Source organism: Mesorhizobium sp. B2-8-9 (assembly GCF_006439475.1).
Taxonomy (GTDB): domain Bacteria; phylum Pseudomonadota; class Alphaproteobacteria; order Rhizobiales; family Rhizobiaceae; genus Mesorhizobium.
The window spans coordinates 1-107,610 of record NZ_VFTQ01000022.1; the positions used below are offsets into that span (position 1 = coordinate 1).

Genomic DNA, 107,610 nt, shown 5'->3' on the forward strand with positions numbered 1-107,610 from the left:
TCCTCTACCCCGTCGATCGGGGGAGAGGTGGCTCGGCGAAGCCGAGACGGAGTGGGGGTCGACCAGCGCTACATAAGGCAATGCATGCGCCAAGCTGCCATGCACGCTATCGCCAAAGGCCAGCCGCTTGGAACTATGCATGCCGCAGTGGGGAAATGTGGCTCGGCGCGCAGCGCCGAGACGGAGCGGGCCGGCATCTGCGATTACGGCCAAACGCGCCCATACTGAACAGTCTGTAGAGTGGCTCGCCGTTTCCATGAACCGAAGAACCGCCTAGAGTTCCGCACGACAGACTGGAACCACCGGGAGGGGACCATCGCGATGAACGAAGCCACGCCGCACGATCCGAGACCGCTTTCGGAAATCGCCAGCTATCACGCCCACATCTATTACGGCGATGAGGCGCAGCGGCGGCACGCCGAATGGCTGCGCCAGCGCATCGGCGAGCGTTTTCGCGTGCGCCTCGGCAACTGGCGCGACGAGCCGGTCGGCCCGCATGAGCAGGCCATGTACCAGGTCTCCTTCGCCACCGAGATCTTCGCCACGCTCGTTCCCTGGCTGATGCTGAACCACGGCGGCCTGAGCATCCTCATCCACCCCAACACCACCAACCCCAAGCGCGATCACCTGGTCGACCCGATCTGGATCGGCCGCGCGCTCGGCGTGCATGGGGAAGTGCTGGGGGAGGAGGATGAGGCGGAAGAGGCGCTAGAGGTGAATACTGAGCCGACGCTGGGGGTGTGAGGGGCACTCCGCAGGCTACGGCGTTCGGGCGTCAGATTAGCGGCGCACTTCTTTCCGCCCTTCGAACCAAGCTCTTTGGCGGCGGCGCTCTTGCCGTCGTCCGGCATGTCATCGCTTTCCTCGCCAGTCGCAATGCGCATGACGCGAACGGCGTTGCCGATCACGTCGGCGGGGCGCTTCTGGCCTTTAGGTCCGGTGGGCATCTCGCACTTCCATGATCTCGCGGTTCAACTCAGCTAACCAAGCTTCAATATTGGCCACGCGATCCTCGTAACCGGGAGGCTTTTCCCTCTGTATCTTCGCCAGAGTGCGCTTGAGCGCCACTCGCTGTTTCTCCAGATTGTCGAGGTCGACCACAAAGCCTCCTATGCTTTCCGGTAAGCATATAGAAGTTCGGCCCGTCAGACGACAGTCGCTCGACGGCGGTTGACGATTGGGTAACTTCAAACTGAGACACTACCCAAAGTTGGTCCATCCGACTTCTTTGCATTAATGAACGCGCTCTCAGACGAGAGCGAGGACCAGTAGCTCTCAGTGTATTTCTGAGATTCCGCCCTAGCTTCGCGCAGACGCCCTGCGCGGAATGTACAGAGCGTCCCCTGAAGGGACTTTCGCCGCGAATTGAAGCGTGAACAGAAGATGATTCTGGCCGTCTGTCACGTTCATGATCCAAGGCGTCATATGCTCCCAGAAGGACTGCTTGCTCTCGTTTATCATCTCGCCGGCTGCGCGCACGGCTTCTTGCCGCGCGGCATCCAAATCCGGGAGATCGACGCCTTCGTTGTCTGGGATGAATGTGCCGTTGTCGACGTGGAAGTAAAAGACGGGCATGCTGCTGTGGCCTGTTGAACAGGAGCAAAACTCACCGAGAACGACTTTGTTTCGTTATCTTGACAACCGGTGATAGCACAGGCCAATTTCACGCATTTGAGGTATCATCCACCCAGGGGGAGTTTTCCATGAAGAAAACCTACGAGAAGCCGGTCTTGAAGAGGCGGGAAAATCTGAGCGCCATCACGGCCGTTCCGCCATCATCGATTTTGGTCGACTGACCGAGATCGAAATGGTGAGACAACCCAATTTCGCCTTTCGATAGCCTGTCGGCTTCGGCCGGCGGGCTTTTTCATTGGCGCCTCTCTTCTGAAACAAAAGCCGCTGCCGCTCGTTTGCGAATCGCAGAGCCGGGCAGTGCGCCATGCCATCCACATCGATCAGGAAAACAGAATATGATCCGGCCAGCCGAGTTCTGTCGGTCTGGTTTGTAACCAGCGGTAAATGCTACGAGTTTGAAGATGTGCCGCCGGAGACTTATGCGGCGTTCCGATCTGCATTTGTCAAAGGCCGCTTTTTCAACGACCACATTCGCAATCACTTCCGTTATCGCCGCATTCGGGAGTAGCTGTCTAGTTCAAGAGGTTCATGCTCCGGCTGTACGTGCCAGATAACTTGCCGGAGGTCTCGTCGATCCACAATTTGCCCGCACGTCTCGCATCGGTAGGTATCGGGCGTGGCAGGCGCGCTTGGCTGGTCGTGCGCCGTGAAGGCGAACGGTCGGCCGAGATCGGAAAGTTTCGTCATCCGCGAAGCTTCCTTGCCTCGCGCTCCAACGTCTTTCTGTCGTTGCCGTGTTCTTTGATGAGATCCAGAACCTGCTCGGGGCTGATCCGGTGCTGCTTAGCGAAATAGCGCACCTCATAGTCCTCGTCAGCTGAAACTCGGTCGCGATCGCGAAAATCCCGTTTGGTTGTGTCGTCTGCCATCTTTGCATCTCCTGGCCTGTCATTGTGAACAATGGCGGCAAAGGAATGTTCCCATTAGCACTCGCTAATGGAACTGAAACGACCCTTCGCTATTGAATTGAACTTGAGTGATGCGTTGGGCTTTTCATGCGTAAACCGGTCCGGCTGTCTTTTATCCGTCCGATGGAGCCGGAACTGGTCGAGCAGGCGCCCAAGGGTGACGACTGGAGCCATGAAGTAAAATTCGACGGCTACAGAACGCAGCTCGTCAAGGACGACGAAGGCATCCGGCTTTTCACAAAGTCAGGCATCGACTGGACCGCCAAATACAAGCCGATCGCCAAGGAAGCCGAGGGCCTAAAAGCTGACAGCTTCATCATCGAGGGCGAGATGATCGTCACGAATGAAGCCGGCCTGGCGGACTTTCGTGCGCTCCGATCGGCCATCACCAGGCGCCCGCAAGACCTGTATCTCGTCGCCTTCGACCTCTTGCACCTCAACGGCCATGATCTGAGGGACATGGCGCTGAAGGACCGAAGGGAAATCCTAAAGGCACTCATCCCAGCCGGCGGCCATATCCAGTTCTCCGAAGCGCTGCCAGGCACTGGCGATGCCGTCTACCATTTGGCTTGCGATGCGAACCTGGAGGGCATTGTCTCGAAGCGCCTCGATAGCGTCTACCGCTCGGGTTCGACCATGCAGTGGCGCAAGATCAAATGCTTCGACGAGAAGGTGATGGAGATCATTGGCGTGCAGCGCGAGCGCGGCAAGCCGGCCATGGTGCTGATGGCCGACAAGGGCTGCTACGTGGGCGGCGCCTTCGTAACCTTCAAGGCGGACAAGCGGCAGCGCCTGTGGGACCAGGTGCAGGGCAGGGTCGGCGCCCCGCCGCCCAAGGGCCTGAAAAAGGAAAAGGCTGAATGGCTCAAGCCGGGTCTATCGGGCAGAGTGCGGTTTCTGAAGGGCGAAGAGCAGCTTCGCCACGCGATGCTTAAGGATTTCTGGGAGGACGAATGATGCCCAGCGCGGAACCATTGTGGCGAGGCCAAGTTTCCCCCGTCAGAATGTTCCAACGATCATGGTTGATTAAATGGCGGCACCGCGCGCGGTATGGAAGGGCTTCCTCAAGGTCGGATCGGTGACTTGTGGCGTGAAGCTGGTCGGCGCCACCACCGAAACCGGCAAGGTCCATTTCAAGATCCTGAACCGCAAAGACGGACTTCCCGTCAAGAGCGCCTATGTCGACGAAGGGACCGGCGAGGTGGTTCCCGCGGAAGACCAGATCAAAGGCTACGAGGCGGATAAGGGCGAGTTCCTCGAAATAGAGCCGGACGAGATCAAGAAGCTCAAGCTCACCTCGCACCATACGCTGGAGGTCGACGGCTTCGTTGCGATCGACGATATCGACACACGATATCTTGAAAAGCCTTATTACGTCATTCCGGCCGACGGTGCCGCTGCCGAGTCATTCAATGTGCTTCGCGAAGCCATGGCCAAGAAGCGGGTAGCCGCTCGATCCTGCGTTGTTCTTTACCAGCGGGGCCGAGAAGTCGTGATCCAACCCTTTGGCAAGGGAATGCTGCTGACCGAACTGCGCACGCATAACGAGATGATTTCGGAAGAGAGCGTCTTTGCGGATCTGAATAGCCCCAAATTCGACAATGACCTTCTGGAGATCGCCGGGCTGCTGATCGACAAGAAAGTCACGAAGTTCGACCCGTCGAAGTTCGAGGACACGTATGAGGATGCGCTGATCGCCATGATCGATGCCAAGCGCAAGGGCAAGAAGCCGCCCAAGCCGACCCCGCCGCCCAAGGAAAACGTGGTCGATCTGGCGACCGTCCTGAAAAAGAGCCTGGCCAAGGAAGGCATAAAGGACCGGCCAAAGGCAAAGCCGGCACGAAAATCAGCGTAGCGGCCGCATCTCTCACGGTGATAAACGGGCGGAGCCGCCCATTTTCTTGGTCAGGGGACAGCATGTGCAACGACTATGAGCAGCATGTCGCCTGGGCAGAATACTGCCGAATGATGGCTTCGCTGGCGTTGAAGATTCCAGCTCATCAGACTGAACTCGATCTTCCCCAAGCTGACGATATCCGCATCAACGATCCGGCGCCAATCATGCGCGCTATCGGCGACGAGGTTGAACTTGCGTCGATGACTTTCGGTTTCCCGCCCGCCGGCCCGAAAGGAGGGCCGGTGTTCAACTTCCGCTCCGAAGGCCGCCGTTTCGCTGACAGCAAACGCTGCCTCGTGCCGGCGTCGGCGTTTTTCGAGTTCACGGGCACGAAATATCCAAAAGCCAAACACCGCTTCATTCTGAACGGCGCTTCATTCCTGGCCATTGCCGGACTCTGGCGTGAGGCGGCTGGCAACAAGCCCCCCACCTTCACTATGCTCACTACCGATCCCGGACCTGATGTCACGCCGTATCACAACAGGCAGGTCGTTGTTCTTCAGCCAGAGAATTGGAGCGCTTGGCTCGATCTCTCGAAACCGGAGAGCGAGTTGTTACGACCGTTGCCGGCAGGATCGCTTTCGGTCGAGACCGTGCGACCGGAACGTTCGTGATCTATTCCATGTCGGGCACGTCGCCACTCGCGAACAGGGTGTTCGGTGGGCCATAGTCCCCGAGCGCCGGATCGGCATCCCGGCTCCATGCAATGACCCCAACGTGCTTGCTAGCCAATGCGCTTGCTATTCGGATCGCGCGCTCTTCGCTTTGCTGATCGGTCGGGCCGTACACAGGGAATAGCTCGCCGTCATCGCCGCGGTCGAATGCGACAACGACAATGAGCTTCGGTTTTTTCTGCTCTGGAAGGACGTGGGTCGACATTCGACGGCCTTTCTCAGTTCAGGGGTGCTGATCCCGCTTCGAGCGCATCTATCGCGTCGAACACCGCTTGGCGCTTTGGCTCAATAGGCTCCTCTGGGTGGAAGCGTGCGAGTGATAACGAGGAATGGGCAACCGTTACAGCGCTGACGAGTTCCTGCGCTTTCGAACTGTCCGGAACCTCTGCAGTGGCGGCGAGCGCCAGAAAAAATACCCGATCGTCAACGGTCTCCCCTTGGCCATCCTCCGCTTGGACGATCTCGCGCATTCGCGTCAGCGCGGTCGCGCGGTCAGTTAGCTCCGTCTCGGGATCGTGCAGTAGCTGTAGGCCGTGAACCTGCATGCGTTTCTCCTCCGACCAGCCTTCGCAACAAGCTTCGATGGCGGCATTGCTTGCCTCCCACCAAACCTCCGCCGCAGCATACTCGTCTTCAGAGGGCTCTTGGTCCGGCGGAAAGCCCATATCGTCCCATCGCTCGACAGCGAACGAGCCGCTGGCTGCGTCTTCTGCTGTCATGCCGGCGCGGTCGAGCACTGCTGTTGCAGCGGCGATACCGCGATGTTTTTCTTCAGGAGTGGCGCCCCTGGCGTTCATCATAATATCCATGACCGGCCTCCGTGTGGCTGTCAGGCTCATAGTGAACAAAATGAGAACATAGGAGTCAATAGGTTCTTGACCAGAGAGGAATATGTTCCTCATTTCAGAGGATGCCGGAACAACCCGAAAAGTGGCCGCGAGGTCAGGCTTGGACGCTGATGCATGCCCACGAGGCAGGGCAGATCGCCCGCATTTCCTGTGGCCACTGCCACATCACACGCCACTACAAGCCGATCGAGTTGCGCGAGGTCGTCGGCAACGTCACCATCGACCAGGTGCGAGGAAAAATACGTTGTCAGGCCTGCGGCAAGCGCGAGTGGATGTCGGCCGAACTCTTCCATGCCTACGGGCAGGAGCTTGTGACCATCCGTTTTCGGCGCCTGAAGGAAATACGATGGGAAAGGCGTGTCATTTGGCGCGACGAATAGCGGCTAAGGGCTGCATTGGCAGCAGCAACGTAACAGGGTCTTGGCCTCGATATCGTGCCTTGCCTTGCCCCGGCGAGGCGCCCAGCGCGTTCCAGCGGGTGATGTTGGCAAGCTAGGGCCGACCCTTCCGGCCCTCAACCCTCGTCCGGCACCACAAAGGAAAGCGCGATCAGGTCGTCGACGTCGATGCCGCCATGGCCATTGTCCAGCACGTCCGCGACCTTTTGAAAGGCCAGCATGTCATCCATGCTGAGCTTGGCTTCCCTCAGCCTGTCTTGTAAGCCCGCCACTTTGGTTTCCAGGATCCTGGACGTCTCGATCATGCTTGCCTCCGTTGCTGTCCAACGCCGCGTTCCACACGCTCAGCATCAGGCACGTGAACACGACCGGCCCGATGAAAAGGCCGATCGCCACGGCCGCCGCAATGCCCATCCGCTCCGCTTTCGCGGTGACCTTTGCAAAGCCGTCATCGGCCGGGACGAGGATGGGAAGACCGCGGTGATGGAGCGCGCTGTTGTCGTTCACGGCCGTCGGGGGCATCTCCCACCGCTCTCGGAAAGGAAGCTGCTGCTCGCCAAAGGGTTCGCGGGCACTCATCCGCATAGGTCACACCCCCGAAAACGCCGCCTTGCCGTGGCGTTCGAAAAGCGCCAGCTTGGCCGAATAGCCAAGCCTGAGCTTGGTCTTGCAGGCATCGCACCGGAAGGTGCTCACCGACTTGAACCATGAACCGTTCCTGATGATCGGCCGGCGGCAATTCGGGCATTCATAGCGGAGACTCACGTCCCGCAACTCCTCGGAAATCGACATTGTCCACCTCTGTCCCCAGCCCCTGTTCTTTCTTCGGATGCCCACCACCTGGGAGCAGGTGGCGGGCGATCCAGCCAACTGACGATGAAGGGACTGATTGCTCGTCAGCGCAGCCCTAATGAGATCGCAGGGATTATGTTTCGCGCGATGGACCAATGCGCTGGCGAATGGGACCTCAGTCGGAGAGAGGGCCCATCTGTGGAACCCAACGTTCTTCGGCGCCTGTCATGGGCAGGCGGGGTCTGGACTTCTCAGATCCATTCCGAGCCATAGGAACATTAGCGCGCCCTAAGGGTTCTCTCAGCAAGGATCGCACACCCAGGTGGAACCATGGCCGAGTTGGTATTTGCTTTTGTGTACTATTCGGGGCTGACCGGCCACGACATGCTGGCTGCGGTCGTGTCTTTGACCGCGGGGCTTCTTCTCTACAACGTCGTGCGCGAAGACCGGCCAAACCGATAACCAGCCCGATAGTCATGAGCGGGCCGGCTCGTGTCCGCGAGCCGGGGCCTGACCGGCGGGGGCACCGATTGAATACAGGGCGCCTGCCGAACGAAGGACGCTTGGAGCAGCCGCCTAAGGAACATTAGCGCATGCTAATTATTAATCCTCCATAGGAGGACCTGCCATGCACAGCATTATCTATCTCATCGGCCTTGTCGTCGTCATTCTCGCTATCTTGAGCTTTTTCGGGCTTAGACGGTAAGGGCCAGCTCAAGCGGCCGGCACGGTCGCCAGACAGTCTGCTATCTGTCGATGCATTCGTCGCCGCCCGTTGCCGAAGTCAAACGGCAGCGGGAACTGCGTGAGCCGCTCGACAGCCAATGGTAGGCGTTGTGACGGCCAGCCGCCGGTTCACTCACCCTCCAGCCAGCCGCGGCAGCAGGAAAATCTCCGCGTCCTCGGGCAACTCCTTGCTCCACGTATCCCGATAGATCGTCCCGTCGATCGCCACGGCGATTCCCCGATCGATCCACGGCTCGATCCCGGGATACTGTTCCGCCAGCTTGCGGAACAGCTCCCTTATGTCCTTGGCCTCGATCTCGTGCTTGGCCTTGCCGCCGGCGACGGCGCTGAGCGAGCCCCAGAGGGTGACCTCGACCATTAGCGCCTCAAGGTGCGTCGATATTCAGGTGAGGCCGGCCTGCGAATGAAGGCTTCCTGCGCTTCCGGTGCTCACGTACGTCAAGTACGCTCCGCTCCGGTTTCTCGGAAGCCATCATTCTCGGCTCGGCCTGACCTGAATCTCAACACACCTTGCCCTAGCTTGGATACCTCTCAGCCCTCCCGCTCCGCCTCCAGCGCCGCCAGGATGCGCGGCGGCGACATCGGTATGTGGGTCATTCGCACGCCGACCGCGTTCGACACCGCATTGGCGATCGCCGCCAGCGGCGGCACGATCGAGGTTTCGCCCACGCCGCGCACGCCATAAGGATGGTTGGGGTTGGGAATTTCCAGGATCTGCGTGTCGATCATCGGCAGGTCGGAGCAGACCGGGATGCGGTAGTCGAGGAAGCCGGCATTCTGCAGCCGTCCGTCCTTGCCGTAGATATACTCCTCGTTGAGCGCCCAGCCGATGCCTTGCGCGGCGCCGCCCTGGTACTGGCCCTCGACATAGGTCGGGTGCACCGCCTTGCCGGCGTCCTGCACCACCGTGTAGCGGATCACCCTGGTTGCGCCGGTCTCGGGGTCGACCTCGATGTCGCAGATATGGGTGGCGAAGGAAACGCCGGCGCCGTCGGCGACGAGCTCGCTATGGCCGGCGATCGGCCCGCCGGTCGTGCCCGACTTGGCCGCGATGTCCTTCAGTGACAGCGGCGAGAGGTTGCCGTATTTCTCGCCCTTGGCGATGGCGTGGCCCTTTTCCCAGGTAACGTCCTCCACCGGGATGTCCCACATCTGCGCGGCGCGATCCTTGAGGATCTTGATCGCGTTGCGGGCGGCCGAGATCGTCGCCATCGACGAGGAGAAGGTGCCGCGGCTGCCGTCGGTCATGTCATTGTAGCCGAGAGAAGAGGTGTCGGCGACGATCGCCTTGACCTGGCTGTAGTCGATGCCGAGCTCCTCCGCCGCCACCAGCGACAGCGAGGCGCGGGACCCGCCGACATCGACGGTGCCGACGGCCAGCGACACCGTGCCGTCCATGCCGATGTTCAGATCCGTGCAGGTCTGGCCGCCGAAGTTGAACCAGAAGCCGCAAGCCATGCCGCGCCCCTGGTTGGCCTTCAGCGGCGCCTTCATATGCGGATGGCTCTTCACCGCCTCCAGCGTCGGCCCGATGCCGATCGGTCCGTAGACCGGGCCGTAGGACGAGCGCGTGCCTTCCTGCGCGGCGTTCTTGATGCGGAAGTCCACCGCATCCATGCCGAGCTCCTTGGCGAGCTCGTCCACCGCGCTTTCCACGGCAAAGGCCGCCATCGGCGCGGAGGGCGCGCGATAGGCCGCGGTCTTGGGCCGGTTGACCAGCACTTCGTAGCCGACGGTCTTGACGTTCTCGAGCTTGTAGCAGGCGAAAGCGGTCATCGCGCCGATCTCGGCCCAGGAGCCAGCATAGGGACCGCAGCTATAGCGCAGCGTCGCTTCCGCCGCGGTGATCGTGCCGTCCTTCCTGGCGCCGATCTTGACGTCGATCGAGGTGGCGCTGGTTGGCCCTGAGGCGCGAAAAACCTCGTCGCGGGTCATCACCAGTTTTACGGGACGGCCGGCCTTGCGCGACAGCGCCAGCGCCACCGGCTCGGCCCAGACATGGGTCTTGCCGCCGAAACCGCCGCCGATCTCCGACGAGGTGACGCGCAGCTTCGAGGCTTCGAGCCCAAGCAGTTGGGCGCAATGCTGGCGGTAGACGAAATGGCCTTGCGTGCAGACCCACAGATCCGCCGTGCCGTCCGGGTTGACGCTCGCAACGCAGGCATGCGGCTCGATATAGCCCTGATGCGTCTGCTCGGTCTTGAACGAGCGCTCGACGATGAAATCGGCCTCGGCGAAACCCTTGTGGACATCGCCATGGCCGAACTGGGTGCGCTTGGTGACGTTGGAGGGCTTGGCCGGCTTTTCCTCCAGGCCCTCGGTATAGACCTGGTCGTTGATCAGCGGCGCGTGGTGCTGGGCTGCCTCGTCGACATCGGTGACATGCGGCAGCACCTCATAGTCGACCTCGATCAGCTTCAGCGCCTGGCGGGCGGTGCGGGCGTCGATCGCCGCCACCGCGGCCACCGCATGGCCGTCATAGAGCGCCTTCTTGCGCGCCATGCAGTTGTCGAGGATGTCGTACATGGCGGCATCGCCGTCGGTGAGGTCGGGCAGGTCCTTGGCCGTGATCACCGCCTTCACGCCGGCGAGCTTTTCCGCCTTCGACGTGTTGATGCTTTTGATCACCGCATGCGCGTGCGGGCTGCGCAGCACGCGGCCAACCAGCTGGCCGGCCATGTTGAAGTCGGCGCCGTAGCGGGCGCGGCCGGTCACCTTGTCGATGCCGTCGGGGCGGATAGGCCGCGTGCCGACCGAGGAAAAATTGCGTCCGGAGTAGCGCGGATCGAAATTCATGATCAGGCTCCCTTCATCACGTTGGCCGCATCCTGGACGGCGCGCACGATCTTGTCATAGCCGGTGCAGCGGCAGAGATTGCCGGCGAGCCCAAAGCGGATTTCCTCCTCGGTGGGCGAGGGGTTCTTCTCCAGCAGGTCCTTGGCCGCGATCAGGAAGCCCGGCGTGCAGATGCCGCATTGCAAGGCCGCATGCTCCAGGAATTTCTGCTGCAGCGGATGCAGCTGGTCGCCATGCGCCATGCCTTCGATGGTCTCAACCTTGCGGCCCTCGGCTTCTGCGCCCAGCACCAGGCAGGAGCAGACCAGCCTGCCGTCGACGATGACGCTGCAGGCGCCGCAGTCGCCGGTGCCGCAGCCTTCCTTGGCGCCGGTGAGCCCCAGCCGGTCGCGCAGCACGTCCAGCAGCGTCTCATCGGGCTGGCACAGATACTCGACGGCGTCGCCGTTGATCGTGGTTGATACAGCTATACCGGCCATTATTTGCCTCCCGCACGCTTGTAGGCGGTCGTTGCGGCTCTCTGTGCCAGCACGCCCGCGACTTTCCGTCTGAATTCGATGGTGCCGCGCTTGTCGTCGATCGGGCGGCAGGCGCCGGAGCAGATCTTCGCCAGCCGCTCCAGCGTTTCTTCGTCGAGCTTCGAGCCGACCAGCACTTGCCCGGCTTCTTCGACCAGAAGCACCGTGGGTGCGGCGGCGCCGAGCGCCACGCGGGCGGTCTTGATCGCGCCCTTCTCGTCCAGCGTCAGGTTGACGCCGGCGCTCACCACCGCGATGTCCATCTCGGTACGCGGAATGAAGCGCAGATAGGCGTCGCCCGCATGCTCAGGCCGCTTGTCGAGCAGGATCGCCTCGATCATCTCGCCCTTGGCCAAAGATGTGCGGCCGGGTCCGGTCGGCACGGCTTCCACGGCAATCGTGCGCTTGCCCGAAGGCCCGGCGACGACTGCTTGTGCCGCGGCCGCGACCAGCGCCGGCACGCTGTCGGCGGCGGGCGAGGCGTTGCAAAGATTGCCGGTGATGGTGCAGCGGCCCTGCACCTGCTTGGAGCCGATCAGGTTGGCCGCCTCGACCACGCCCGGCCATGCCTGCTTGAGCGCCTTGTTCTCGCCCAGCACCGCGCAGGGCACCGCGGCGCCGATCCGAAAACCGTCGGCCGTTTCGGCAATGTCGGCTAGGCCGCCGATCGCCTTGATGTCGACGATCAGCTCGGGCTCGATGAAGCCGCCCTTCATCCTCACCAAAAGATCGCTGCCCCCGGCCAGGATCGCGGCCGGGCCTACTGCCTTGGCGAGCTCGCCAACGGCATCTTCGATTGAAAGCGGACGTATGTAACGCATCGTCTCCCCTTGGTGGTCATAATCGGATCGCCCGTTATAAAGCGTCTGGTTATAATGGCCATCCCGTTCGTGCATGTCCGGGTTGGGCCAGAGCCCTATTCCAGATGCGCCCAGAGGGCGGGCCAGGGCCAGGCCGCGCGACAGAGCCGGATGCGGCAATCGCCCAGGCGGAGCCATTCATGCGATTAACGCCACGCGCGTCGCCTATTGCCTGCGTGGCGGCGTTGGCGAAGCAGCGCCGACCGTGCGGAATGGTCGAAGATGGCTTTGAGACAAGGCAGGGGCGTCGGCTCGCAAAAACATGGCCAAGAAATTCGCATTTCTTTTGGTGCGCGATTTCACCTTGTCGCCGCTGTCGCTGTTCATCGACACGCTGAGACTCGCCGGCGACGAGGGCGACCGCAGCCGCAGGATCGAGTTCGACTGGGAGATCGTCGGCGAGCGCGGCCTGCCGATCCGCGCCAGCTGCGGCGTCGAATTGCTGCCAACGAGAGCGATGGGCAATCCGGAGGATTTCGACAATGTCGTGGTGGTCGGCGGCCTGCTCGACACCAGCCGCAAGCTGAGTTCGGAAAAGGAGGCGTTCCTGTTGCGCGCCGCGCAGCGGGGCGTGCCGCTCACCGCGCTCTGCACCGGCAGCTTCGTGCTGGCGCGCTACGGCCTGCTCGACGGCTACAGCGCCGCAGTCAGCTGGTTCCACATCAAGGATTTTCGCGCCGAGTTCCCCGATGTGAACGCCCATGCCGACAGCCTCTATTCCGTCGACCGCGGCCGCGCCACCTGCGCCGGCGGCACGGGCGCGGCCGACCTTGCCGGCTATTTCGTCTCGCAATTCATCGGCCGGAAGGCGGCGGAGAAGGCGGCCAAGATCCTCGTGCTCGACCGCATCCGCTCCAGCCGCGACGTGCAGCCGGTCGGCGACCTTTTTCCAGCGGCCGCGAGCCGCGCGGTGAAGCGGGCGCTGCTTCTGATGGAAAGCAATCTGCAGGAGCCGATCCCGATCGCCGAGATCGCCGCCAGGCAGAACTGCTCGCGCCGCCAGCTCGAGCGCTTGTTCGGCGCCGAGCTCGGCATCGGCCCGATGGCCGCCTATCTGGCGCTGCGGGTGCATTACGCCAGGTCGCTGCTGGAAGGCAGCGACCTCGCGATCGGCGAGATCGCTTATCGCTGCGGCTTTGCCAATGCCGGCCATTTCAGCCGTGTCTTTCGCCAGCAGGCCGGCATCACGCCGACCAATCTCAGGCACCCGAACCGGGCAGCGGCGAGTGACATCGCCAGATAGCGGTCCCTGTGCACGACTTCGGCAAGCTGGTTTCTATGTCACGGCGATGACCTTCCCCGTCGCACCAAGGCGACACAGGACCTTCGCTTGTCGAACTTGGATGCCGCCTGGAAGCGCATAGTTTATTCGCACCTCGATCGGCGCCGCCAGACCGGCTTTGCGTTGGCGCATCGGACCGGCGCTAACCGCGGATACGCGCACAGCACCAAGCGGCGTCGTGGCCGACATGATCGCCGCGCGGCAAGCGTTCACGACTTTGGGCGGCGTGCCTGGCTTCGCTTTCAACGATACAAGGGGCGCAAAAGGATAGCCCGCTCCAAACCGCCCGAACTCCCCGCCACGTGCGCTGGAAGGTTTGAGGATGGATGGCAGGCTGATCGCGGTTGTTGCGCTTTTTGCTGAGAAAACGGTGGGGTTGTCGGGGGACACGGTGTCCCCGGTGCCTGACGTTGCGGTGCCAGCACCTCTCGACACGCCGGCGCTTGCGCTGCCTGCCGCGTCACCCGTCGAAACGCTGGCGCCGATGGACCCGGTACCAGCGTTTGCGGACGCGCTAAGGCTTGCTCCTCCTGCGCCTGCCGACGCGCCAACGCTTGCGCCGCCCAAGCCGCCGACACTTGCCCCCAAGCCAGCGGAGACACCTTGTGATCCGGCGCTCACGCCAGCGCCGACGCCAATGCCGCCGACCTTGCCGCCACCGCCGATATCAAGGGCGGCCGCCGGTCCGGTAGCGGCTGCGATCATCAAGGCGACCGCCACGTATTTGCCCATTTCAGGACCCCTCCTGGGCATGCGTTCGTGCCAATCCAAATGTACTGCTGACCATCATCATCGAGGCGGGGTCGGAAGCAACGCGTCGGGGAGAGTGATCGTCGTCGCCACCAGAACCCGTTTCGGTGATCTTGGGATCTTCGCTCTGTTCTTATCCTGCAAGCCTGTTCGGCGGACAGCTTGGCCATTCTGGCTGGCAAGTGGAACCGCGGCGGAACGCGACCCGGGCGCGCGCTCCATCTGCGCTGTGCGGCGCGCACTTTGCGCCTTGACGAGGTCGATCGCCTTTCGCGCGGCGGTGAGAGCGACGGACATGTCGGTCAGCTTTTGCCGCTCCTGCTCCAGCGCTGCACTCAAGTCGGCAGATGCCTGCTTCGCAGCGTCTCTTTCCCGACGGGCGTCATCGGCATCGCTTGCGGCCGAAACCGCGCGCGTGTGTTCCAGATCCAATGCCTGGTTGACATGCTTTGCGGCAGTAACCGCCAGCTGGAGGTCCTTTAGGGCGGTGGCCCGCTCGGCCGCAGCCAGATTTGCGCGTTTCTGATCGGCCTCGCCGGCCTGGCGGGCCATCGCGAGTTCGTCCTCGAATTGTTCGACCTTAAGCCGCTCTTCGGCAAGCGATTGATTTGCCTCGGCCAGGGACGCTTTCGCAGCGTTGCGCGCTTCGTTCGAGGAAATGGCTTCTGCTTTCAAGCCCTTGATGACGCGCTGCGCCGCTTCGAGGTCGAGTTTGAGGGCTTCGTTGCTTTGGGTCGCATCATTCAAGGCTTTTGCCTGCTCCGCGGAGGTGCTGGCTAGCACTCTTGCCTGCGCGCTTGCGCTGCGCTCGGCGTGCCGGCTTTGGCTCAGTTGCGCTTTTGTCGACGCCAGTTCGCCTCGCGCTGCCGCGATCTGTTGCTGCATTTCGGCGCTGTTGTCTGGGGGAGATACCGCCGCCAAGAGGAGGATGCATCCGGGAATGGCGCTCCACCTCCAGTGGCGCATGCTGAAGCGAACCCACGCCGGGCGCGGGTCGTCTTCGAACTCCTCGTAAGATCCATGTATGGACGTCACTGGCCACGGTCCTCTGTCTGCCGGTATTCTTCGCGATGCTCAAGAAACACGTCATAGCGGCTGTGCGTGCGCAAAATTAAGATTTTCGGTCTTGGCGGTTCGCTCCGTGTTGAACTCCATCTACAGCTTGGACAACTTGTATTTTGCGCAGTTGACGGGCTGCTTATACCAGGTACGCCTTTAGGGGCAGGATGCATCATCCAAATGGACTAGATGTCATGATTGATCGTCTCGGAGCAGAACTTCTCGATGGCGAGCTGATCAATGTCGGGCAGTCTAAGCGCGCGGTTGCTGCTGCGCAAAATGATGAGGGTCCGCGATGACCCTGGTCGGGTCGCATGACCGGTCTGGCCGATTGCGCCGGCGCGCAAACGAGCCGTAGCTTCGTGACGAGCAGCGCGCCGCTGTTTCAACAGTCGAATTCGCCTTCGCAACGCCATGCCGCATTATCCCGACGCCATGCCTGGATCGAAAACCCTGTTCGAGCGCGCCAGGAAGGTGATGCCGGGCGGCAATACGCGCACCACGGTCTTCATCGATCCGTTTCCGATCTACGCCGCGCGCGGCGAGGGGTGCAGGGTCTGGGACGTCGACGGCAATGCCTATTACGACTGCATCAACAATTTCACCGCGATGATCCATGGCTATGCGCATCTCGATGTCACCGCGGCCGTGGCCGAGCAACTGCCCCTCGGCACCGCTTTCGGCGCCCCGACACTGAGCGAGATCGAGCTTGCCGAGCTGCTGGTCGAGCGGCTGCCCTCCGTCGACCAGATCCGCTTCACCAACTCCGGCACCGAGGGTGTGATGATGGCGATCAAGGCTGCGCGCGCCTTCACCGCGCGGCCGAAGATCGTCAAGATCGAAGGCGCCTATCACGGATCCTACGATTTCGCCGAAGTCAGCCTGGACTCATCGCCCGCCAATTGGGGCGATCTGCCGAGATCCACGCCCTATGCCAGGGGCACGCCGCGCGGCGTGCTGGAGGACGTGATCGCCGTGCCCTTCAACGACACCGAGGCACTGCGCGCCGTCTTCGCCACCGAGGGTGACAACATCGCGGCGGTGCTGATCGACCCGATGCCCAACCGTGCCGGCCTCATACCGGCGCGCCGCGACTACCTCCACGCCATGGTCGAGATCGCCCATGCCGCAGGTGCGCTCGTCATCTTCGACGAGGTGATCTCGTTTCGGCTGGGATGGTCTGGCGCGCAAGGGCTGTGGGGCATCGAGCCCGACCTGACGGCGCTGGGCAAGATCATTGGCGGCGGCTTTCCAGTCGGCGCCGTCGGCGGGCGCGCCGATATCATGGCGGTGTTCGATCCGACCGCAGGCAAGCCCGCGCTGCCGCATGGCGGCACCTTCACGGCCAATCCGGTGACCATGCGCGCCGGCCTTGCCTCGATGCGGGCGCTAACGAAAGAAAGCTTTGCCCATCTTGATCGGCTTGGCGCATCGTTGCGCGAAGGGATTACCGCCTCATTCCAAAAGCATGGGCTTGCCGGCCAATGCGTCGGCCTCGGCTCGCTATTCAAGGTTCATTTCACGTCGCATCCCGTCACGGATTACCGCTCGATCTACCCAGGTCCGGCCGAGCACAGGAAGTTCGACACCTTCCACAAGGGTTTGCTTGGCCGCGGCGTCCTGTCCGCCAGCTACGGCCTGTTCGCGCTGTCGACGCCGATGACCGAGGAAGATGCCAGCGCCATTCTTCAAGCGATCGACGAGACCTTGGGCGACGTCGCCGCGTCGTCGTGAAAGCAGGCGGACCACAGATGACAGCTTCTCCTCATGTCGTGGTGATCGGAGCCGGCACGCTGGGCATGTGCACGGCGCTCAACCTCGTCGAGCAGGGCGCGCGCGTGACCGTGCTCGAAGCGCACTCGATTGCCTCGGGGTCGAGCGGCCGGTCCGTCGGCGTCGTCGGATCGCAATTCACCGACCCGTTCGAGATCATGCTGCGCGTCCATTCGCTGCGCCGGTTCCGCGAATGGGAAGGCGAGGGGCTTCGGTTCAACCATATCGGCTATCTGCGGCTGGCGCGTACGACCAGCCAGATGGAGCTCTTCGCGAGATCGGTCGAAATCCAGGCCGAGGCGGGGCTGAGGTCGCGTCTCGTCCGCGCGAACGAGCTCAGGGATCTTGTTCCGCACATCAATCCTGACGGGCTCGAAGGCGGATTGTTCGGGCCCGACAACGGTTTTCTCGATCCACATGAGATGTGCAATTTCCTTGCGGGCATCGTCCGCGCCAAGGGCGGCGAAATCCGTCAGTACCGCAAGCTGGTCGGGGTGCAACGGCGCCCGGGCGGCTACACGCTGGAAACCGATGGCGGCCCGGTCGATCGCGAGCGACGACTGATCGATTGCGATGTCGTGGTCAATGCGGGCGGTGCCTGGGCGCCGCAGGTCGCCGCGCTTTTCGGCCAGCGCCTCCACATCTGGCCCGAGCGCCACGAGGCGGTCGTCATCCATCTTGACGAGCCGCTCGGCTACACGATGCCGATGGTGATGGACCTCGTGAACGGCGAAGGCAGCGGGCTCAACTTCCGCCACGAAAAACCAGGCGAGCTGATCGCCGAAATCCACAAAGTGAATTCGATCGCGCCGGAGGACCCCGACAATTACAACGACCAGTGCGAGGAGCAGTCGAAGGTCGATCTGGCCGAGCTGCTTTTGGAACGCGTGCCCGACCTGCCGGGCGCGCGACTCGGCCGGGGGTGGGCGGGCCTTTATCCCGTCACCGCCGACCATCGCCCCGTCGTCGGACCATTCGATGCCTCGGAGCCGACGCTGATCACCGCTGCCGGCGCCGGCGGCTATGGCATCCAGCTCGCCCCTGTGATTGGCCAGATCGCGGCCGACTGGGTGCTTCAGGGTGCGCCGGTTTCGGTGCCCGGTTCGCAGAGCCTGGCGCCGTCGGCCGAGCGCAACGTCCTCGGTCACTGACCGATGCATCAAGCTGGCCCCTGACGCGTAAGATGCGAGCGTCCCCGTTAACCATCGATTAACTATCCGGTCGCCTTTAATAGGGTTCTGGAGGATACTGATTTCGGCCGCGAGCGAAGAATTCACGACGGCCGAAATGAGAAAAGAAGCGACTGACACCGTCGCCATTCTGCCGGGGAGGCGCCCAGCATCTTTTGATGAGGAGCGCCGGAATGAATATCGAGGAAGCAGTTACTGCAGCGACGGCGGGGTCGAGCGCGCTCCTGTCCTGTCTTGGCCAGCCGGTCGTGGCATATCACGTCACGGCCATCATGCGCGAAACCGACGCAAGACATGCGCGGCAGATGCAGCTCGCCTTGCTGCGGCGGAGCATCGAGGCCCTTGTCGAGGACGGCCTCGAGGACATCGAAGCCAAACGCTTCGCATCGCAGTTCCATGGGCGCGTCGGCTCGGCCTGGGATCTTCTGCATATGGCCGGCGACACGTCGCATTGATCCCTGCCGCGTACGCTTTTGCCGGGCCGACTATGTAACACTCCCGTCATGAGGTAGACTGTCGGCTGCGACTGAGATGACCTTCATGGAGTGGGGGACATGCGATGCAGGCGATACCGATAGCGCATCCGGCGGAAGCGCCGGTCGCTCGAGCGATATCGTCGCTGGCTGGTTATCCCGCCGCCGTGTTGTGCTGGCTGCTTTCGGCCGGCGTCTATATCGCGGCAAAGTGGGTGGCGCCGGAAATGCCGCCCTGGGGGCTATGCTTCTGGCGGCTGGCGCTCGCCTGCCTCATTCTTTTGCCGATCGTGCACCGCCATCACGGCGCGATGTTGGCGCTGCTCAAATCGCGGCCGCTGGAGATCGTTGCCGTCGGCGCCATCGGCCTGACGCTCTGCCAAGGGATGATCTACCATGGACTGAACGACACCGACGCCACCACGGCCGGCATCATCATGGCGATGTCGCCGATCATGACCATGGTGCTGGCGCGTCTCGTGCTGGGCGAGCCGCTCGGGCTCTGGAAGTCGCTCGGCGCGGTTGCAGCACTTGCCGGCATGCTGGTGATCGTCGCGCATGGCAAGCTGGACGCGCTGGTGCAACTGCGCTTCAACATCGGCGAATTGTGGATCGTCGGCAGCGCCTTCTGCTGGGCGCTCTATACGGTGCTGCTGCGCCGCTCAAAATTCGGCCTCGAGCTCCTGCCGCTGGTGGTCCTTCTGCTTGGCGCCGGCGCGCTGGTGGCGCTGACGTTCCACCTTTGGGAAATCTTCAACGACGAGCGCTCCGCCTTGAATGCCGACGGCCTTCTCGCGCTTGCCTATCTGGCGGGTCCCGGCTGCGCGCTGATGTACTATCTCTATAACCAAAGCGTGGAGACCCTCGGCGCTAGCCGGGCAAGCATGTTGCTCTATCTGCAGACCCTGTTCGTCGCCGTGCTCGCCTACCTGCTGCTCGGCGAGAGCCTGCACGATTACGATCTGCTCGGCGCGGCCTTCATCGTGGTCGGGGTCGTGCTGGCGACGGCGATCAAGTCGAGGCCGGTTCCGGCAAAGGCGTGAACGAGCGGCCACGTCCCTTGATAGACATATGCGGCTGCCCGAGCCGCCAGGTCGATCTGGTTCCTCGGGCGGTGAGCCGTCCGGACCAAGCTTTCCTAAATTAGCCAATTTTGCTATTGGCTGCCCCTTCGCAGCGTCGGCCAAGGCCGAAGGGGATCATGGCGATCGACAAGCGTGTGGACGCATGAACGGCGGTCAGCACATGCTGGAACTGCGCGTGCTTGGCGATTTTCAGGTCAGGCGCGACGGCGAGCCGCTTCACCTGCCGCCATCTCGCAAGACGCGGGCGCTGCTCGCCTACCTCGCCGTCACCGCCAGGCAGCACCAGCGCGAGCGGCTGTGCGAGATATTCTGGGACATCCCGGACGATCCGCGCGGCGCCTTGCGCTGGAGCCTGTCCAAGATCCGCCAGGTGCTGGGCACCGACGAATCCGTTCTTGCCACCGATCGCAATGCTGTCGCGCTTAATATCGGGACGGACTATGCGCGGCTGGCGCCGCTGGTGAAGACCGATCTTTCATCACGCTCGACCGAGGAGCTCGAAGCGGTCCTGGCCTCGATCCGAGGCGGCTTTCTCGCCGATCTCTCGCTCGAACGCTGCTTCGACTATGAAGCCTGGCGGCAGGCCATCGCCAGCGAGGTCGAGATCGTCGAGCTTGGCATCCTGCGCGAGCTGGTCGAGCGCCTGGGGAATGAGCCGCGACGTGCGCTGCCGTTCGCCCAGCGTCTGCGCCGCCTGACGCCCGACGACGCCAGCATCGCCGCCGAGATCGAGGCGCTGGAGGACAAGGTTCGGTCGGCCGCCGCTCAAGCCACGGGACGCGCGCCGCAGTCCGCTCCCCTCGCGCCGCCGTCGAAGCCTGCCGCGTCGCCGCAGGATTCCGGCCGCGCCGTGCAGTTCTGTCGGGCTCTCGACGGCACCAGGCTCGCCCATGCCAGCACCGGCAGCGGGCCGGCGATCTTGCGCGCCGCGCACTGGATGTCGCATCTCACCTTCGACTGGGACAGCCCGATCTGGCGGCATTGGATGCGGGAATTGTCACGTCACAACCGGCTGGTGCGCTATGACGAGCGCTGCAATGGCCTGTCGCAAAGGCACGTCGTCGACATCTCGTTCGAAACCATGGTGTCGGACCTCGAATGCGTGGTCGAGGCAACCGGGCTCGACCGCTTTACCTTGCTCGGCCTGTCGCAGAGCTGCGCGGTTTCGATCGCCTATGCCATCCGCCACCCCGAGAGAGTGTCGGGCATGATCCTCTACGGCGGCTACGTCAAAGGCTGGCGGGCGCGCGGCGATGCCGGCGAGATCGCGACGCGCGAGGCCGTGGCGACGCTGATGCGCGAGAGCTGGGGCAAGTCGAACCCGATGTTTCGCCAGGCCTTCTGTTCCATGTTCATCCCCGGCGCCACGCACGAGCATTTCGCCTGGATGGACGATTTGATGCTGCGCACCGTCTCGCCCGACGATGCCTGGCGTCTTCAGAATGCCTTTGCGGTGATCGATGTCAGCGACTTGCTGGACAAGGTGCGCGTGCCGACCCTGGTGTTGCATGCGCGCGACGACAACGTGGCGCCGGTGGAGTCGGGCCGCACCATGGCCGCCGGCATTCCCGGCGCGCGCTTCATCGAGCTCGATAGCCAGAACCACATCCTCCTCGAAGGCGAGCCCGCCTTCGAGGAGTTCATAGACCACGTCCGCGCCTTCATCGCCGAGACGGCGGGCGGGTAACCGGGCACTCGCGAAGCCCTCAGCCGCCGATGAGCGGCACGGTGAACACCGTCGCCGTGCCGGTGAGGCAAAGCTCGCCCGCTTCGTTGCGCACCGATGTCTCCAGCTTCGTGATCGGCTTGTCGGCGCGCACGTCCTTGACCTCGACGCGGCCGGTGATCATTTCGCCAACGCCGACCGCCTTGACGAATTTCCACGAGACTTCGAGGAACACCGAGCCGGGGCCGGGGAGGTCTTCCGCGACCACCGCGTTCAGGATGCCGGACGTGACGCCGCCCTGCACGATGAGCTTGCCGAAGACCGAAGCCTCGGCCAGCGCCTTGTCGTAATGCAGCGGATTACGATCGCCGGTCATCTCGGCAAAGGCGTCGATACCCTGCGGCTGCGTGCGCCGCGAGCGTTCGGCAAAGGCGCCCACCTTTGGCCGGCCCTTGATGACACCGATCCACCCGTCCTTCATCACATGCACAGTCATGGTCTTGCTCCAGTTCGGTTGCGGGAAAAATCGGCCGGCGGCCCGTCCTGGTTGGCCGGCGCTCGATAGGTCGAGGGCTTCGATGCGGTAGCGCGGCGGGCCGGCATGGGTTGCCCGGCCAGCGCCTGCACCTCGGCCTTCAGGACGGCGCTGAATCGGCGATGCCGCTCGCCGAGATCGTCAAGCGTCCAATCGAAGCCGGCGATGGCGTCCGTGGTGTCGAGGATCTGGTTGGCGATCATGTCGCGCTGCTGCTGCCAGACCGCGAACGCTGCCTCGGACCCACTGAGGATTGCCCGCGCGAGGCTCTCGGCGTCGCGCAGCGCGTCGGAAATGCCGTGCGAGGTGATCGGATCGCGGAAGAAGCCGGCGTCGCCCACCAGCGCCCAGCCCGGGCCGTGCGGCTGGCGGATATAGCCCGGCACGCTGCGGAACGCCTGCAGGCGCGCATCCTTGGGTGCCCGGGCCGCCTGTGCTGCCAGTGTCGGGGAAAGCGTCTCGAGCACATCCATCCGGGCGCGGGCGTGGCCGAGGCGGAAGCGCTGGTCGAACAGGCCTGTCGGCACCGAAGCGACGATGCAGGCGAGGCTGTCATTGGTCGGGATTAACGAGCCGGCGATCCCGTCGCGGAAGTACCAGTGATAGCCGGCGCCCGGCTCGACTGGCGCATAGCCATAGACATGGGCAGCCGACACCGCGCCGCGCCGCAAGGGCTGGGCGTCGACGCATTTTGCCACCAGCGAGCCGATGCCATCGGCGCCGACGACGATATCGGCGCTGACCCGCACGGCAGTACGGCCGGCGGCGCGGATCTCGATGCCGCGCACGCGGCCACGCGTGTCGGCAAAGAGACCGCCGACCGCCACCTCGTGCAGGATCTCCGCGCCGGCCTTGCGCGCCGCATCGACCAGGATGCGGTCGAGCACGGTGCGCCGCGGCGCGATGAGGCCGGGGAGGTCCAAGCTAGCGGCAAGGGGGATGGTGATCTCCTCGTCGCCATAATGGAAGGTCGTCGTCTCGATGAGCGGCGTGCCGGCCTTGAGCAGCGGCTCGAGCAGACCCCAGCGCCAAAGCTGCAACACGGCCGGTCGCATCAGCGCATGCGTCGACAGCGTGTCGGATCCATAAGGCTTGCGGTCGATCGCAAGCACCTTGAGGCCGGCGCGCGCAAGCAGCATCGCCGTCGCCGCGCCCGCGCAGCGCGCGCCGACGACGATAGCGTCGTAATGGCCGTGCTTCGGAGCGGCCATCAGGGAGATGAGGTTGTTTGCCATGTTCAACGTCCTCAGGCCGCCTGGCGGCCGTTGCAATCGAGATAACGGGAGATTTCAGCGGCGATCGCCTCGGCATCCGCGCCGACGCCGCCGATGAAGTTGGAATCGCGTTTGCGCAGGAAGCGGAAGCCGAGCGCGTAGAGACCCGGCACGCTGGTGACGCCGCCCTGATGCGCCAGCTCGCCATCGGCGCCGAGCGCCAGCGGCTCCAGCCAGCCGAATGAGCGCGCATAGCCGGTTGCCCAGACGATGCTGCGGATCGATCCGTCCGTCAGTGAAAGCCGCGCCGCGCACGTCGCCGGCGTCGCCACCGGCTCCGGCCGGTACGGTGTCGTCATACCAGCGAAGCGATCGATCTGGTCGAGTAGGCGCGCCTGCTTCGCTTCGGCTGCCGCGATGTGCTGGCCAAGATCGCCGGCGAAGCCGATCTCGCGGTCGCCGACGCCATGCACCCGCCCGGTGAGTTCCACGCCGAGCGCCTGCAGCGTGGCGAGATCGACATCTGCCCTGTCCGGCCGGCCGGCGAGCTGCAGCGATGGCTGGCGCCGGGCGCCTTCCGGATCGGCGAGGTCTTCCTGGCGCTGTGCCATCAAGCCCATTTCGCAAAGCCAGAAGAAGATATCCTGGCCGCGCCATGTTCTGGGCAGGCGCGTATGCTTGCCGACCGAAAGCACCACGCGCCGCCCGGCGCGGACGAGCTCGTCGGCGATCTGCACGCCGGAGGACGAGGCGCCGACAACCAGCACACCGCCGCCCGGCAGCTCGCCGGGCGAGCGATATTGCGAAGCGTGGACGCTGAGCGGCCCGCAAAGCATCTCAGCCGAAAAAGGGATGACCGGCCGGTCGCAATGTCCCGTCGCGACGACGACCGCTCGCGCCAACAGCTCGCCGGCGCTGGTGCGCAAGGCAAAGCCTTCGACGGTCCGCCTGGCAGCGATGACCTCGACATTGGTCTCGACGGGTGCATTCCATTGCCAGGCGTAGCGTTCCAGGCTTTCCACGAAAGCCTCCTTGGTCATGAAGCCGTCCGGATCTCCGCCCCCGTAGGGCGAGCCGGGCAGGGCGTTCAGCCAGTTCGGCGTGAGCAGCCTGAGCGAGCGCCAGCTCTGCGAACGCCAGCGCTCGCCGATGCGGCCGCGCTCCAGCACGGCATGGTCGATCCCGGCCTGGCCGAGGCAATGGCTGAGCGCGAGCCCGGCCTGGCCCGCGCCGATGATAACGACGTCCGAGCGTCTCATGGTTCATTTCCGTCTCGGGCGGCGGCGGCCCGGATCGGCTCCGGACCGCCGGCCGGCTTACTGGATGGTCTTGATGCCGACGGTGACCGGCACGCCCTTGGTCAGCACGTCGAACACGGCCGAACGGGCGCGCGACTGCTCGACCAGCTGCTGGAGCTTTTCGGCCGGCGCGTCGCCTTCGATCTCGAACGACACCTGGATGTTCTGGAAACCATTGCGGACCTCGTCGGAGATGCCGAGAATACCGCGCAGGTCGATGTCGCCGTCGACCGAGCATTTCACCTTGGTGAGCTTGATGCCGCGCGCGGCGGCGATGTTGGCGACGCCCGCCATCAGGCACCCCGCCAGCCCGTGCAGCAGCCACTCGACCGGGGTCGGCGCGTTGTCGGCGCCGCACAAGATCGCCGGATGATCGGCATCGGCATAATGCGGCTTCTCGTGCTTCTGCTCCTGGCCGGCGCCGAAGAAGCCGTTCATGACGGTCTTGCTGTGCGTGCCCTCGATCCACTCGTTGTGAGCGCGGAACTGGAACTTGGCGAGCTCCGGCTGCCCGGCGACGAAATTGATCGTCGCCAAAAGGTTCGGCGTGTCGACGCCATTGAGCGGAAGCCGTGCAGGTTTGGTGTTGGGTTGCATCTTCATCTCCAAAGGTTCGTTTGCGGCTTGGTTGCCGTGACGGCCTCTGTTTGCCGATGGAGCGTTTGAACGAGAGTGGATGCGACCGTGGAATTTTTCATACGCCTACCGTGGAAATTGCGTTGGACGTATCGTTTGTAACGAAGTGTCTTGACCCGAATGCGCCGGAACGCAAAAGCCCCGGGCGTGCGGAAGCCCGGGGCCTGTCGACGGCGTGGCGACGATCGCCATCGGCGATCAATGGGCGTTGCGGATGTCCATCCCGCCGGCGTCGGAGGCGTAGCGCATCGAGGTGTAATGATCGATTTCAGAACGGGCGATACCCATGTCCTTCAGCAGATAGTCGGGCATGGCCTGCATGGCGGCGCGGTCGCTGCGCATCCTCATTGCACGGTAGACAAGGCGCAGCGCACGGCCGGCAAAATTGATCGGGCCGAGACCCGATCGGCTGGTTTCATGGGGGGTGTGTTCCAAAGTCGTCATCGTCGTCTCCATCTTTTGCGGCGCGACCGTTCGCGTCGTCGATGGCCGGACTTGTGGCTTACGACCGGGGGAACGAGCGTTGGAGCGGGCGTCGAAATTGCCGTGGAAATAGAGATTTTGTAGGCTTGCAGGAACATCGAGCTAGGCGCGGCTGGGACGCGCGGGTCGTATAGAAGAGAGCGCGAGGAATGAGGCGGCATCGCCTGCTTGAGCCGTTTGTTGCCGCGTTGGAGCAACTTGATGGCCGATCTTATGACGATCTCAGAGTACTGTTCGCAGCCGTGGCCAACCGCCGCCCCGAGTTGCTCGAACGGTTTCTATTCGCCGAGCGCAGCCGCCGCACGTCCGAGATCCAGAAGACTTTGCGAAAATCCATGGCCGAACTCGGACGAATGGAACAAGCCGGCGCGCTTCCCGAGGGGATGTTGGTGCCTTACTTGTATCACTTGAGGCTGAACCACGCGACCGGTCGCCTGCATGTTGGTCATGGCGACCGATGTGTTGTTTCCTGAAAATTCAAACTGAGGCACTTTGCGGGGCAGCAGCAGTCGCGGCCCTCAGGAAATCCGCCGCCCGGCCTCGTCCAGCAAGACGCAATCGTGCGGGTCGAAGCCGAGTTCGATCGCTTCGCCTTCGCGCAGCACCCGGCCGTCGATCGGGGCGTTGGCGCGGATGTTCGCCTTGCCGCCGATGTCGACCTCGTAGATAGCGCTGCCGCCGAGATAGGAGGCCGACACGATCCGGCCGGGCAACCGATTGGCGCTCGCTCGACCGACCGACAGTTTCTGTGGCCGCACCACGACGGTGACTGCGCTTCCCTGCGGCAGCGCCTTGGGTGAAAGCACATTGACCGTCTGGCCGCCGGAGAGCGTGACGATGGTCGGCCCGTCGGACCTGCTCACCGTGCCTGACAGCATGTTGGCCTTGCCGAGGAAGTCGGCGACGAAGGCGGTGGCCGGCCGCTCATAGACCTCTTCCGGCGTGCCGACCTGCTCGGCTGAGCCGGCATTCATCACCACGATGCGGTCCGACATCGACAGCGCTTCTTCCTGGTCGTGCGTGACGAAGATGGCGGTGATGCCGGTTTCCTTCTGGATCTTCTTGATCTCGACGCGCATCTCCTCGCGCATGTTGGCGTCGAGCGCTGAGAGCGGTTCATCGAGCAGAAGCACCTGCGGCTCGAAGACGATGGCGCGCGCCAGCGCAATGCGCTGCTGCTGGCCGCCCGACAATTGCGAGGGCAGTTTCTTCTCGCTGCCCGGCAGCCGCACCATGTCGAGCGCCTGGCCGACCTTGCGCTTGATCTCGGGCTTGGCGACGTTGCGGTATTTCAGCCCGAAGGCGACATTGTCGAACACGCTCTTGTGCGGAAACAGCGCATAGCTCTGGAACACCAGCCCGATATTGCGCTTGTAGATCGGCACGTCGTCGACCCGCCGGCCGCCGATCATGATCTGGCCGGCAGAAATATCGACCAGGCCGGCGATGGAGCGCAGGATCGTCGTCTTGCCGCAGCCCGAAGGGCCGAGCAGCGTGACGAAGCTGCCCTTGCCGATCGACAGCGAGAAATCGCGTACCGCGACGAACTTGCCGTAGGCGATGTCGATGTTGCGAAACTCGACCGCGGGGCTGCTCGCCCCGGCGCCCGCGCTCGCGCCTTCCGCCCCGGCCGAGGCCGGCCGGGGATTGGGTGTCGTGCCCTGGCTGTCAGGCACCTTTCGAGATCCTGTTCCACTGCTTGGTCCAGGCGTCCTCGTTGGTCGCCCAATAGACCGGATCGGCGAAGGTCAACGCCTTCATCGTGCCGGTCGGATCGAAAGCCGGCAGCTTCGCGATCTTGTCGGTGAGCTTGACCTTGTTCGGGTCGAGCGACGGCGGATAGCTCTGGCCTTCGGCCACCGCGATCGAGGTCGCCGGATCGAGCATGAAGTTGATCAGCTCCTCGCACTCGGCCATCGGCGAGCCTTTCAGGATCAGCATGTCCTCCATCCAGGCATAGGAGCCGGCCGGATCGAGATAGCCGATCGGGTGGCCCTGGTCCTGCAGCGCCGCGACGCGGCCCGACCAGGCGTCGGTCACCACGATCTCTCCCTTGGAGAGCAGGTCCATCAACTCCGCGCCGGAGCTCCAGAACTTCTTGGCGAGGTCGCGCGTCTCGCGCACCTTGGCCCAGATCGCGTCCATGTCCTTGAGATTGTTGGGATCTTGTCCGGTGGCGAGAGCCGCGTACCAGACGCGGGTGGTCATGTCGGAATAGCCGCCGACCTTGCCGGCATATTTCTTGTCGAGCAGAAGTGCCGCGCCCTTTTCCTTGGCTTCCTCCGGCGAGATCACCTTGGTGTTGTAGGCGATGCCGGTGGTGCCATAATCGTAAGGCACGGCCGACAGCTTCGGCGTCAGCTTGCGGAACGGCTCGATCATCGGCTGCAGCACATTCGCCATGTTGGGAATGTTGGCCTCGTTGATCTCCGAGTTCATCCCGGCATTGATATATTTGATGTAATAGTTGACGCCGGACGAATGGACGATCTGGAAGTCGCCGGGCTTGGCCGTCTTGATCTTGGTGATGATCTCGTTCTCGTCGCCGAACGTGCCCTGCACCACCTTGATCTTGGTCTTGGCCGTGTAGGGCTGGAAAGCATATTTGTCGATCGCGTCCTGCACCGTTCCGCCCCAGCCGTCGAAGCGCACCTGCTCGACCGCGGCAAGCGCGCGGCTCATCCACGGCATGGAGAGGCCGGCGGAGGCCGCAGCAGCCGCGGTCAGACTCAGGAACGTCCGTCGGCTGAGATCGCCGTTGACATAGCGGTCGTGCAGCCGCTCCAGCCGCTTGGTGGTGGTCAGTTTCATCGTGCTTCCTCCTTGGGTTCGCCGCGTCTTCTCAGTTTTGTCAGGCCTTGCATTAGCACCCCGCCGATCAGCGGGATGCCGACGGTCACCACAATCATCACAGTGCCGAGCGCGTTGATCTCCGGGCTGATCGAGATTTTCAGCATCGAAAGGATTTGGGTGGGCATGGTCTCGACACCTGCCGGCCGCCAGAACAGGCTGGCCGACGTGTTGTCGAACGAAATGGTGAAGGCGAGCAGCGCGCCGCCGAAGACCGCCGGGATGAGCAGCGGCAGCGTGATCTCGCGGAAGGACGAGAAGCGCGAGGCGCCGAGCGAGAGCGCCGCCTCCTCATAGACGCGCCTTATGCCGACCATGCGCGCCTGCGCGATCAGCACCACATAGGGCACCGCAAGCAGGATATGGCCGAGCACCAGGAGCAGCATGGTGCGCGGCTGGTCGATCGCTTTGATCAGCACCAGAAGACCGACGCCGAGAATGGTTTCCGGCACCAGCGCCGGCAGGATCACCAGCGTGCTCAGCGCCTGCTTGCCGCGGAAGTCGAAGCGCGCCAGCGCGAATGCCGTGACGACGCCGATGGCCGTGGTGACGGCCGCCGTCACCAGCGCGATCCACAGCGAGGTGCGGAAAGCCGTCAGCACCGCGTCATTGTTCATCAGCTTGGCGTACCATTGCAGCGAAAAGCCGGTCATCGGGAAGCCGCCGAACATCGAGGCGTTGAACGACAAGATGACGGTCGCCGCGATCGGCGCGAACATAAAGACGTAGACGCAGAGCGTGACGAAGCCGGTCAGCCGCCATGCCCATTTGCCGTCCTTGTTCGGCCGCGCAGCCTTCATCCGCCCAACCCCTTCACGATCTGCGACATACCCATGTAGCGGGTGTAGATCGCGGCGAAGAAGCCGAGCACGAGGAACAGCACGATCGACAGCGTTGCGCCCAGCGGCCAGTTCAATTCGCTCATGATGGTGTCATAGATCAAATTGCCGAACAGCGCGTCGCGGCCCGAACCCAAGAGCTGCGGCGTCACATAGCTGCCGGCCGCCAGCACGAAGCAGAGCAGCAGGCCCGCCGCGAGACCCGGCAGGGAAAGGGGCAACGTCACCTCGCGGAACGCCTGCGCACTGGTGCAGCCCATCGAGCGGGCCGCCGAGATCAGCGTGCGGTCAATGCCCTCGAGGCTGACATAGACGTTGAGGATCATGTAGGGCAGGAGGAAATGCAGCAGCCCCAGGATCACCGCGCCTTCGTTGTAGAGCATCGGCAGCGGCGCGTTGATGATGCCCATTTTGAGCAGCGCGACGTTGACGACGCCCTGTTCGCCTAGGATGTTGATCCAGGAAAAGGTGCGGATGGTGAAGCTGATCCAGAACGGCACGATGAGCAGGAGCAAGAGCAGCCATTTGTGCCTGAAGCTCGTGGCCCAGATGAAATAGGCCGGGAAGTAGCCGAGCACGCCGCACAGCAGCGCGGTGATCGCGCCGACCCTCAACGTCTTCAGCAGGAAGCCGAAATAATAACTGTCGCTGAAGAATTCCTGCCAGTTGGCGGTGGTCAGCGCGCTGGTTTCGACGCCTGCGGTGACGAAGGTGAAGAACGTATAAGCCGCCATCACCGCGATCGGCAGCACCAGGAAGAAGATCAGCAGCAAGAGCACCGGTGCAACGAGCATCCAGGCCAGGCGTGGATCGTACAAGGTCCATCGATTTTTCATGCGCACCCGAAGGTCCGCGCTTTCTTCGAAGCGCTTTTGTTCCCGCAGTGAAGATTGTTTCATTGCCGCCGCGATGTCTACAGGCGGTGATTGAGCCAGAGAGATGGGAGTGAGGAGGGTAACCCCTTTTGGTATGTCGCCGGGCTACATTGTGGCGTTGTCTGAGCGGTTCTCCAGCAGCTTCGAAGAGCTTGATGCATCCGCATTGGTTGGAGCCTGCGCTTCGTCAAAAAAGGCAGAATAGCGGCATAGACGTGTCATTTCCTGGAACGAACGGTCACGTTTTCATTCAGGCTGATAACTATTCTGTGTTGCACCGCACCATTTTGTGCCGCAGTCCTTTAGCGTAGGCGAATATAGGGTTTAGGAGTCGGCACGCTTGCGTTTTCCGTTGACCGGCACGGATGTTGCGGCCGCCGGCCCGGGCCATGTCGTCAGCACCAGCGGCTGCGAATGATGCCCGGCGGTCGCGACCTCCAGCTTGACGCGCTCCGGGCTGCTGCCGTCACGCTTGTGCTTTATTCGCATTTCTTCGCGCCCGGCGGCACGTCCTTCCTTGGTCATCTCGGAGTGCGGCTGTTCTTCGTGCTTTCCGGCTTCCTGATCACCAGGCTTTTGCTGGAGGCACGCGACGCCGATCAATTCGCGGCTGGATCGGCGCTGCGCTCCTTCTATGCCAGGCGCGCGATCCGAATATTCCCGCCCTATTTCGCGGTACTGGCCTTCGTCTGGTTTACCGATCTTGAACAGGCTGGATCGTCGCTCGTCTGGCACGCGCTCTATCTGTCGAACTTCTGGTACGCGCATCGCAACGACTGGACGCCCTGGCTGCTTTGCCATTTCTGGAGCCTCAGCATCGAGGAGCAGTTCTACATCGCCTGGCCGCTGATCGTCCTCCTGGCGCCGCGCAGGCGCATCGAGGCGATCACCATTGGCCTCATCTGCTTTTCGCTCGCCTACCGCTTCTACTGGCCGATCGCCGCCAACCCGGCGCTGGCCCGAGACCTGTTGCCGCCGGCCTCGATGGATGCGCTTGCCTGCGGCGCGCTGCTTGCCGTACGTCGCGCCAGGGGCGCCGGCGTGCCGCGTTGGATGCGGTTCGGCTGGCCGGCCTTCGTGGCGCTCTTCCTACTCGTCGTCTTGTCCGATCCGGGGCCGGCGAACTCGACATGGGAATGGCCGCGCTGGCTCCTGGTGCAGGTGCTGCCGCTGGTGCCGTTGGTGGCGATCGTCTCGATGTGCTCGAACGGCCTTCCCGGCACGCTCGGCTGGCTGGCCGAACTGCCTCCGCTGCTTTTCCTCGGCCGCATCAGCTACGGCGTCTATCTCTATCACGCGATCCTCCTCGCTTACACCGTAAAGGCCCAGCCGTGGATCCCGCTCAACGTCTCGGAGGAGGGGCCGGGCCGCTTCCTGGTCGCGGGCGCCGCCACGCTGATTGTCGCCTCGCTGTCCTGGGTGCTGTTCGAAAAGCCGCTCAACAGCTTCAAGCGCTATTTCCCCTATATCGCGCGGCCACGCGCTCGTGCGCCGAGCGAGGCCCGGCGGTTCGGCGCCACATATCCCGGCGCAGAAGCGGCGCTCGATCTGCAGCCGACGGACCGGAGCTGACAATGATACGCCCGCTCATCTCCGTCGTGCTGCCGATCTACAATGCCGAGCTCTATGTCGGCGCTGCAATCCAATCGATCCTGCGGCAGGACTACGACCGGCTCGAAATCATCGCCATCAATGACGGATCGACCGACAGGTCGCTGGAAATCCTGGAGCGCTTCCGCAAGGCGGACGGCCGCGTAGCCATAATCTCGCGCGAGAATCGCGGCCTCGTCGCCAGCCTCAACGAGGGGCTGTCAATCGCCCGGGGCGAGTTGGTGGCGCGGATGGATGCCGACGATTTTGCCTATCCTTGGCGCCTGTCGCGCCAGGCGGCGCTGTTTGCCGCGCGGCCCGAACTCGGCTTCTGCGGCTCGCTTGTCGACACGCTGCTGCACGGCCGCGTCGCACGGGGCAGGGTGGATCCGGTGTTCCGCCTCGGTCTCCTCCCGGTGCTGTCGAAGTTCTTCACGATCTTCATGCATCCGACGGTGGTCTACAACCGCCGGGTCATCGGCGAGGCAGACCTGTATTACGATGGCCGCTACCGGCATGCCGAGGATTTCGATCTCTTCCGGCGGCTGGCCGACCGCTATCCGGCGGCGCTGATGCCGGAAAGCCTGCTCGTCTACCGCCTGCATCCCGGCAGCGTGACCAGCTTGCATACAAGCGAGATGCGGCGCACGCACCTCCGGATTGTCGGCGAAAATCTCGAGCGCGAGGGGCTGGCGGACGAAACGCAGGATCTGCGTGCCATTGGCGATAGTGTTTCGTTCGATACTGTGCGCCGCGCGGCCGCGTTCATCCGCAGCCTGGAGGAGCGGGTCGCCGAGTTGCCGGCCGCATCGCGGCCGAGCTTCGAGGCCGGCGCGCTGAACCTGTTCTATTTCCTCTACCAGCTCGTCAACGACCAGCAGCGGCCGGCGTTGGCGCATGAGTTGCTGACGCTGACGGCGAAGTGGGACGTCATCCGCCGCCGCGAGAAATACGCGCTGCGCGCCGGCGCCTGGGCGCCCTGGCTGAGCCAGGCTTCGATATGGGCTGGCAAACGCGCGGACTGGGTCGCCTATCGCCTCAAATCCGCGCCGGCGGCGTCCGTGCTTGCGCCTTATCGGATGGGGGCGGCATGAACGCCGATCGCCATCCGCTGCTGCAGCATCTACGCTCGCCCCCCGGCCCGAACCAGCGGCCTGAGGTCTCTTTCATCGTCTGCACGCGTGATCGCGCGGCGGTGCTGAAGTCCTGCATCGATTCGATCCGCGCCGCCTGCCGGACGCATCCTGCCTTCGCCGCCGAGCTGGTGGTGGTCGACAATGGCTCGCGCGACGGTACGGCCGACTATCTCTCGCGGATCGCCACAGCGTCCGATATAGCGCTGACGGCTATCTGTGAGCCACGGCCCGGACTGGCGGCGGCGCGCAATGCCGGGATGGCGCGGGCGCGCGGGCGCGTGCTGGTCTTCGTCGACGACGATTGCCGGCTCGACCGCGACTATCTCGTCGATCTCGAGCGGCATTATGCGAGTGGCGAGAAATGGCTGATCCGCGGCGGCCGCGTCGAGATCGGCGACGCCGGGGACCTGCCCTTCACCATCAATCGCTGCGAAAAGCGCAAGCGGCTGACGCGCGCCGTCCATCCGGGCGGCTTCGTGCTCGGCTGCAACATGACCATGCATCGCGATGTTGCCGCCTTGATCGGTCCCTTCGACGAACGCTTCGGCGCCGGCGGAGCGCTGCGCTCGGCCGAGGATACGGATTACCTGGTGCGCGCCATGCTGGCCGGCATGGCGGTGGAGTATGTGCCGGATATGACGATCTTCCACCATCATGGAAGGCGCGACCGCGGGGCGATCGAACGGCTGCACCGCGACTATCATTTCGGCAACGGTGCGCTCTGCCTGAAACATATGCGCCGCGCCCCGTGGCTGCTTCGTCACTTTTACTGGGCAACGCGGGCGGCCACGCGCGAGCTCTTCGGCGGTCCGCGTTTCGACCAGGAGCTCAGCCTGTCGCACTGGCCGATCGTGCTGATGAACCTGGCGGGCGCGGCGAAGTTCATGGCCCTGGTGCTGGCCGGGCGGCCTGACCGGCAGGAGAGGCCCGCCCAGGAAACCACCGAGGCCAGGGCCGAGGCCGGCGCGCGATGATCGAACCCAAAGCCCTTATCTTGTCGATATTGCAGCGCGCGCTCGGACGGCGTCAGCTCGGCCTGATGCCCGTCGTCGTCGTGCTCGGACTTGCAAGTGCCGCGCTCGAAGGGCTCGGCATCGGCCTGATCATCCCGCTGCTTGGCATCATCATGGGCCATGGCGAGACGACCGGCATGGCCGGCCTCTCCGCCCTCCTGCAGAAGGTCGGCGCCGGGCTAGGCGAGCGTGAGCGGCTGATTGCGATTTCGGCCGCGATCCTCGGCTCGATCCTGCTCAAGAACCTCCTCGCCTTCGCCAATTCGGTGCTGACCGCTCATATCTACGGCAAGGCGAGCCAAGCGATACGCGGCGCCCTGGCCGAGCGGCTGCTCAATGTCGGCTATCCCTTCTTTCTCAGGCAAAGCCCGGGCCGCTTGCTCAACATCATCTCCAGCGAATCCTGGCGGGCATCGGATGCCATCCAGGGTATGCTCAGCGCGATCGTCAGCGCCTCGGCGGCGCTCATCCTGCTCGCCTTTCTGTTGCTGCTCTCGTGGCCGATGACGCTCCTGGTGATGCTGGGGCTGGCGCTGGTGCAAGCGGCGCATATGGCGCTGTCGGCGCATCTCAGGGCACCCAGCCGCAATGTTTCGGCGCGCAACAGCGCCTTGGCCTCGCAAATGCTGCATCTCGTCCATGCTGGCCGGCTGATCCGCATCTTCGGCCAGGAGGCGCGTGAGAAGGCGGCGTTCGAAAAGGCATCCGACGGCGTGCGGCGCGCGGCCTTCCTGCTCTCAAACCGCCAGGGCGCGCTGGGGCCGCTGACCGAAGTTCTGCACGCCATGCTGTTCCTGGCGGTGGTGATCGGCGCCTGGCTTGCGGGTTTGAGTTTCCCGCTGGTCGCCGCCTTCCTCATCCTGCTCTACCGCCTGCAGCCGCATATCAGAGCCTTGCAGATGACCTGGAGCCAGTTGCAGGGTCTTTCCGGCTCGCTGGAAGAGGTGACCTGGCTGCTCGATCCCGATGGCAAGCCCGCGCCGCCCGAGGGCAGCCGGCAGTTCGCCGCCTTAACGAAAAAAATCGCCTTCGAGGGCGTGAGCTTCAGCTATGCCAATGAGGAGCAGCGCGCGGCGGTGCTGCACGCGGCGAGCTTCGACATTGTGAGCGGGCACTCGACGGCGTTGATCGGCCGCTCCGGCGCCGGCAAAACGACGATCGTCAACCTGCTCTGTCGCTTCGTCGAGCCGGATGCAGGCAAGATCCTCGTCGACGGCGCGCCGCTCGGCGAGATCGACCCGGCCGACTGGCGCCGCCACATCGCTCTGGCCAGCCAGGAGCTGGAGCTGGTCGACGGTACGATCCTTGACAACATCACCTATGGCAAGGACACGGCGACGTTCGAGGAGGCCCGCCGCGCCGCCGAGCTTGCCGAGGCGCACGGCTTCATCGAAACGCTACCGCAAGGCTACCAGACGGTGGTCGGCTATCGCGGGGTGAACCTTTCGGCCGGGCAAAGGCAGCGCATCGCGCTCGCCCGCGCTCTTGTACGCGACCCCGACATATTGATCCTCGACGAGGCCACCAACGCGGTGGATGGGCTTTCGGAAGCGGCGATCGTCGAGACGCTGAAGTCGCGCGCCGGCCGCCGCACCACGATCGTCATCAGCCACCACCGCAGCACCATCTCGTTCTGCGACGACCTGGTGATCCTGGAGCATGGTAGAGTGAAGAAACAGGCGCCGTTCACTGAGATGGCGAAGCTTAGTATGGATGAGTTGTATCGGCCGGAGTGAGGAGCCGAGCAGGGCTCGCCCGCATCTTCTTCGTCATCACTTCCTCCTCCTCCTATATGCCGAAGCGAGGACGGTTCTGGCGCAAAGGGCGTTCCGAGGCGGCCGGAAGGGCTGCCCTACCTTTCCCTGAACGCCCGTGCGAACGAGTCCATCATCGGGCGTACCAGATATTCGAAGAAGGTCCGGTTGCCGGTGCTGATGAAGGTGTCGACCGGGGTGCCGGGATAGAGCTGGTCCGCCTTCACGCCGGGGGGCAGGGCATCAGCGATTTTCAGCCTGGCACGGAAATAGGGTTCGTGGGTGGCCTCGTCGATCAACCGGTCGGCAGAGATCTCGCTCACCGTGGCCGGGACTTCCGGCGTCAGGCGCGCGTTGAGCGCCGACAGCCGGAGCTTTGCCTGCTGGCCGACATGCACCTGGTCGATGTCCTTCGGCCGCAGCCTGGCGTCGACCACCAGGCCCGAGGTCGTGGGCAGGATCTCCATGATCTTTTCGCCGGGTGCGACCACGCTACCTTGCGAATTGTAGGTCGAGGAGACGACGATGCCCGCCGCCGGCGCAGTGATCGTGGTGCGCTTCAGCACCGCTTGCGCGGCGCGCATCCGCTCCTCGATGTCGGCGAGGTTGATGCGCACATCGTCGAGCTTCGTCAGCGCTTCTTCGACGCGCTGCGTCGTGGCGCGCTCGGTCTGCGCCTCCGCTTCCACGATCTGCGTGCTGGCCGAGGCGAGGTCCGCCTCGAGCGCGCCGGCTTGGCCGACGAGGTCGGCCTCCGAGCGCAAAAGCTGCGAATATTCCCTGCGGTCCGTAAGGCCCCGGTTCAGAAGGTCGGTCTTGATGCCGAGCTCCTTCTTCACCACCTCGGCCTGCTGCTCGATTGCGGCCTTCTGCGCGTTCAGCCCTTTGACCGACTCGCGATGCATGGCGACGCGCTGCGCCAGGATCGACTGCTCCGACCGGAATCGCGCAAGCTTGGCGTCGAATTCCTTCTGCTGCTCGCGGATGAGGTTTTCGAAATCCTGCTGGAACGGCGCCGGCGCGGGGTCGGCGATCGGCGCCAGCGTGGCGAGGCCGTCGCGCTCGGCCTCCAGCCGCGCCGCGCTTGCCTTGAGCGCGATCCATTGTCTTGTCAGCCGGTTGAGATCGGCTTCCGCGGCGGTCCGGTCGAGCAGGATGAGGTCCTGGCCCCCCCGCACGCGGTCGCCTTCATGCACCAGCAACTGCCTGATGATACCGCCCTCGCGATGCTGGATGAGGATGTTGCCGCTGGTCGCCGCGATCGTGCCTTGCGTGATCACCGCGCCTGCCAGCGGCGCACTCGCCGCCCAATAACCGAAGCCGCCGACCATCAGCGCGATCGCCGCATAGCCGGCGAAGGCCGTGCGCCGAAAGTCGGTGCGCGGGCGGCTTTCGAGGATGAGGCTCTGCGTCATCGTCCAGGACCCGTGGCGATGCCGTGCGAGGCGCGGATGGTCGGCGCGAATGATCCTGTGACCACCGTGTTCCGCTGCTTGCCCGGCTGGCGCAGCACCTCGGCGCTCGGTCCGAACGCCTCGATCGCGCCGCCGCGCAAGACCATCACACGGTCGCAAGCCGTGGCAATCGAGGGGCGATGCGTGATCACGATCGTGGTGACGCCCGCGGCGCGGGCCGCCGCGAGCACCGTTTCCAGTGCCGTCTCTCCGGCGCCGTCGAGATGCGTGCTCGGCTCATCCAGCACCAGGATGCGCGGATTGCCGTAGAAAGCGCGCGCCAGTCCGATCCGCTGCCGTTCGCCGCCCGACAGCGTCCCGGCGATCATCGTTTGGTAGCCGTCGCGCAGCGAAAGGATCAGCTCATGCGCCTCGGCGCGCTTTGCCGCTTCCACGATCGCGGCGTCGTCCGCCTGCGCGTCGAAGCGGGCGATGTTGTCGGCGATCGAGCCGGGGAAAAGCTCGATCTCCTGCGCCAGATAGCCGATATGCCGGCCGAGCTGGTTTTCGTCCCACGTCCTGAGCTCCGCGCCGTCGATCCTGATCGTACCGCCGCTCGGCTGGGCGGCCCCGACGAGCAGGCGCGCCAGCGTCGACTTTCCAGCACCGCTCGGGCCGACGATCGCCACCGCTTCGCCGGCCTGAATCGCGAAACTCAATCGCTTGAGAATCGGTTCGACGCCAAAGGCGGCATTTGGTGCAATGAAGAAGAGATCCTGCGCCGAAATCGCGCCGGTCGGGTCGGGCAAGACGAGCTTGCGCGTCTCTGCCGGTTGCGCCGCGAGTGCGGTCCCCAGCCGCGTCCAGGCACGCCTCGCCTCACCGAGCTGCCGCCAGGAGCCGATCAATTGGTCGAGCGGCTGCAGCGCGCGCGACGACACGAGCGAGGAGGCGAAGATCATGCCGGCCGTCATCTCGCCCTTGAGCACCAGCCAGGCGCCGGTGCCGAGGATCGCCAGCTGGAGCATCATGCGCAGCGCTCTCGAAGCGCCGCTGAAGACGGCGTTGGCGCCGGCCGAACGGTCATGCAGGACAAGCGCTTCCGCCACATGCCGGCCCCAGGCGCGCGCAGCGTTTTCCACCATGCCCATGGCGCGCAGCGTGTCGGCGTTGCGGGCAAAGACCTGCTCGGCCCGGCTGGCCAAGGCCGAACGCTCCGCCGAGAGCGCATCGTTCCTGCCGATGGCAAGCTGGTTGGCGAAGACCAGCACGACGAGCAGCGCCTCGCCGCCGAGCGTGACCCAGAACAACAGCGGATGGATCAGGTAGAGCAGGGCGAGGAAGACCGGCGCAAAGGGCAGGTCGAACAGCACCGAGACACCGCGCGAGCGGATGAAGGCACAGACCGAGGCAAGGTCGGTGAGGGGCGACGGCGCATTGCCGGAACCGAGCGAAGCGGCGAACGCTCTGGCGCCAAGCCTGTCATTGACCGTCGCCGCGACGCGCTGCGTGTAGACGGCTCGGACGGCGTCGAGAAAGCCGAGGAAACCGAGCGCCGCGACCGCGATGACCGACAGATACACGAGCGTCTCGACGCTGGAGGAGGGCAGCACCCGGTCATAGACCTGGAGCAGGTAGAGCGGGATGACCAGGAGCAGAAGGTTAATGAGCAGCGAGAACAGCCCGACATCGGTTACGGCGCGCAGGAACATCGGCCGCACGCCGGCCTGCCTGATCGCACCCGGAGTGCTCTCCTGTGACATTGGCTCGACCGCCTAGGCTGTGTGTTCGCCCGTGACGTTCAAATGGCTCTGCTGCAGCTCATCCAGCGTATAGGCGTGGATATAGTCGATCTTCATCTGGGCCGGCGTGGCGAGATGGTCGGGCGGCGCGCCGGCTTGTCCGCCGATCGCGAGATCGACCAGCATGTACATCGGCTTGTTCATGTCGGACGGCGTCGCCGCTTGCGCGACCTGCACGCCGTCATAGGTCCACACCAGCTTGTCCGGGGTCCAAAGGAGGCCATAGGTATGGAAGCCGGCGGTGTCCATGACGTTCACGGTGGATCCGACCGTGGTGTGCTGGCCCGTCTGGTTGGTGTGCGCGGTCATCAGCAGCGAATTCGGTTTCTGTCCGTACATCTCCATCACGTCCAGCTCCGGCGGCCAGGAGCCGTCTTCCGGCAGCAGCCAGAAGGCCGGCCAGGCGCCGGCGTGTTCCGGCAAGTCGGCCCTCATTTCGAAATAGCCATAGGTCTGCGAGAAGGAGTCATGCGTGGTCAGGATGCCGGAGGTGTATTCGTAATTGTTGATCAGCGGCTTGATGTCGGCCGGTGCCTGCGCCGCGGTGATGGTGAGGACCCCGTTCTGCACACTGAACGGATGCACCGAGCTGGTCGGCGCGTAATTGGCGTCGATATACCACTGCAGCTCGCCATTGCGCGTTAGCGTGCTGCCGTTCGGCGCCCCCCACCAGAAGTTAGTATCCCAGGTGCCGCCCTGGCTGTTGTGCAGGTTCAGCGTGTTGAACTCGTCGCTGAAGGACAGCGTCATGCCGGATTTGTCGATCGGCAGCTGGAACTGGTTGGGCTGGAATTTGTCGATCGTGGTGTTCTTGAATTCGAGGATTTCGCCCGATCCGAGGTTCAGCACCACATTAGGCCCCGCCTGGATCATGGCATTGTGGACGGCGGCGAACGAAGTGAATCCGTAACCATCGAGCCGCACAGCATCGTTCGAGGCGAAATTGACGATCGAGTCGCTGCCGTTGCCCTTCGCGATGATGAAAACATCCGCGCCGCCGCCGCCATCGATCAGCACATCGTTGCCCGCCCCGCCGTCGATCGTCTGGCCGCCCGCCTTGGCGGTGATGATGTTGTCCAGCGCATTGCCGAAGGCATAGTTGTGGGCGTTGGTGACGACGAGGTTCTCGACATTGTCCGGCAGCGTATAGCTCATCCATGTGTTGATCGTGTCGATGCCCTGTCCGGCGTACTCGACCACCTTGTTGCCCGCCGAATAGAGGTAATAGATGTCGTCGCCTTGGCCGCCATACATGGTGACGTTGACGCCGCTGGAGGCCCAGATTGAGTCGTTGCCGCTGCTGCCGTTGAATGTCGGTCCGGACGTTGCCGAAAACCAATGGTTGGAAGCGCCGCTATAATAAAGAGGAACGCCTACCGCGTTGACGACGAAACTCATCGGACACTCCTTTCTTGGTGGCGGCTGATTTTCAGGCCAACCTGCAAGCCGGCCTATGGTTCCAAGGATTCGCGTCACAGTACAGATAAAAAATTACCGCTGATCGATAATGATTAGAAATAGACATAACAAGGGGTTTCTAATACAATTTATGCGCGATAATTACACCTCGAATTACTCAATTTTACTCAATATTGCGAGGCTCATGCTGAAATATGGGCAAGATGCCGCGCGTGACCGCCGTCGACCAGCGCGGCTGCGCGCGGTGAGCAAGGGCTGAGTCGCCATATGTTCGACGTTGGATATTCGAGCCGGAATCCGATTTCGGTTTGCTCAACAAAAGTGATCGACCGAACGAACAGCGATGGCCAACGACGTCGCACATCGCGTCACATTGCGCCCAGCCAGCCCGCGCCACCGACGATGCCCAGCCTGATCGAAGCGCTCACGTCCGCAGCCTCCGCCGCAAGGGTGGCAGGGTAGCCGCGGGCCACAAAATTTGACAGCCTCTGTCGGATCGGCTGAGGGCTGCCCGTCCTTGGGGCTTCGATCAACGAAGAGAGGATATCGAGACATGCCGAGCACCATTCAACTGCACCGCGTCCTGGCGACCAAGCCGGAGAAGGTTTACCGCGCGTTCGTCGAGGCCGATGCACTGGCGAAATGGCTGCCGCCAAACGGTTTTACTTGCACGGTCCACGAGTTCGAGGGCAAGGTCGGCGGCGCCTACAAGATGTCCTTCCGCAACTTCACCACCGGCGACAGCCATTCCTTCGGCGGCGAATTTGTCGAGCTGGTTCCGAGCGAGCGCCTGCGCTACACGGACCGCTTCGACGATCCCAACCTGCCGGGCCAGATAGAGGTGACCGTGATCCTGAAGAACGTTTCGGTAGGCACCGAGATCAACATCACCCAGGCCGGCATCCCGGACGCCATCCCCGCCGAGGCCTGCTATCTCGGCTGGCAGGAATCGCTGCGCAACCTGGCCAAGCTCGTCGAGCCCGAGATCAACCAGTAAGTCGGAGCAATTCCAGGAAAAGTGCGCAGGTTAGGGCGCCTTCGCCGTAACCTTCTGGTGCGTCAAGATGAGAGCGGGCGGCGGTCGGTCTTCCGGCCGCCGCCTTACCCAAGGTAAGCAAAATTTCACCAAGTGCTGTTAAAAGCCGCTTCCATGGATCGCAACAAGAACAATGACCTGTTTGTCCTGATGGCGGCGCTCGCCGCCATCGCGATCTACAACATTGCCTGCGGCATCAAGACAGGCGAAGTCCGCGGCAAGTTGCATTGGGTCGCTCTGGCGGACGATCCGACACGTTTTTGGAACATCGTGGTCGGCAATTCGATCGTCCTGGTCGCCTCGATAGTCTTTCTGTGGGTTCTCAATTCCCGCAGGCCCGGATGATCTAGGGGCGGCGTCCTCTTTGCCTCACACCGCTCCTTTCACACTGCTCTTGTGATGCCGCCATCGACGCGGATGTTCTGTCCGGTGATGTAGGCGGCTCCGTCCGAGGCCAGGAACGAGATCGTCGCGGCGATTTCATCCGAAGTGCCGTAGCGCTTCATCGGCACGCTGTCGCGGCGCTCGTTCGTCGCCGGCAAGCTGTCGATCCAGCCCGGCAGCACATTGTTCATGCGGATGTTGTCGGGGGCATAAGTGTCGGCGAAGATCTTGGTGTAGGCGGCAAGCCCGGCGCGGGCCACGGCCGACGTCGGGAACATCGCGCTCGGCTCGAACGTCCACGCGGTCGAGATATTGATGATAACGCCACCCTTCTGCTTCTGCATCACCGGCGTCACCAGCCGGGTCGGGCGCACGGCGTTGAGGAAATAGGTGTCGATGCCCTTGTGCCAGTCCTCGTCGCTGATCTCGATGATCTGCGCACGCGGCCCGTGGCCGGCGCTGTTGACCAGCACGTCGATGCGGCCCCAGCGTTCCACCGCGCCATCGGTAAGGCGCTTCAGATCCTCATTCGACTGGTTGGAGCCGGTGACGCCGAAGCCGCCGAGCTCCTTGCCCAGCGCTTCGCCTTTGCCGGAGGAGGACAGCACGCCGACCTTGAATCCGTCCGCCGCCAGGCGCCTGGCCGCCGCTGCGCCCATGCCGCTGCCGCCCGCCGTCACCAAAGCTACTTTGTCTATCGCCATGTCGCTGTCCATCCCGGGTGTTTGGGTTGAAAGCGATCCTGTTAGCATGCGCTGGGCAGGGGATGAACCGGATTGGATTGCGCCAAGGCGATTGATAATTGGCGAGGGCGGCGGAACTGCCAATCTCCCCACAAGGGGGAAATTGGCAGTTCGAGCACCCTCAAACCTTGAACATGCTCATCAGCGTCTTCGACACCACAGCGCAGCGGCCGGGCTTCACGTCGCCCGCTTTCAGCGGCACGCCCTTGCCCGCAGCCACTGCCGGCTCGTACCAGCCGCGCAGCGCCTGGTCGGCGGCGCAATAGCCCCAGTTCACCAGATCGACCGTCTCTTCGCTGCCTAGGAAATGCAGCGAGGTGCCGATATCGGCAGGCGCGGTGGTGGCGGTCTGCACGAAGGTCGGCTCGGTCGTGTCGGGCTTGCTGGCGATCGACCAGAAGACGCCGCGCGTCGCGGCATAGCCGGGCCGGGTCGCGTTATTGGCCAGGCCACGATCGTCGGCGTCCTTGGCCGCCTGGAAACGCGCCACCAGATCCCGGCGCCTGAGCGAGCGCACCTGGTTGTCGGTGGTGTCGAGCACGCGTTTCAACTGCGAGAACCAGTTCCGGTAGCCGGCGCTCGAAGCCTGCCACGGCGCGCCGGCGTCGCTGACCAGCAGCCAGCGGCAGCGTTTCAGCGCCGGCTCGATGCCGTGATTGTCGTAGACGCCGCCATCGGTGAGCACGGCGCGCCGCGGCGGCACCGGCGGGCCGACAGAGGGGTCGAGCTTGTCGTTCTTCCACGCGGAGGGCGTGAGGTCGAGCCGCAGCGGCGACAGGAAAGGCGGGAAGGCCGAGGAGGCGGCAACCGCGAGAGCCACCGGCAGGTCGGCCTGGTAGGCGACGCCGATGCGATAGTCGGCGATATAGCGCCGCGACAGCCGGAACAGCGAGCCGGTGCCGAGATTGCTGGAGCAGAACACGAACCAGGGTTTTTCCGGCAGGCTCTTCAACATCGGCCTTGAGCCGTCAAACAAATGTCTCTCGTAGCAGGCGGCGACTTCGCGCGCCGCGCTCGAAAGCGGGTTGAGCAGGCCTTTGAAGATCGCCGGCGCGTCGAGGAAGACCTGCGAGAACTCCAGTATCCTGTCCAGATAGATATCGAAATTGGCGGCGACACCGTTGACGAAGGCGAAACGCGGCCAAAGTACCGCCAGCAGCCCGGCGGCGATCGAGCCGCCCGAGACCGAGCTTACCATGTCGAGTTTCTGGAGCAGCCCGGCCTCGTTGAGGCGGCATAGCGCGCCAGCATGAAACAGCATGGCGCGGTAGCCGCCGCCCGACAGGCAGAGGCCGAGATCGTAGCGCTCGGGCGCGCCGCCATCCGCGTCCGGTGGTGATCCAGCCGCAATCGGCTCCATCGCGGCCCCCTTTGCCTGTCCGCCCGGCGTCCTTAAGCCTGGCTTTGCTCAATCGAGCCCAGCACCGACATTCTTGCAAGTGGGGGAACGCGTAACTTCACAGATTGGAAATCGGCCCGCGCCGACGGACGGGGAGATTACCCGAAGCGGTTGGTACGCAGCGCACGGACGGCGCGTAGGCTTTCGTCAATCTCCAATGGCGCCAGAGGAGATGCCTCAGCCACTCACAGCTCCTTCTCGGCCAATTCCCTAAACCCGTCCGGCACCGAGCGCGGACCTTCCAGCGCTACCGTGCCGTAGCCGACCGCCTCCTTGCCGAAGCGCTGGCGGATCTTGTCCACCGCCCGGTCGGCGCCGAAGCGCGCCAGGCCTTTGCGGCTGCCGGGCCTCAGCTTCTCGTCCGCCAGCCCGAGCGGCAGTTCGAGCTGCAGCTCGGCATGCTCCTCCAGATGCGAGACAGAGATGGCGAGCAGCGAGATGTCCCTCTCGCCCGGATGGGCGGCAAGCACGCCGCGCACCAGTTCCTCGGCGATCTCCGCCAGCATCGCGGTCGCCTGGATCGGCTGGTCGAGCGTGATCGAGCGGCTCACAGCGCGCAGATCAGCGAAGCGAACCCGCACCGTCACTGTGCGCCCGGGCCGGTCCTTGGCGCGCAACCGGCTGGCCACGCGGTCGGCCAGATGCAGGAGCGTCGGCACGAAGACGCGCGGCACTGCCGGCTTCCTGCCGAGCGCCGATTGCGCGCCGGCAGAATGCGCGCGGCGGTGTGCCTCGAGTTTTCGCGGGTCGCGGTTCCAGGCGAGCGCGGCAAGCTTCTGGCCGGCGGCATGGCCGATCAGCCGCTCCAGCGCGCCGCTATGGGTGCGCGCCAATTGCCCGATCGTCTCGACGCCGATCTCGGCCAGCCTGGCCTTGGTCGCCGGACCGACACCCCACATCAGCGTGACAGGCAGGTCGTGCAGGAAGGCGAGCTCGCTGTCGGGCTCGACCACCACCAGCCCGTCGGGCTTGGCTACCTGCGAGGCGATCTTGGCCAGATGCTTCGTCCGCGCCACGCCGATCGAGATCGGCAGACCGAGCTCGGCCTTCACCCGCTCGCGGATTTTTCGCGCGATCTCTTGCGGCGATCCGAACAGATGCGTGCAGCCGGCGACGTCGGCAAAAGCCTCATCGATCGAGATGCGCTCGACCGCCGGCGTGAAGTCGTCGAGCACCTTGATCGCGGCGTCGCCGAGGCGCTGGTATTCGGAAAAATGACCGCCGACGAAGATGAGCTGAGGGCAGAGCTCGCGCGCTTTGCGGCCCGGCATGCCGCCGCGCACGCCAAAGATTTTCGCCTCATAGGAGGCCGCCAGCACCACGCCTCCGCCGACGGCGATCGGCTTGCCACGCAATGACGGATCGAGCAGCTGCTCGACCGAGGCGTAGAAGGCGTCGAGGTCGGCATGCAGGATGGTGGCGGCCGCGGCGGTGTTCGTGGCGGCCATCGCGCGCTCCCATGGCCATTTGTGTGGCATTGCAGCATTAGCTGCGTCTTTTGTAAGGGGAATTAACGGAACATAAAGAGAACAAAAGAAGCTCTCTGTCAAGCCACCACGCTTGGCCGTGCAGGTTTCCACAACTGGGGGCGCAGCCACAGATAGAACGCCGGTTGTGCGCATGACCTTTGCGCGGGACACGCCGCCGCAGCATGAGGAGGGATCGCCTCGCGAGGCGATCCCTCCTTCGCTTCTGAACGTAAATTGCGACTGTCTGCGCTATGCCGGCTTGGCGTATTCTTCGGCGCTCAGCACCTCGATGCATTGGAACGGCTGGTTGCCTTCCACCCAGGCGTCGTGGCCGGGCGGGATGGTGTAGGAAGTGCCCGCCTCGATGGTCTTTTGCGTGCCGTCGGTCATCCGTACGGTGATCGAGCCGGACACGGCATAGCCGACATGCGAGACCTGGCAGCTGTCGGTCTTGACCACCGGCTTCACGCATTCGGACCATTTCCAGCCCGGCTGCATGTTCATCCGCCCGAGCGTATAGCCCGGGAGCCGGACGATCTCGACACGCGTCTTGGCGGGCGCGCGGACCTCATCGGGATTGTTGTGCGATTTGGATTCGAGTTTCGTCACCTTCATTGCAACTTCGGCCATGGTATCCCTCCCATGTGTGAAGCGGCGCCTGACGTTGCGATCGTCGGCGACCGCGAGTGTATTCATAAGCCTTATTATGAGCGATTGCTAATTAATAGAGGTGACCGCGAGCTCAGCCGAACGCTTGGCGCATTGTCGTGGAAGGTGGATATTCCAGGCCCTCGGGCGACGGTCCCGGGCCATCTTCGGACCGAAGTCCCATCGCACGAACGCAGAGGCCCGACACGCCTATTTTCAGGAAACAACGACGGCACCAAAATCATTGGCTAGCAAGCCGCCGGACAAAGTCCCTTCATCGGCGGTTGACCACGGCGTGCCCGCTATTCCTGCGATATGGCGGGCACGCCTTTCCCCTGAAACCGCTCCTGGAGTTGCCAGCCGTGCAACCCGGTAAGATGATCGCCAATCTGTTTGCCGCACTGCTTCTGGCCGGCCTGGTCGGCGGCGTCTTCTTCGTCTTCGGCAGGCCGCTCTGGCCCGAGCGCCAGGCCCGTATGGTGATCCTTCTCCCGGTCGATACGATTGCGACCGGATCGCTGCGCCGAGCCTGCCTCGAGCCATGCCTGCCGGCCCGCTTCGATCTCAAGCTCGCGCCCGCCAGGCCGCGCGGATGAAGCCGGGCGCGGGAACCAGTCCGCGCCCCGGGCCGTTGACGGAGCGAAGGGATGGCGCTGGCGGAGGCCGCCATGGACAATTTCGAACTCATCGATCTTCTGTGCGTCATCGACGCCTGCGTGAGCGACCGTTCGGCCGGCCGTATCGTGCCGATGTCGAGGGCCGTCGAGGAGTTGCGCGTCCTGACCGGCGATTTCGTCTCGTCGGATGAGGATGCGGCCAACGCCTTGACGCAGGTCGCGCTCAAGCGCGGCTGCGCCGTGCTCTTCGACGAGCGAGCGGGTGCGGATATTGTCGGCTAGGCGCAATCTCGTCCTCCTCCTGGCGGAGGAGGTTGGTGCTCATTTCGCCAGGGTGATCATCCGGCCCGCATACGCCGCCCGGCCTCCGAGTTCGGCCGTGCAATCCGACTTCACGGCCGAGTTCCCCGTCATCGAGATGGTATCGCCGACCAGCCGCAGGCAACTGCCCTGGGCGTTCATGTCCGAATTTCCGGCATAGGTGATGACGGCGTCCGGGGCGTAGATAAAGCCGCTGACCACGGAGCCCGATCCGCCGTTCAGCGTCAGCGCCTGTGTGTTGCCGTGAGCCTGGTAGATGGTGATTCCGGCGTAGGGGCCACTGGTGGGCGGCGACAGGTTCACCTGCTCGTTGGCGTTGATATAGAGTTGTGAGTTCTCCATCAGGAAGATCGTCACGCCCTGGCCGCTCAGGCTGCCGTTGCCGCCCGGCTTTATGGTGACATTGCGCATGATGTAGGTGCCCGGATTGAGGGTGATCTTTCCCGACAAGGTCTTGTCGCAATAGGTACCCGGCGAGAGCGTCACCGTTTTGCCATTGGGCACCGGCAGGCACAGCGTATAGGCGGGAGGAACGACGTCGGCCAGCGGATCGAACGAAGCATACTGGTTCTCATGCGGCGCGCCGCAGGAAAGCGTGGCGTTCGGCGGCGTCAGCCCTTGCGTGCCGCCGACTGTCGAGACGCAGCCGGCGCTGACGATCGCCGAGCCGCCGCGATTGACGGCGTCGGGCGCGTCTGAATTGGCCGCGATCACGCAGCCGTTCATCGCCACATTGGTCGAGCCCTGCAGGTTGACCGCGCCGTCGGCGTGCTGATCGAGCGCGAGCACGCAGGCTTGCGCGCCGGGTTTGAGCTTGACCGAGGCGGTGCGCGTCGCCTGCCAGGCCGGCATGCCGGCGACGAAGGCCGGCCGGCTGATACTCGACGACAGCGAAATGAAATAGGCACCCGGACCGCCGCTCGCGCTGGCCTGGAAGGCGGCGAGGCTGCCCGATAGTTCCTGCGCGTCGGCTGCGCTCATATTGGCGGCGAAGAAGGTCTGGCCGAGTTGCTGCACGTCGCTTGCCGACATGCCTGGCAGGTATTTCGTGCCGATCGCCAAGCCGGCCGCGTCCAGCGAGTTCTGCAACTGCGCGGCGTCGTCGCTCGTGCCTATCAGGTCGATGGATGCCGCCACGCCAAGCATAAGCGGCACCATGGCGAACGCGGCTGCGATCGCAAAGTTGCCGCCCCTCGATGCCAAAAAACGTCCCAACATGGAGCTCGCCCTCGTCATATGTCCGAGAGTGATATGCGCGCCGTCTCTACGGTCGATTTCCAAAATAGATAAAATGCAGAGAGAGCTAAAATGCATGGTTTTACCGACGCTTAAACCTTAAGTCCGATCTTTTATAGGCCTTAAGTCTTAGTGCGTGCGGCGCAAGGCGGAGGCAGCGGAGCGCTAGGGTCCCACCGGCAAAAATCGAGCGAAATAATTAGGCATTCGTTCATACGGCAATGATGACGTAACGGCTGGGATAGCTTGGGTGCGCTCGGCCATGGCCTTTTCAGGTCGGTTCATCAGAAATCTTTTTTCTCGACGCGGCTCTCGACGCTTTTGCGAAGGCAAGAGCGGCAATGTCGCCACCATTTTCGCGCTCACCTTGCCGGTCGTCGTCGGCGGCGCCGGGCTCGGCGTCGAGACCTCCTACTGGTACTATTCGAGCCTGAAGCTGCAGGCGATCGCCGACGCGGCCGCCTATGCCGGCGCGTTGGAAAAGATCGCCGGATCCAACACGGATGCCATCACCGCCGCCGCCGCGTCATCGGCCGCCTCGAATGGCCTTGGTGCGGGCACCATTGTCGTCAACACCCCGCCGGCGTCGGGACCGAACACGGCCAAGAAGGCGGTCGAGGTCATCCTCAACCAGGATCTCGACCGGATCTTCACGTCCATCTTCACTCAGACAAAAGTACCGGAGCGGGCGAGGGCGGTGGCGCTGATCACCGACGCCTCCAAAGCTTGCATCGAAGCGCTCAATCCGTCGGCCTCCCAGGCAGCACTTTTCTCCGGCAGCACCAGCGTCAAACTGGCCGGCTGCGTCATCATGGCGAATTCGATCGCCAACGACGCCATCAAGGTGCAGGGATCGGCGGGTCTTCAGGCCGATTGCCTGATTTCGGCCGGCGGCGTCGTGCTGAACAATCCGGTGCCGATGGTCTGCAAGGCCCCGATCACCCAGGCGCTGCCGGCGGCCGATCCGTTCGCCAGCTTGCCGGCTCCCGCGACCACGACCCCATGCCAGAAGATCAACGGCAACAAGACGACGCAAACGATCCAGCCCGGGACCTACTGCAGCGGCATGAGCCTCAACGGCAACATCACGCTTTCCCCCGGTGTCTACGTCGTCCAGGGCGACTTGAAGATCAATGCGGGTGCCGTCATCCAAGGCAGCGACGTTACGATCTTCATGGCCGGCAGCAACACTGTCAGCATGAACGGCAACGCCACCGTGACGCTGGCCGCCCCGACTACGGGCACCTATTCCGGCGTGCTGTTCTATGGCGACCGGACGGGGACCGCCGCGCAGAGCACCTTCAACGGCACCGCGACTTCGCTTTTGACCGGCGCGATCTACTTCCCCAGGCAACAGGTCAACTATCTTGGCAATTTCTCGGGCGTGAATGGCTGCACCCAGGTCGTTGCCGATACCATCCAGTGGTCGGGCAACTCGACCATCAACCAGGACTGCTCGAGCCTAGGGATGAAGGACATCCCGGCCGCTCAGGCGGTTGCGGTGGTCGAGTGAAATCCGCTGCCCGTCGACTGATGCCGGCCATTCGCGATGAATCGGGCATCGCCGCGGTGGAACTCGCGTTTGTTTTGCCCGTCTTGTGCGCGGCCTTGCTCGGAATCATGGACGGCTGGTCCTATGTCGCGGGTTCGCTGTCGATGCGCGCCGGTGTGAAAACGGCGGCCAACCTCGTGATGGCTGGCTCCGCTGACGACAGCGCGACCCAGACTGTCGCGCTGGCGAGCTGGGAGAACAAGCCTTCCGACGCGCAGGTTACGATTAGTCGCATCTATAAGTGTGGGACCACCGTGGTCGATGCGTCGACCTTATGCAGTGGACCGAAAGCGCCGTCCGTCTACGTCCAGATTCAGGCATCCGGCACCTGGATCCCGCCCTTCACCTTTGGTCCATACCCAGACAATACCGCGATCGGCCATGTGCAGGTGGTCCGTGTGCGCTAAACAAAGGCTCCGGCTTTCGGCATTTGCGGCTAATGAGGCGGGCGGCGCTGGTCTAGAATTCTCCCTGGTCGCGCCTTTTCTCATCATGCTCCTGTTCGGCATCTTCGCCTTCGGCTGGTCGATGAACAGCGTATCCAGCGTGCGCTACGCGCTCGAAGCCTCGGCGCGCTCCCTGCAGCTCAACAACACGCTGACGCAGGCCGACATCCAGGCCATCGCCACACAGAAGCTTCAGGCGCTTGGCCTGCGGAATGTGAACGTCACCATCACCACCGATCCGGCGAGCGGCGGGTTCCGCATGGCACATGTCAACGCCAGCTATGCCTTTGTCATCAGCTTTCCCTATTTCAGCAATTACCCGATCAGCTACACTACCTCGGTGGCCGTGCCCCTGGTCAGCAGCTAGGGGGACGAACGGATGTACCTTAGGATTCTCTAAAAAGCTGCAAGGCTGGCGCCAGCCAGGAATGCTAGGGATTTGCTGCCATCCACTATCAGGAGCGCAGCCATGACCTCTCTTGTTGGAAGCCAGCAGGGCCCAGGCGCCATGCATCAAGCGAGCAGACCCCAGGCGTCGGAAACTTTCCCGGGCAAGCGCGCCGAAAGCGTCGGCCACCTCGCGAAAGCCTCGGTCTTCGAGACGGACATCGGCGAGCCGAATGCCCAAGGAAAATCCGCGTCCCGGATCGCCCGGATGGACCTGACCGTGCTTTCCCCCACCGGTTCGAGCGAAGGTCAGGAGCCGGAGACGGCAACCGGCACGCCGACCGAGACTGATGGCACGGAAGATCCAAATCCTTCCGCTTGATGGCCGGCAAAAAGCCAGGCCCGCTTGTGCCTGGTGGCTAGCAGCCTTCCGTTGTGGTTTTCATCTGGCCGGGAGCGTTGGATTTGGCGCTCGTATCCTGTTGGCCAGGCGCCGCCTGCTTGGCACTGCCGGTCTGCTGCCCAGGCGCGCAGTCCTTCGCTGAGTTCGAGTTGGTCGAGTTCGTCGTGGTCGTGTCTGTGCTCTGGCTGGGCATCGTCGTTGTGGTGGATGACGATGTCGATGAACTGCCCGATGTCGTGCCCGACTGCGCCGTCGCCAGACCACCGGACAAGGCAACAAAAGCGGCAACGAGAAGAATTCGTTTCATGGTGACTGTCCTTTTAGGCAACGTCCCTTCGCTTGTTTAACCCCGACCTTTCGGCAGGGTTCCAAAGGCGCAGGTGATCCGATTTCAGGGGATTGTCGCGGCGGCAATTGCCTCTTGGGACCATGGTCTGGCGAGACAAGGGCCTTCTTTGTTCCAAACGGCCCACAGATGCTAAGTCTTTTGTATTTACGTTAAATTTCAATGGGTTAACGTGGTATTTTGGAAAAATTGCGGAGAGACCGCAGCTATGCTCTCATTTCGCGACCGCAGTTGCTTAAAGTTTATCCGACGCCATTAGGAAATTCTCATAAGAGGCTGCCTAGCGGTTGGGCCATAGTGACGATTCATCTGCGGAGAAGCACAATGACATTGCGAAAGACACTTCTGGCATCCCTGGCCATTCTCGCGCTTGCGACCGCCCCCGCGCTTGCCGGCGCCGGCGGTAACGGCGGCGGCCACGGCAATGGCGGCAGCCATGGCGGCGGCAACGGAAACGGCGGCGGTAACGGTAACGGTGGCGGTCATGGAAATGGCGGGGGCAGCGGCAAGAGCGGCGCCTCGCACGGCAACTCGGCCTCGGCTCCGGGCCACAACAAGAGCGCCGATGCCAGCGCGTCGGATGACAACTCGACCGATGACGCGACGACTGACGATACGACCACGTCTGCCACGCCCAAGGACAAGAACATTCACGCCAAGCTCGGCCGGCTGAACTCGCTGCAGCGCAACATCAACGCTTATATGAATTCCAAGAGCAAGAAGTTCGCCGGCGTCCAGGCTTACGTGACGCAGGCCGCGGCAGCCAAGAACGCCCAGGCCAACCTCGACGCGGCAAACGCCCAACTGGCCGCCGACCAGAGCAAGCTGGCCGACCTCACTCAGCAACTCGCCGACCTCAACGCGACCGACACAACCGGCTTCACGCCCGAACAGCAGGCGGCTCTCGATGCGCAGATCGCCGACGTTCAGGGACAGATTGACGCCCAGAACGCCACGATCAGCACCACTGATGCCCAGGCGATCGCCGATGCGCAGGCCGCGGTTGACAACGCGCCGCCTCCCACCGATGCGTCGCTGGACGCTGCCCTTGCCGACATGGCCAACAAGCCAGTCGACGCCGACGTCACCGCCTGGGCCAAGGATACTTTGGCGGGCAAGATCGACGCGCAAGCCGCGGCCACGGCGACAACCACAACAACCCCATAAGGCCGGACGAACCGACCGGAGGGCGAGCGAAAGCCGCCGGGCCTCGCCCGGCGGTTTTTTGTTGACAGGGCGACGGGCGCGCCGTCTCCGGCAGAAAAATGGCTCGCCTCAGTCGAGACGAGCCAAAGCGGGAGCCCCATTGCCGGGTGCTGATCCCGCACCAGGTTGCCACCTGTTTTCCGGGTGGCCGGCGGTCGAAACCGAGACGCCGGCTTGCGGACGCTCTACTGCGCGCCGCGGGATAATATATCGTGCTGCGACATGTTTATCGCCGGCACGGCGGGCAGGCAATCCCTTTGATCTCGCACCGGCCAGGAACGGACTGCATCACACGAGAGCAAGCTCCAGCGGTGCCTGCATTCGCGACTGCATTTGCCGTCGCAAGCCGTGCCAATTGCGGCAGTGCGCCAGACCTCAGTCGCCTTGTATTCGAGGGCGCACAGTGCCTAAGTCACCGACGCTGTTCTGCCCTCCAAGGCGCATGGCATGCTCCGCGGCCCCGGTGGAACCGCCCAGATACGGGGAGGTGAGGAGAGGACGGTCGATTCCTGCGGGATGTAGCTGTTCTTTCGTCGTGCCCGCCGCTGATTCAGGCCAGCAGGCGGACCTTTGACGATCGGGGCGACTCAAATCGGCTCATTCGGCGTGATCGAGCAGGCGGGTGGCGTCAGGGCGATCCCGGCCGTGCTTGACCCCGGCATGATCGATGCCTTCCACGGTGATCGCGAACGTGCCGTTCTCCGTCCTGCCGATGAAGCCCTTCGACTTGAGGTACCACAGGTGGAACTCCAGGTGCTCGCGGGGGCAACCGGACAGGCGCTCGAGTTCGTCGTCGCCGATGCCCGGATTGTTGACGTCCCGCCGGCGCCTCACATAGAGAAGCGACAGCAGATTGGCCTGGATGACGGAATCCCGCTCCATGCCGCCGCCGTCGCGCGCTCCCTCGGTGAGTTCATGACGAAGACCCAGATGCTCGCGGTAAAGGATATCGTATTGAGCCCGCTTGACGGGGTCGCGGAGTGTATTGTTGGCTTCAACGATCTCGCTGAAGCGCGATTCATTGCCGGTTTCCCGATTGTCGGGGTGATAGCGCATGGCAAAGTAGCGGAAGATCCGCTCGATGGTCTCGGAATTGGCGTTCGGGCTTATTTCCAGAACTTCGTAGTAGTCGATGAACATGTAATCGCGCTTCCGAAATTACGGAAACCATTCCCCCAAGCCCAAGCATTGCCCAAATGCTGCGCGCTTGCAAGGTGCCGGTCCCAGTCTCGAACCGCCAAGGCCGGCGCGAATGCTCGCCATACGAAAATGTAAGATTGTGGCCACAATTGCGGGAGCTTTCGAGCCAAATTCGGCCATCGTCCTCGCGACTATTCAACAACGTTAAGGCGTGGGACGCCTTGTATTCAGGGAACGGTCGCGATGGAAACCAGACGTGGATATTCAATTTTTCAGATCGCGCTGCATTGGCTGATTGCAGCGCTGGTTTTATTTCAGCTCTTCTTCGGTGAGAGCATGACGGTCGTCGTAGACGCCGCCGAAGACGGCCAGCCGGCATCGGCCACCGACCAGGCGCTGGGCTCAGCTCATTACTGGGTCGGCCTGCCCGTTCTTGCGCTTGTGCTTGTTCGACTGGTCCTCAGGCTGGTATCCGGCGCGCCGGCCCCCGCCGGTCATGGATCGAGATGGATGCGGGTCGCCGCGCATGTATCGCACGGCCTGTTCTATGTGCTGTTGCTGGCGACGCCGGCAATCGGGCTTCTGGCGTTCTATCTGGGCGACCCTTGGGGTGACATTCATTCGCTTGCCAAGCCGGCATTCATCGTGCTGATCGCTGTCCACGTCGTGGCGGCGCTCTACCATCAGTTCTGGCTGAGGGACGGGACGCTGAAGCGCATGCTTTCGCCCGCCGGCTGATTGGGGAGATATGCTGGCCGGCGGCGTCTTCTGTGCGATGGCCGATCGGCAAAGGATAGCGGCCGCGTGTCGGAAAAACCTTTGCCCCGTTGCGGTGGAATAAATTCCGGGCTTTGTTACGCTAGCTCTGCTTGGAATTCAGGTGGCAACCTGGATGGAGCCGACCTCAAGCCCGGCTCCCTTTTCGGCTCGCTTCGAAAGAGGCGAGCCATTTTTTTGCAAAACCGCCGCCAAACCTCGCGGCTTTCGCCCGAAGGCCGCACCGACTTAGGTGCGTCATGGCTAATATCGCTCGCACGATGTAGACTGCGCAGAGTCGGGTTTACAAAGGCATTGGGAGGACAACAAATGCCACGGGTATCGGAACTCTTCTTCAAGACGGCCATCGTCTTTCTCGTCCTGGGCGTCGCCGCCGGACTACAGATGGCGATTTCGGGCGATCACGGTGCCTTTCCGGCGCATGCTCACATCAACCTTCTTGGCTGGGTCACCAGCGCCATCTTCGGCGGCTACTATGCGCTCAACCCGGCCAAGGCCGAGCGCCGCATCGCCATGATCCATTACGGCCTCTATACGGTCGGCATCGTGATCATGCTGCCGGCGCTCTACTGGATGCTGGCGGGAGGCCACCCGGAGATCGAGCCGGTCGTGGCAATCGGCTCGCTGATCGTGGCCGCCGCGGTGCTGGTCTTCGGCTTCGTCGTCTTCTCGTCGACGGAAACGGTGCGCTCGGCCTCACCGGCCACCGCGCGCTAGCTGGGCGAACCGAGCAGGGATTTCAGGCGCGCCGGCTACAGCCTCCGATCAAGGAGAGCTGCAGCCGGCGTTTGGTTGCGCCGCATCGATTTTGTTGATGGCGGCCCATCGCCGATGCAAAGCTAGTGGCGGTCTATCGGCTCCGATGCAACGGATGGCGCCTCGGGCCCTGGCGCCGAGGTGTAGCATGGCCTTTGCGGTCGAATTGAAGAGGCAACGTGCCGGCTATTGCGGCGTGGATGCCTGTCGAGAAGGAATAGAATGATCCGTCCGCGGCCGGAATCGACGCAAAGCGATCAGGGAAGCAGTTTCGGGAACAGCCGCAAGATGAGGGCGTGGATGATGCCATCGCGCTCGAACGGTCCGGGTATCTTGGCGGGTGCCGCGCTTACGTCCGCTTTGCCTTCGTCGGTTACGCGGATCTCACTGTGCACGAGCCAGAGCACGGCCACGAAATAGCCGGCCTGCAGAGCCACGGCCGCCAGGAATGTCCAACCGATCGCCATCCAGACAGATCCCGTGGACATGAAGGTCCAGCCGAGGATCACTAGAAGCGTGCCAACCATTCCCACAAGAAACTGCGGAAAATACATTTGCCCAACCGAGCGCCGCGACCATATTCGGCCATCAGCGATCTCGCCCATATCTCTACCCATTTTGACCCATGCACCTTTTCCGGGTGGACCGCAAGCTTGAACGGTTTGCCGGCGGCCCCATTGCCCTTTCGTCCGGCCCCGACAGGGACCACGGACGCAGGACTTCCGCTGTGACAACTGGCAATTGCGCCGGATCGTTCCCGAGCCGGCGACATTCAAGTCATGCCTAATGGAGCGCATGCGGGCGACTGCCTGCCGGGTTTAAGATGCTTCTCCATGCAGAAAGGCCCGCCATCTGGGCGGGCCCTTATCCGCTATGCTGACCGGATCAGCTCAGGATCACTACGATCTTGTAGGTGTCCGGGTCGACGATGACGATGCGTCCATCGGCCAAGACGAAATACTCATAGTTTTCATAAGCCGGAACGATCTTGACGATCCGGGCCGGCAGACGGTGCAGACGCACCTTGTGGCGCGGCACCTCGACGCCGACGGAGATGTCGAAGCTAACGTCGCGAACCGGTTCGACATGGCTCTCATGAATGACCTGCGTGATCTGCGTCCTCTGTTCCACCGTCACGTTATTGATCGACGCCGTCTTGTTCTGGTCGGTCTCGACGTTGGTGTTGCCCTGGGCGTTCTGCTGGGTGGTCGTACCGGTCTTGCCCTGGGCGTTCTGCTCAGTCTGCATCTTGGTGGTGCCCTGGGCGTTCTGTTCGGTGCTGGTGCCAGTCTTGCCCTGCGCCTGCTGCTTCTTCTTCAGCTGTGTGTTGTCCTGGGCGTTCTGGTCAGTGTTGGCGCCTGACTGACCCTGAGCCTGCTCTTCGGTCTTCATCTTGGTCTTGCCTTGAGCCTGCTCTTCGGTGTTTGCGCCAGCCTTGCCCTGGGCGTTCTGCTGGGTTTGCGACTTCATCTGACCCTGGGCCTGGCCGCCCGCCTTGCCGCCCTTTTGGCAATCGGCCGTCCCGGCCGTGCAATTATTGTCGCCGCCGCTCGGCTGCGCGGACTCGGTCTGCGCCATCGCGGCGCCGCAACCGACGCCGAGCGCGATCATGCTTGTGATCAGCAGATGTTTCATTGGATTTTCTCCTCGGAAAGTCGGTCCCTTCGCATGGGTAACCCAGCCCGAAACGCATTGTTCCGAAATTGGTGCCACGGTCGGAAGCGATGGTCGCGGAACACGGCGGCGGTTGTTTTTGCAGGCACCGGTCCAGTTTTGCAGGAACAAGGGTAGGCGAACGGCGTTACGGCAATGCCGACCCGCTGTGGAAAATCGCAGGCGCAGCATTCAGGCGATTCGATTCAGATCCACATAGGAGAGACGACCAATGAAAATGCACCTCACCTCCGCCGCCGCTGGCTTCCTGCTTCTTGCTGGCATTGGCGCTGCTGCCGCGCAGGATGTCGTGATCGCGCCGGAGCAGGAAACCGTGATCAAGGAATACGTGCATAAACAGCCGTTGGCCTCGGTTAAGATCCCGGGCGTCGAGCTGAATGTCGGCAGCACGCTTCCCGATACGGTCGAATTACACGAAGTGCCGAACGTGAAATACCGTTACGTCGTCGTCGATAACCGGACGGTGATCGTCGACCCCGGTACCCGCAAGATCGTCAAGGTCATCGACTGATCGATAGCGCACCAAATCGGATGGCCCGCCGCCTGGTTACGGCGACGGGCCATTAACCGATTATTATTTTGTTACCATGTGCTAACGGAACCTTCCCTCAGCGCTTGAGTTACCGGCTCTGGTTCACGTTGTCTCATAGACAACACAAACCAGTGGCAACGTGAAAATACGGGCGGTGGCGAACAGTACGGCGGGGCGAGGAGGAGTTTACCAACATGTCGAAACGAGAAATCGGAACATCTCGTTCGCTCGGGATGCGTGTTGCCCATCTCAAAGCCAGGATGCAAGACGCCCGGATCACCGAGCATGAAATGAAGGCTTTCCAGAAGGTCGCGGCGATCATGGGGGGCGGCGAGGGCTCCCTACGCATTGAGGCCGACGATCTGATCGCTGCGTCCTTCGTTGCCGAGGCGCTGGGCGAATCGGCGCCGAACTGACAGCGGCCACCAGTCGAGATCCCGGATCGTTTCAGCCGACCGTCAGCCGGGAAGGCGGCGGTCTGCAGGCAAAATGGACGCCAGGAGGCGCCGAGCTTGCTCCCAGGATCGGCCGGCCAAATCCCAAAGCTTGCATGATAACGCCGATCACACGGTGTGCCGAACGCGTCCAGGCTGGGCCTAGCCAGGCACGTGCCGGTTTGGTGCCCGGCTTTCGCGTGCCCGGATTCGCCTGATCTTTGCTTCGCGCAGCACCGCGACGGGATCGGCGCCCGTCCATTCGATCCCGGCCTTCCGCGCGAAGACCAGGAACGCCTGTCGCGCCTTGTCGAGATCGATCTCTCCGCTCCGCGCCGCCTCACAGGCGCGGAATGCGTTGGCGTAGCTGCCGCCCCGCATGGCCTGGGGCCATTCCTTGAGAAAGTTCTGCATCGCGGTAAGAGAGGCGATCTCGCGCTTGAAGCCGGCACCCACCGCGATGGCCACGGGGGGGCGAAGTTCGATGTCGCTTCTGATGGAGCCTTCCTGCATGACTGCGGCATCCTTAGGATTTCAAAGACTTGGGCAGTTTCAATGCCTTCCAATGCGGAGCCGATGCGAAGGTTCCGCCAAATCAATTAGTCGCCGCTGACGGAACAACACCCTGCCGGCGGCGTTTGCCCCGGGAGCTCCCATGTTCGACCTGCTCGTGTTTCCGCCCCTGCGGAGGCAGGGCGGAGCTCACCAACGCAACAGGAGAGAAACGATGAAAACCACCCTCATTCCAGCTGTCGCCGGCTTGGCTCTGATGGCCGGCATCGGCATCGCGGCCGCGGACGAGGTGATCGTCACCCCCGAGCAGCAGACCGTGGTCAAGGAATATGTCCACAAGCATCCGATCGCCTCGGTCAATGTGCTCGGCCTTGAGCTTGGCGTCGGCTCGACCGTGCCTGACACCGTCGAGTTGCAGCAGGTTCCGGACGTCCAGTACCGCTATGCGGTCGTCAACGACCATACGGTGCTGATCGATCCCGGCACGCGCCGCGTTGTTCAGGTGATCGAGTAGATCCAGCCCTGGAAGAGCCCGATCCTCCGAAGCACTGGGCAAGGATCGGGCTCTTTTCGCATCCGGGCATAAGGCCTAAGATAGGGCAGTGGTTTGGGAGGCAACGAAGCGCGGAAGGAGTCGTTGCCATGCATCATCCACACGTCGAATCACCTGACATCGCACGCCAAGTCGACAAGCTTTTGGCCGAGCATAGGACTGGCCTGCTGTCGATGCACGAGGCGATTACCCTGCTGCGCCAGCGCACGGGGACCGACCGCTCTGACGCGGATTTAGCCGGATTGATTACAAAAAAGGCAGCGCATCTGGGCATCGCGGTCGTTACCGACGGACACTGAGCGAAATTGCCGTCCAGGTCGGGTCGCTTGTTCGTGATACCGAAGACGACACGCGAAAATTCGGCTAATGTTCGCGCCGGGGAACCGTCCCAACATCAGGAGGCGACAGTGACGGACGACAGGCACGAACGCATTCGCCAGCGCGCGCACGAGATTTGGGAGCAGGCCGGCCGGCCCGAAGGCGCTCATAAGGAGCATTGGGACCAGGCGACGGCCGAAGTCGATGCGGCCGGCAAGCCGAAAGCCAAGAGCCCGAAAAAGGCCGCCGCCGCCAAGGCCGACAAGCCGAAAGCGGCCAAGGCGGAGAAGCCCGCCAAGGGCCCGGCAAAGGCAAAGTCCCCCGCCAGGAAGACCAAGGGCTGACCGCCAGCCAAGGCCTGCCCCCTTTTCACCGGATCATGTGACGGTGCGACGCTCCGTGTGAGAACTGTGCCGGAGGCTATACCGACCATGCGCAAAGTCGTCTTGATCATGACCATGTCGGTCGACGGATATGTCGTAGGGCCGGTGGGAATGTCGACGGGCGGTTTTCCTGAACGGCAGAGCTCAAGCGGTGGAAACTCGATCGCATCAGTCGCGCTGGCACACACATCATGGGCCGCGTGAGTTATGAGGAAATGGGCCCGTACTGGCAAAAATCCGAGGATGCCTATGCGCGCCGATGAACGTCATCCCCAAGGTCGTGTTTTCGAAAACGCTGAAAAAGGCAACTTGGCCAGAGTCCACTATTGCGAAAGGTGACCTGCACGAGGAATCGCTAAATTGAAAAGCAACCCGGCGGCGAAATTATTGCGGGGCGGCGCAGAGTTCGCTCAGGCGCTGTCGAAGGCAGGTCTGATTGATGAGTATGTCATCCTGACTCGGCCGATCCGCCTATGGCGGTGGCAAACCGCTATTCAGCGGTTTGACGGACGCGCTCAAGCTAAACGTCCTCGTGACGGCCGCTTACGATAACGGCACCATGCTTCGCATCTACGCTCCCCGCTGAACCGTCACGACCTCTGAGCGAAGGCTTCGACCATGGCGGCCGGCTGACCGGCACGCTCGGCATCGCCGCCGCCAGCAGCCACGCCGGCGGCATGCGGGTTGCAATTAAGCTATAAGAGGAGGCTATCGCGTCCCTTGCTTTCCGGCGTATCGCGCGACCGCGCAGAGGAAGGCAAGCGCTGCCATGTCGCAAGCTGCGCGTGACGGCGACGGACCTTTGGCGAAAAGGACCGCGTCGGCAACCGGGACCGTCAGGCCATGCTTGCGGGCGAATGAAGTGACTTCGTAGGGCTGATCGTCAGGCTGTATGCCGATGTCGATTTGTTGGTCCATCAAAATGAAATTCCTCCCTGGTATACGGCTTTACCCTCCTTCGCCTGCGCAGAATTAACGCCCGGCCGCTCGCCCGCGTCCACCAATTGGCGATTGTGTGAAACGATGCATTTTTCGAGGCCCAGAGCCGAGGGTTGCAGCGGCATGATTGTTCGCGTCGCTGGCGGCCTTGGAGTTCCTTCCCTTCTCTAACGGAAGAGGTCAAAACGCTCTCACCACGCATCGCTCGATCGGGCAAACCTGACCCCCGCGGCGATCATCGCGCTTTCGCATTCGCTGATCAGCCTGAGGTTGCGCAAATACCGCGCCGCCGTCTCCGGCAGCCAGGCCGCGCACGCCTCGACATAGACGCGGCCATGCACCAGCGCGCCGGTCGAAAGCCGCTCGTCCTTTTCGGCGATCACTTTCAGATATTGCCGGATGAATCGGATGTCGTCGGCGATGTCCTGGCTGGCCATGCGCCAGGCGCCGGCAAGGCGTTCGCGCTCGGCGAGCGGCAAAGGCGACAACAACGGGTGGGAGAGGTCGGCAAAAGCGGCATGGTTCGCGGTGTTCAAGCAAATCCCCTCAATGGAAGGGAAGTATCGTACTTTATGTACGAAAAGCAATCAAGCGGGATTCGTACAATTTGAACGACAAAATAGTTAGATAAAGCCGTTATAAGAAAACTACAAAAATCTTATAACCACCCGGCATCTCCCGTAGGGAGATGGGCGGTTGGCCCAACTGACACCGCAAAAAACCGCTTTCCCAGCACCGCAAACAGTGCTTTAACCCGGCCATCCACAGGGGTGCTCCGTACGGTCGGGGCTGAGATGGTGGCGGCAAGCCTCCGGACCCTAAAGCTGATCTGGATAATACCAGCGGAGCGAGGCGGGCCATGTTTTCCGGCGCACAGATTTCCCTTTATCCCATGGCCGACGATTTCGTCGGCGTGATCCTTGGCGCGCTTGGCGCGCTCGATCCTTACCGCGACAGGCTGAGGATCGAGACCGATGACATCTCGACGCTGCTGGTCGGGCCGCCCGAGGTGCTGTTCCCAGCCATGCGCGACCTGTTCGTGGCGGCCGCCAAAAGCGGCAGGCACTGTGTGCTGTCGGCCGCCGTGTCGCGCGGCTGCCCCGGCGAGCCGGATGACCCGATCTGCCGCTCCGAGGAGATCGGCGGCCCGGCAATCCCACTCGATGACCGCAAGCGCGCCGCGCTGCGCGCCGTCGGGGCCACGCTTTCGACCAACCAGCCGGTGGCGGCGCAATTCTCGCTCTATGTGATGGGCACCGGCGACCACATGGACGAGATCTATGGCTGCATCGATTTCCTGAAGCGGTCCGGCGTCTTCGAACGCTCCAAGCATTTTTGCACCAAGCTGCGCGGCGACGCCGGCGCGGTGTTCGCCACGCTGAACGAAGCCTTCTGCCGCTTCGGGCCGGGTGCCGGTCACGTGACGCTCGATATCACCATTTCGGCGAACAGCCCGACCGCGGCTTGAGCGCAAGCTCGATCTATCGAGGTAGATGTCGTGGCTGTTTGGCTTGATCCATCGCGTCGGGGAGATGCTCCCAGTCCCATCTCGCAGGAGAGAAGGGAACCTTCGGCGATGGGCGAAAGCCGAGGTGACGGCGAATCTCCCCCCTTGCGGGGGAGATGCCCGGCAGGGCAGAGGGGGGTGCTGTCCCGCCGACCGCTCAACTGGTTGCGCGCGCGGCGTTCGCCAATTGCTTTCGCACGGGTTTCGAAGGACGTCATTCCTTCGCGCCCCCCTCTGGCCTGCCGGCCATCTCCCCCTCTAGGGGGGAGATCAGCCTTCACCACGACCGTCGCGAAGATCTTCCCCGCTGCGCTGGCTTTCGCTCTCCTTCTCGTCGCTTGGGAACTCTGCGCACGCCTCGGCGGCATCGCCCCCACCGTGCTCCCTGCACCCTCGCGCGTGCTGGCGCAGGCCTGGGAGAACCGGGCGGCACTGGCCGACAACACGCTTCCCACCATCCGCGCCACGCTGGCGGGCTTTGCATGCTCGCTCGTTGCCGCCTTCATCCTCTCGGCGCTGGTTGACTTCTTTGCCCCCTTGCGCCGCGCGCTGTTCCCGCTCCTGATCGCCAGCCAGACCTTGCCGCTGGTGGCGATCGCGCCGCTGGTGGTGCTTTGGTTCGGCTTCGGGCTGTTGCCGAAGATCCTGCTCGTGGCGCTGGTCACCTTCTTTCCGATGATGGTGGCATTGGTCGAGGGCTATGCCGCCACGGCCAAGGAAATCAGCCAGATGCTCGCCGCCATGGGAGCAGGGCGCCGGCGCATCTTCTGGCTCGCTCGGTTACCGTCGGCGCTGACCTATTTCTTCGCTGGACTGCGCATCTCCATCACCTATGCGGTGGTCGGCGCCATCTTCGCCGAATATGCGGGTGCCGCCAAAGGGCTCGGCATCTATATGCTCAGCGCCAAGAACAATTTCCGCCCCGACCTCGTGCTCGCCGCCGTCGCGGTCAGCTCGGCGCTGACGCTCACGCTGTTCGGCCTCGCCGTGCTCGCCCAGCGTCTCGCCATGCCCTGGGAAAATGCAAAGAGCGAAAGGGCGGGGCGCTATGGCGACAAGCCTTCCCGAGAGGGCCGGCCATGACCCGGCTCGAGCTCCGCAACATGCGAAAAAACTTCGGCGCGCTAGAGGTTCTGGCAGGCATTTCGCTGCATGTCGAAGAGGGCGAGTTCGTCTCGATCCTCGGCCCCTCCGGCGCGGGCAAGTCGACACTGTTCCAGTTGCTCACCGGCGCGATCCGGGGCGAGGGCGAGATGCGCTTCGACGGCGCGCCGCTCGATGGCGCCCGCTTCGCCTTCATGCCGCAGCGCGATGCGCTGATGCCGTGGCGGCGCGTCATCGACAATGCGACGCTGGGGCTCGAGGTGCAGGGCATGAAGCGCCGCGCGGCGCGCGAGCGCGTGGCCCCGTTGTTCGCCGAGTTCGGCCTTGCCGGGTTCGAGCGCGCCTGGCCGGCCGAGCTGTCCGGCGGCATGCGCCAGCGCGCGGCATTGCTGCGCACCGTCGTGCAGCAGCGCGACATGCTGCTCCTCGACGAGCCGTTCGGCGCGCTCGACGCGCTCACCCGCGCGGCCATGCAGCGCTGGCTGGAGACGATGTGGCGAAACCATCGCTGGACGGCGCTGCTCATCACCCATGACGTGCGCGAGGCGGTGCTTCTGTCCGACCGTATCTATGTGCTGTCGGCGCGGCCCGCGCGCGTGGTGCGTGAGGTGGCTGTGCCGCTGCCGCGCCCGCGCACCGAGAGCACGGCGTTTGCCCGTGAGGTCGCCGGGATCGAGGCCGGCATCCTCGACATTTTGCTCGGCGCCGCCGAACCGATTTCCCGACCATCCGATGGAGAAAACCGATGACCGACTTCACCCGCCGCCAGGCGATGCTTCTGGCCGCCAGCCTGCCATTTGCCGGGACTGCTGCACGTGCCCGGGCCGCCGCGCAAAAAATCACCGTCGCGCTCGACTGGGCCGTCAACACCAATCACATCGGCCTGTTCGTCGCCCGCGACAAGGGCTTTTACCGCGATGCGGGCATCGAGGTCGAAATCCTGCCCTATGGCGACACCGGCTCGGGCACGCTGGTGGCCAGCCAGGTCGCCGATTTCGGCATTTCCGGCTCGCTCGGCCTGTTCACGCAAAAGAGCGCGGGCGCGGATTTGAAGGCCGTCTACGCCGTCGTCCAGTCGGAGACCGGTCGCGTCGTCTTCAACGCCGACCGCGCCGCCATCAAGACTCCGAAAAATCTCGACGGCCTGACCTATGGCGGCTTCGGCAGCGCCTGGGAGAACGCGCTGATCTCGACCATCATCCGCCATGACGGCGGCAAAAGTGAGTTTTCCACTGTGACGCTGGGTACCTCGGCTTATGAGGCATTGGCCAACGGCGCGGTCGATTTCACGCTGGAAGTCTCGACCTGGGAAGGCGTCGAGGCCGGACTGAAAGGCCTCAAGCAGCGCAGCTTCCGCTATGCCGATTATGGCGTGCCGGACGAGCACACCACGTTGATCGTCTCCAGCAACGCCTTCCTCGCCGCCAACCGACAGGCGGCCGCGGCCTTCGTCCAGGCGACGCGGCGCGGCTACGCATTCGCCGTCGATCATGCGCAGCAGGCGGGCGAGCTGCTGATCGCCGCGAACAAGGATACGCTGACCAACCCAGCGCTGGTGCAAGCCTCGCTGAAGGCGCTGAACGACGGGCACTTCCTGAAAAGCGCGGACGGCGCCATCGGCACGATGGACAGGGCCAAGATGGAGGCGATGGGCGGGTATCTGTTCGCCTCGGGGATATTGCTTGATGGCGACGGCAAGGTGCTAAAGGAGCGGCCGAATCTCGGGGCATTTTTCAGCAACGAGTTTCTGGGTGCCTGAGAGGACGCAGGAACGCAGTGTCGCGCCGGAACCTGCCGGAAATCCGGTGCGGTGCCTAATTCTCGACGATGGCAAGAAGCAGCGCGGTCTTAATGTGCCACCCGGGTTCGCCATGCATTACCAGGGCGGCCTCATAGAATTTCGCCATGGCCGGACACAGACCCGGGAAGTTCTGGTTGATGTTCGAGATAGCCTCCATCTCGGCCGGCGTGCCGCCGATCTTCGTGAAAACGTCGGCGACCAGCGACCAGTCCTGATCGCTAGGCACTGCCGCCGGTAGGCCGCTTCTTTTGGCGGCGCCGAAGGCGCGGAACAGGGTGGCGCCGATCCTGTCCAGGTCAGCCCGGAAATCGTGGCCGGGCGCACTGATCGCGTCCGGCCCGTTGCGCAGGTAATTGTTGCAGGTGGTCGGCGTTTCGCGCGCCATGACATGATTGAGCATGTCGAGTTGCGCCGAAAGCGCTTCCGAGACGTTGCTGTCCGGCGCCGAAGGTAGGAGCGGTGCGTATCTGTGCCTCAGATCGGCGACCGCCTGCCTGCTGGCATTGCGCACTTCTGTTTGGTTTCCGGTCTGGGCCGCGGCAGTGATCTTGCGCAACATCGCATCGTAGTCGTCCGGAAATTCGCGGGCGATAGCCTCGAAGATCTGGAGATCCTGCTTCCGGATTTCGGCATCGATGTCGGCGGTGGTTACCGGCTGGGGCGGCATCTCCACTGATTGATGGTGATGATGTCTGCCGCCGCCGAACATCGTTGGCATCACGTCAGCCCCAATGATGCTTACGGGGATGACCGCCACCACTTGCAGCCATTTCCAAGGTGACATCCGCCTGCGCTCCGACACCCTGCTCACTCTGCCCCGAGACTTAGCGCCTTCTTGCGGTCGGCTTCCGCACGCTTGCGATTGCCCTTGGCTTCCCACACCGCGCTTCGCGATTTGTACGCGGCAGCGAAATTTGGCCTTAACTTGATCGCTTGGTTGAGGTCGGCGATCGCGTCGTCATAGTCCGCTTTGCGGGCGCGGATCGTGCCGCGGCCCGAGTAACCGAAAACATTGTTGCCATCGAGTCTAAGCACCGTCTCGAAATCGCTGAGTGCTCCTGTGTCTTCATGGAGCTTCATGCGGAACGCGCCCCGACCGGCATAGATCCTTGCGTTCGTTGGATCGAGGCGGACGGCGTTTTCGTAGTCCGCCGATGCTCCGTCATAGTCCCCCCGGTAGCTGAGGACGCGGCCGCGATCGCTGTAGGTGTCGCCGATGTCTGGGTCGATGGCTATAGCCTGGCTGTAATCGGCGATGGCGTGGGCATAATCGCCCTTCGTCTCCCAAAGGATGGCGCGCGCTACATAGGCGTCCCGGAAGGCGGGAAACAGCACAATCGCTTTGCCGTACTGCGCGATGGCGCCGTCATAGTCGTTTTTGTTGTCCAGCACCTGAGCCTCGTTGAAAGCCGCCCTGGCTGCGGATGGGATGCTGCCTGCCGAGGTCGCCGCTCCGCTCTCGATCTTGCCTGACGTCTTTGCCTTCGCGGCCAGTGCCAGCTTGCGGCCCTTGCGGGCGTCGGCATTGCCTGGCTGCAGGCCGAGTGCTTTGTCGAAATCGGCGATGGCGCGACCGTAGTCCTTCTTGTCCGCCAAAAGCTTGCCGCGCGCCACATACATGGAGGCGTCCTGCGGCTTGAGATCGATCGCCCGGCCATAGTCGGCAATGGCTTTCTCGGGATCGCCCTTGGTCTCAAAGGTGAGGGCTCTACAAAAATACGCATCGCGCGACTTCGCGTCGATGCCCATCGCCCGTTCGCAATCGGCGATGGCCAGATCGAAATTGCCCTTCTTCATCCATGTCAGGCCGCGGCGGACATAGGCATTGGCCAAGCTCGGATCGAACTGCACGGCCTTGTTGTAGTCGGCCATAGCCCGATCGTATTTCTGCAGGCGGAACCACAAATTGCCGCGGCCGAAATAGCCGACCACGTTTTCGGGAGCGAGCTTGACGGCTAAATTGTAGTCGGCGGAGGCGCGGTTGTTGTCACCTTTCGCGAACCAGTCGCTTCCCGCAGTGAAGGCGGCCAGCGCAATTTCTGTGTCCGACATATTTCGATTGGCTTGCAGGATCGCCTGTTGCTCGGCTTTCGCGGCGACTGCTTCCGCGCGCCGGCCGCCGATATCGTCGCGGTCGGGGTCAAGCTTGATCACTTGTTCATAGTCCGCGGCGGCGCGATCATAGTCGCCGATATCTTTGAAGGCGTCGCCGCGTAATGAATAGAAGAACGCATCGCCCGGCTTCAGCGTTATGGCCTTCGTGTAGCCGTCAATAGCGCGCTCCGTTTCACCTTTGGCCGCCACCGTAGCGGCCAACGTGGCGACGATGTCGGCATTGTTGGGATCGAGCTGGGCGGCCCTTTCGTAATCCTGCCTGCACCCGTCGTTGTCGCCGGACTGCGCCTTAGCCATCCCCCGGTGATAATAAGCAAGGGCATCGTCCGGGGCGAACTCGATGGCCCTGCCGTATTCGACAAGCGCCCGAGCGAATTTGTGCTGCTTGGTTAGCTGGTCGGCATGTTCAATAACCACCGCGACATCGGAGCCATACGCTTTGGAGGCGTCGCCTGCAGGCTCGGGCGCCTCTCCGCCGGCCTCCAAAGCCGCCCTGCGGCTAGCGGCATAATCCGAATTGCCGGGGTCGAGCCGGAGCGCTTGGTCGAAGTCGGCGATGGCGCCGTCATAGTCTTGCCGTCCGGCGCGCGCCATGCCGCGCCCATAGTAACTGGCGTCATCCTTGGCATCGATCCCGATGGCGACCGAATAGGCGGCGATGGCGCGCCCGGCGTCGCCCTTTGCCTGCCAGGCCAAGCCTTTGCAGTAGTGAGCTTCGCGCGCCTTCGGGTCCAGTTTGGCGGCTCTGTTGCAGTCGGCGAGCCCGCCGTCCACGTCACCCAACATTATCTTCACAAGACCCCGGCGAAGATAGGCCGTGGTAAAAGAAGGGGCGAGTTCAATGGCCGTGTCGTAATCGGCAATCGCTTGGGCGTAGGCGCGTTTGTTCACAGCCGCGTTGCCCAGGCCGAAATAGGCGAACCGGTTGTCGGGATCGAGCGCGATAGCCCCATTATAGGCGCCGATCGCTTCGTCATATTGGCCCATGTCCAGCCAGGCGTCGCCGCCCAGGATCAGTTCCACTCCATGCGGGTCTCTCGCCTCGATAGACTTCTCGGCAAGGTCATCCGTGGCGGCGAAATTCAGCACGACCGGTGGCATGCCAAAAGCCGCGGTTGCAGACTTCGGATTGACGATCGCCCGTCTTGGCTGCTCCAGGTCTGGCGCCGGCGCAGCTTTGCCCTCATCACCGGCAGCCTGCTGGTCGCAGCTTCCCGACCGTGCGCGATCCAGTTCGACGGCGCGCCGGCAATCCGCCGCCGCGCCGGCCTGGTCGCCCTTGAGCGTCCTGGCGCGGCTGCGGCCGAGATAAGCGTCGGCATTTTTGGGATCGAAGCTGATCGCCTTGTCGAAATCGAGCAGTGCGCCGTCGACGCCATATTTTGCCAGACGCGCTCCTGCGCGTTCGACCAATATCCTGGCGGCGGCCTGATCCTGGGCAGCCTGGTCCTGTGTGGTGGCGACCGGAACGGTTTGGGCCATGAGCGCGGCGCACGCGTCGGCACGTTTCGGGTCCAGTTCGAACGGCGCGCCGGCAGTCGCTCGCCGCAAGGGCATCGTCTCCTTGCGAGGCCGCGGCGACCGCCCGGTCGTAATAGGCCTCGGCGTTGTCGGGATCGAGTGATATGGCATAGCCGAAGGAAGCGATCGCGCCCGGCACGTCGCCGGAGACCTGCTGCTTCAATGCATCCTGGATTTGCGCGGCAGCATCTTTGGAACGGATCTGCCTGCCAGTGGCCTCCAACTGCTTGGTCAAAGCGGAAAGATCCGGTTTGGACGCCGTTTCCACCGCAGGCACCTCGGCGTCGGCGGGTCCCGCATCACAATCACCGGCCTTCTCCGGCTTGAGCGCGATGGCCTTCCTGCAATCGGCCGCCGCGCCGGCAGCGTCGCCGCGCCGGGCTCGTATCAGCGAACGGGCGAACCAGGCTCCGGCATCGTTCGGATCAAGTGCGATCACCTGGCCGAAATCGGCAATGGCGCGTTCGTCGTTGCCTTTGCCCGCCCAGGCGACGGCTCGGTAGTAATAGCCGTCGACGTTTCCAGCATCGAGCTCGATCGCCTTGTTGGCGTCGGCGATCGCGCGAACCCACTCCTTCTTGTTGGCCCAAGCAGCGCCGCGTTTGGCATAGGCGTCGGCGCTCCTGGGGTCGATGCCCAGCGCAGTGTCGTAATCGGCAATAGCACGGTCGAATCCGCCCGTGGCGGCGTGGGCGATGCCGCGGTTGACCAAGGCGGTCACGTCCGTCGGATCGATCCGGATCGCCTCGTCATATGCGGCGATCGCCTTTTCCTGCTCGCCCGTCGCGGCCAAGGCGGAGCCGAGTTCGGCATGCGCCCTGCCGTTTCCCGGATCAGCCTCGATCGCCTGCTGGAAGTCGAGGATGGCCGCGTCAACCTTACCCTTGTGCAGGAAGGCCGAGCCCCGGCTGGAATAGGCTTGGCTGTCGGACGGCTCCAGGCTGATCGCCATGTTGAAGTCTGCGATCGCCCGGTCGTCGTCCCCCTTGTTAGACCAGTCGGTGCCGCGATTGAAATAGGCCGAAGTCTGCTTGGGATCGAGCGCGATCACCTCGCCATAATCGGCGATCGCGCCATCCCAGTCTTGCTCGTCGTCCAAGGCCATGGCCCTGAAGAAATAAGCCTTGGCGCGCAAAGGGGATGCCCCCGTGACGTCCTCGGCAATCACGCTGCAGGCTGCTATGCGGCGGTCGGCTGCGACTTTGGCATCGCCGGCGCTTTTTTTGTCGCCAAAACAAAGGGCAGGGTCCTTGACAACAGCGAGCGCTGGCTCGGTCAGCCCGACAAGCACCAGCATCCCCGCCAGGACTATCAGCGGCCCGCGCAAAACCTCACCAACAAGCACGCGCAAAAACGCGCCGATGCGGCATGACATTGTTGATCCTCCCCCCGGAGTTACCACGGTTGCTGCGACGGACGCTTATATAGTTCTCTTTTTGTTCCTTAATGCAAGCAAAAATTGCAAGGGCTGAATTTATGCGCTTGGCCTGGTTGGACAGAAGGACAAAAGGACAAAAGGACAAAAGGGGCGGAGGATCGTGACCTTTGCCGGACGACACCGGCCTATCCCCTCTCACATATCGATCATCGACCGCTTCACCCGTCCGATGATCGTGATCGCCCCCTCCAGCTCCGGCGGCGGGATGTCGAGGTAGGATGCCGGCTGGAACGGCGGGTTGTCGTTCGGGCGCCAGCGCTTGTAGGTGGCGCGTCCCGTCTCGTCTGAAATCACGTAGCAGCCATTGGTCACCAGCCGCTTGTCGCGCAGGTTCACGAAGATGATCGAATCCGGCGGCGAGATCTTGTTCATCGAAGGCCCGTCGACGCGCAGCGCGATCCACTCGCCTTCCTCGAGGTCGGCGGTCGGGATGGTCGGATAGTCGGAGAGATTGACGACGCTGTCCTGGCTGCCGAGCTCGCCGGCGCTGATCCACGACACGATCGGCACATCTATGGTGACGGGCGAGGGGGCGAAATTGACCGGCGCCGCCTCTGCGCCATCCCCGTTGAACAAGAGCCAGCCGGGATCGACGCCGAACAGCCGGCCGTACTTCTCCGCCGCCTTGCGCGACAGCGGCCGGTTGCCGTTCTCGTGGCTGATCAGCGTGTTCTTGTTGATGTCGCGCAAGGCCCGCGCCGCATCACTGGGCGAGGCATAGCCGGCCTGGGCGCGCGCCTGCTGCAATCTGTGCCGAGAATCCATCATCGTACAAAATGCCTGAAAATTATCGTCCAAAGTGTACGATTTCGCTTGCGCGTATTTCGTACATAACGTACGCTTAGCGCATGAATGAACATCCCGCAAGCATTTCCGCACAGCCGATGATTCCGGTGCCGCCGACGAGCATCTCAGGGCTTATCGATTCCTGGCGGAGCATCGACGCGTTCGCCGCCACGCAAAAGGAGGCGGCATGAACGCGTTGCCTTTCCAATTCGAACCGTCTTTCCCGTTCGAATCGCCTGTCGAATTCCAATCGTCCGGACCGTCCTCCTCCCCGGTCCGGGCGCATTCCGGGGCGCTTGCCCCGGATCCGGCTGAACCGCCCGCACCCCGGTTCACCGGAACGGCCGGAGCCGTTCCTCCCCCGGTTCCGGCCCCCAATTCGGGCATAAGCTGCATCCGCACAGAGGACGGCACCGTCATCCTGTTCGACCGGAAGACGGGCCGCGCGGTGTCGGGCCTGACGCGGGCTGCGGCCGAGGCCGCTCTTCTCCGACTCACCGGCGCGGCGCCAGAGCAATTCCAGGAAAAGTGCGAAGCGGTTTTCCGTCCGGAATTGCGCCAAGACAACGCTGCCGGCGCCGCCTGACCTTCAACGCCTTCGCTGACCTGACCACCAAACGGCCTCGCGGCCGAACCCTGGCGCCTGGCCTGAAGCCTGGCGCTTCGCCCCAAGCGCTTCGCAATCAACGGAATGAGCAGATGGCAGCCGCCTACACCGAGAAGGAAATCGACGAGATCGCCGCTTTGCTGAAGGAGGGGCTGTCGGCCTCGCGCATCGCCGGCCGCTTCAGCGCGCTGCGCGGCAGCCCGGTCTCGCGCAACGCCATCATCGGCATCGTCCACCGCAACGCCGGCTTGAGCGCCATCGGCTTCGCCAATCCCAAAGGCGGCCGCGCCGGCGGCAGGCCGAGGAAGCATGCCCGGCCGGATCGTCCGGGCAGGCGGGGCAGGGCGGCGGCCGGAGGCGTGACGCTCTCCGAACCTGCCGCGCTTTCAAGGCATGCCGAATTGGTGGAGGCCGCCGGCGTCGAAGCTGCCAATCTCCCCCCTTGCGGGGGAGATGCCCGGCAGGGCAGAGGGGGGTGCTGTCCCGCCGACATGTCGGTCTATGCGATTCCCTCGAAATCGGGCGCCATTAGCACTCGTGCCAACCGCGCCTCCAAAAAGTCCAACGCCCGCAAACCCGCGCGCACCCTGCCGCCCGCCTGGCTCGCCCCCGGCACCCGCGAAAAATCCGAAGCGCATCTTTACAAGCTCCCGGCGCCGCCGCCTCCGGTGAACCCCGGCCGCCAGCCGCATGTCGCGGCCATGCGCTTTCTCGATTGCCTGTTCGGCCGCTGCCGCGCACCGCTCGATCTCGCGCTGCGCGAGGATGCCGAAGCCGACCCGCAAGCCGTGCGCCCGGGAGCGGACATGCTCTGCTGCGGTCTGCCGACGTCGGCCACGCGCTCCTACTGCGCCCATCACCATGCAAGGTTTCACGGCCATCGCGGCAGGTGATGTGAGGGCGCCAGGCTCTCCCTTCTCCCCTTGTGGGAGCATCCGGCTCGGCGCTCTGCGCCGAGCCGGATGAGGGTGTCTCGCGCCAACATTTCTAGAATTCCAACCCAAGGACCGCACCATGCCCCGCAAAGCCGCCAAGAAACCCCAGCCGCCAAAGCTCCCCAAGGGCGAGGCCGAGCAGGTGCGCATCCGCCGCGAGATCGGTCACGACTTCGCGCTGAAGCCCGGCGGCTTCGGCCGCCAGCGCCTCACCACCGGCACGGCGGAAGCGCGCCGCATCTACGAGGTGTCGAACGGCGGCTACACCTCCACCGGCGGCGTCGTGCGCCTGCGCAATGTCGATCCGCTCACCGGCATCACCTCGCTTAGCCGCCAGCAGCGCGAGGCCGGCCAGCGCTTCCGCGACGATTTCGAGCGTAGCCAGCGCGAAGGCCTGCAGCCGCAATCCTGGAGCGAGCGCGTCGATAGCGGCCGGATCGGCGGCGGCGTCCCGGACCGGGTGCTCTCAGCCGGCCGGGCGTATGCCCACGCTGCCGCTGCGCTCGCCCATTGGGAAGTGGCTGAGGTGGTGCGCAAGACCTGCCTCGAAGGCCAGTCGGTGAAGGCCATCGCCGAACGCGCGGGCGAGGGGCGCGACGTGGTTGTGAAGCTGCTGAAGGTCGGGCTGGATCTGTTGGCGGTGCATTACGGGATGATGGGGAGGAAGGTTGGGTAGGGGGCGAGATGGACGCGGCCAAATCAAGAGCTTGGCAAAGCAAAGTGAATCACGATGTGAGATTGCTGACGTGAACTTGCAGAGGCGCTGATCTTCGACCTTATTTGCGGAGTCCGGTGTGCGTTTTGGAGGTTGGCTCCTCGCCACCCTCAGGCTTCCCCTCCCACCCGAACACGCTCCGTCCGCCCAGCAAATGCGACTGGTCCATCTCGCCGGCGACAATCTCCTTCAGACTCGGCCCCGTCACATACCGCTCCATCCTGCGCGACTCACCGTCCAGCCGCCTCAGCGCCTCCAACTCTTCGGTTCTTCCGAGCTTTGCCTTGCCCACCGCCGATTTCAGCACGGTGATCGTCTCGTCATAGACTTTCAGCGGCACGGGGAAGGGGTGGCGGTCCTTGCCGCCATGGGCGAGGGAGAAGCGGGCCGGGTCGGAGAAGCGATAGGGCGCGCCGTGCACCACTTCCGACACCATGGCCAGAGCCCGCACCGTGCGGGGGCCGACGCCGGGGACCAGCAGCAATTCAGGAAAATCCTTTGGGCCGCTTTCGATGGCCGAGGCGATGTTGCCATGCAGGCGGCGCATGACGATGTCGCTTTCGCGCACATCGTGATGCGCCGGCATGACGAGGTTGGGCAGCAGCGGCTGCGCGGCCGGTTCAGGCTCCGACCGCGGTTCCAGCGCGGCCAGCTCGGTCAGGATCTTTTCCGGGCTCATCGTCTTGAGCAGCGCGATCTGGCCCCCGCGGGCCTTCTCGGCGCGACGGTCGGTGAGGTTGACGATCTCGCCCTGGCGCTCGCCCTCAATCGCCGCATGCGGCTGGTCGACGAAGCTTTTGAGCCCCTCCGACAGCCAATGGTAGCGGCGAGCCTGACGGGCGTCGCCGTTCATGCCTTGCTGCACCACCACCCAGCGCCCGTCATCGGTGACGATGAAGCCGTGCAGATAGAGGTCGTAGCCGTCCTGCACCGCGGCGCTGTCCACCTTGGCGACGAGCCGGCTGGCGGTGGCCAGGGCATCGCCGTCCAGCCCGACGCGCTCGCCGATCGCCAGCAACTCGCCGGGCGTCTTGCGCGAATGCGCGCCGCGCCCGCCGCAGACATGGATGCCGAGCTCGTTGCTGAGCGGGTTGAGCCCGCGCTTCAGCGCGCCGATGACGGAGGTGGTGATGCCCGAGGAATGCCAGTCCATGCCCATCACGGCGCCGAAGGACTGGAACCAGAAGGGATGCGCCAGACGCCGCAAAAGCTCATCGCGGCCGTAATGATGGATGATCGCCTCACACAGCACCACGCCGAGCTTCGTCATCCGATCGCCCAGCCATTTCGGGACCCGCCCGCCATGCAGCGGCAGGTCGGCGCTGCCGCTTCGCTGCGTCAAGGATGTTCTCCGTGGATGCCGGAGAATTAGATGGCATTTTGCCGGGAATTTGCAAGGCGCCGACACGATCTCCCCCTACGAGGAGGGAGATCAGTCCGCCGGCCCGCTAATACCGGTAATAATACCCGTGGTGATGCCTGTGACGGTGCCGGTGATGATGCCTGTGGTGGTACCGATGGGGATAGATGTAGTAGTGCCTGTAATACCGATGGTACCGGTAGTGCGGATACCGGACCACGTAGCCGGGATAGTAGTCGTCATAGTAGCGCGGTCCATAATAGCGACCGCCGTAATCGTAGAACGGGCCGCCGCCGTAGAACGGGACACCGAAGAACGGGCTGAAGCCGCCGAACGGCCCGAAGAACTGTGCATCCGCAGGCGCGACCGTGGCTGCGGCGGAGGCGACGGCAATCGCCGAAGCAAGTAAGAGTTTTCTCATGGCAACCTCCTCCTGAAGGCCGATTACCAAATAAACGGTCGCTGCAAGCGTATGTTCCCAATCGCTAATATTCGCAGCGCGTGGTCACCTTCGAGGATAGGTCGCAAAAAGCGGCCAACAAGCCAGCCCCTCGTTGCCAGGGAGGTTCAATACCTGCAGACGCGGATCGCCTCGTAGACCCGGTGGTGATGACGCCAGTGTCTCACATATTCGACTTGGCAGCGCCTGTGATGCCGGAAATAGTAATTCCGGTAGTAATGCGGCCTGTAGCTGTAATACTGGCGGTAATACGGCCGATACAGGTAGCGGTCACTGTAATAGTCGTCACCATAGAATGGCCTGTAATCGTCGTAATCGTCGTCGTAATAACCGTCCCCGATGCCGATCCCGAATTCTAGGCGTCCGGCATTGGCCGGGCCGATCACGGCGAATGCCGACGCAATGGCTATAGCGGAGGCGAGCAGGAGCGTTTTCATAACTACCTCCTCCTGGAGTTGATCACCCCATAAACGCGCCGGAGGCAGGGTATGTTCCAAATTGCTAATATTCGCCCGCCCATCCCTGGGGATGGGCGGGCGGCCATCTCCCTCGCGAGTAGGAGATCAGCCAATCATGGGCACCGCTCGGTCAGCGCTCGCAGATGCGGATTTTTTCGATGACGCGGTGGTGATGGCGCCAGTGCTTCACGATCCTGACCCGGCAATTATCGCCATAATACCGGCTATGATAGCGGACCACATAACGTTCACGATCCGGGACATAGTAGTCGTCATCATCGTAGACATGCCGGTAATAGCGGTGAGGGTAGTATCCGCCATAATAGTCGTCGTCATAGCCTGGACCGACGCCGATACCGAGTTGCACGCTGCCGGCGCTGGCCGGCGCGATCGCGAACGCCGAGGCGATGGCGATCATCGAAGCAAGCAGAAGCTTTTTCATCGCTGCCTCCTTGAGTTGCAGGACGCCCCTTCGAGAGATAAACGGTTTCGACGGGGCCGGTGTTCCGAGGAAAATGCGCGGCCCCTGTCTCGGGGGCGAGCCCGTTCGCAAATGCGGGAAAACGCTCGCTCCCCCGCAAGGGCGCACGGACCAGCGGGAATAGCGCGTCGCGCGATGTCGCAGCATCACTCGCGCACCTTGGCGCCATCGGCTATGCCACACCTGACGTAAATCTCAACCGCAGGAGCTCCCATGACCAAGCAGACCATTCTCAAATTCGGCGCCGTCGAGCATGCCGAGGCCGGCGACCTGCCGGGCTGGATCGTCGTGGAGGGTAGGCCGACCATGCAGACGGCCGTGCAGCACACCACCGGGGACGGCAAGGTGATGTCCGGCACCTGGCGCGCTTCGCCCGGTACCTATCACGCCACCTACACCGATTATGAATTCGTCCACATGATCGCCGGCCGCATCATCATCACGCCCGACGGCGGCGAGCCGGTCGAGGTCGGCCCTGGCGATGCTTTCGTGGTCGAGGCCGATTTCAAAGGAACGTGGAAGATCCTCGAGCCGGTGACGAAGCATTTTGTCGTTGTGGTAAGGTGAGGGGGCATGAGCTGCTGATCTCTCCCCACAACGACTACGCTACGCACACAACCTCTGTGACTGGCGTGACTGATCAGGCCGAAGCTTGATTGCCAGGTGGTTCCCCCAATCCGTCGCTGCTTCGCAGCGCCACCTTTCCCCCTCCGGAGGGAAAGGAAGGGAGCGTTGCTGGACGGACGTTGACGGCAAAAGCTTGGCGCCTTTCCTCTACCCCGTCGATCGGGGGAGAGGTGGCTCGGCGAAGCCGAGACGGAGTGGGGGTCGACCAGCGCTACATAGGATAATGCATGCGCCAAGCTGCCATGCACGCTATCGCCAAAGGCCAGCCGCTTGGAAATGTGTCCATGCCGTAGCCCACAACGGGGAGATTGGCAGCATCACCTTCCCACCTTCGAAATCACCCTCTTTTCCACGTCCGGCTCCAACGATTTCGCGAAGGGTGTCGCCATATGGTGCCGGTCGCGGAAGGCGAGCTTGCCGTCGATGAAGACGTGGCAAATGGTGGCGCTGCAGAAGCGGCCGGTGAGGTCGACGTAAGCAGCGTTGGGGATGCTGTCGACAATATCGCGCTCCACCCCCGCCATCTTGTCGTTGGCGGCATAGGCCCGCGTCTGGTCGCAGCGCGAGGGCGTTTCGTTCCGCCAAAGCGCCCGCGCCACGCAGGTGTCGACATTCGCGTTGTTGAACGGCACGTCGCGGATGAAGGCGACTTTGAGGCCGGCCTGGCTCAGGCTGGTGAGCGTGGAGCGCAGGCCGGCCCGCCAGTCGGCGTCCTGACTGTCCGTGTCGCCGTCGCGCCCCGCCATCTTGCGCCCGCTGCTCAGCGCAAGCTCCGATATGACCACCAGCGCTGGCTTTGCGCGGATGATCTCCTTGATCGCCTGCTCGCGCCAGCGGTCGCATTCTGCGTAAGCGCGCTTCAGCTCGGCCGACCAGACGCTGATGCGCGAGGCGCGGCAGGAGTTTTTCAGCCAGGTCATCACCCGGTAGCCGTTTTTCCGGCCCGCCTCGATCAGCGGCGTCGACCAGTGGTCGGCGTGGGAGTCGCCGAACAGGGCTATGGTGCGCCGGCCGTCGCCGAACACACAAGGGATCGGCGTGACCGTCTCGTAGTCCAGCACGCAGCCTGCTTTGGCGCGGGCCGTGGAGGGTTCGGCGGCGCTCGCGGCTATGATGCGCTGCTGCGGGTCGAGATCATGCGCGGCGAGCCTGGCATTGCCATAGGCGGCTGCGACGCCGGTGCCGGTCAGGAGGAGGGCCGGCACCAGCGCCCGCGCCGCATTGGCCATCAGCCAGCCGCTGCGACGGATCGGGTTCTCGATGAGGTGGTAGCTGAGGATGGACAGCGCGAGTGTCAGCGCAAGGCAACAGAGCCGCTCGGCGGGCGTCAGCTCCGGCGCCAGCATGCCGGCATAGACGATGACCGGCCAATGCCAGAGATAGAGCGAATAGGAGAGCCTGCCGATCCATTGCAAAGGCGGCAGCGCCAGGGCGGCGTTCACGCAGTTCCGTTCGGAATTGCGCAAACGAGGAGTGCCGTCCCTGACGCCGGCCGCTCCCGCCTTGAGCAGAAGGACTGTGCCGGCCACCGGCAGAAGCGCCAGAAAGCCGGGGAAGGGAGCGTCCTCGCTGAAGGTGAGATAAGCGGCCCCGATCATCGCCAGTCCGGCCAGGCTCAACGCCCGCCCCAGCCGCGGACGCTCCTGCAACAGCCGCGCCGGCACCATCGATGCGAGGCCGCCGGCGGCAAATTCCCATGCGCGCAGCGGCGAAAAGTAGAACGCCCAGGGTGGCGATACGCTCGTCAGCCAGGCGCAGAGGACAAAGGAGACGAGGCCGGCCGCGGCGATTGCAATGACAACCGAGCGTTTGCCCGGCTTCAGCCAGGCGGCCAGCATCAGCAGCGCCGGCCAGGCGAGGTAGAATTGCTCCTCGACCGACAGCGACCAGTAATGGATGAACGGGTTGCTCGCGGCGTCATTGGCGAAATAGTCGAACGACCAGCGGATCAGCCACAGATTGATCATGTAGGCCGAGGCGAACATGGCGCCCTTGGAATAGAGCGCCTGTTCTTCCGGCGACAGGATGACCGCGCCGGCGGCAAGTGTGGCGACGATGACGAAAAGCGCCGCCGGCAGCAGGCGCCGCGCGCGCCGGGCGTAGAAACGCAGAAGGTCGAGCCGGCCGGTGCCGGAAATCTCGGCGACCAGATGGCGGGTGATCAGATAGCCCGAGATGACGAAGAAGATGTCGACCCCGGCAAAACCGCCGGGCAGCGCGGTCAGGCCGAAATGGTAGGCGATGACGCCCGCCACGGCCACCGCCCGCAACCCTTCTATGTCGGGCCTGAAATCCTGCGCTGATGCTGACACGAATACGAACCTCGCAAGCTCGTTCGTATCCCGCCTTGGGGAAGACTTGCGCCTGCGGGCTCATACCGCAATGCAACAAATCTAACGCGGTGCAACATAAAGGGAGGGCGACGACGTGCGGCAGCACCGGAATTGCCGAGCTCCTCCCTTCCTGAGGTGACTAGCCGGCGGCGCTCCCGCTGCAATAAAGCAGCCGGCCGCATGATCTCCCACAAGGGCCGTGCCGCATTCACGCCTTCTTCACGAACTCCGTCTTCAGAACCAGGCCCTTCACCTGCTTGGTGTTGCATTCGATCTCGCCGGGATTGCCGTTGAGGCGGATGTTCTTCACCAGCGTGCCGCGCTTGACCGTCTCGGACGTGCCCTTGACCTTGAGGTCCTAGATCAGGATGACGGAGTCGCCATCCTTCAGCGTCGTTCCGTTGCCGTCTTTAACGATAGCGTCTGTCATGGCGGATCTTCATCGGTTGCGTGGTCTGCGCCCCGCCTATCGCGCCGATCACGGCCGGGTCAAGCAGGTTGGGACTGGTCATCTTGCCTGCAAGGGCGAGATATGGCGCTACCTCGTAATCATCGCTTGCCAGACGTGACAGGCTTTCGGCGGTGACGGCCGCAGTGCCATCCTCGGACTTCACGTTCTGAGATCCGATCCGATCACGCGCCGATGCCGTCGGTAGGCCTGGTGGGCGATATTTGAGGCCGATGCCAGACAGGCGCCGGGAACTGGCGGCCGCGGTGCCGTTGTCGGTCAAGCGTTGAATCGGGGCGGTGACGCTCCGGCTTGGTCCCGCGACATCCGGCTTGAAAATTGAGGCTGGCCAGGAGCGGGCGGTACACCTCGAAGATGCCCGCCCGTCCGGCGCCGCCGCCAAGCTGCTGAAACCCCGTCCGTCCCCAACAGCAACGGTCATGGCGTGACCAGTGGTTGCCGAGTGCCATTGGCGCGGTGCCCTGTCAACGCCGCCGGACAGCGGCCCGGAAGCGTCTTTTTAGCCGCCTTTTCGTCCTCGAAGCACGCTTTGCAGCCGTGCCGGGGACACGGCGAAAAGCCACGAAATGGCGGAATTCCGGGCTTTTGAGATATCCACCAGGCAGCGCCGCGCATATGCCTATCCGCTTGAATAGGCTGATTTTTCGCCGGCCGGCATGTCGCTTCGACCCCGACTTTTTTTGGGTGCAATTCGGCAGTACAGCATTGATGCCCGGCGACGACGGGATTCCGCTTGAAAGCGGCATCGAATCTATCTGTGAGCCGTTTCATGACCCGCTCATGAAAGACGTGATAGAGTGTCGCCGAATGGGGGAAGTTGCGATGGCCAAACGGTTGTTCGAGGTTCTTGCCAGACGGCGGTCATGGCTGGACCGGGTCGCTTTGGGGCTGCTCGTGTTCCTGGCGACCCTGGTCGCCGCGCTGATGGGCGGCGCCAGCACTTAAAGCCAGGAAAAGTGCCTGGCGGTTTGCTCGGCGACTTCGCCGCGCTTCGTGCACACTGGCGCCAATGCAAAACGGAGCGCGCTATTTCCTTTGGCCTATAGCCTTGAATTCGAATGTCGTGGGCCTGAGCCTGACCGGTTTCGGCCGCTCGGTGAGATCGACGACGCGGACCCATCTGTCGGCGCCGGCGCGCAAAGTGACTTTCTGGCCAAGCGCCTTCTCAGCCGCCTCGAAAGGCGTCTTTGCTGCGGCCGAATGGACCGCGACGACGGCTTCGCCGTCCATTTCCTCGACACGATAGATTGTCATGCGGGGCGCCCGCCGCTCTGCTCTCGCCCTTATACATTTTATTAGAAGTTACGAATGAAAGGCAAGACTCCCGGGTGTAGCGAAAGCGAAGCCGGCCGGGTTTACTCCTCTATAGCAGAGGGCGCGCCGTAGCCGCGCAGGCCGGTTCCGTTACAGGCCTGGCAGGAAGCCCGTTGTCCAGGGCAATTGTGGCGCAACGCGCCAGAGGGACAGCATGCGCCGTTCGACGCCACCTGTTTCTCGCACTCGAACACCTTGCCGGCGCCCAGGCACCGGGGGCAGGCGAACTTCCTGAATTCGCTCAAGCGAGCCTCCGGCTATTTCACGCGCGCCCGGCAACGCGCTGACTATGCCGCGGGTTCCATGACAGACACGGTTAGTCCTGCGTACGATAGTGCATGTTAGTAATGGCTAATATGATAAAGGCATCGCCTGCAACGCGCGGTTGGTTCCGCGGTGCCGCGGCGTATCAGGGCATGGGTTCCTCGCCCTCGCGAAACGGCGGAGAGGAAAGGCGGCACACCTCTTTCACCAGCCCGCGCAGCCAGCGATGCGCCGGATCGGCGTCGAGCCTCGGGTGCCACAAGAGCGAGACCGTCAGCGCGGCGAGCTTCACCGGCAGCGTGAAGGTGAACAGGCCCTCGCGCAGCGTTCCGGTATAGCGTTCCGGCACCGTGGCGATGAGGTCGGAGCCACGCGCCAGCGCCAGCGCCTCGGCGAAGCCGCCTACGACGGTCGCGACTGTCCGCGTCAGCCCGGCGAGCTCCAGGGCGTCATCCACCGGGCCGCGGTCGAGGCCGCGGCGCGAGATCAATATGTGCCGACCGGCGGCGAAGCGCGCAGCGGTGATCCGGCCTTCGCACAAAGGATGGCCGGCCCGCGCGACGCCGACAAAGCGGTCGCGGAACAGCGCCTGCGCGCGCACCTCCGGCCCGGTCGAACCGCCCACTACGCCGGTCTCCAGATCGACCGCGCCCTCGCGCATCGGGCCGCTGTCCTTGTCGGGCTTGGGCACGAAACGCAGTTGCACGCCCGGCGCTTCCTCAGCCACGCGGGCGAGCAGCGCCGGGCCGAAATTCTCGACGAAACCATCGCTGTTTCGCAGCGTGAAGCTGCGGCCAAGCCGCGCGAGGTCGAGCCGCTCGGCAGGCCGCAGCACCGCTTCCGCCTCCTTCACCAGCCGCCCGACCTGCCCGCCGAGCTCGACAGCGCGCGGCGTCGGCACCAGGCCGCGCCCGGCACGCACCAGAAGCGGGTCACCGGTCGCCTCGCGCAGCCTCGCCAGGGCCCGGCTCATTGCCGAAGGGCTGAGCTTCATGCGCCGCGCGGCTTTGGCGACGCTGCCTTCGGCAAGCAGCACGTCAAGCGTGACGAGCAGGTTGAGATCGGGTCGCGACATGGCGCGACCCTAGCACGGATTCGTCAAAGCGGCATGGCGTCTGATGCACTATTCAAGTGCATACGCTGCGTGTTCCGCCATGTCATGCGCGCTCCTATCTTCCCCGCAAGTTCAACCGACGGAGAAGAAATCATGGCCGACATTGCCCAAACCCGCGCTGCGCCCCTGCGCCATTCGACGGCGGGCGCGTTGGCCAGCCTGTCGCTTGCCATGCTCGTCTCCTCGCTCGGCACCAGCATCGCCAATGTCGCGCTGCCGACGCTGAGCGTGGCCTTCGCCGCGTCGTTTGCGGCGGTGCAATGGGTGGTGCTTGCCTATCTGCTCGCCATCACGGCGCTGATCGTCAGCGTCGGGCGTCTCGGCGATGTCGTCGGCCGCCGGCTGCTGCTGATCGCCGGCCTGACGCTTTTCAGCGCCGCTTCGTTTGCCGCCGCGCTCGCGCCGTCGCTGGCGATGCTGATCGCAGCCCGCGCCGTGCAAGGCCTGGGCGCCGCGGTGATGATGGCGCTGACGATAGCCCTCGTCGGCGAGACGGTGCCGAAGCAACGCACCGGCAGCGCCATGGGCTTGCTCGGCACCATGTCGGCGATCGGCACCGCGCTTGGACCCTCGCTCGGCGGCGTGCTGATCGCAGCTCTCGGCTGGCGCTCGATCTTCCTCGTCAACGCCGCGCTCGGCGCCGTCGCGCTGCTGGCCGTCTGGCGCTTTTTACCGGGCAACAAAGGGGCGGGCATCGACCGCGCAGAGGCGAAGGGAGCCGCGCGTTTGGATATGCTGGGGACGCTGCTGCTTGCCGCCACGCTTGCCGCCTACGCGCTGGCCATGACCATGGGGCGCGGTCATTTCGGTGGTCTGAACATGGCGCTGCTCGGCGGGGCAATTGTTGGCGCGGCGCTGTTCGTCGTCGCCGAGGCCAAGGTGGCGTCGCCGCTGGTCAAGTTCGCGCTGTTGCGCGACCCGGTGCTGGCGCCGAGCCTCGCCATGAACGCGCTGGTCTCGACGGTGATGATGGCCACGCTGGTCGTCGGCCCGTTTTTCCTGTCGCGTGCGCTGGGCCTCGGCGACGCTGCGACCGGAGCCGTGATGTCGATCGGGCCCGTGGTCTCGGCGTTCTGCGGCATCATTGCCGGGCGTGTCGTCGACCGCCTCGGCGCTGCCGCGATGGTCATGGCCGGGCTGGTGCTGATGGTCGCCGGCTGCGTCGCGCTCGCTGTGCTGCCGGGCGTCTTCGGTGTCGTCGGCTACGTGGCGGCGATCATCCTGCTGACGCCCGGCTACCAACTCTTCCAGGCGGCCAACAACACCGCCGTCATGGCCGACGTCGACAGCTCCGAGCGCGGCGTGGTGTCGGGCATGCTGAGCCTGTCGCGCAATCTCGGCCTTGTTACCGGCACGGCGGTGATGGGCGCGGTGTTCGCCTTCGCCGTGGGCACCAAGGATGTCGCGACGGCATCGCCGGCAGCGGTCGCCGGCGGCATGGGGTTCACCTTCGCGGCGGCCACGGGGTTGGTGGCGTTGGCGGTCGCGATAGCGGTGGCTGGGCGGAGAGGGCGGATCGCGTAATCTGGGGAGAGCGGCAGCTTCGGCGCCACGCCGTCCCTTCCGCGATCGCGCAATTTCGTCACCGCACGGGGAGCATATTCTGACACGCGGCGGTGCCCATTCCGCCTTCGGCCGGTGCCTCAGCTATCCCAACGAACCCCCGCCCACTGCGGCGCCGGCCCATCCTCCCACCCGATCTCGACCGCGCGCCGGAGCGGATGGCGCATGTCGTCCTCCCCGGAACCAAAGCGACAGGCAGCGGTTTACCCAGCCGAAGGGATGATTCAGGAATCAGGAATAAAGCAATGAAAACAGCGCTTCTTGCTGCCCTGGCGCTCTGCGTCGCCGCACCCGCCGTCGCTTCGGCGGCCGAGGCCGATGTCGTCATCAGGACGCATCACAGGCATCATTATCATCACCGCCCCGCCATCATCATCAATGACGAGGGCCATCGCTTGCATCACCGCCATCACGGCACGGTCGCCTTCTATGACAATGGCAAGCGTAGCTGGCGTTATCGCCATCACCGTCGTCAGGACGTGGTCGTCACGAGTTCGATCCACCGGCACCATCATCGTCGGGTCGTCGTCGAGGGCGGCTCCGACTATTGACGCCCCGCGCCCCGGCTCGTGCGATCAGACACGGGCCGGGAGCGCCTTTTTCCGATTTGTCTCTTCAGGACCGATTCCGCTGCGCAGCGCTTTCAGCGCGCTGGCCTGAACCACGGCGCCCAACCGCAGCCGCCGACGGTTGGCGCAGGCGCCCTTCGACGCCCATTGGACTTCGCCACGGCACAACCCATATTTGAGCTCATGGAGCTTCGAGCGTGACCTTCGCGCGGGTGGCCCTTTTCGCCGTTGCCCTTCTGGCCGCGGCTGCCGTTTCTTCCTTCTCCTCGACCGGGAGCGGGAAGGTCGCGTTGAGCGTTGCCATTGACGGCGCTATCGGGCCGGCCAGCACCAGGCAGCTCGAGGAGGCGCTCGATACTGCTGCTCAACGCAACGCCGAAGTGCTCATCCTTCAGCTCGACACGCCGGGCGGCCTGGTCACCTCGATGCGCGAGATGATCGCCGACATCTTGGCCTCGCCCGTGCCCATTATCGGCTACGTCGCGCCGGCCGGCGGCCATGCGGCGAGCGCCGGCACCTACATTCTTTACGCAACCCATGTCGCGGCGATGGCGCCGGGCACCAATCTGGGCGCGGCGACGCCGGTCGAGATGGGCGGGCTGCCGTCGCTGCCGGGCGGCGACAACGACAAGAACCAGAAGGGCGTCGCCGAGCCGCCCGGCGACGAGATGATGGCAAGGTGACCAATGACGCGGTCGCGCTCATCCGCTCGCTCGCCGAGATGCGCGGCCGCAACGGCGACTGGGGCGAGAAGGCGATGCGCGAGGCAGCGAGCTTGTCGGCCAACGCCGCCCTGCAAGAGCATGTCATCGACTTCGTCGCTCGCGACGCTGCCGAGTTGCTACAGCTTGCCGACGGGCGCACCGTCGATGTCGCCGGCGCCAAGAAAGTGCTGGCGACGAAAGGGCTGCCGGTCGAGACGCTGGAGCCTGGCTGGTTTATACGGCTGCTCTCCGTCATCACCGACCCGAACACCGCCGTCATCCTGATGCTGGTCGGCGTCTATGGCCTCGTCTTCGAGTTCACCAGCCCAGGCGCCGTGGCGCCCGGTGTCATTGGCACCATCTGCCTGGTGCTCGGGCTCTATGCGCTCAACCTCTTGCCGATCAACTATACCGGCCTGGCGCTGATGGTGCTCGGCATCGCCTTCCTGATCATCGAGGCCTTCAACCCCACCGTGGTTCTGGGGTTGGGCGGCGTCGCCGCTTTCCTGCTCGGCTCGGCCATGCTGCTCAGGATCGAAGGGCCGGGCTTTGCCATGTCGTGGGCGGTCATCGGCCCCGCCGCCGTGCTGACGCTCGGGCTGGCGCTGCTCACCGGAACCTATGTCTGGGCGGCGCGCAGGAAACCGCCGCGCGTCGGCGGCGAGGCGATGCGCGGCCTGCCCGTCGAGATCGTCGACTGGCAGGGCGGCGAGGGCCATGTGCTGGCTTTGGGCGAGCGTTGGCGGGCGAGGGCCGACGAACCGGTCGCACCCGGCGACAGCGTTGAGGTGACCGACGTCAGCGACCTCGTGCTGACCGTGCGGCGTCGCGATGCGAGCAACAACGGAGTGAAATGATGGTCGGTTACGTGGCCTATCTCATCATTGCCCTGCTGGTGATCATCTTCCTGGCGGCGGCCATCCGCATCCTGAGGGAATATGAACGCGGCGTGGTCTTCACGCTCGGCCGCTTCACCGGGGTCAAGGGCCCCGGTCTCATCATCCTCGTCCCTTTCGTCCAGCAGATGGTGCGGGTCGACCTGCGCGTGGTGGTGCAGGACGTGCCGCCGCAGGATGTCATCTCGCGCGACAACGTCTCGGTCAAGGTCAACGCCGTGCTCTATTTCCGCATCGTCGACGCCGAGCGGGCAATCATCCAGGTCGAGGATTTCATGGCCGCCACCAACCAGCTGGCGCAGACCACGCTGCGCTCGGTGCTCGGCAAGCACGAGCTCGACGAGATGCTGGCCGAACGCGACAAGCTCAACAGCGACATCCAGGAGATCCTCGACCAGCGCACCGATGCCTGGGGCATCAAGGTCTCCAATGTCGAGATCAAGCATGTCGACCTGAATGAAAGCATGATCCGCGCCATCGCCAAGCAGGCCGAGGCCGAGCGGCTGCGCCGCGCCAAGGTGATCAACGCCGACGGCGAGCAGCAGGCGGCGGCGAAGCTGGTCGAGGCCGGCCGGATGGTTGCGGCCGAGCCGCAGGCCATGCAGCTGCGCTATTTCGAGGCCCTGCACGACATCGCCGGCGAGCGCTCGTCCACGGTGGTATTCCCGCTGCCGGTGGAATTGCTCGGGCAGTTCATGAAGGGCCAGGGCAAATGAGGCATTGACGCTGCCGGTCTTCCCTCGTCGGCAGAGTCAATCAGCCCCGCCGCCCGAACCCTTGCCGCATTCTGCCAGCACCTTGCCGATCGCAGCACCTGAGCCTTTCAGCGGAAAGCTCGCCGTGCCGTATTTGTCGGCCGAGATCGTCACCTCGCCCTTTCCCCGCAGCAGCGCCAGCAACGGGTCGGAAGGGCCGGACAGGTCTGCCGTGAAGTAATTGTACATCGCCTCGAGCTCGAGCTTTTTGGTCACGCTCTTGCCGCCGGCCTTGAAGGTGAAGGATCCGCCGATGCCGGGCTCCAGCTGCCCGCCCGCGGCGCCGAGATCATAGCTCAGCACCGGCTTATCGAAGCAGGCCAGCATCAGACGCGCATCGCCCTTCGGCCCGCCGCACACGGAAGCCGTCATCACGCTGCCGCCTTCGTCCTCCTCCATCCGGGCGGACCAGGCGCAAGGCGCGGCATGGGCGGAAGGGGTGGCTAGAAGGGCAAGTGTGACGATTGCCAGTGCGCTTTTCATGGTCGATCCCCACCGTGGCGGGCATCATATAGAGATTGGCGAAAGTCGGCGAGCGGCCAATCTCTCCTGAATGGATCTCGCTTAAGTGCTCTTGGCCGGCTCGAACAATTCCAGCAGATTGCCAAAGAGTCGACCAGCAAGATCTGCGAGCCGCCCGGCCTCGTCACGATTTCATTGCGGAAGTTTAGGCCTGCCATGCGCAACCGGGCGACCTCCTTCGTCGCAAAACGCGGGCGATAGCGCTCGGGTTCGTCCGCGGCGTTGCCGGCGACGGCGATTGCACCAGGTTTGACGACAAATCCGACCGCCGACGATTGCAAGGAGGTAAAGCGATGACCGATGACGCAACCGCGATCCGCCAGGTGGTCGAGACCTGGATGGCGGCGAGCCGGAAAGGCGATCTGGAGACCGTGCTTGGTCTGATGACGGACGATGTCGTCTTCATGGTTCCCGGCAAGGAGCCCTTCGGCAAGGAAGCCTTCGCCGCGGCCTCCAGGAGCATGGGCGAGACCAAGATCGACGGTGATAGCGAGATCGTCGAGCTCAATCTGCTCGGCGACTGGGCCTATATCCGCAACCGCATCGAAATGACGGCGACACCGCCCGGCGGCGAGCCGGTGCGGCGGTCCGGCTATACGCTGACGCTGCTGCGCAAGGAGAATGACGGCCGCTGGCGGCTGGCGCGGGATGCGAATTTGCTGGCGGCTAAAGGGTAGGGCGCGGTCGCCGGAACTGGCTATCCCCTTCTGGCTATCCCCTTCTGGAGCGAGAAACCTTGTCCTGCGAACGCGGCGTTCGGGATCGCCGGCGCGAATGCCCGGCTAACTCGCGCTTACTTTCGCCACGGCGGCTCAGGCGCGAAGCGCTTGCCGATCCAGTCGGCGAAGGCGCGGGTCTTGGCGGCCTGACCCTTGGCCGAGGGCATGACGACATAGACCGCGCCCTCGTCGGCAAGTGTCCAGTCTTCCAGGATCGGCACCAGCCGGCCGTCGGCGAGCTCGCGCCCCACCAGCCAGTCGGTGCTCATCATCAGGCCGACACCCTGCACGGCGGCCTCGACCAGCACCTCGGCGTCATCGCTGACCAACGGCCCCGAAACCTCGATGCGCACGCGCCGGCCCTCGCGGTCGGTCATCTCCCAGGCCGGAAAGGTCTGGAAGCCGGAGAAACCCAGGCAGCTATGCTCCAGCAGCGCCTGCGGCGTTTCCGGCCTGCCCCTTCTGGCGAGGTAGGAGGGCGCGGCGCAAAGCAGCCGGCGCCGCGTCGCCACCTTGCGCGCCACCAGGCGCGAGTCCTCCAGGCTGCCCAGCCGTACGGCGACGTCGAAATTCTCGGCGACGAGATCGGCGAAGCGGTTGGAGAACTCTGCCTCGATGTGGACCTCGGGGAACTCCGCCAGGAATTGCGGCAAGAGCGGCCCGATCCACATGCGCCCGAAGGTCCCGGGCAGCGCCAGCTTGAGCAGGCCGCGCGGCCCGCCGGCGGCATGCGCCGATGCAGCCGCCTCGGCCTCGTCGACCGAGGCCAGGATGGCGCGTACGCGCAACAGGAATTCCGCGCCCGCCTCGGTAAGCGACACGCTGCGCGTGGTGCGGTGGAGCAGCCGCACCCCCAGCCGCTCTTCCAGCGATTGGAGACGGCGCGACAGGATGGTCGCGTCGCGCCCGACCCTCGCTGCCGCCCTGGTGAAGGAGCACGCCTCGGCGACGGCCGCGAAGGCCGCCATTTCGGCAAGGGCGGAGGGCTCAACTGATTGCTGCATGATTTGCAATACTCAAATGCAAAGTCCAACGATTATCGAGTAGTAGCGCAGCAGCTAGGTTCGCTCAATCGTCCATCGACCATGCACGGAGTGAACCCATGAAAGCCATCGAACTCAGCCAACCCCGGCTCGACGCCTTCCGCGCCGCCAGCATCGCCACGCCCGAACCGCAACGCGGCGAGGTGCTGATCCGCCAGCGTGCGGCGAGCCTGAACTTCGTCGATGTCGCCGTTGCGAGCGGCAATTATCCCGGCCCGGTGTTTCCGCTCGTTCCCGTCGCCGACGGCGCCGGCGAGATCGTCGCGCTGGGCGAGGGCGTGACGACATTCAAAACTGGCGACCGCGTTGTTGCCCACGCCAAGCCGCGCTGGATCGGCGGCCGGCCGCGTCCCCACGAGATGACGCAGATGCGCGGCATCTCGTTGCCCGGGTCGCTGGCCGAATATGTCGCGCTGCCGGCCAACTCGGTCGTGCCGGTCCCGGCGCATCTCTCCTTCGGGGCGGCCTCGACCTTGCCGATCGCCGGCACCACCGCGTGGAACGCCATCCGCGCCGCCGATGTCGGGCCGGGCTCCGTCGTCGTGCTGCTCGGCACGGGCGGCGTCTCGATCTTCACCCTGCAGCTTGCCAAGGCGGCCGGGGCCACCGTCATCATCACGTCGTCCTCGGACGAGAAGCTCGAGCGGGCCAAGGCACTCGGCGCCGATCACCTGATCAATTACCGCGCGACACCGGATTGGGACGGCAAGGTGCTGGAACTGACCGATGGCCTCGGCGCCGACCTCGTCGTCGAGACCGGCGGCACCGCCACCTTCGCGCGCGCCGTCAACGCCACCGCGCCCGGCGGCACGCTGTTCACCATCGGCTTCGTCACCGGCGCCGAGCCCACGGTCAATCTGCTGCCGATCATCATCAAGGCGCTGAAGGTGGTGGGCAACAACACCGGGTCGGTCTCGGACCTGCGCGACGCTGCCCGTGCCATCGGCGCCGCCCGGATCGAGCCGGTCGTCGACAAGGTGTTTTCACAAAACGAGGCGACCGAAGCCTACACCTACATGGCCGCCGGCGGCCTGCATTTCGGCAAGCTGGTGTTCGGCTTGGATTGGTAGGAAGAGCCGACGCTGGAGTGGGCGAAAGCGATGAATCTCTCGGTCTCCCTGAAGCCGACTTCCCTGACAGGAAGATGTGGGAGCTTCAATCCGCCTCGCCGCCCGAGCCCTTGCCGTATTCGGCCGGCGGGGGCGCTCCGTCGACCGAGCGTTCTCATGCTACTCCCGATCCTTCTCACCTCTCGCCATCAGAACTGGACGTCGAGGTAGGCCTTGGCGCCGTTGTCGGCGTTATGGGAGCCGAACTGACCGGTGTAGGACAGGCCGAGCGTGGCATTGGCCGAGATCGGCAGGTCGAAACCGGCCTCGATCACCACGCTGTCCCTGGCGATAGGTACGCCGGCGATGGTAAAGGCATCGCCGCCGGCGAAGGCGAAAGTCGAAGTCGGCGTGACATCGCCGAAGGCATGGCGCCAGCCGAGCGTGCCACGCGCGGTCGCCTCGATGTTGCCCAGCGTCAGGCCGGTCGAGGTGCGTAGCCCGAGCGTGGTGAAGGTCGCGTTGGTGGTTGAACTTGCGCTGGTTAGGGCTGCACCGCCACCTTTCTCGGTGAAGCCGTCGGTGTGCACGCTGACATAGGCGAGATTGGCGAAGGGCTCGAACTTGAAGCGCCCGGCATCGGCCTTGTAAGCGAGTTCGCCGAACACCTGTGCCGTGCCGGCGTCGTAGTCGGCCGACAGTTGATCGGCGAAGCCATCGAAGGCAACCGCGCGCTTTGTCGAGATGCTGTTCCAGCTGTAGGCGGCGCCGGTGCGGAAGGCGATGGCGCCCCAGTTAGTGCCCCCGTAGAGCCCGAGATGGTAATTGTCGCCGGCGCCGCTGGAACGGCGAGCGTTAGCGTCGAAAGTCGAATGGCTGTAGCCGCCTATGGCACCGACGCGCCAGTCCCCGACCAGGCTATCGGCGCCGACCAGGAGGCCGCCGGTCGAACGATCGAAGGCGGCGGCATTGCCCTCGCTGCCGGTATGTCCCCACGAGCCGAAGGCTTGGCCCCAGACGGCGAAGCGATCGGTGTCGGCCGCGACCATTTCGGGGCCGCCCTCACCATAGGCCATGACCGGTAATGCGGCTGCGTCGGCATCGCCGAACGCAGCGCTGATCCGCCTGGTGGCGGCGTCGCGGATGAAGCGGCTGTCATCGAGGAGCATGCCCTTGGCCGAGGCGTGAATTTCGCCGGAAAGCTGGTCGAAGGCCGCTTGGGCAGTTGCCTCTGTCGGCAGCACGGCGATTGCGTCGTAGAGCGGATTACCAGCCCCCAGGCTTTCGGCGCCACCGCCGGTGGCGATCTGGTTCGGCGTCAGGCCAACCTGAGCGAAGGTCTTTTGGACCACATCGAGATAGACGTGATTGGCGTCATAGCTGTCGACGAGGCCGAGGAAAGCCGTGCCGATATCGCCGGTGAGCGCGTAGTTTCCGGCGACGCCACCGTCGGCTTGCAGCACCGTGTAATGTGTGCCCGCTACGTAAGGCGCGGCATCCGTCTTGACCACGTCGAGCACCGATCCGGCGGCGATCGTCGCTGCGCCGGTCGCCTGGATCAAATCGGACTGACCGGCCGAGGTCAGTTCGGCCTGATAGATTGAGCCGGCCGCCTGATCGACGTCGCCCGCCACATTGAGCGTGCCGATCGAATTGCCCGGCGCGATGATGCCGCCGGAATGCGCCGCGATTCCGCCCACCGTGCCGTTGCCGCCCAGTATGCCGCCCGAGATCGTCACCAGCGAATTCGCCAGCGAACCGTTCACGGCCAGCCGCCCGCCGCTCACGTTGGTCGCGCCGGTGAAGGCGCTGGAATCGGCGGTGAGATTCGTGTTGCCGGCGATCTGGTTGATCGTGCCGGCACCGCCGATCGCCGACGCGAAGGTGTAGTTCGTGTCGGTGTGGTTGAAGTTGATTGCGCCCGCACCCGGTCCGAACTGGACACTTGCCGCATTGAGCGTGCCCGCGGCCGCCGCTGGCGATCCGCTCGCCGCACCGATGTTCAGCGTGCCGACGGAGCCCGCCAGGAAGGCGATGTTGACCGCGCCGCCGGTCGACACCGCGCCGCCATTCGAGATCGTCAGTGTGCCTGTACCAATACTGCCGACATAGAGATCTCCGCTATTGGTCCATGTCGAGCCAGGGCCGCTGACCGTTGCGGTACCGATGGACCCGGCACTAGCTCCCAGATAGCCATCTGTGTTGCTGACCGTGCCGCCGTTCGAGACGTTCAATGAGCCGGTACCACGATGACCGACAAAAAGGAGGCTGCTGCTGGTCCAGCTTGAGCCCGCGCCGCTGACCATTGCAGTACCCATGGATCCGGCATCAAAAGCCAGATAGCCGGCGTTGCTGGCGACCTTACCGCCGTTTGAGATCGCCACCGTGCCGGTGCCGTCTGCGCCAACATAGAGGTTGGAACTGTTAGTCCAGGTCGCCCCGACGCCATCAACAAACGCCATGCCCGTCGAGCCCGCCTTCGCGCCTATGATCGCAGAGCCGTTGCTGACCGCGCCATGCGAGACCGCGAGCGTGCCGGTGCCATAATCGCCGACAAACAGATCCCCGCTGTTGGTCCAGGTCGAGCCGGCGTTGTCGACGAACACCATGCCGATGGAGCCCGCCTTCGCGCCGACAGCGGCCCAAGTGTTGCTGACAACGGCGCCGTGAGAGATCGCCAGGGTGCCGTTACCGAAATCGCCCACCATCAGGTTGGAGCTGTTTGTCCAGGTCGAGCCGGCGCCATCGACGAACGCGATGCCGGTCGAGCCTGCCTGCGCGGCGATATTGCCCTCACCATTGCTGACCGCGCCACCATTTCCGATCGTCAGCACACCGGTGCCGCTATCGCCGACATAGAAGTTCGAACTGCTGGTCCAGGTCGAGCCGGCACCGGTGACCACCGCTGTGCCGACAGAGCCCGTCTGCGCGCCGATCATACCGATGGTGTTGCTGACCGCGCCGCCATTCGAGACCGTCAGCGCACCCTGGCCCTGGAAGCCGATGAAGAGGTCCGAAGTGTTGGTCCAGGCCGAGCCGGCACCATCGACCGTCACCAGGCCTTTGGAGCCTGCGGCATAGCCGGCATAGCCCACCGAACTGGTGACTGCGCCGCCATTGGTGATCTCCAGCGCGCCGAAGCCCGCGTTTCCAACCGCAAGGGCCGCGTTCGCCCAGGTCGAACCAGCACCGTCGACAGTTGCTGTGCCAGTGGAGCCCGCCAGGTTGCCTAGAATGCCGCTCAGATTGCTGACCTTGCCGCCGCTCGAGATGTTCAGCGCGCCGGTGCCCTGATCTCCGACGTACAGGTGGGAAGAGTTTGTCCAGGTCGACCCCGCGCCGTCGACCGTCACCATGCCGTTGGAGCCTGCATGCGTACCGATGCTGCCCGTGGCGTTGTTGACCGCGCCGCCATTGATGATGTCCAGTGTGCCGACGCCACGTTCGGCGATGTACAGATCGCCGCTGTTGGTCCAGGTCGAGCCGGTCCCGTCCACCGTGACCGTGCCAGTGCCCTGACCGAAACCGACATGGCCCACGGTGTCGCTCACGACGCCACCGTTTGAGATCGTGAGGGTGCCGGTGCTGTCGGTGCCCAAGGCAAGGAAAAGGTCGGAACTGTTGCTCCAGAACGAGCCCGCTCCAACGACGCTTGCGTTGCCGTTGGCGTTCGAAGCGTAGCCGAGATAGCCGGCGGTGTCGGAAAGCGTGCCGCCGTTCGTAATCGTCAGCGAGCCTGTGTAGCTCGCAATGGTGCCAATAAACAGATTTTGCGCGGCTGCGTTCGGCGCATTGACCACGGCCGGGTGCGGAAACGCCGCGTCGAGGGTGACGTCGTCGCTCGATGTCGGGACAGCGGCGGGATTCCAGTTTCCGGCGGTGAACCAATCCGTGGAGGCCGTGCCGGTCCAGATCTCGGCTGCCGTGGCGCTTGGCTGGCCAAGGCCGATCAGCGCCGTCGACGTCAACGCCAGATATTTCAACGCCTTCTTCCGGCCTTCAAATCCATTCTTCGGCATTTAATCCCCTGACAGACAAGTCATTTCACCCTGAAGGTGACATGTCATTGGAGCCCGGCATTGTCTTGGGCAGCGCCGCACTGGAATTGGACTGGAAAGAGATGCCGGTTCTTTTCTGCGCGCTGTGATGGTTTGGCACCACCGAGCATTTTGCAGCCAAGCGGCGTCGCTTGGCGTCGCAAAAATGCGGCTAATACAAGCAGATAGAGCGAATGGAAAAATCGGAAATCGCGTCGCCTGATCGATTTCGGGAGACGCCCGGTTCTATCTGGCGCTTGTTGGCGTGTAGCCGAAGCGGCGGCGGAAGCAGCGATTGAAGTAGGACACGTCGCTGAAGCCATTCATCAGCGCGATTTCGCTGACGCGCAAGGCGTCGTTGTGCCTTTGCGAGAGCATCCTGTGCGCGTACTGCAAGCGCAGTTCGAGAACGCGTTCGGAGAAGCTGATGCCTGTCTCCTGCAGCAGATCCTGGACATAGCGCGCCGACAGGCCGAGCTCTTTTGCGACGCCTTGCGCGGAGATTTCTGGATCGGTGAAGCCGCTGCGAATTTTAGTCAGAATCGCTTGCGTCCGTACCGCACGTAGACCTCGCGCGTCCGCATTGTCGTCCGCCGTCACAGGTGCGGTAGGGGAAGCGGTGGCGGCGATCAGATCGGCAATATGATCGGCCACGAACTGCATGGTCAGTTGAGACTCGGCTTCTTTCTCATGGGCCAGAACGCCGACATAGGCACGAACAAGGGCGTTGATCATCATGGAGCTAGACACGGCCGTCATCAGGCGATCCTCAAACCCTGCACATCGCTGATGCACGCGTTCGCGATCGGTCTGCACGGCGATCAGGCCGCATTGTCCGTCGCTCACTCGGATGATTGACGGAGCGCTCTGCTCGACAAGAACGGACGCGCCTGGACTCAGATCGACGCTCCTTCCCGACTGGTCGACGCTGAGCGCGGAGTGTCCGGCGTTGAGAAGCAACACGACATTGTTGGTACTCTGGGCCACAATGTCTTCAGTGGTTCTCGATATCGATTTGACAGTGCCGTGGATCGTGCCCACCGAAACGTCGCAAGTTCGAACAATCCTGAGTTCGCCTTCGAACGATCTGCCGACGGCCGGATCGGCACGCAGACGGGCGTAACCGGATGACAGCGTTGAGATCCACTGCTCTTTCTGGATTTGTTCGCCGACGATCAGGTCGCTGGAATTGTAGATAATCCTGTGCAAGCATCCCTCATACTGCAAGCACGTTCCCCTGCCTGCATCGTAACAGCATCAAGACCTCAACCGGCGAGCCGATGAAAACACCGTCTTTCGTGACAAGGAAGCGCCCGCTAAAACCCGCAGTCTCAAAAAAAATCGAACGCGACACTTTCCATTCCAGGAATTACCAGCAACATTGAGCGGTCGGCGTTCAGCTGATTGAGCCCCTTAATCGAGCCCAACCACGCTTGGCGTCACCCGAAAGTATGACGCCAGCAAAATCCTCCAGGCGGGATCGGTGTCCTTGCACCGGGCCGCTGTCAAAGTGCTGGTTTCATTTTTGCCCGCCATCCATCCTGTGAGGGGCGGGGCATGCCTGGATTAGGAGAAACGGTGGAAAGGCTTAGCAGCGAAGTCCTTTATTCGATTATCGGTGAAATTTATGATTGCGTTTTGAATCCGGAAGGCTGGACCGGAGTGATGACCCGTGTCACCGAAGCTGTCGACGCTGCCTATACCACTGTCGCGCTGGCCAGCACTGCTGACAATCAGGGCCGTTTCGCGGCTCAATCAGCTTGGGATCCGGTGCAAATGCGCGCGCTCCAGGAAGATTATGACTTTGACGAAATTCCTGGATTGAAAGCCGCGGTCGTTGGCGACATCGATACGCCTGTTGCGACGCTGTCGCATATGAGCGAGGCCGAGCTCCAGCAAACGCCGTTCTTCCAGAATTGGGCCGGACCGCAGGGATTGCGCGAGGCTTGCATCACCAAATTCGTTCACACGCCGGACCGGATTGGTCTCATGGGCTGCACCACGCGTGCCAACAGGGGTATCATAACCGTTGAAGAGCAGCGGTTCCTGGCATTGCTCTCGCCGCATCTGCGTCGCGCTTCCCTGATTGGAGATCTGCTCGATCAGACCCGCATTACCGCCAATTTCTATCGCGAAGCGCTCGACCATCTCGCCGTGCCTATCGTTTTTGCCGGCGCCGACGGAGCAATCCTGCATGCGAATGGGGCTGCCGACCGGATGTTTTCCGGGCAGGGTCCCATTCTTTCCAGGAAGGGCCTGCTCCAACCGCAGAATCCGGCGGTCGCCCGCGCTTTGGCGGAAGCATTAGCCAGCGCCGCCGGCGCAGATGCTTCGCTTGGCTCTCGCGGCATAGGGCTGCCCGTTTCAGCGCCGGGTCAACCGCCCGCCGTAGCCTATGTGTTGCCGCTGACCGAAGGAACCGCGCGCGCGGCTTTCCGGCCCGCCTGTGCTGCCGTCTTCGTATCGACCACGACGTCCTCTTCTCCGCTGCCGGAGGCCGTTCTCACGACGCTGTTCGATCTTACTCCCGCGGAGGCCCGGGTCCTCCTGCGGATCGGCAGCGGATTGCCCGCGTCCAGGAGCGCCTCGTTGCTCGGCATCAGTGAAAACACGTTGAAGACCCATCTCAACCGGATATTCGCCAAGACCGGCACGAGGCGCCAAGCCGATCTCGTCAAACTGATTTCGGACATAGGCATGCCTTTCGTAACTGATCAGGCTGCCGCCCGCCGCTGAGCTGACCGCGCCGAATTCCTCGTCGGCGCCGGGCGGTGCCAGGTAGACTCACACCCAATCGCTGCGTCCAGACCGGCAATCGACTGAGGCTGTATGGCCACACCGACCGGGAAAGCGTTGCGGCGCTCTCCAGGACAATTCAGGTGCGGTCCAGCCCAAGACGCCGCTGGCGAACAATGCAAAACCTCGACGACACCCGGATCGCCGCCGAGCATTTCGCGGCTGGGGAAGCAACATTGGGGTAGCAAACAGTGAAAACGGTTCTTCTCGCCACAGTCTTCATTCTGGCGCCTGTCGGCATCGCATCGGCGGCGGACATCAATGAAACCTTGCCCGTTGCCGCCGACTACGACTGGTCCGGCCTCTATGCTGGCGCTCACTTCGGCTACGTCGCCGGAAAGTCCAATCTCTTCATCGCCGACGCTGGCCCTGGGGGTGCCGACGTTAACGCGCCCCTCGACCCGGATGGGTTCATTGGCGGCATCCATATCGGCTTCGATCAGGAAATGGCGAACCGCTTCGTGCTCGGCGCCGAGGCGGACATTGCTTACAGCAATGTGGATGGGGTGGGGACCTTCACCGGTGCCGGTGCGTTGCTCAAGACCGAACTCAAGTGGTCGGGTTCGGCGCGGCTGCGGGCCGGCTACGCTTTCGATCGGACCTTGCCTTACATCACCGCGGGTGTGGCCGCGGCCAAGTATGAAATGACTGTGATCGCCACCAGCGGTTCAATACCGATCCACGACGAAACCCATCTTGGCTGGACGGTTGGAGCCGGCGTCGAGCACGCTTTCACCGACAGGTGGATCGCGCGCGTCGAATATCGCTACTCCGATTTCGGCAAAAAGGACGTTTCGGTGCCGCTGTTCGGTCCTGGCACGGTTGCGAACATCGATCTCAAGACGCACGATCTGCGGGTCGGCCTCAGCTACAAGTTCTGATCTGACAGACCGAACAAACCCCCGGCCTCGCGCCGGGGTTTTGTTCGTGCCGTAAAGGCATTCACGCCCGCCGGCGCGGGCCGAGACGATGACGACGCGCGCTCGGCCCGTCGGCGCGACACGTGCCGCCGGCCAGGGCGGGGGGCCGTCCCTGGCGTCGAGCTCAGATCAGCTTCTCCAGCGTGATCGGCAGATCCCGCACCCTTTTCCCCGTCGCGTGGAACACTGCGTTGGCAATCGCCGGCGCGATGCCGACGATTGCCAGTTCGCCCACGCCCTTGCCCCCAAGGGCGGAGGAGTGCGGGTCGGGGATGCCGACCGAGATGGTCTGGATGTCTGGGATATCGGCATTGGTCGGCAGCATGTAGTCGGCGAAATTGCCGTTGACGATGCGGCCGTGGCGACGATCGACGATGCCTTCCTCGAGCAGCGCCTGGCCGATGCCCATGATGATGCCGCCCTTCCACTGGCTTTCCGCCAGCTTCGGGTTGTAGAGCCGGCCCGAATCCAGCGCCGACACCACGCGCGACACGCGCACCGTGCCGAAATCCTCGTCGACGCGCACCTCGACGAAATGCGCGCACCAGGAATGGCGCGAATAGTCGCCCTCGGTGTGCGGGATCGACATGGCTATAGTGGTGTAGTTCTTGTAGCGCTCTTCCGGCGTCGTGCTGGCCGGCAGCGTGTCGCCCTTGGCTTCGATTTGGTCGCGGCCGATCGCCATCATGAAGTCGGCGATCGACAGGTCCGGCCCTTCGCCGCGCGGCGAGGCGATGCGGCCATCCCTCACTTGCAGCGTGTTCGCCTGCAGCTTCTGGAACGGCGAGCACGGGTCGGAAAGCGCGAGCCCGATCAGCTCGTCCAGCGCCTGGCCTGCCGCCTTGTGGACGGCGCCGGTCATGACGCCGGCAAGTCGCGAGCCGCCGGTGACGCCGGCGCGGGCGAAATGCGAGTCGCCGAGCTTCACCGACACCCGCTCCACCGGCACGCCTAGCGTCTCGGCGGCGGTCTGCGCCAGGATCGTGTAAGTGCCTTGGCCCATGTCGATAGACGAGCTTTCGACTTCGACCGAACCGTCGGAAAGCAGCTTCACCACCGCCTCGCCATGCGCGCGTCGCACCGGATAGGTGCCCGCCGCGACACCCCAGCCGATGAGCTGGCGGCCGTCGCGCATCGAGCGCGGCGCGTTGCTGCGCTTCGCCCAGCCGAACGCTTCCGCGCCGGCGGCAAAGGCCTCGCGCAACTGGCGTGTCGACCACGCCTTCTTCGCATGCGGGTCCTGCTCGGCATAATTGATCAGCCGCATCTCCAGCGGATCGATACCGAGCTCATAGGCAAGCTCGTCGATGGCGCTTTCGATGCCGAAGGCGCTCGGGTTCTCGCCCGGCGCGCGTTTTGCGCCCGGCACCACCGTATTGACCCGCACGACATTCTGCTTCGAGGAGAAGTGGGGCGTGGCATACATGATCGAGGTGACCGACCCGAGCGGCTCAACCCACATGCCGTCGACCGCTGTCTCGTTGACGCCGCGATGCACGATCGACTGGATTTTGCCATCCCTGTCGGCGCCGATCGCAATGGTCTGACGCGTCGCCGCGCGACCGCCATAGGACGTAAAATTCTGCGGGCGGGTGAGCACCAGCTTCACCGGCCGGTCGAGCATCCTGGCGGCAGCCGCCGCCACCGCGCTGTGCGCCAGCGCCAGCGCCTTGGAGCCGAAGCCGCCGCCGATATAGGGCGAGACCAGCCGCACATTCTCGAACGGCAGGCCGAACCACTCGGCATAGGTGCGCGCCATGCCGTCGAGCCATTGGCTGGGCTCCCGGATGGTCAGCTCGTCGCCCTCCCAGCGCGCGATCAGCCCATGCGGCTCCATCGCCGCCTGGAATTCGCGCGGCGTGTTGTAGGCCGCGCAGATGCGCACAGGCGCTTCGGCGAAAGCGGCTTCAGCGTCGCCCCATTCCTTGGTCATGGCGTCGATCGGGATACCGTCGCCCGCCTTGCCGTCGCTCAGGTCGACGATGGCCGGCGTCTCGTCATACCACACCTTGACCAGCGCCGCGGCGGCGACCGCCTGCTCGAATGTCTCGGCCACCACCGCCGCGACATGCTGGCCGGAAAAGGTGACCTCGCGCACGAGCGGCGCGTAGGTCGGCTGCGAGGGCGGGTTGCCGAGCCAGTCCGATGCGCCCCTCAATTCCATGATGGTGTCGGGCGTCAGCACAGCGAGCACGCCGGGCGCGGTCTCGGCCGCGCGGGCGTCGATCGCCGTCACCTTGCCGGCGGCAATCGTTGCGCCGACCAGCACCGCATGCGTCAGCCCTTCGAGCTGCTGCTCGAAGGCATATTTCGCCGCGCCCGTGATCTTGGCCGGGCCGTCGACGCGCGACAGCCGCCCGCCGACCGCTTCGAGGCGCGCGCTGTCGGATGCGGCGTGTTTCATGTCATGAACGGTCATGCCGTCTCTCCCAATTTGAGAATGGCGCGCGCGATCACGCGCGGCGCCAGCGCAATCTTGTAGTGGTTGGCGCCATGGTCGACGGCGCCCTCCATGGCGAGCTCGCTCGCCTTGCGGATCGTGGCTTCGTCGAGCGGCTTGCCTTTCAGCGCCTCTTCGACGGCGCGCGCCCGCCACGGTTTCGTGGCGACGCCGCCAAGCGCGACGCGGATGTCGCGGATGGTGCGGCCGTCGCCTTCTAGCTCCAGTCCGACCGCCGCGCTTGCCGCAGCGAACTCATAGGACTGGCGGTCGCGCACCTTGATGTAGGTCGAGCGTCTGGCCGCGGCCGAGCCTGGGATCTCTACTGCGGTGATCACTTCGCCGGGGCGGATGTCGTGCTCCTGCTCGGCGGTGGCGCCCGGCGCAAGGAAGAAGTCCTCGACCTTGAGCTTGCGCCCGCCGAGATCGACTTCGGCGTCGAAGGCGATGAGTGCCACGGCGAGATCGCCCGGATAGGTGGCGATGCAGGCCTCGCTGACGCCGAGCACCGCATGGCCGCGCGTCGCGCCGCCGATCGCCGAGCAGCCGCTGCCGGGCGCGCGCTTGTTGCAGGCCGGGAAGTTTTGCGGATCGCGGAAATAGGGGCAGCGCGTGCGCTGCATCAGGTTGCCGCCGATGGTCGCCATATTGCGCAACTGCGCCGAGGCCGCCTGCCACAGGGCTTCCGATACGGCCGGGAAGCAGCTCTTCACGGAAGTATGGTCGGCGACATGGCTCATCCTGGCCAGCGCGCCGATCACGGCGCGGTCGGCGGTGACATCGATGGCGTTGAGCCCTTCGATGTGGCTGATGTCGATGACGGTTGAGGGTTCGGCGACGCCGCATTTGGCGAGGTCGATGAGCGTGGTGCCGCCTGCAAGCAGCATGGCGCCCGGAAGAGCGGCGGCGTTGCGCGCGGCCTCGACGCTGTCGGCGCGTAGATAGGAAAAATCTCTCACGAGCGCAGCTCCTGTGCGGCTTGGCGGACGGCGGCGACGATGTGCGGATAGGCGCCGCAGCGGCACAGATTGCCGGCCATGTATTCACGGATCTCATCGTCGGAACCGGCATGGCCCTCGCGGATGCAGGCCACCGCCGACATGATCTGTCCCGGCGTGCAATAACCGCACTGGAAGGCATCCTGTTCGAGGAAGGCGGCCTGCACGGCATGCAACGTGCCGTCCTCGCCGGCAAGGCCCTCGATGGTGGTGATCGAGCGCCCTTCGACTTGGGCCGCGAGCGTCAGGCAGGCCAGCACGCGCTCGCCGTCGACGTGCACGGTGCAGGCGCCGCACTGGCCCTGGTCGCAGCCTTTCTTGGTGCCGGTGAGGTGGAGCCGTTCGCGCAGCGCATCGAGGAGCGTCACGCGCGGTTCGATTTCCAGCGCGTGGGCTTGGCCATTGATGATGAGGTGGAGTGAAAGCGTGGTGGGACTAAGGGTTGAACCGTTGGCGGCAAGACCGTTCCTGAAATGGCCGTCTTCGGGAGGATCGATGATGGTCTGGCTGGTCATGGGGCGTCGGGCTCCGATTGCTGGACGCTAGGGATGGAAATGGGACTTGGCAGGGGAGGGGCAAGGGCAACGTTTGAGGAAGGCGCCGTCGGCGGGGAGACTAATCTCCCCCCTTGCGGGGGAGATGCCCGGCAGGGCAGAGGGGGGTGTGACGGAACGAGGCGTTTGCCGTTTCTGCGATCCGCTAGATAGCGCCAGGAAGGAAGCGCCTGTCACTTGCCGAGACGTTGGCGGGACAGTACCCCCCTCTGTCCTGCCGGACCCCGCAAGGGGGGAGATCAGCAGCCTCATCGCCGCGCTCCACCAACCAGGGTGCGCTTCCCGTCCTTCTCTACGTGACATACCGCTTCCCCTGGTTATATGATAAAAGCACTCCACTAAAACGGAGGTGCCTCCGTTTATTTACGTGGGGTCTGGCCGGTCATGGTTCAACCCCTCATATTGCGTTCGGTGGAGAAAAAAGTGCCTGACCAGGAAATGACCGCTGAAGCGAAGCGCGACGCGCATGCGCCAAAGCCGCTGCGCGCCGATGCGCAACGCAACCGCGACAGGCTGGTCCAGGTGGCGGCGCAGGCTTTCGCCACCGATGGCGTCGACGCCTCGCTGGAAGAGATCGCCAAGCGGGCAGGGGTCGGCATCGGCACGCTTTATCGCCATTTCCCAACCCGCGAGCATCTGGTCGAGGTCGTCTATCGCCGCGAGGTGGAAGGACTTTGCCACGCCGCCGAGGAACTCGCCCGGGAGCACACTGCCGATGTCGCGCTGGAGCTCTGGATGCAGCGCTTCGTCGACTATATCGCCACCAAGCGCGGCCTCGCCACCAGCCTGCGCCTGTTGCTCACCACCAACTCGACGCTGTTCTCCGACACGTCCGGCCGCGTCTCTGGCGCCATGCGAAGCCTGATCGAGGCCGCCGCCGCCTCGGGAAAAATCCGCGCCGATGTCGACGCCTCCGATGTGATGCATGCGCTGGGCGGCATCTACTCGGCGCCGAACACGCCAGACTGGCGCGAGCGGTCGGGGCGGCTGGTGAAGCTCTTGATGGATGGGCTGCGGTTCGGGGCGAGGGGCTGAGGCGCGGGAACTGCTAATCTCCCGCCTCGTGGGGGAGATGTCCGGCAGGACAGAGGGATTGCTGTCTCGCCAACCTTTCCCTGACTGGCATTCCCCGACCCGTGGCCTACATAGTCGGCACCACCCTCCCTTCCAAAAGGAACCTCCCATGCCCGAACAGCTCAAATTGAACGACGGCGCCACCATCCCGCAGATCGGGCTGGGCGTCTGGCAGGTCGATCCGGAGATCACGGCCAAGGTTGTGCGCTGGGGCATCGAGGCCGGCTACCGGCTGATCGACACCGCCGAGGGTTATCGCAACGAGGAAGGCGTCGGCGAGGCGATCCGTGCTGCCGGCGTCCCGCGCGCCGAGCTGTTCATTACCTCCAAGCTGCGCAACGGCGCGCATCAGCGTGACGCGGCGCTGCGCGCCTTCGACGATACGATGCAGAAGCTCGGCATTGACCAGATCGACCTGTTTCTCATCCACTGGCCGGTGCCCAGCCAGAACAAATATGTCGAGGCCTGGAAGACGCTGGTCGAACTGCGGAAGGCCGGCCGTATCAAGTCTGTCGGCGTCTCGAACTTCAACCAGGACCATCTGGAGCGCATCATCGGCGAGACCGGCGTGACGCCGGTCGTCAACCAGATCGAATTGCATCCGCGCTTCCAGCAGCGTGACAAGCGCGATTTTCACGCCAGGCACAACATCCGCATCGAGAGCTGGAGCCCGCTGGGCAGCGGCCGGCTGCTGGCCGATCCGACGCTGGAGAAGATCGCGAAGAAGCACGGCAAGTCGGTGGCGCAGGTCATCATCCGCTGGCACCTGCAGGAGGGGCTGGTCGTCATTCCGAAGTCGATCCACCGGGAGCGCATCGCCGGCAATTTCGACATCTTCGGCTTCGAGCTGGACGCGGACGACATGCAGACCGTTCACGGTCTGGATTCGGCCGACGGCCGGACGGGACCCGATCCGGCCACGGCGGCGTTCTTGTTCTGAGGGCTGCGCCCCTTTTGGCGCGGCGTCGGAACCGCCAACCTTCCCACGGATGGGAAATGAGCAGTTCTGCCGACGACATGCCGCCGCTCATCCGGTGAGCGCAGAGACGGTCTTTGGGCATGTCGATCCGGTGACGAAGCTTCGTATCTCGTCAACCAGACTGTCGCAATCTTCACCCCAGATCACGTGGTCTCTGCCGGCCAGCTCGACGTATCTGGCGCCTTGGATGTGGGTTGCCAAGTATCGCCCTTCCTCTGGGCGCACCCAGCGATCGCCCGTCCTCTGCACGATCAGCGTCGGCACGCGGATCGCCGGCAGGATGTCGCGAACGTCGACTTCGGTACCCCAGCGCCAGAGCGCGATTGCATCGGCGGGCGAGGCCGAATTCCTGAGATAGGCGGCGAACCATTCGCGTTCGACCATGTTTTCGGTCAGGCTCGGCGCTGCGTTGCTCATGTCGGCTGGCTTGCCCCATTGTCTCTCGACGGCCGCTACGTCGTCGTCCACCTGCGCCACAGTTCTGGCCCAGGGATACTCTTTTGACCAAGTGCCCTTGGCATAGGTTCCGTTAAGCACCAGCGCGGACGTACGTTCGGGATAGGTGGCGGCGAAAAGCATGCACATCGGACCGCCCTCCGAGCTGCCGAACAGCACCGCTCGGGTGGAGCCGACTGCGTCCAGCACCGCACGCACATCCTCCATACGCTCTTCCAGCGTCGGCAGGCCGACATTGCGGTCGGATAGACCGGTGCCGCGTTTGTCGAATCGGATCAGGCGTGAAAAGGTGCCGAGCCGCTTGAGCACATGCGCGAAGCGCGGCGAGCCCCAGGCAAGGTCGAGATTGGAGACCCAGCCGGGCACGTATATGAGGTCAATCGGCCCTTCGCCGGTCACCTGATAGGCGATGTTGATTCCTGCCGATTTGACGTAGTGGGTGGTCGATGGCATCGGCTCGCCGCCGGAAAGGCTCCCACCGGCATTTGCCCCCGAACCGGCCGCCGGCTCGGCGGCCGCAACCGGACGTGTCGAGTGAGGCGATGAACTCATCCGGCGTGTCCGCAGAGCCTCGTACAGTTGGCGCGTTTCCAATTCTGGCTGCAGCCCAAGATCTCTCTCCAGCGCCTCACGGCAGAGCTCATACTGTTTAAGAGCAAGGTTGATGCGGCCCTGCGCGGCATAGGCCCTCATCAATGCCCGGTGGATATCTTCGCGCAGAGGCTCCATTGCGAGCAGTCGCGCAGCCGTCCGCGCACAGGATGAAAGGTCGTTCGACGCGCTGTAATGCGCCACCAGTCTGTCCAGCGCTGCAACCGCAATCGTTCTCAGCCGCTCGCGTTCAATTCGAAGCCAGTCTTCGAACGGCTCCTCTTTCACGCCAAGACCGTCGAGCAGGTCGCCGCGGTAGACGGCGAGTGCCTGCTCGAGGTGTTCCGGCGACGATTCTGTCGCAAGCGTCTCGAACCGGGCGACATCGAAGTCGATCTCGTCGAGATACAGGCCGACACTGGCGCCGTCCGTCAGAAACCGTCCGCTGCCGCACTTATGCATGGCCTTTCGGATGGCCGAAACGGCTTGCCTGAGGCTCATCCGGGCCTGGGTTTCGCCATTCAGGCTCCAGAGCAGGGCGGCCAGCTTCTCGCGCGATTGTGCCTGTCCGGCTTGCAGCGCGAGATAGGCCATCATCGCCCGTGCCTTGCGGCTCAAGGTTGGAGCAGCCGCGCCAGTACCGGCGAGATCAAATCCGCCCAGAAGATAAAGATGAGGCCCTTTCATTGAGTTCGGCCCCGGCCACGATTATGGCAATTCTTTCGCTTCGCCCCTGGTAATTCAACCGCTATCTGTCCCAAGCGGTCTTTTTCACGTTTCGATCACGCTGCCATCTCCAGCTTTATCACGGTCGCGCCAGAGAGTTGGCCGAACCTGAAACGTGGGAGAACCTCAATGCTGCCATTCAGCCCGACCGACTGGCCCTTCCGGCAAGATGACGGTTTCTACCGGCTCCAAGGCCTACCCGCAATCTTTCGTCACGACATCGCCCAGGCGCGGTACTTGGAGCAGCAGTTAGCGCAACGGTTGCCCGGCGCTCCCAGGATAAGTCTACCAATGCTCGTGAGCAGGCTTTTTGCCGTGGCAGCGTCGGCCCGTGCAGCGCTCTCTCGCCGGCATGCCGGGCGAGGACCCGCCTCCTTGCGGCTTTGAAAGCCGGCCTTCCGAGCCACGGCGGGCTTGACCTTAAATTCCCTCCCCGTCCACCAGCGGCACGTCATCTCCCTCCCACGGGCTGGGCATTGTCCCGCGTCCTGCGGTCGGCAGCGGCATCCAGCATCTGAGTTCCGGTTCTGCATATTCGACGATGCGGCCGGGCGAGGAGTCCGACGCCCGCCAGCCTTCCTCGCCGAACTGGTCGGCGCGCGACCAGTAGGCCATGTCGACCTCGGCCGGCCCCTGCTCGGAGGAACGCACCGTCACCAGGATGCGGCTGCCGTCCTGCGGCGCGCTCGCCATATTGCGCCACTGTTCGGTCTCGTCCATGCGATCTCCTCCTGCTGAACCAATCCAGAAAACCGGCCGTCGCAATAGTCGCCGCCCGCCGGGAAGGGGTCAACCCGAACTTGGAGCGCGACAGGCAATTCATTCGAAGCTAATATGTCATTGGCCGCAATCGGACAGACTACGATGGATGATGGATTGCTGTCTCCGGTGACCCGTCTCGGGCCGGTCCATCTCAAGGTGACCGACGTGCCGGCGGCCCTGAATGTCTGGCGCGACGCGCTTGGGTTGGCGCTGCTTGGCGAGGACGCCACCATGGCGGAGCTTGGCGCCGGCGGCCGGACGCTGATAGTGCTCCATGCCGGCGCGGAGGCACCGCTGCCCCAGAAGGCGCGCGATCTCTTCCACGTCGCCCTCCATATCACCAGCCGCCGCGATCTCGCGCATACGGCCGCCCGCCTCAAGGCATCTGGCCTACGGTTCAGCGCCCAGGATCACCTGGTTTCGGAATCGCTCTATGTCTCCGACCCCTCCGGTAACGGCATCGAGATTTGCTTCGACACGCCGCAGCGCTTGCTGCGCCGCGAAGTGTCGCCCAATGGCCGCGTGACGCTGATTGCCACCGACGGCAGCGCGCATTCGGGACTCGAGCCGCTGGACGTATCGGGCCTGCTGCGCGACCTAGGCAACTCCGGCGATGTCGAGCCGAAGATGGCGCAGGATGCCTTTATCGGCCACATCCATTTGCGCGCCCGCGCGCCCGAGATGCTGATGAAATTCTATCTCGGGGTGCTCGGCTTCCGGCCGCATATCCAATCCCGGACCTTCGGCATGTTCGACTGCGGCACGGCGCGCCGCGCCCATATGGTGGCCTTCAACATCTGGGCGCGCGACGAGCTGCGCGAGCCGCCGCCGGGTGCAGCCGGCCTCGACCATCTCACCATCGAGCTTGGCTCCGCGCAGGAGCTCGCCGCCGTGGAGCGCAGGCTCGAAGCGGCCGACATACCGGTGAAAAGGGACGGTCGCATTATCTCGACCGCCGATCCGGAAGGCAACCGCCTGCGGCTCGTGGTCCAGGGAGATTGATCGCAACGAAGGAGGAGGGGAAATGTCGCTCAAGGTGATTGGAACCGGCTTCGGCCGGACCGGGACGGATTCGATGCGCGAGGCGCTGACCATGCTGGGTTTCGGCCCTTGCCATCATATGTCGGAGGTGATGGCGCATGAGGAGCAGAAGCTGCTCTGGCGGGCGCTGGCCAAGGGCGCCGCGCCCGACTGGGACAAGCTCTTTGCTGGTTATAAATCCTGCGTCGACTGGCCCTCGGCGCATTACTGGCGCGAGCTGATCGAAATCTATCCGCAGGCGCGCGTCATCCTGACCTGGCGCTCGCCTGAAAGCTGGTGGGAGAGTTTCGAAAAAACCATCCTGCCGGCGATCGTCGGCAGCACGGACCAGGAGTCGCTCGGCATCTCGCTCATTTCGAAACAGGCTTTTGACGGCCGCCCGCAGGATCGCGCCCACGCGATCGCGATCTATCGGGACAATGTCGAGGCGGTGCTGAATACCGTGCCGGCCGAACGTCTGCTGGTCCACAAGCTCGGCGACGGCTGGCCCCCGCTTTGCGCCCATCTAGGCGTTCCCGTGCCGGAAGAGCCTTATCCCGCCCGCAATTCGACCCAGGAGTTTCGGACGGCGCTGTCGCTGTAGGTGAGGGAGTAGGGGAGTAGGGG

At 63.8% G+C, this 107,610-nt stretch carries 112 protein-coding genes, 2 pseudogenes and 1 riboswitch; of the genes and pseudogenes, 57 read left to right on the forward strand and 57 right to left on the reverse strand.

Annotated features, from left to right (window positions below; all coding sequences use genetic code 11):
- Positions 1-321: 321 nt before the first annotated feature.
- A complete protein-coding gene (locus FJ423_RS23125) occupies positions 322-744 on the forward strand; it encodes a DOPA 4,5-dioxygenase family protein (RefSeq protein WP_140845371.1) in 423 nt (140 codons plus the stop codon).
- A gap of 186 nt (positions 745-930) precedes the next feature.
- Here FJ423_RS23125 and FJ423_RS33675 read toward each other — a convergent pair whose 3' ends face one another.
- Both FJ423_RS33675 and FJ423_RS23135 read right to left on the reverse strand, forming a co-directional pair.
- Entirely contained in the window at positions 931-1,101 is a 171-nt protein-coding gene (locus FJ423_RS33675) for a hypothetical protein (RefSeq protein WP_181174875.1), read from the reverse strand.
- Positions 1,102-1,299: 198 nt separating this feature from the next.
- Positions 1,300-1,575, reverse strand: a complete 276-nt coding sequence (locus FJ423_RS23135; RefSeq protein ID WP_140845372.1) for a hypothetical protein — start codon at positions 1,573-1,575, stop codon at positions 1,300-1,302.
- Between the two features lie 128 nt (positions 1,576-1,703).
- Between FJ423_RS23135 and FJ423_RS23140 the strand changes: the two genes are divergently transcribed.
- Complete coding sequence (locus FJ423_RS23140; protein WP_140845373.1) at positions 1,704-1,796, forward strand: putative RiPP precursor; 93 nt, start codon at positions 1,704-1,706, stop codon at positions 1,794-1,796.
- Positions 1,797-1,939: 143 nt separating this feature from the next.
- On the forward strand, positions 1,940-2,143 hold the full coding sequence (locus FJ423_RS23145) for a KTSC domain-containing protein (RefSeq protein ID WP_140845374.1): 204 nt from the start codon (positions 1,940-1,942) through the stop codon (positions 2,141-2,143).
- A gap of 175 nt (positions 2,144-2,318) precedes the next feature.
- Here FJ423_RS23145 and FJ423_RS23155 read toward each other — a convergent pair whose 3' ends face one another.
- Positions 2,319-2,504: a DUF3606 domain-containing protein gene (locus FJ423_RS23155; RefSeq protein ID WP_140845376.1), complete on the reverse strand. Its 186-nt coding sequence runs from the start codon at positions 2,502-2,504 to the stop codon at positions 2,319-2,321.
- Positions 2,505-2,630: 126 nt separating this feature from the next.
- Here FJ423_RS23155 and FJ423_RS23160 point away from each other — a divergent pair, with 126 nt between their 5' ends.
- From FJ423_RS23160 to FJ423_RS23170, 3 genes are all read left to right on the forward strand, one after another.
- Positions 2,631-3,500, forward strand: coding sequence for an RNA ligase family protein (locus FJ423_RS23160; protein ID WP_140845377.1), 870 nt, complete (start codon positions 2,631-2,633; stop codon positions 3,498-3,500).
- Positions 3,501-3,573: 73 nt separating this feature from the next.
- Positions 3,574-4,398, forward strand: a complete 825-nt coding sequence (locus tag FJ423_RS23165; protein WP_140845378.1) for a Ku protein — start codon at positions 3,574-3,576, stop codon at positions 4,396-4,398.
- 62 nt (positions 4,399-4,460) lie between these two features.
- A complete protein-coding gene (locus tag FJ423_RS23170) occupies positions 4,461-5,054 on the forward strand; it encodes an SOS response-associated peptidase (RefSeq protein WP_140845379.1) in 594 nt (197 codons plus the stop codon).
- Between the two features lies 1 nt (position 5,055).
- On the opposite strand, the gene FJ423_RS23175 is transcribed toward FJ423_RS23170, so the two are convergent.
- Both FJ423_RS23175 and FJ423_RS23180 read right to left on the reverse strand, forming a co-directional pair.
- Complete coding sequence (locus FJ423_RS23175; protein WP_140845380.1) at positions 5,056-5,319, reverse strand: hypothetical protein; 264 nt, start codon at positions 5,317-5,319, stop codon at positions 5,056-5,058.
- Positions 5,320-5,332: 13 nt separating this feature from the next.
- On the reverse strand, positions 5,333-5,923 hold the full coding sequence (locus tag FJ423_RS23180) for a hypothetical protein (protein WP_140845381.1): 591 nt from the start codon (positions 5,921-5,923) through the stop codon (positions 5,333-5,335).
- Positions 5,924-6,072: 149 nt separating this feature from the next.
- On the opposite strand from FJ423_RS23180, the gene FJ423_RS23185 reads away from it, so the two are divergent.
- A complete protein-coding gene (locus FJ423_RS23185; RefSeq protein WP_140845382.1) occupies positions 6,073-6,342 on the forward strand; it encodes a hypothetical protein in 270 nt (89 codons plus the stop codon).
- Between the two features lie 134 nt (positions 6,343-6,476).
- Here the strand turns inward: FJ423_RS23185 and FJ423_RS23190 are convergent, their stop codons facing one another.
- Both FJ423_RS23190 and FJ423_RS23195 read right to left on the reverse strand, forming a co-directional pair.
- Entirely contained in the window at positions 6,477-6,665 is a 189-nt protein-coding gene (locus tag FJ423_RS23190; RefSeq protein ID WP_140845383.1) for a hypothetical protein, read from the reverse strand.
- 283 nt (positions 6,666-6,948) lie between these two features.
- Positions 6,949-7,125, reverse strand: a complete 177-nt coding sequence (locus tag FJ423_RS23195; RefSeq protein ID WP_224548393.1) for a hypothetical protein — start codon at positions 7,123-7,125, stop codon at positions 6,949-6,951.
- Between the two features lie 357 nt (positions 7,126-7,482).
- Between FJ423_RS23195 and FJ423_RS34650 the strand changes: the two genes are divergently transcribed.
- Positions 7,483-7,614, forward strand: coding sequence for a hypothetical protein (locus FJ423_RS34650; RefSeq protein ID WP_281408999.1), 132 nt, complete (start codon positions 7,483-7,485; stop codon positions 7,612-7,614).
- A 397-nt stretch (positions 7,615-8,011) separates the two neighbouring features.
- Here the strand turns inward: FJ423_RS34650 and FJ423_RS23200 are convergent, their stop codons facing one another.
- The 4 genes from FJ423_RS23200 to FJ423_RS23215 form a co-directional block, all read right to left on the reverse strand.
- On the reverse strand, positions 8,012-8,257 hold the full coding sequence (locus FJ423_RS23200) for a MoaD/ThiS family protein (RefSeq protein WP_140845384.1): 246 nt from the start codon (positions 8,255-8,257) through the stop codon (positions 8,012-8,014).
- A 173-nt stretch (positions 8,258-8,430) separates the two neighbouring features.
- Positions 8,431-10,695 carry a xanthine dehydrogenase family protein molybdopterin-binding subunit gene (locus FJ423_RS23205; RefSeq protein WP_140845385.1) on the reverse strand — a complete coding sequence of 755 codons (2,265 nt, stop codon included), beginning with the start codon at positions 10,693-10,695 and terminating at the stop codon, positions 8,431-8,433.
- Positions 10,696-10,697: 2 nt separating this feature from the next.
- Positions 10,698-11,174 carry a (2Fe-2S)-binding protein gene (locus FJ423_RS23210; RefSeq protein WP_095768250.1) on the reverse strand — a complete coding sequence of 159 codons (477 nt, stop codon included), beginning with the start codon at positions 11,172-11,174 and terminating at the stop codon, positions 10,698-10,700.
- Positions 11,174-12,034, reverse strand: coding sequence for a xanthine dehydrogenase family protein subunit M (locus FJ423_RS23215; RefSeq protein ID WP_140845386.1), 861 nt, complete (start codon positions 12,032-12,034; stop codon positions 11,174-11,176). Before FJ423_RS23215 ends, FJ423_RS23210 begins: the two co-directional genes overlap by 1 nt.
- A gap of 301 nt (positions 12,035-12,335) precedes the next feature.
- Between FJ423_RS23215 and FJ423_RS23220 the strand changes: the two genes are divergently transcribed.
- Positions 12,336-13,316: a GlxA family transcriptional regulator gene (locus tag FJ423_RS23220; RefSeq protein ID WP_140845387.1), complete on the forward strand. Its 981-nt coding sequence runs from the start codon at positions 12,336-12,338 to the stop codon at positions 13,314-13,316.
- A 33-nt stretch (positions 13,317-13,349) separates the two neighbouring features.
- On the opposite strand, the gene FJ423_RS23225 is transcribed toward FJ423_RS23220, so the two are convergent.
- The gene (locus FJ423_RS23225) at positions 13,350-14,087 is read right to left on the reverse strand and encodes a hypothetical protein (protein WP_140845388.1); all 738 of its coding nucleotides are present in this window, start codon (positions 14,085-14,087) and stop codon (positions 13,350-13,352) included.
- A gap of 57 nt (positions 14,088-14,144) precedes the next feature.
- Positions 14,145-14,990 carry a hypothetical protein gene (locus FJ423_RS23230; protein WP_140845389.1) on the reverse strand — a complete coding sequence of 282 codons (846 nt, stop codon included), beginning with the start codon at positions 14,988-14,990 and terminating at the stop codon, positions 14,145-14,147.
- A gap of 588 nt (positions 14,991-15,578) precedes the next feature.
- Here FJ423_RS23230 and FJ423_RS23235 point away from each other — a divergent pair.
- The 5 genes from FJ423_RS23235 (at position 15,579) to FJ423_RS34270 (ending at position 21,372) form a co-directional block, all read left to right on the forward strand.
- The gene (locus tag FJ423_RS23235; protein ID WP_140845390.1) at positions 15,579-16,898 is read left to right on the forward strand and encodes an aspartate aminotransferase family protein; all 1,320 of its coding nucleotides are present in this window, start codon (positions 15,579-15,581) and stop codon (positions 16,896-16,898) included.
- A gap of 17 nt (positions 16,899-16,915) precedes the next feature.
- Positions 16,916-18,088 (forward strand): FAD-binding oxidoreductase, encoded by a 1,173-nt coding sequence (locus FJ423_RS23240; RefSeq protein WP_140845391.1) that lies wholly within the window; start codon positions 16,916-16,918, stop codon positions 18,086-18,088.
- A gap of 212 nt (positions 18,089-18,300) precedes the next feature.
- Positions 18,301-18,582 (forward strand): hypothetical protein, encoded by a 282-nt coding sequence (locus FJ423_RS23245; RefSeq protein WP_095768257.1) that lies wholly within the window; start codon positions 18,301-18,303, stop codon positions 18,580-18,582.
- Positions 18,583-18,686: 104 nt separating this feature from the next.
- Positions 18,687-19,643 (forward strand): EamA family transporter, encoded by a 957-nt coding sequence (locus FJ423_RS23250; protein ID WP_140845393.1) that lies wholly within the window; start codon positions 18,687-18,689, stop codon positions 19,641-19,643.
- A gap of 184 nt (positions 19,644-19,827) precedes the next feature.
- On the forward strand, positions 19,828-21,372 hold the full coding sequence (locus FJ423_RS34270) for an alpha/beta fold hydrolase (protein WP_246680243.1): 1,545 nt from the start codon (positions 19,828-19,830) through the stop codon (positions 21,370-21,372).
- A gap of 19 nt (positions 21,373-21,391) precedes the next feature.
- Here the strand turns inward: FJ423_RS34270 and FJ423_RS23260 are convergent, their stop codons facing one another.
- The 5 genes from FJ423_RS23260 to FJ423_RS23280 all read right to left on the reverse strand — a co-directional run bounded on the left by FJ423_RS23260 (position 21,392) and on the right by FJ423_RS23280 (position 25,478).
- Positions 21,392-21,847 (reverse strand): MaoC family dehydratase, encoded by a 456-nt coding sequence (locus FJ423_RS23260; RefSeq protein WP_140845394.1) that lies wholly within the window; start codon positions 21,845-21,847, stop codon positions 21,392-21,394.
- Positions 21,844-23,121: an NAD(P)/FAD-dependent oxidoreductase gene (locus FJ423_RS23265; RefSeq protein ID WP_140845395.1), complete on the reverse strand. Its 1,278-nt coding sequence runs from the start codon at positions 23,119-23,121 to the stop codon at positions 21,844-21,846. Before FJ423_RS23265 ends, FJ423_RS23260 begins: the two co-directional genes overlap by 4 nt.
- A gap of 11 nt (positions 23,122-23,132) precedes the next feature.
- Entirely contained in the window at positions 23,133-24,359 is a 1,227-nt protein-coding gene (locus tag FJ423_RS23270; protein ID WP_140845396.1) for an NAD(P)/FAD-dependent oxidoreductase, read from the reverse strand.
- Between the two features lie 57 nt (positions 24,360-24,416).
- Positions 24,417-24,995 (reverse strand): OsmC family protein, encoded by a 579-nt coding sequence (locus tag FJ423_RS23275; protein WP_224529713.1) that lies wholly within the window; start codon positions 24,993-24,995, stop codon positions 24,417-24,419.
- A gap of 237 nt (positions 24,996-25,232) precedes the next feature.
- Positions 25,233-25,478 carry a DUF1127 domain-containing protein gene (locus tag FJ423_RS23280; protein WP_181174876.1) on the reverse strand — a complete coding sequence of 82 codons (246 nt, stop codon included), beginning with the start codon at positions 25,476-25,478 and terminating at the stop codon, positions 25,233-25,235.
- A 188-nt stretch (positions 25,479-25,666) separates the two neighbouring features.
- On the opposite strand from FJ423_RS23280, the gene FJ423_RS23285 reads away from it, so the two are divergent.
- Positions 25,667-25,990: a hypothetical protein gene (locus FJ423_RS23285; protein ID WP_140845398.1), complete on the forward strand. Its 324-nt coding sequence runs from the start codon at positions 25,667-25,669 to the stop codon at positions 25,988-25,990.
- A gap of 45 nt (positions 25,991-26,035) precedes the next feature.
- On the opposite strand, the gene FJ423_RS23290 is transcribed toward FJ423_RS23285, so the two are convergent.
- From FJ423_RS23290 to FJ423_RS23305, 4 genes are read right to left on the reverse strand one after another with little or no spacing between them, the layout of a single operon-like run.
- Positions 26,036-27,193 carry an ABC transporter ATP-binding protein gene (locus FJ423_RS23290; RefSeq protein ID WP_140845399.1) on the reverse strand — a complete coding sequence of 386 codons (1,158 nt, stop codon included), beginning with the start codon at positions 27,191-27,193 and terminating at the stop codon, positions 26,036-26,038.
- Entirely contained in the window at positions 27,186-28,328 is a 1,143-nt protein-coding gene (locus tag FJ423_RS23295) for an ABC transporter substrate-binding protein (protein ID WP_140700384.1), read from the reverse strand. The genes FJ423_RS23290 and FJ423_RS23295 overlap by 8 nt, the downstream gene beginning before the upstream one ends.
- Positions 28,325-29,167 carry an ABC transporter permease gene (locus FJ423_RS23300; RefSeq protein WP_140845400.1) on the reverse strand — a complete coding sequence of 281 codons (843 nt, stop codon included), beginning with the start codon at positions 29,165-29,167 and terminating at the stop codon, positions 28,325-28,327. Before FJ423_RS23300 ends, FJ423_RS23295 begins: the two co-directional genes overlap by 4 nt.
- Positions 29,164-30,042 carry an ABC transporter permease gene (locus tag FJ423_RS23305; protein ID WP_140845401.1) on the reverse strand — a complete coding sequence of 293 codons (879 nt, stop codon included), beginning with the start codon at positions 30,040-30,042 and terminating at the stop codon, positions 29,164-29,166. Before FJ423_RS23305 ends, FJ423_RS23300 begins: the two co-directional genes overlap by 4 nt.
- A gap of 456 nt (positions 30,043-30,498) precedes the next feature.
- Here FJ423_RS23305 and FJ423_RS23310 point away from each other — a divergent pair, with 456 nt between their 5' ends.
- From FJ423_RS23310 to FJ423_RS23325, 4 genes are read left to right on the forward strand one after another with little or no spacing between them, the layout of a single operon-like run.
- Positions 30,499-31,653: an acyltransferase gene (locus FJ423_RS23310; protein WP_140845460.1), complete on the forward strand. Its 1,155-nt coding sequence runs from the start codon at positions 30,499-30,501 to the stop codon at positions 31,651-31,653.
- A 2-nt stretch (positions 31,654-31,655) separates the two neighbouring features.
- The gene (locus FJ423_RS23315; RefSeq protein ID WP_140845402.1) at positions 31,656-32,765 is read left to right on the forward strand and encodes a glycosyltransferase family A protein; all 1,110 of its coding nucleotides are present in this window, start codon (positions 31,656-31,658) and stop codon (positions 32,763-32,765) included.
- Positions 32,762-33,781, forward strand: coding sequence for a glycosyltransferase (locus FJ423_RS23320; RefSeq protein ID WP_140845403.1), 1,020 nt, complete (start codon positions 32,762-32,764; stop codon positions 33,779-33,781). The genes FJ423_RS23315 and FJ423_RS23320 overlap by 4 nt, the downstream gene beginning before the upstream one ends.
- Positions 33,778-35,556: an ABC transporter ATP-binding protein gene (locus tag FJ423_RS23325; protein ID WP_140845404.1), complete on the forward strand. Its 1,779-nt coding sequence runs from the start codon at positions 33,778-33,780 to the stop codon at positions 35,554-35,556. The genes FJ423_RS23320 and FJ423_RS23325 overlap by 4 nt, the downstream gene beginning before the upstream one ends.
- Positions 35,557-35,672: 116 nt before the next feature.
- Here FJ423_RS23325 and FJ423_RS23330 read toward each other — a convergent pair whose 3' ends face one another.
- From FJ423_RS23330 to FJ423_RS23340, 3 genes are read right to left on the reverse strand one after another with little or no spacing between them, the layout of a single operon-like run.
- Positions 35,673-36,989: an HlyD family type I secretion periplasmic adaptor subunit gene (locus FJ423_RS23330; protein ID WP_140845405.1), complete on the reverse strand. Its 1,317-nt coding sequence runs from the start codon at positions 36,987-36,989 to the stop codon at positions 35,673-35,675.
- Complete coding sequence (locus FJ423_RS23335; protein WP_140845406.1) at positions 36,986-38,731, reverse strand: type I secretion system permease/ATPase; 1,746 nt, start codon at positions 38,729-38,731, stop codon at positions 36,986-36,988. The genes FJ423_RS23330 and FJ423_RS23335 overlap by 4 nt, the downstream gene beginning before the upstream one ends.
- Before the next feature lie 12 nt (positions 38,732-38,743).
- Positions 38,744-40,168, reverse strand: a complete 1,425-nt coding sequence (locus tag FJ423_RS23340; RefSeq protein ID WP_140845407.1) for a family 16 glycosylhydrolase — start codon at positions 40,166-40,168, stop codon at positions 38,744-38,746.
- 574 nt (positions 40,169-40,742) lie between these two features.
- On the opposite strand from FJ423_RS23340, the gene FJ423_RS23345 reads away from it, so the two are divergent.
- Positions 40,743-41,186 (forward strand): SRPBCC family protein, encoded by a 444-nt coding sequence (locus tag FJ423_RS23345; protein WP_140845408.1) that lies wholly within the window; start codon positions 40,743-40,745, stop codon positions 41,184-41,186.
- A 153-nt stretch (positions 41,187-41,339) separates the two neighbouring features.
- Positions 41,340-41,570, forward strand: coding sequence for a hypothetical protein (locus FJ423_RS23350; protein WP_095768274.1), 231 nt, complete (start codon positions 41,340-41,342; stop codon positions 41,568-41,570).
- Positions 41,571-41,608: 38 nt separating this feature from the next.
- Here FJ423_RS23350 and FJ423_RS23355 read toward each other — a convergent pair whose 3' ends face one another.
- The 4 genes from FJ423_RS23355 to FJ423_RS23370 all read right to left on the reverse strand — a co-directional run bounded on the left by FJ423_RS23355 (position 41,609) and on the right by FJ423_RS23370 (position 45,850).
- Positions 41,609-42,313: an SDR family oxidoreductase gene (locus FJ423_RS23355; protein WP_140845409.1), complete on the reverse strand. Its 705-nt coding sequence runs from the start codon at positions 42,311-42,313 to the stop codon at positions 41,609-41,611.
- Positions 42,314-42,473: 160 nt separating this feature from the next.
- On the reverse strand, positions 42,474-43,712 hold the full coding sequence (locus FJ423_RS23360) for a patatin-like phospholipase family protein (RefSeq protein WP_140845410.1): 1,239 nt from the start codon (positions 43,710-43,712) through the stop codon (positions 42,474-42,476).
- A 224-nt stretch (positions 43,713-43,936) separates the two neighbouring features.
- On the reverse strand, positions 43,937-45,199 hold the full coding sequence (dinB, locus tag FJ423_RS23365; protein WP_140845411.1) for a DNA polymerase IV: 1,263 nt from the start codon (positions 45,197-45,199) through the stop codon (positions 43,937-43,939).
- 270 nt (positions 45,200-45,469) lie between these two features.
- Positions 45,470-45,850 carry a cupin domain-containing protein gene (locus FJ423_RS23370; RefSeq protein WP_140845412.1) on the reverse strand — a complete coding sequence of 127 codons (381 nt, stop codon included), beginning with the start codon at positions 45,848-45,850 and terminating at the stop codon, positions 45,470-45,472.
- A gap of 380 nt (positions 45,851-46,230) precedes the next feature.
- On the opposite strand from FJ423_RS23370, the gene FJ423_RS23375 reads away from it, so the two are divergent.
- Positions 46,231-46,464, forward strand: a complete 234-nt coding sequence (locus FJ423_RS23375; RefSeq protein WP_140845413.1) for a polymerase — start codon at positions 46,231-46,233, stop codon at positions 46,462-46,464.
- Positions 46,465-46,515: 51 nt separating this feature from the next.
- Positions 46,516-46,767: a hypothetical protein gene (locus tag FJ423_RS23380; RefSeq protein ID WP_318011894.1), complete on the forward strand. Its 252-nt coding sequence runs from the start codon at positions 46,516-46,518 to the stop codon at positions 46,765-46,767.
- A gap of 39 nt (positions 46,768-46,806) precedes the next feature.
- Here FJ423_RS23380 and FJ423_RS23385 read toward each other — a convergent pair whose 3' ends face one another.
- Positions 46,807-48,024, reverse strand: coding sequence for a pilus assembly protein TadG-related protein (locus FJ423_RS23385; protein ID WP_140845414.1), 1,218 nt, complete (start codon positions 48,022-48,024; stop codon positions 46,807-46,809).
- A gap of 280 nt (positions 48,025-48,304) precedes the next feature.
- Between FJ423_RS23385 and FJ423_RS23390 the strand changes: the two genes are divergently transcribed.
- From FJ423_RS23390 to FJ423_RS33680, 6 genes are all read left to right on the forward strand, one after another.
- Complete coding sequence (locus tag FJ423_RS23390; protein WP_140845415.1) at positions 48,305-49,555, forward strand: pilus assembly protein TadG-related protein; 1,251 nt, start codon at positions 48,305-48,307, stop codon at positions 49,553-49,555.
- Positions 49,552-50,001 (forward strand): TadE/TadG family type IV pilus assembly protein, encoded by a 450-nt coding sequence (locus FJ423_RS23395; RefSeq protein WP_224548500.1) that lies wholly within the window; start codon positions 49,552-49,554, stop codon positions 49,999-50,001. The genes FJ423_RS23390 and FJ423_RS23395 overlap by 4 nt, the downstream gene beginning before the upstream one ends.
- Positions 49,976-50,407 carry a TadE/TadG family type IV pilus assembly protein gene (locus FJ423_RS23400; RefSeq protein ID WP_140845416.1) on the forward strand — a complete coding sequence of 144 codons (432 nt, stop codon included), beginning with the start codon at positions 49,976-49,978 and terminating at the stop codon, positions 50,405-50,407. The genes FJ423_RS23395 and FJ423_RS23400 overlap by 26 nt, the downstream gene beginning before the upstream one ends.
- Before the next feature lie 141 nt (positions 50,408-50,548).
- Positions 50,549-50,809 (forward strand): hypothetical protein, encoded by a 261-nt coding sequence (locus FJ423_RS23405; protein WP_181174877.1) that lies wholly within the window; start codon positions 50,549-50,551, stop codon positions 50,807-50,809.
- 119 nt (positions 50,810-50,928) lie between these two features.
- The gene (locus tag FJ423_RS23410) at positions 50,929-51,177 is read left to right on the forward strand and encodes a hypothetical protein (protein ID WP_140845417.1); all 249 of its coding nucleotides are present in this window, start codon (positions 50,929-50,931) and stop codon (positions 51,175-51,177) included.
- A 323-nt stretch (positions 51,178-51,500) separates the two neighbouring features.
- On the forward strand, positions 51,501-52,343 hold the full coding sequence (locus FJ423_RS33680; RefSeq protein ID WP_181174878.1) for a hypothetical protein: 843 nt from the start codon (positions 51,501-51,503) through the stop codon (positions 52,341-52,343).
- Positions 52,344-52,979: 636 nt separating this feature from the next.
- Here the strand turns inward: FJ423_RS33680 and FJ423_RS23420 are convergent.
- On the reverse strand, positions 52,980-53,522 hold the full coding sequence (locus tag FJ423_RS23420; protein ID WP_140845419.1) for a J domain-containing protein: 543 nt from the start codon (positions 53,520-53,522) through the stop codon (positions 52,980-52,982).
- 243 nt (positions 53,523-53,765) lie between these two features.
- Between FJ423_RS23420 and FJ423_RS23425 the strand changes: the two genes are divergently transcribed.
- Both FJ423_RS23425 and FJ423_RS23430 read left to right on the forward strand, forming a co-directional pair.
- Positions 53,766-54,260 (forward strand): cytochrome b/b6 domain-containing protein, encoded by a 495-nt coding sequence (locus FJ423_RS23425; protein WP_140845420.1) that lies wholly within the window; start codon positions 53,766-53,768, stop codon positions 54,258-54,260.
- Between the two features lie 348 nt (positions 54,261-54,608).
- Positions 54,609-55,016: a hypothetical protein gene (locus FJ423_RS23430; RefSeq protein ID WP_140845421.1), complete on the forward strand. Its 408-nt coding sequence runs from the start codon at positions 54,609-54,611 to the stop codon at positions 55,014-55,016.
- Positions 55,017-55,312: 296 nt separating this feature from the next.
- On the opposite strand, the gene FJ423_RS23435 is transcribed toward FJ423_RS23430, so the two are convergent.
- Both FJ423_RS23435 and FJ423_RS23440 read right to left on the reverse strand, forming a co-directional pair.
- On the reverse strand, positions 55,313-55,660 hold the full coding sequence (locus FJ423_RS23435) for an exopolysaccharide production repressor protein (protein ID WP_224632122.1): 348 nt from the start codon (positions 55,658-55,660) through the stop codon (positions 55,313-55,315).
- Between the two features lie 280 nt (positions 55,661-55,940).
- On the reverse strand, positions 55,941-56,666 hold the full coding sequence (locus tag FJ423_RS23440; RefSeq protein WP_348642922.1) for a DUF1236 domain-containing protein: 726 nt from the start codon (positions 56,664-56,666) through the stop codon (positions 55,941-55,943).
- Positions 56,667-56,940: 274 nt separating this feature from the next.
- Here FJ423_RS23440 and FJ423_RS23445 point away from each other — a divergent pair, with 274 nt between their 5' ends.
- A complete protein-coding gene (locus FJ423_RS23445) occupies positions 56,941-57,240 on the forward strand; it encodes a DUF1236 domain-containing protein (protein ID WP_140845422.1) in 300 nt (99 codons plus the stop codon).
- A 215-nt stretch (positions 57,241-57,455) separates the two neighbouring features.
- Positions 57,456-57,677 (forward strand): hypothetical protein, encoded by a 222-nt coding sequence (locus FJ423_RS23450; protein ID WP_140541743.1) that lies wholly within the window; start codon positions 57,456-57,458, stop codon positions 57,675-57,677.
- A gap of 180 nt (positions 57,678-57,857) precedes the next feature.
- On the opposite strand, the gene FJ423_RS23455 is transcribed toward FJ423_RS23450, so the two are convergent.
- Entirely contained in the window at positions 57,858-58,208 is a 351-nt protein-coding gene (locus FJ423_RS23455; protein ID WP_095768289.1) for a DUF982 domain-containing protein, read from the reverse strand.
- Between the two features lie 214 nt (positions 58,209-58,422).
- Here FJ423_RS23455 and FJ423_RS23460 point away from each other — a divergent pair, with 214 nt between their 5' ends.
- The 3 genes from FJ423_RS23460 to FJ423_RS23470 all read left to right on the forward strand — a co-directional run bounded on the left by FJ423_RS23460 (position 58,423) and on the right by FJ423_RS23470 (position 59,423).
- Positions 58,423-58,722 (forward strand): DUF1236 domain-containing protein, encoded by a 300-nt coding sequence (locus FJ423_RS23460; protein WP_140541659.1) that lies wholly within the window; start codon positions 58,423-58,425, stop codon positions 58,720-58,722.
- Between the two features lie 128 nt (positions 58,723-58,850).
- Positions 58,851-59,060 (forward strand): hypothetical protein, encoded by a 210-nt coding sequence (locus FJ423_RS23465; RefSeq protein WP_095768291.1) that lies wholly within the window; start codon positions 58,851-58,853, stop codon positions 59,058-59,060.
- A gap of 108 nt (positions 59,061-59,168) precedes the next feature.
- On the forward strand, positions 59,169-59,423 hold the full coding sequence (locus FJ423_RS23470; protein ID WP_140845423.1) for a DUF2934 domain-containing protein: 255 nt from the start codon (positions 59,169-59,171) through the stop codon (positions 59,421-59,423).
- 1,169 nt (positions 59,424-60,592) lie between these two features.
- Here the strand turns inward: FJ423_RS23470 and FJ423_RS23480 are convergent.
- Entirely contained in the window at positions 60,593-60,937 is a 345-nt protein-coding gene (locus FJ423_RS23480; RefSeq protein WP_140845425.1) for a hypothetical protein, read from the reverse strand.
- A 220-nt stretch (positions 60,938-61,157) separates the two neighbouring features.
- Positions 61,158-61,270: riboswitch (TPP riboswitch) on the forward strand.
- Between FJ423_RS23480 and FJ423_RS23485 the strand changes: the two genes are divergently transcribed.
- The 4 genes from FJ423_RS23485 to FJ423_RS23505 all read left to right on the forward strand — a co-directional run bounded on the left by FJ423_RS23485 (position 61,261) and on the right by FJ423_RS23505 (position 64,771).
- Positions 61,261-61,869, forward strand: coding sequence for a YkoF family thiamine/hydroxymethylpyrimidine-binding protein (locus tag FJ423_RS23485; protein WP_140845426.1), 609 nt, complete (start codon positions 61,261-61,263; stop codon positions 61,867-61,869). It overlaps the preceding riboswitch by 10 nt.
- A gap of 336 nt (positions 61,870-62,205) precedes the next feature.
- Complete coding sequence (locus FJ423_RS23495) at positions 62,206-62,991, forward strand: ABC transporter permease (protein WP_181174879.1); 786 nt, start codon at positions 62,206-62,208, stop codon at positions 62,989-62,991.
- Complete coding sequence (locus FJ423_RS23500; RefSeq protein WP_140845427.1) at positions 62,988-63,761, forward strand: ABC transporter ATP-binding protein; 774 nt, start codon at positions 62,988-62,990, stop codon at positions 63,759-63,761. Before FJ423_RS23495 ends, FJ423_RS23500 begins: the two co-directional genes overlap by 4 nt.
- Positions 63,758-64,771 carry an ABC transporter substrate-binding protein gene (locus FJ423_RS23505; protein WP_140845428.1) on the forward strand — a complete coding sequence of 338 codons (1,014 nt, stop codon included), beginning with the start codon at positions 63,758-63,760 and terminating at the stop codon, positions 64,769-64,771. The genes FJ423_RS23500 and FJ423_RS23505 overlap by 4 nt, the downstream gene beginning before the upstream one ends.
- Positions 64,772-64,826: 55 nt before the next feature.
- Here FJ423_RS23505 and FJ423_RS23510 read toward each other — a convergent pair whose 3' ends face one another.
- The 4 genes from FJ423_RS23510 to FJ423_RS23525 all read right to left on the reverse strand — a co-directional run bounded on the left by FJ423_RS23510 (position 64,827) and on the right by FJ423_RS23525 (position 70,655).
- Positions 64,827-65,573, reverse strand: a complete 747-nt coding sequence (locus tag FJ423_RS23510; RefSeq protein ID WP_246680245.1) for a hypothetical protein — start codon at positions 65,571-65,573, stop codon at positions 64,827-64,829.
- 47 nt (positions 65,574-65,620) lie between these two features.
- Positions 65,621-68,029 (reverse strand): tetratricopeptide repeat protein, encoded by a 2,409-nt coding sequence (locus tag FJ423_RS34275; protein ID WP_281409003.1) that lies wholly within the window; start codon positions 68,027-68,029, stop codon positions 65,621-65,623.
- An 85-nt stretch (positions 68,030-68,114) separates the two neighbouring features.
- Positions 68,115-69,824 carry a tetratricopeptide repeat protein gene (locus FJ423_RS23520; RefSeq protein ID WP_140845430.1) on the reverse strand — a complete coding sequence of 570 codons (1,710 nt, stop codon included), beginning with the start codon at positions 69,822-69,824 and terminating at the stop codon, positions 68,115-68,117.
- A gap of 198 nt (positions 69,825-70,022) precedes the next feature.
- Positions 70,023-70,655 carry a S24 family peptidase gene (locus tag FJ423_RS23525; RefSeq protein ID WP_095768299.1) on the reverse strand — a complete coding sequence of 211 codons (633 nt, stop codon included), beginning with the start codon at positions 70,653-70,655 and terminating at the stop codon, positions 70,023-70,025.
- A gap of 205 nt (positions 70,656-70,860) precedes the next feature.
- Between FJ423_RS23525 and FJ423_RS23530 the strand changes: the two genes are divergently transcribed.
- The 3 genes from FJ423_RS23530 (at position 70,861) to FJ423_RS23540 (ending at position 72,891) form a co-directional block, all read left to right on the forward strand.
- Positions 70,861-71,259, forward strand: coding sequence for a hypothetical protein (locus FJ423_RS23530; protein WP_140845431.1), 399 nt, complete (start codon positions 70,861-70,863; stop codon positions 71,257-71,259).
- A gap of 113 nt (positions 71,260-71,372) precedes the next feature.
- Positions 71,373-72,173 (forward strand): GcrA cell cycle regulator, encoded by an 801-nt coding sequence (locus FJ423_RS23535; RefSeq protein ID WP_140845432.1) that lies wholly within the window; start codon positions 71,373-71,375, stop codon positions 72,171-72,173.
- Positions 72,174-72,294: 121 nt separating this feature from the next.
- Entirely contained in the window at positions 72,295-72,891 is a 597-nt protein-coding gene (locus FJ423_RS23540; protein ID WP_140845433.1) for a DUF6456 domain-containing protein, read from the forward strand.
- A 100-nt stretch (positions 72,892-72,991) separates the two neighbouring features.
- Here FJ423_RS23540 and FJ423_RS23545 read toward each other — a convergent pair whose 3' ends face one another.
- The 4 genes from FJ423_RS23545 to FJ423_RS23560 form a co-directional block, all read right to left on the reverse strand.
- A complete protein-coding gene (locus FJ423_RS23545; RefSeq protein WP_140845434.1) occupies positions 72,992-74,272 on the reverse strand; it encodes a DUF763 domain-containing protein in 1,281 nt (426 codons plus the stop codon).
- A gap of 106 nt (positions 74,273-74,378) precedes the next feature.
- Positions 74,379-74,711, reverse strand: a complete 333-nt coding sequence (locus FJ423_RS23550; RefSeq protein WP_140845435.1) for a hypothetical protein — start codon at positions 74,709-74,711, stop codon at positions 74,379-74,381.
- A 146-nt stretch (positions 74,712-74,857) separates the two neighbouring features.
- Positions 74,858-75,187: a hypothetical protein gene (locus FJ423_RS23555; protein ID WP_140845436.1), complete on the reverse strand. Its 330-nt coding sequence runs from the start codon at positions 75,185-75,187 to the stop codon at positions 74,858-74,860.
- Between the two features lie 151 nt (positions 75,188-75,338).
- The gene (locus FJ423_RS23560; protein ID WP_095768303.1) at positions 75,339-75,650 is read right to left on the reverse strand and encodes a hypothetical protein; all 312 of its coding nucleotides are present in this window, start codon (positions 75,648-75,650) and stop codon (positions 75,339-75,341) included.
- A 252-nt stretch (positions 75,651-75,902) separates the two neighbouring features.
- Between FJ423_RS23560 and FJ423_RS23565 the strand changes: the two genes are divergently transcribed.
- On the forward strand, positions 75,903-76,256 hold the full coding sequence (locus tag FJ423_RS23565; RefSeq protein ID WP_140845437.1) for a cupin domain-containing protein: 354 nt from the start codon (positions 75,903-75,905) through the stop codon (positions 76,254-76,256).
- Between the two features lie 377 nt (positions 76,257-76,633).
- Here the strand turns inward: FJ423_RS23565 and FJ423_RS23570 are convergent, their stop codons facing one another.
- The 3 genes and pseudogenes from FJ423_RS23570 to FJ423_RS23580 form a co-directional block, all read right to left on the reverse strand.
- Entirely contained in the window at positions 76,634-78,628 is a 1,995-nt protein-coding gene (locus tag FJ423_RS23570) for an acyltransferase family protein (protein ID WP_140845438.1), read from the reverse strand.
- Positions 78,629-78,857: 229 nt separating this feature from the next.
- Positions 78,858-79,079 (reverse strand): annotated as a pseudogene (locus tag FJ423_RS23575) (alkylphosphonate utilization protein).
- Positions 79,060-79,380 carry a hypothetical protein gene (locus tag FJ423_RS23580; protein WP_140845439.1) on the reverse strand — a complete coding sequence of 107 codons (321 nt, stop codon included), beginning with the start codon at positions 79,378-79,380 and terminating at the stop codon, positions 79,060-79,062. The pseudogene FJ423_RS23575 and the gene FJ423_RS23580 overlap by 20 nt, the downstream one beginning before the upstream one ends.
- Positions 79,381-79,733: 353 nt before the next feature.
- Between FJ423_RS23580 and FJ423_RS23585 the strand changes: the two genes are divergently transcribed.
- Complete coding sequence (locus tag FJ423_RS23585; RefSeq protein ID WP_140845440.1) at positions 79,734-80,063, forward strand: hypothetical protein; 330 nt, start codon at positions 79,734-79,736, stop codon at positions 80,061-80,063.
- An 81-nt stretch (positions 80,064-80,144) separates the two neighbouring features.
- On the opposite strand, the gene FJ423_RS23590 is transcribed toward FJ423_RS23585, so the two are convergent.
- The gene (locus FJ423_RS23590) at positions 80,145-80,372 is read right to left on the reverse strand and encodes a hypothetical protein (protein ID WP_095768306.1); all 228 of its coding nucleotides are present in this window, start codon (positions 80,370-80,372) and stop codon (positions 80,145-80,147) included.
- A 469-nt stretch (positions 80,373-80,841) separates the two neighbouring features.
- Positions 80,842-81,771, reverse strand: coding sequence for a LysR family transcriptional regulator (locus FJ423_RS23595; protein WP_140845441.1), 930 nt, complete (start codon positions 81,769-81,771; stop codon positions 80,842-80,844).
- A gap of 132 nt (positions 81,772-81,903) precedes the next feature.
- Here FJ423_RS23595 and FJ423_RS23600 point away from each other — a divergent pair, with 132 nt between their 5' ends.
- From FJ423_RS23600 to FJ423_RS23615, 4 genes and pseudogenes are all read left to right on the forward strand, one after another.
- Entirely contained in the window at positions 81,904-83,334 is a 1,431-nt protein-coding gene (locus tag FJ423_RS23600; protein ID WP_246680247.1) for an MFS transporter, read from the forward strand.
- A 284-nt stretch (positions 83,335-83,618) separates the two neighbouring features.
- Complete coding sequence (locus FJ423_RS23605; RefSeq protein WP_140845443.1) at positions 83,619-83,924, forward strand: hypothetical protein; 306 nt, start codon at positions 83,619-83,621, stop codon at positions 83,922-83,924.
- 215 nt (positions 83,925-84,139) lie between these two features.
- Positions 84,140-85,503: pseudogene (locus FJ423_RS23610) on the forward strand (nodulation protein NfeD).
- Positions 85,500-86,258 (forward strand): slipin family protein, encoded by a 759-nt coding sequence (locus tag FJ423_RS23615; protein ID WP_140845444.1) that lies wholly within the window; start codon positions 85,500-85,502, stop codon positions 86,256-86,258. The pseudogene FJ423_RS23610 and the gene FJ423_RS23615 overlap by 4 nt, the downstream one beginning before the upstream one ends.
- Positions 86,259-86,294: 36 nt before the next feature.
- On the opposite strand, the gene FJ423_RS23620 is transcribed toward FJ423_RS23615, so the two are convergent.
- Positions 86,295-86,780 carry a hypothetical protein gene (locus tag FJ423_RS23620; RefSeq protein WP_246680248.1) on the reverse strand — a complete coding sequence of 162 codons (486 nt, stop codon included), beginning with the start codon at positions 86,778-86,780 and terminating at the stop codon, positions 86,295-86,297.
- Between the two features lie 332 nt (positions 86,781-87,112).
- On the opposite strand from FJ423_RS23620, the gene FJ423_RS23630 reads away from it, so the two are divergent.
- A complete protein-coding gene (locus tag FJ423_RS23630; RefSeq protein ID WP_140845445.1) occupies positions 87,113-87,496 on the forward strand; it encodes an SgcJ/EcaC family oxidoreductase in 384 nt (127 codons plus the stop codon).
- 116 nt (positions 87,497-87,612) lie between these two features.
- Here the strand turns inward: FJ423_RS23630 and FJ423_RS23635 are convergent, their stop codons facing one another.
- Positions 87,613-88,542, reverse strand: coding sequence for a LysR family transcriptional regulator (locus FJ423_RS23635; protein ID WP_140845446.1), 930 nt, complete (start codon positions 88,540-88,542; stop codon positions 87,613-87,615).
- Between the two features lie 98 nt (positions 88,543-88,640).
- Between FJ423_RS23635 and FJ423_RS23640 the strand changes: the two genes are divergently transcribed.
- The gene (locus FJ423_RS23640; RefSeq protein WP_140845447.1) at positions 88,641-89,651 is read left to right on the forward strand and encodes an NAD(P)-dependent alcohol dehydrogenase; all 1,011 of its coding nucleotides are present in this window, start codon (positions 88,641-88,643) and stop codon (positions 89,649-89,651) included.
- A 188-nt stretch (positions 89,652-89,839) separates the two neighbouring features.
- On the opposite strand, the gene FJ423_RS23645 is transcribed toward FJ423_RS23640, so the two are convergent.
- Positions 89,840-93,649, reverse strand: a complete 3,810-nt coding sequence (locus FJ423_RS23645; RefSeq protein ID WP_140845448.1) for an autotransporter domain-containing protein — start codon at positions 93,647-93,649, stop codon at positions 89,840-89,842.
- Positions 93,650-93,913: 264 nt separating this feature from the next.
- On the reverse strand, positions 93,914-94,876 hold the full coding sequence (locus FJ423_RS34280) for an AraC family transcriptional regulator (protein WP_246680249.1): 963 nt from the start codon (positions 94,874-94,876) through the stop codon (positions 93,914-93,916).
- A 369-nt stretch (positions 94,877-95,245) separates the two neighbouring features.
- Here FJ423_RS34280 and FJ423_RS23655 point away from each other — a divergent pair, with 369 nt between their 5' ends.
- Positions 95,246-96,403, forward strand: coding sequence for a LuxR C-terminal-related transcriptional regulator (locus tag FJ423_RS23655; protein ID WP_140845449.1), 1,158 nt, complete (start codon positions 95,246-95,248; stop codon positions 96,401-96,403).
- A gap of 251 nt (positions 96,404-96,654) precedes the next feature.
- Entirely contained in the window at positions 96,655-97,344 is a 690-nt protein-coding gene (locus FJ423_RS23660; protein WP_140845450.1) for an outer membrane protein, read from the forward strand.
- A gap of 163 nt (positions 97,345-97,507) precedes the next feature.
- On the opposite strand, the gene FJ423_RS23665 is transcribed toward FJ423_RS23660, so the two are convergent.
- From FJ423_RS23665 to FJ423_RS23675, 3 genes are read right to left on the reverse strand one after another with little or no spacing between them, the layout of a single operon-like run.
- The gene (locus FJ423_RS23665) at positions 97,508-99,802 is read right to left on the reverse strand and encodes a xanthine dehydrogenase family protein molybdopterin-binding subunit (protein WP_140845451.1); all 2,295 of its coding nucleotides are present in this window, start codon (positions 99,800-99,802) and stop codon (positions 97,508-97,510) included.
- On the reverse strand, positions 99,799-100,782 hold the full coding sequence (locus FJ423_RS23670) for a xanthine dehydrogenase family protein subunit M (RefSeq protein ID WP_140845452.1): 984 nt from the start codon (positions 100,780-100,782) through the stop codon (positions 99,799-99,801). The genes FJ423_RS23665 and FJ423_RS23670 overlap by 4 nt, the downstream gene beginning before the upstream one ends.
- Entirely contained in the window at positions 100,779-101,231 is a 453-nt protein-coding gene (locus FJ423_RS23675) for a (2Fe-2S)-binding protein (protein WP_318011996.1), read from the reverse strand. The genes FJ423_RS23670 and FJ423_RS23675 overlap by 4 nt, the downstream gene beginning before the upstream one ends.
- A gap of 582 nt (positions 101,232-101,813) precedes the next feature.
- On the opposite strand from FJ423_RS23675, the gene FJ423_RS23685 reads away from it, so the two are divergent.
- Positions 101,814-102,410 carry a TetR/AcrR family transcriptional regulator gene (locus FJ423_RS23685; protein ID WP_140845469.1) on the forward strand — a complete coding sequence of 199 codons (597 nt, stop codon included), beginning with the start codon at positions 101,814-101,816 and terminating at the stop codon, positions 102,408-102,410.
- A gap of 148 nt (positions 102,411-102,558) precedes the next feature.
- Positions 102,559-103,389 (forward strand): aldo/keto reductase, encoded by an 831-nt coding sequence (locus FJ423_RS23690; RefSeq protein ID WP_140845454.1) that lies wholly within the window; start codon positions 102,559-102,561, stop codon positions 103,387-103,389.
- An 87-nt stretch (positions 103,390-103,476) separates the two neighbouring features.
- Here the strand turns inward: FJ423_RS23690 and FJ423_RS23695 are convergent, their stop codons facing one another.
- Positions 103,477-105,072 (reverse strand): alpha/beta fold hydrolase, encoded by a 1,596-nt coding sequence (locus tag FJ423_RS23695; protein ID WP_246680252.1) that lies wholly within the window; start codon positions 105,070-105,072, stop codon positions 103,477-103,479.
- Positions 105,073-105,621: 549 nt separating this feature from the next.
- On the reverse strand, positions 105,622-105,921 hold the full coding sequence (locus tag FJ423_RS23700; protein ID WP_140845456.1) for a hypothetical protein: 300 nt from the start codon (positions 105,919-105,921) through the stop codon (positions 105,622-105,624).
- Positions 105,922-106,065: 144 nt separating this feature from the next.
- Between FJ423_RS23700 and FJ423_RS23705 the strand changes: the two genes are divergently transcribed.
- On the forward strand, positions 106,066-106,965 hold the full coding sequence (locus FJ423_RS23705) for a VOC family protein (RefSeq protein WP_140845457.1): 900 nt from the start codon (positions 106,066-106,068) through the stop codon (positions 106,963-106,965).
- Between the two features lie 22 nt (positions 106,966-106,987).
- On the forward strand, positions 106,988-107,587 hold the full coding sequence (locus FJ423_RS23710; RefSeq protein WP_140845458.1) for a sulfotransferase family protein: 600 nt from the start codon (positions 106,988-106,990) through the stop codon (positions 107,585-107,587).
- The last annotated feature ends 23 nt before the right edge of the window (positions 107,588-107,610 follow it).

Coding starts and splice junctions, on each gene's coding strand:
- FJ423_RS23340 (WP_140845407.1), bottom strand. CDS start 40,168: ATGAGTTTCGTCGTCAACGCGGTAGGCGTTCCTCTTTATTATAGCGGC.
- FJ423_RS23270 (WP_140845396.1), bottom strand. CDS start 24,359: ATGAGACGCTCGGACGTCGTTATCATCGGCGCGGGCCAGGCCGGGCTC.
- FJ423_RS23330 (WP_140845405.1), bottom strand. CDS start 36,989: ATGACGCAGAGCCTCATCCTCGAAAGCCGCCCGCGCACCGACTTTCGG.
- FJ423_RS23170 (WP_140845379.1), top strand. CDS start 4,461: ATGTGCAACGACTATGAGCAGCATGTCGCCTGGGCAGAATACTGCCGA.
- FJ423_RS23345 (WP_140845408.1), top strand. CDS start 40,743: ATGCCGAGCACCATTCAACTGCACCGCGTCCTGGCGACCAAGCCGGAG.
- FJ423_RS23230 (WP_140845389.1), bottom strand. CDS start 14,990: ATGCAGCAACAGATCGCGGCAGCGCGAGGCGAACTGGCGTCGACAAAA.
- FJ423_RS23240 (WP_140845391.1), top strand. CDS start 16,916: ATGACAGCTTCTCCTCATGTCGTGGTGATCGGAGCCGGCACGCTGGGC.
- FJ423_RS23525 (WP_095768299.1), bottom strand. CDS start 70,655: ATGATGGATTCTCGGCACAGATTGCAGCAGGCGCGCGCCCAGGCCGGC.
- FJ423_RS23165 (WP_140845378.1), top strand. CDS start 3,574: ATGGCGGCACCGCGCGCGGTATGGAAGGGCTTCCTCAAGGTCGGATCG.
- FJ423_RS23135 (WP_140845372.1), bottom strand. CDS start 1,575: ATGCCCGTCTTTTACTTCCACGTCGACAACGGCACATTCATCCCAGAC.
- FJ423_RS23505 (WP_140845428.1), top strand. CDS start 63,758: ATGACCGACTTCACCCGCCGCCAGGCGATGCTTCTGGCCGCCAGCCTG.
- FJ423_RS23175 (WP_140845380.1), bottom strand. CDS start 5,319: ATGTCGACCCACGTCCTTCCAGAGCAGAAAAAACCGAAGCTCATTGTC.
- FJ423_RS23125 (WP_140845371.1), top strand. CDS start 322: ATGAACGAAGCCACGCCGCACGATCCGAGACCGCTTTCGGAAATCGCC.
- FJ423_RS23245 (WP_095768257.1), top strand. CDS start 18,301: ATGAATATCGAGGAAGCAGTTACTGCAGCGACGGCGGGGTCGAGCGCG.
- FJ423_RS23280 (WP_181174876.1), bottom strand. CDS start 25,478: ATGACGACTTTGGAACACACCCCCCATGAAACCAGCCGATCGGGTCTC.
- FJ423_RS23295 (WP_140700384.1), bottom strand. CDS start 28,328: ATGAAACTGACCACCACCAAGCGGCTGGAGCGGCTGCACGACCGCTAT.
- FJ423_RS23300 (WP_140845400.1), bottom strand. CDS start 29,167: ATGAAGGCTGCGCGGCCGAACAAGGACGGCAAATGGGCATGGCGGCTG.
- FJ423_RS23225 (WP_140845388.1), bottom strand. CDS start 14,087: ATGGGCAAATACGTGGCGGTCGCCTTGATGATCGCAGCCGCTACCGGA.
- FJ423_RS34275 (WP_281409003.1), bottom strand. CDS start 68,029: ATGCCACCGGTCGTGCTGAATTTCGCCGCCACGGATGACCTTGCCGAG.
- FJ423_RS23635 (WP_140845446.1), bottom strand. CDS start 88,542: ATGCAGCAATCAGTTGAGCCCTCCGCCCTTGCCGAAATGGCGGCCTTC.
- FJ423_RS23260 (WP_140845394.1), bottom strand. CDS start 21,847: ATGACTGTGCATGTGATGAAGGACGGGTGGATCGGTGTCATCAAGGGC.
- FJ423_RS23320 (WP_140845403.1), top strand. CDS start 32,762: ATGAACGCCGATCGCCATCCGCTGCTGCAGCATCTACGCTCGCCCCCC.
- FJ423_RS23275 (WP_224529713.1), bottom strand. CDS start 24,995: ATGCAACCCAACACCAAACCTGCACGGCTTCCGCTCAATGGCGTCGAC.
- FJ423_RS23185 (WP_140845382.1), top strand. CDS start 6,073: ATGCATGCCCACGAGGCAGGGCAGATCGCCCGCATTTCCTGTGGCCAC.
- FJ423_RS23335 (WP_140845406.1), bottom strand. CDS start 38,731: ATGTCACAGGAGAGCACTCCGGGTGCGATCAGGCAGGCCGGCGTGCGG.
- FJ423_RS23665 (WP_140845451.1), bottom strand. CDS start 99,802: ATGACCGTTCATGACATGAAACACGCCGCATCCGACAGCGCGCGCCTC.
- FJ423_RS23180 (WP_140845381.1), bottom strand. CDS start 5,923: ATGGATATTATGATGAACGCCAGGGGCGCCACTCCTGAAGAAAAACAT.
- FJ423_RS23265 (WP_140845395.1), bottom strand. CDS start 23,121: ATGGCAAACAACCTCATCTCCCTGATGGCCGCTCCGAAGCACGGCCAT.
- FJ423_RS23585 (WP_140845440.1), top strand. CDS start 79,734: ATGCCTATCCGCTTGAATAGGCTGATTTTTCGCCGGCCGGCATGTCGC.
- FJ423_RS33680 (WP_181174878.1), top strand. CDS start 51,501: ATGACATTGCGAAAGACACTTCTGGCATCCCTGGCCATTCTCGCGCTT.
- FJ423_RS23550 (WP_140845435.1), bottom strand. CDS start 74,711: ATGAGAAAACTCTTACTTGCTTCGGCGATTGCCGTCGCCTCCGCCGCA.
- FJ423_RS23220 (WP_140845387.1), top strand. CDS start 12,336: ATGGCCAAGAAATTCGCATTTCTTTTGGTGCGCGATTTCACCTTGTCG.
- FJ423_RS23370 (WP_140845412.1), bottom strand. CDS start 45,850: ATGGCCGAAGTTGCAATGAAGGTGACGAAACTCGAATCCAAATCGCAC.
- FJ423_RS23390 (WP_140845415.1), top strand. CDS start 48,305: ATGGCCTTTTCAGGTCGGTTCATCAGAAATCTTTTTTCTCGACGCGGC.
- FJ423_RS23555 (WP_140845436.1), bottom strand. CDS start 75,187: ATGAAAACGCTCCTGCTCGCCTCCGCTATAGCCATTGCGTCGGCATTC.
- FJ423_RS23140 (WP_140845373.1), top strand. CDS start 1,704: ATGAAGAAAACCTACGAGAAGCCGGTCTTGAAGAGGCGGGAAAATCTG.
- FJ423_RS23325 (WP_140845404.1), top strand. CDS start 33,778: ATGATCGAACCCAAAGCCCTTATCTTGTCGATATTGCAGCGCGCGCTC.
- FJ423_RS34650 (WP_281408999.1), top strand. CDS start 7,483: ATGGCCGAGTTGGTATTTGCTTTTGTGTACTATTCGGGGCTGACCGGC.
- FJ423_RS23205 (WP_140845385.1), bottom strand. CDS start 10,695: ATGAATTTCGATCCGCGCTACTCCGGACGCAATTTTTCCTCGGTCGGC.
- FJ423_RS23355 (WP_140845409.1), bottom strand. CDS start 42,313: ATGGCGATAGACAAAGTAGCTTTGGTGACGGCGGGCGGCAGCGGCATG.
- FJ423_RS23465 (WP_095768291.1), top strand. CDS start 58,851: ATGCATCATCCACACGTCGAATCACCTGACATCGCACGCCAAGTCGAC.
- FJ423_RS23315 (WP_140845402.1), top strand. CDS start 31,656: ATGATACGCCCGCTCATCTCCGTCGTGCTGCCGATCTACAATGCCGAG.
- FJ423_RS23455 (WP_095768289.1), bottom strand. CDS start 58,208: ATGCAGGAAGGCTCCATCAGAAGCGACATCGAACTTCGCCCCCCCGTG.
- FJ423_RS23435 (WP_224632122.1), bottom strand. CDS start 55,660: ATGGGCGAGATCGCTGATGGCCGAATATGGTCGCGGCGCTCGGTTGGG.
- FJ423_RS23285 (WP_140845398.1), top strand. CDS start 25,667: ATGAGGCGGCATCGCCTGCTTGAGCCGTTTGTTGCCGCGTTGGAGCAA.
- FJ423_RS23380 (WP_318011894.1), top strand. CDS start 46,516: ATGGCGCTGGCGGAGGCCGCCATGGACAATTTCGAACTCATCGATCTT.
- FJ423_RS23645 (WP_140845448.1), bottom strand. CDS start 93,649: ATGCCGAAGAATGGATTTGAAGGCCGGAAGAAGGCGTTGAAATATCTG.
- FJ423_RS23440 (WP_348642922.1), bottom strand. CDS start 56,666: ATGATCGCGCTCGGCGTCGGTTGCGGCGCCGCGATGGCGCAGACCGAG.
- FJ423_RS23235 (WP_140845390.1), top strand. CDS start 15,579: ATGCCGCATTATCCCGACGCCATGCCTGGATCGAAAACCCTGTTCGAG.
- FJ423_RS23500 (WP_140845427.1), top strand. CDS start 62,988: ATGACCCGGCTCGAGCTCCGCAACATGCGAAAAAACTTCGGCGCGCTA.
- FJ423_RS23605 (WP_140845443.1), top strand. CDS start 83,619: ATGAAAACAGCGCTTCTTGCTGCCCTGGCGCTCTGCGTCGCCGCACCC.
- FJ423_RS23215 (WP_140845386.1), bottom strand. CDS start 12,034: ATGCGTTACATACGTCCGCTTTCAATCGAAGATGCCGTTGGCGAGCTC.
- FJ423_RS23520 (WP_140845430.1), bottom strand. CDS start 69,824: ATGTCATGCCGCATCGGCGCGTTTTTGCGCGTGCTTGTTGGTGAGGTT.
- FJ423_RS23600 (WP_246680247.1), top strand. CDS start 81,904: ATGGCCGACATTGCCCAAACCCGCGCTGCGCCCCTGCGCCATTCGACG.
- FJ423_RS23710 (WP_140845458.1), top strand. CDS start 106,988: ATGTCGCTCAAGGTGATTGGAACCGGCTTCGGCCGGACCGGGACGGAT.
- FJ423_RS23530 (WP_140845431.1), top strand. CDS start 70,861: ATGAACGCGTTGCCTTTCCAATTCGAACCGTCTTTCCCGTTCGAATCG.
- FJ423_RS34270 (WP_246680243.1), top strand. CDS start 19,828: ATGAACGGCGGTCAGCACATGCTGGAACTGCGCGTGCTTGGCGATTTT.
- FJ423_RS23620 (WP_246680248.1), bottom strand. CDS start 86,780: ATGAAAAGCGCACTGGCAATCGTCACACTTGCCCTTCTAGCCACCCCT.
- FJ423_RS23565 (WP_140845437.1), top strand. CDS start 75,903: ATGACCAAGCAGACCATTCTCAAATTCGGCGCCGTCGAGCATGCCGAG.
- FJ423_RS23705 (WP_140845457.1), top strand. CDS start 106,066: ATGGATGATGGATTGCTGTCTCCGGTGACCCGTCTCGGGCCGGTCCAT.
- FJ423_RS23250 (WP_140845393.1), top strand. CDS start 18,687: ATGCAGGCGATACCGATAGCGCATCCGGCGGAAGCGCCGGTCGCTCGA.
- FJ423_RS23160 (WP_140845377.1), top strand. CDS start 2,631: ATGCGTAAACCGGTCCGGCTGTCTTTTATCCGTCCGATGGAGCCGGAA.
- FJ423_RS23350 (WP_095768274.1), top strand. CDS start 41,340: ATGGATCGCAACAAGAACAATGACCTGTTTGTCCTGATGGCGGCGCTC.
- FJ423_RS23190 (WP_140845383.1), bottom strand. CDS start 6,665: ATGATCGAGACGTCCAGGATCCTGGAAACCAAAGTGGCGGGCTTACAA.
- FJ423_RS23590 (WP_095768306.1), bottom strand. CDS start 80,372: ATGACAATCTATCGTGTCGAGGAAATGGACGGCGAAGCCGTCGTCGCG.
- FJ423_RS23425 (WP_140845420.1), top strand. CDS start 53,766: ATGGAAACCAGACGTGGATATTCAATTTTTCAGATCGCGCTGCATTGG.
- FJ423_RS23405 (WP_181174877.1), top strand. CDS start 50,549: ATGCATCAAGCGAGCAGACCCCAGGCGTCGGAAACTTTCCCGGGCAAG.
- FJ423_RS23595 (WP_140845441.1), bottom strand. CDS start 81,771: ATGTCGCGACCCGATCTCAACCTGCTCGTCACGCTTGACGTGCTGCTT.
- FJ423_RS23615 (WP_140845444.1), top strand. CDS start 85,500: ATGATGGTCGGTTACGTGGCCTATCTCATCATTGCCCTGCTGGTGATC.
- FJ423_RS23360 (WP_140845410.1), bottom strand. CDS start 43,712: ATGGAGCCGATTGCGGCTGGATCACCACCGGACGCGGATGGCGGCGCG.
- FJ423_RS23560 (WP_095768303.1), bottom strand. CDS start 75,650: ATGAAAAAGCTTCTGCTTGCTTCGATGATCGCCATCGCCTCGGCGTTC.
- FJ423_RS23430 (WP_140845421.1), top strand. CDS start 54,609: ATGCCACGGGTATCGGAACTCTTCTTCAAGACGGCCATCGTCTTTCTC.
- FJ423_RS23640 (WP_140845447.1), top strand. CDS start 88,641: ATGAAAGCCATCGAACTCAGCCAACCCCGGCTCGACGCCTTCCGCGCC.
- FJ423_RS23145 (WP_140845374.1), top strand. CDS start 1,940: ATGCCATCCACATCGATCAGGAAAACAGAATATGATCCGGCCAGCCGA.
- FJ423_RS23310 (WP_140845460.1), top strand. CDS start 30,499: ATGCCCGGCGGTCGCGACCTCCAGCTTGACGCGCTCCGGGCTGCTGCC.
- FJ423_RS23685 (WP_140845469.1), top strand. CDS start 101,814: ATGACCGCTGAAGCGAAGCGCGACGCGCATGCGCCAAAGCCGCTGCGC.
- FJ423_RS23460 (WP_140541659.1), top strand. CDS start 58,423: ATGAAAACCACCCTCATTCCAGCTGTCGCCGGCTTGGCTCTGATGGCC.
- FJ423_RS23485 (WP_140845426.1), top strand. CDS start 61,261: ATGTTTTCCGGCGCACAGATTTCCCTTTATCCCATGGCCGACGATTTC.
- FJ423_RS23540 (WP_140845433.1), top strand. CDS start 72,295: ATGCCCCGCAAAGCCGCCAAGAAACCCCAGCCGCCAAAGCTCCCCAAG.
- FJ423_RS23210 (WP_095768250.1), bottom strand. CDS start 11,174: ATGGCCGGTATAGCTGTATCAACCACGATCAACGGCGACGCCGTCGAG.
- FJ423_RS23695 (WP_246680252.1), bottom strand. CDS start 105,072: ATGATGGCCTATCTCGCGCTGCAAGCCGGACAGGCACAATCGCGCGAG.
- FJ423_RS23690 (WP_140845454.1), top strand. CDS start 102,559: ATGCCCGAACAGCTCAAATTGAACGACGGCGCCACCATCCCGCAGATC.
- FJ423_RS23535 (WP_140845432.1), top strand. CDS start 71,373: ATGGCAGCCGCCTACACCGAGAAGGAAATCGACGAGATCGCCGCTTTG.
- FJ423_RS23420 (WP_140845419.1), bottom strand. CDS start 53,522: ATGTTCATCGACTACTACGAAGTTCTGGAAATAAGCCCGAACGCCAAT.
- FJ423_RS23155 (WP_140845376.1), bottom strand. CDS start 2,504: ATGGCAGACGACACAACCAAACGGGATTTTCGCGATCGCGACCGAGTT.
- FJ423_RS23700 (WP_140845456.1), bottom strand. CDS start 105,921: ATGGACGAGACCGAACAGTGGCGCAATATGGCGAGCGCGCCGCAGGAC.
- FJ423_RS23400 (WP_140845416.1), top strand. CDS start 49,976: ATGTGCAGGTGGTCCGTGTGCGCTAAACAAAGGCTCCGGCTTTCGGCA.
- dinB (WP_140845411.1), bottom strand. CDS start 45,199: ATGGCCGCCACGAACACCGCCGCGGCCGCCACCATCCTGCATGCCGAC.
- FJ423_RS23385 (WP_140845414.1), bottom strand. CDS start 48,024: ATGTTGGGACGTTTTTTGGCATCGAGGGGCGGCAACTTTGCGATCGCA.
- FJ423_RS23445 (WP_140845422.1), top strand. CDS start 56,941: ATGAAAATGCACCTCACCTCCGCCGCCGCTGGCTTCCTGCTTCTTGCT.
- FJ423_RS23305 (WP_140845401.1), bottom strand. CDS start 30,042: ATGAAAAATCGATGGACCTTGTACGATCCACGCCTGGCCTGGATGCTC.
- FJ423_RS23630 (WP_140845445.1), top strand. CDS start 87,113: ATGACCGATGACGCAACCGCGATCCGCCAGGTGGTCGAGACCTGGATG.
- FJ423_RS23450 (WP_140541743.1), top strand. CDS start 57,456: ATGTCGAAACGAGAAATCGGAACATCTCGTTCGCTCGGGATGCGTGTT.
- FJ423_RS23200 (WP_140845384.1), bottom strand. CDS start 8,257: ATGGTCGAGGTCACCCTCTGGGGCTCGCTCAGCGCCGTCGCCGGCGGC.